104 protein-coding genes and 1 riboswitch (1 of these 105 running past the window's edge) are annotated in these 115,343 nt (G+C 44.6%); of the genes, 39 read left to right on the top strand and 65 right to left on the bottom strand.

What is annotated here, in order from left to right; translation table 11 throughout:
- Window positions 1-22: 22 nt before the first annotated feature.
- From fusA to rpsL, 3 genes are all read right to left on the bottom strand, one after another.
- A complete protein-coding gene (fusA, locus tag ACZ1GZ_RS13035) occupies window positions 23-2,119 on the bottom strand; it encodes an elongation factor G (protein ID WP_472665310.1) in 2,097 nt (698 codons plus the stop codon).
- A 30-nt stretch (window positions 2,120-2,149) separates the two neighbouring features.
- Complete coding sequence (rpsG, locus tag ACZ1GZ_RS13040; protein ID WP_472665311.1) at window positions 2,150-2,620, bottom strand: 30S ribosomal protein S7; 471 nt, start codon at window positions 2,618-2,620, stop codon at window positions 2,150-2,152.
- Between the two features lie 99 nt (window positions 2,621-2,719).
- Window positions 2,720-3,091, bottom strand: coding sequence for a 30S ribosomal protein S12 (gene rpsL / locus ACZ1GZ_RS13045; protein ID WP_472665312.1), 372 nt, complete (start codon window positions 3,089-3,091; stop codon window positions 2,720-2,722).
- Window positions 3,092-3,731: 640 nt separating this feature from the next.
- On the opposite strand from rpsL, the gene ACZ1GZ_RS13050 reads away from it, so the two are divergent.
- Window positions 3,732-5,648: a glucosaminidase domain-containing protein gene (locus tag ACZ1GZ_RS13050; protein ID WP_472665313.1), complete on the top strand. Its 1,917-nt coding sequence runs from the start codon at window positions 3,732-3,734 to the stop codon at window positions 5,646-5,648.
- A 363-nt stretch (window positions 5,649-6,011) separates the two neighbouring features.
- Window positions 6,012-7,265: an FAD-binding domain-containing protein gene (locus tag ACZ1GZ_RS13055; protein WP_472665314.1), complete on the top strand. Its 1,254-nt coding sequence runs from the start codon at window positions 6,012-6,014 to the stop codon at window positions 7,263-7,265.
- Between the two features lie 71 nt (window positions 7,266-7,336).
- Here the strand turns inward: ACZ1GZ_RS13055 and rpoC are convergent, their stop codons facing one another.
- The 8 genes from rpoC to secE all read right to left on the bottom strand — a co-directional run bounded on the left by rpoC (window position 7,337) and on the right by secE (window position 19,474).
- Window positions 7,337-11,539: a DNA-directed RNA polymerase subunit beta' gene (gene rpoC, locus ACZ1GZ_RS13060; protein ID WP_472665315.1), complete on the bottom strand. Its 4,203-nt coding sequence runs from the start codon at window positions 11,537-11,539 to the stop codon at window positions 7,337-7,339.
- A gap of 180 nt (window positions 11,540-11,719) precedes the next feature.
- Window positions 11,720-15,865: a DNA-directed RNA polymerase subunit beta gene (gene rpoB / locus ACZ1GZ_RS13065; protein ID WP_472665316.1), complete on the bottom strand. Its 4,146-nt coding sequence runs from the start codon at window positions 15,863-15,865 to the stop codon at window positions 11,720-11,722.
- Window positions 15,866-16,104: 239 nt separating this feature from the next.
- Window positions 16,105-16,479: a 50S ribosomal protein L7/L12 gene (rplL, locus tag ACZ1GZ_RS13070; RefSeq protein WP_472665317.1), complete on the bottom strand. Its 375-nt coding sequence runs from the start codon at window positions 16,477-16,479 to the stop codon at window positions 16,105-16,107.
- Window positions 16,480-16,539: 60 nt separating this feature from the next.
- Window positions 16,540-17,061: a 50S ribosomal protein L10 gene (rplJ, locus tag ACZ1GZ_RS13075; RefSeq protein ID WP_472665318.1), complete on the bottom strand. Its 522-nt coding sequence runs from the start codon at window positions 17,059-17,061 to the stop codon at window positions 16,540-16,542.
- A gap of 362 nt (window positions 17,062-17,423) precedes the next feature.
- Window positions 17,424-18,122 carry a 50S ribosomal protein L1 gene (gene rplA, locus ACZ1GZ_RS13080; RefSeq protein WP_472665319.1) on the bottom strand — a complete coding sequence of 233 codons (699 nt, stop codon included), beginning with the start codon at window positions 18,120-18,122 and terminating at the stop codon, window positions 17,424-17,426.
- Between the two features lie 4 nt (window positions 18,123-18,126).
- On the bottom strand, window positions 18,127-18,555 hold the full coding sequence (gene rplK / locus ACZ1GZ_RS13085) for a 50S ribosomal protein L11 (RefSeq protein ID WP_472665320.1): 429 nt from the start codon (window positions 18,553-18,555) through the stop codon (window positions 18,127-18,129).
- Window positions 18,556-18,724: 169 nt separating this feature from the next.
- Window positions 18,725-19,255, bottom strand: coding sequence for a transcription termination/antitermination protein NusG (nusG, locus tag ACZ1GZ_RS13090; protein WP_472665321.1), 531 nt, complete (start codon window positions 19,253-19,255; stop codon window positions 18,725-18,727).
- Window positions 19,256-19,273: 18 nt separating this feature from the next.
- Window positions 19,274-19,474 (bottom strand): preprotein translocase subunit SecE, encoded by a 201-nt coding sequence (gene secE, locus ACZ1GZ_RS13095; protein WP_472665322.1) that lies wholly within the window; start codon window positions 19,472-19,474, stop codon window positions 19,274-19,276.
- Window positions 19,475-19,796: 322 nt separating this feature from the next.
- Between secE and ACZ1GZ_RS13100 the strand changes: the two genes are divergently transcribed.
- Window positions 19,797-20,162: a hypothetical protein gene (locus ACZ1GZ_RS13100; protein WP_472665323.1), complete on the top strand. Its 366-nt coding sequence runs from the start codon at window positions 19,797-19,799 to the stop codon at window positions 20,160-20,162.
- Between the two features lie 47 nt (window positions 20,163-20,209).
- On the opposite strand, the gene ACZ1GZ_RS13105 is transcribed toward ACZ1GZ_RS13100, so the two are convergent.
- The 14 genes from ACZ1GZ_RS13105 to ACZ1GZ_RS13170 all read right to left on the bottom strand — a co-directional run bounded on the left by ACZ1GZ_RS13105 (window position 20,210) and on the right by ACZ1GZ_RS13170 (window position 33,226).
- A complete protein-coding gene (locus ACZ1GZ_RS13105; RefSeq protein WP_472665324.1) occupies window positions 20,210-20,554 on the bottom strand; it encodes an antibiotic biosynthesis monooxygenase family protein in 345 nt (114 codons plus the stop codon).
- A 35-nt stretch (window positions 20,555-20,589) separates the two neighbouring features.
- Entirely contained in the window at window positions 20,590-23,430 is a 2,841-nt protein-coding gene (gene gcvP, locus ACZ1GZ_RS13110; protein WP_472665325.1) for an aminomethyl-transferring glycine dehydrogenase, read from the bottom strand.
- A 40-nt stretch (window positions 23,431-23,470) separates the two neighbouring features.
- Complete coding sequence (gcvH, locus tag ACZ1GZ_RS13115; RefSeq protein ID WP_472665326.1) at window positions 23,471-23,830, bottom strand: glycine cleavage system protein GcvH; 360 nt, start codon at window positions 23,828-23,830, stop codon at window positions 23,471-23,473.
- A 15-nt stretch (window positions 23,831-23,845) separates the two neighbouring features.
- Window positions 23,846-24,976: a glycine cleavage system aminomethyltransferase GcvT gene (gene gcvT, locus ACZ1GZ_RS13120; protein WP_472665327.1), complete on the bottom strand. Its 1,131-nt coding sequence runs from the start codon at window positions 24,974-24,976 to the stop codon at window positions 23,846-23,848.
- A gap of 135 nt (window positions 24,977-25,111) precedes the next feature.
- Window positions 25,112-25,201, bottom strand: a riboswitch (glycine riboswitch).
- 184 nt (window positions 25,202-25,385) lie between these two features.
- Entirely contained in the window at window positions 25,386-26,435 is a 1,050-nt protein-coding gene (locus tag ACZ1GZ_RS13125) for a TAXI family TRAP transporter solute-binding subunit (protein ID WP_472665328.1), read from the bottom strand.
- Between the two features lie 99 nt (window positions 26,436-26,534).
- Window positions 26,535-26,981 (bottom strand): DUF2155 domain-containing protein, encoded by a 447-nt coding sequence (locus ACZ1GZ_RS13130; protein ID WP_472665329.1) that lies wholly within the window; start codon window positions 26,979-26,981, stop codon window positions 26,535-26,537.
- A gap of 54 nt (window positions 26,982-27,035) precedes the next feature.
- The gene (locus ACZ1GZ_RS13135; protein WP_472665330.1) at window positions 27,036-27,434 is read right to left on the bottom strand and encodes an NADH:ubiquinone oxidoreductase subunit NDUFA12; all 399 of its coding nucleotides are present in this window, start codon (window positions 27,432-27,434) and stop codon (window positions 27,036-27,038) included.
- 79 nt (window positions 27,435-27,513) lie between these two features.
- Window positions 27,514-27,993: a GNAT family N-acetyltransferase gene (locus ACZ1GZ_RS13140; protein WP_472665331.1), complete on the bottom strand. Its 480-nt coding sequence runs from the start codon at window positions 27,991-27,993 to the stop codon at window positions 27,514-27,516.
- A complete protein-coding gene (gene gatB, locus ACZ1GZ_RS13145) occupies window positions 27,993-29,501 on the bottom strand; it encodes an Asp-tRNA(Asn)/Glu-tRNA(Gln) amidotransferase subunit GatB (RefSeq protein WP_472665332.1) in 1,509 nt (502 codons plus the stop codon). The genes ACZ1GZ_RS13140 and gatB overlap by 1 nt, the downstream gene beginning before the upstream one ends.
- A gap of 209 nt (window positions 29,502-29,710) precedes the next feature.
- A complete protein-coding gene (locus ACZ1GZ_RS13150) occupies window positions 29,711-30,187 on the bottom strand; it encodes a GNAT family N-acetyltransferase (RefSeq protein ID WP_472665333.1) in 477 nt (158 codons plus the stop codon).
- 6 nt (window positions 30,188-30,193) lie between these two features.
- A complete protein-coding gene (gene gatA, locus ACZ1GZ_RS13155; RefSeq protein ID WP_472665334.1) occupies window positions 30,194-31,675 on the bottom strand; it encodes an Asp-tRNA(Asn)/Glu-tRNA(Gln) amidotransferase subunit GatA in 1,482 nt (493 codons plus the stop codon).
- Window positions 31,675-32,136 carry a GNAT family N-acetyltransferase gene (locus ACZ1GZ_RS13160; protein WP_472665335.1) on the bottom strand — a complete coding sequence of 154 codons (462 nt, stop codon included), beginning with the start codon at window positions 32,134-32,136 and terminating at the stop codon, window positions 31,675-31,677. The genes gatA and ACZ1GZ_RS13160 overlap by 1 nt, the downstream gene beginning before the upstream one ends.
- A gap of 11 nt (window positions 32,137-32,147) precedes the next feature.
- Entirely contained in the window at window positions 32,148-32,435 is a 288-nt protein-coding gene (gene gatC / locus ACZ1GZ_RS13165; protein ID WP_472665336.1) for an Asp-tRNA(Asn)/Glu-tRNA(Gln) amidotransferase subunit GatC, read from the bottom strand.
- A gap of 86 nt (window positions 32,436-32,521) precedes the next feature.
- On the bottom strand, window positions 32,522-33,226 hold the full coding sequence (locus tag ACZ1GZ_RS13170) for a metal-dependent hydrolase (RefSeq protein ID WP_472665337.1): 705 nt from the start codon (window positions 33,224-33,226) through the stop codon (window positions 32,522-32,524).
- A 76-nt stretch (window positions 33,227-33,302) separates the two neighbouring features.
- Between ACZ1GZ_RS13170 and ruvX the strand changes: the two genes are divergently transcribed.
- On the top strand, window positions 33,303-33,788 hold the full coding sequence (gene ruvX / locus ACZ1GZ_RS13175; RefSeq protein ID WP_472665338.1) for a Holliday junction resolvase RuvX: 486 nt from the start codon (window positions 33,303-33,305) through the stop codon (window positions 33,786-33,788).
- On the opposite strand, the gene ACZ1GZ_RS13180 is transcribed toward ruvX, so the two are convergent.
- Window positions 33,734-34,159, bottom strand: coding sequence for a DUF6105 family protein (locus ACZ1GZ_RS13180; RefSeq protein ID WP_472665339.1), 426 nt, complete (start codon window positions 34,157-34,159; stop codon window positions 33,734-33,736). The two genes, ruvX and ACZ1GZ_RS13180, sit on opposite strands and share 55 nt — an antisense overlap.
- Before the next feature lie 179 nt (window positions 34,160-34,338).
- Between ACZ1GZ_RS13180 and ACZ1GZ_RS13185 the strand changes: the two genes are divergently transcribed.
- Window positions 34,339-35,277, top strand: a complete 939-nt coding sequence (locus ACZ1GZ_RS13185; RefSeq protein ID WP_472665340.1) for an AEC family transporter — start codon at window positions 34,339-34,341, stop codon at window positions 35,275-35,277.
- Window positions 35,278-35,283: 6 nt separating this feature from the next.
- On the opposite strand, the gene ACZ1GZ_RS13190 is transcribed toward ACZ1GZ_RS13185, so the two are convergent.
- Window positions 35,284-36,897 (bottom strand): acyl-CoA dehydrogenase family protein, encoded by a 1,614-nt coding sequence (locus ACZ1GZ_RS13190; protein WP_472665341.1) that lies wholly within the window; start codon window positions 36,895-36,897, stop codon window positions 35,284-35,286.
- A 133-nt stretch (window positions 36,898-37,030) separates the two neighbouring features.
- Here ACZ1GZ_RS13190 and ACZ1GZ_RS13195 point away from each other — a divergent pair, with 133 nt between their 5' ends.
- Genes ACZ1GZ_RS13195 through dprA form a run of 4 tightly spaced genes read left to right on the top strand, consistent with a single transcriptional unit; the run spans window position 37,031 to window position 41,075 of the window.
- Window positions 37,031-37,963, top strand: coding sequence for an aspartate carbamoyltransferase catalytic subunit (locus ACZ1GZ_RS13195; protein ID WP_472668303.1), 933 nt, complete (start codon window positions 37,031-37,033; stop codon window positions 37,961-37,963).
- A gap of 1 nt (window position 37,964) precedes the next feature.
- Window positions 37,965-39,254 carry a dihydroorotase gene (locus ACZ1GZ_RS13200; protein WP_472665342.1) on the top strand — a complete coding sequence of 430 codons (1,290 nt, stop codon included), beginning with the start codon at window positions 37,965-37,967 and terminating at the stop codon, window positions 39,252-39,254.
- Between the two features lie 58 nt (window positions 39,255-39,312).
- Window positions 39,313-39,927: a glycerol-3-phosphate 1-O-acyltransferase PlsY gene (gene plsY / locus ACZ1GZ_RS13205; RefSeq protein ID WP_472665343.1), complete on the top strand. Its 615-nt coding sequence runs from the start codon at window positions 39,313-39,315 to the stop codon at window positions 39,925-39,927.
- Entirely contained in the window at window positions 39,924-41,075 is a 1,152-nt protein-coding gene (gene dprA / locus ACZ1GZ_RS13210) for a DNA-processing protein DprA (RefSeq protein WP_472665344.1), read from the top strand. The genes plsY and dprA overlap by 4 nt, the downstream gene beginning before the upstream one ends.
- On the opposite strand, the gene ACZ1GZ_RS13215 is transcribed toward dprA, so the two are convergent.
- A complete protein-coding gene (locus tag ACZ1GZ_RS13215) occupies window positions 41,040-41,267 on the bottom strand; it encodes a hypothetical protein (protein WP_472665345.1) in 228 nt (75 codons plus the stop codon). The two genes, dprA and ACZ1GZ_RS13215, sit on opposite strands and share 36 nt — an antisense overlap.
- A 233-nt stretch (window positions 41,268-41,500) precedes the next feature.
- Between ACZ1GZ_RS13215 and topA the strand changes: the two genes are divergently transcribed.
- The 5 genes from topA (at window position 41,501) to rpmG (ending at window position 47,941) form a co-directional block, all read left to right on the top strand.
- A complete protein-coding gene (topA, locus tag ACZ1GZ_RS13220; RefSeq protein WP_472665346.1) occupies window positions 41,501-44,134 on the top strand; it encodes a type I DNA topoisomerase in 2,634 nt (877 codons plus the stop codon).
- A 2-nt stretch (window positions 44,135-44,136) separates the two neighbouring features.
- The gene (rnr, locus tag ACZ1GZ_RS13225) at window positions 44,137-46,518 is read left to right on the top strand and encodes a ribonuclease R (RefSeq protein ID WP_472665347.1); all 2,382 of its coding nucleotides are present in this window, start codon (window positions 44,137-44,139) and stop codon (window positions 46,516-46,518) included.
- Window positions 46,519-46,526: 8 nt separating this feature from the next.
- Window positions 46,527-46,964, top strand: coding sequence for a DUF983 domain-containing protein (locus ACZ1GZ_RS13230; RefSeq protein ID WP_472665348.1), 438 nt, complete (start codon window positions 46,527-46,529; stop codon window positions 46,962-46,964).
- A gap of 15 nt (window positions 46,965-46,979) precedes the next feature.
- Window positions 46,980-47,609, top strand: a complete 630-nt coding sequence (locus ACZ1GZ_RS13235) for an NUDIX domain-containing protein (protein WP_472665349.1) — start codon at window positions 46,980-46,982, stop codon at window positions 47,607-47,609.
- Between the two features lie 164 nt (window positions 47,610-47,773).
- Window positions 47,774-47,941, top strand: a complete 168-nt coding sequence (rpmG, locus tag ACZ1GZ_RS13240) for a 50S ribosomal protein L33 (RefSeq protein WP_472665350.1) — start codon at window positions 47,774-47,776, stop codon at window positions 47,939-47,941.
- Window positions 47,942-48,287: 346 nt separating this feature from the next.
- On the opposite strand, the gene ACZ1GZ_RS13245 is transcribed toward rpmG, so the two are convergent.
- Complete coding sequence (locus ACZ1GZ_RS13245; protein ID WP_472665351.1) at window positions 48,288-49,664, bottom strand: PleD family two-component system response regulator; 1,377 nt, start codon at window positions 49,662-49,664, stop codon at window positions 48,288-48,290.
- Between the two features lie 51 nt (window positions 49,665-49,715).
- Window positions 49,716-50,093: a response regulator gene (locus tag ACZ1GZ_RS13250; protein WP_472665352.1), complete on the bottom strand. Its 378-nt coding sequence runs from the start codon at window positions 50,091-50,093 to the stop codon at window positions 49,716-49,718.
- Between the two features lie 116 nt (window positions 50,094-50,209).
- On the opposite strand from ACZ1GZ_RS13250, the gene ACZ1GZ_RS13255 reads away from it, so the two are divergent.
- From ACZ1GZ_RS13255 to ACZ1GZ_RS13265, 3 genes are all read left to right on the top strand, one after another.
- Complete coding sequence (locus ACZ1GZ_RS13255) at window positions 50,210-50,479, top strand: DUF3572 domain-containing protein (RefSeq protein WP_472665353.1); 270 nt, start codon at window positions 50,210-50,212, stop codon at window positions 50,477-50,479.
- Window positions 50,463-51,113: a hypothetical protein gene (locus ACZ1GZ_RS13260; protein ID WP_472665354.1), complete on the top strand. Its 651-nt coding sequence runs from the start codon at window positions 50,463-50,465 to the stop codon at window positions 51,111-51,113. The genes ACZ1GZ_RS13255 and ACZ1GZ_RS13260 overlap by 17 nt, the downstream gene beginning before the upstream one ends.
- A gap of 103 nt (window positions 51,114-51,216) precedes the next feature.
- Entirely contained in the window at window positions 51,217-52,536 is a 1,320-nt protein-coding gene (locus ACZ1GZ_RS13265; RefSeq protein WP_472665355.1) for a DNA polymerase IV, read from the top strand.
- Here the strand turns inward: ACZ1GZ_RS13265 and dnaE are convergent.
- The 5 genes from dnaE to ACZ1GZ_RS13290 form a co-directional block, all read right to left on the bottom strand.
- Entirely contained in the window at window positions 52,533-56,003 is a 3,471-nt protein-coding gene (dnaE, locus tag ACZ1GZ_RS13270) for a DNA polymerase III subunit alpha (protein ID WP_472665356.1), read from the bottom strand. The two genes, ACZ1GZ_RS13265 and dnaE, sit on opposite strands and share 4 nt — an antisense overlap.
- Window positions 56,004-56,379: 376 nt before the next feature.
- Window positions 56,380-56,655 (bottom strand): HU family DNA-binding protein, encoded by a 276-nt coding sequence (locus tag ACZ1GZ_RS13275; protein WP_472665357.1) that lies wholly within the window; start codon window positions 56,653-56,655, stop codon window positions 56,380-56,382.
- Between the two features lie 183 nt (window positions 56,656-56,838).
- Window positions 56,839-59,235, bottom strand: coding sequence for an endopeptidase La (lon, locus tag ACZ1GZ_RS13280; RefSeq protein ID WP_472668304.1), 2,397 nt, complete (start codon window positions 59,233-59,235; stop codon window positions 56,839-56,841).
- A gap of 311 nt (window positions 59,236-59,546) precedes the next feature.
- Window positions 59,547-60,827 carry an ATP-dependent Clp protease ATP-binding subunit ClpX gene (clpX, locus tag ACZ1GZ_RS13285; protein WP_472665358.1) on the bottom strand — a complete coding sequence of 427 codons (1,281 nt, stop codon included), beginning with the start codon at window positions 60,825-60,827 and terminating at the stop codon, window positions 59,547-59,549.
- A 227-nt stretch (window positions 60,828-61,054) separates the two neighbouring features.
- A complete protein-coding gene (locus ACZ1GZ_RS13290; RefSeq protein ID WP_472665359.1) occupies window positions 61,055-61,690 on the bottom strand; it encodes an ATP-dependent Clp protease proteolytic subunit in 636 nt (211 codons plus the stop codon).
- A gap of 379 nt (window positions 61,691-62,069) precedes the next feature.
- Here ACZ1GZ_RS13290 and ACZ1GZ_RS13295 point away from each other — a divergent pair, with 379 nt between their 5' ends.
- Genes ACZ1GZ_RS13295 through ACZ1GZ_RS13305 form a run of 3 tightly spaced genes read left to right on the top strand, consistent with a single transcriptional unit; the run spans window position 62,070 to window position 64,629 of the window.
- Window positions 62,070-63,191: a YjgN family protein gene (locus tag ACZ1GZ_RS13295; RefSeq protein WP_472665360.1), complete on the top strand. Its 1,122-nt coding sequence runs from the start codon at window positions 62,070-62,072 to the stop codon at window positions 63,189-63,191.
- Between the two features lie 11 nt (window positions 63,192-63,202).
- The gene (locus ACZ1GZ_RS13300) at window positions 63,203-64,240 is read left to right on the top strand and encodes a M48 family metallopeptidase (protein WP_472665361.1); all 1,038 of its coding nucleotides are present in this window, start codon (window positions 63,203-63,205) and stop codon (window positions 64,238-64,240) included.
- An 8-nt stretch (window positions 64,241-64,248) separates the two neighbouring features.
- The gene (locus ACZ1GZ_RS13305; protein WP_472665362.1) at window positions 64,249-64,629 is read left to right on the top strand and encodes a VOC family protein; all 381 of its coding nucleotides are present in this window, start codon (window positions 64,249-64,251) and stop codon (window positions 64,627-64,629) included.
- Here the strand turns inward: ACZ1GZ_RS13305 and ACZ1GZ_RS13310 are convergent.
- The 4 genes from ACZ1GZ_RS13310 to ACZ1GZ_RS13325 form a co-directional block, all read right to left on the bottom strand.
- Window positions 64,626-65,138: a flavin reductase family protein gene (locus ACZ1GZ_RS13310; protein WP_472665363.1), complete on the bottom strand. Its 513-nt coding sequence runs from the start codon at window positions 65,136-65,138 to the stop codon at window positions 64,626-64,628. The genes ACZ1GZ_RS13305 and ACZ1GZ_RS13310 overlap by 4 nt on opposite strands.
- A 159-nt stretch (window positions 65,139-65,297) precedes the next feature.
- Window positions 65,298-66,125, bottom strand: a complete 828-nt coding sequence (kdsA, locus tag ACZ1GZ_RS13315) for a 3-deoxy-8-phosphooctulonate synthase (RefSeq protein ID WP_472665364.1) — start codon at window positions 66,123-66,125, stop codon at window positions 65,298-65,300.
- Window positions 66,126-66,150: 25 nt separating this feature from the next.
- Window positions 66,151-66,930 (bottom strand): 3-deoxy-manno-octulosonate cytidylyltransferase, encoded by a 780-nt coding sequence (locus tag ACZ1GZ_RS13320; protein ID WP_472665365.1) that lies wholly within the window; start codon window positions 66,928-66,930, stop codon window positions 66,151-66,153.
- Window positions 66,927-67,895 carry a KpsF/GutQ family sugar-phosphate isomerase gene (locus tag ACZ1GZ_RS13325; RefSeq protein WP_472665366.1) on the bottom strand — a complete coding sequence of 323 codons (969 nt, stop codon included), beginning with the start codon at window positions 67,893-67,895 and terminating at the stop codon, window positions 66,927-66,929. The genes ACZ1GZ_RS13320 and ACZ1GZ_RS13325 overlap by 4 nt, the downstream gene beginning before the upstream one ends.
- A 250-nt stretch (window positions 67,896-68,145) precedes the next feature.
- On the opposite strand from ACZ1GZ_RS13325, the gene galE reads away from it, so the two are divergent.
- On the top strand, window positions 68,146-69,141 hold the full coding sequence (galE, locus tag ACZ1GZ_RS13330; RefSeq protein ID WP_472665367.1) for a UDP-glucose 4-epimerase GalE: 996 nt from the start codon (window positions 68,146-68,148) through the stop codon (window positions 69,139-69,141).
- A gap of 10 nt (window positions 69,142-69,151) precedes the next feature.
- Here galE and tgt read toward each other — a convergent pair whose 3' ends face one another.
- From tgt to gyrA, 6 genes are all read right to left on the bottom strand, one after another.
- Window positions 69,152-70,282: a tRNA guanosine(34) transglycosylase Tgt gene (tgt, locus tag ACZ1GZ_RS13335; RefSeq protein WP_472665368.1), complete on the bottom strand. Its 1,131-nt coding sequence runs from the start codon at window positions 70,280-70,282 to the stop codon at window positions 69,152-69,154.
- A 12-nt stretch (window positions 70,283-70,294) separates the two neighbouring features.
- Window positions 70,295-71,374: a tRNA preQ1(34) S-adenosylmethionine ribosyltransferase-isomerase QueA gene (gene queA / locus ACZ1GZ_RS13340; protein ID WP_472665369.1), complete on the bottom strand. Its 1,080-nt coding sequence runs from the start codon at window positions 71,372-71,374 to the stop codon at window positions 70,295-70,297.
- 26 nt (window positions 71,375-71,400) lie between these two features.
- Complete coding sequence (locus ACZ1GZ_RS13345) at window positions 71,401-71,874, bottom strand: peptidylprolyl isomerase (RefSeq protein ID WP_472665370.1); 474 nt, start codon at window positions 71,872-71,874, stop codon at window positions 71,401-71,403.
- Between the two features lie 22 nt (window positions 71,875-71,896).
- The gene (locus tag ACZ1GZ_RS13350; protein WP_472668305.1) at window positions 71,897-72,436 is read right to left on the bottom strand and encodes a peptidylprolyl isomerase; all 540 of its coding nucleotides are present in this window, start codon (window positions 72,434-72,436) and stop codon (window positions 71,897-71,899) included.
- Between the two features lie 106 nt (window positions 72,437-72,542).
- Window positions 72,543-73,043 (bottom strand): pantetheine-phosphate adenylyltransferase, encoded by a 501-nt coding sequence (gene coaD / locus ACZ1GZ_RS13355; RefSeq protein WP_472665371.1) that lies wholly within the window; start codon window positions 73,041-73,043, stop codon window positions 72,543-72,545.
- Between the two features lie 24 nt (window positions 73,044-73,067).
- Window positions 73,068-75,884 carry a DNA gyrase subunit A gene (gene gyrA, locus ACZ1GZ_RS13360; RefSeq protein ID WP_472665372.1) on the bottom strand — a complete coding sequence of 939 codons (2,817 nt, stop codon included), beginning with the start codon at window positions 75,882-75,884 and terminating at the stop codon, window positions 73,068-73,070.
- 225 nt (window positions 75,885-76,109) lie between these two features.
- Between gyrA and ACZ1GZ_RS13365 the strand changes: the two genes are divergently transcribed.
- Window positions 76,110-76,703: a MarC family protein gene (locus ACZ1GZ_RS13365; protein ID WP_472668306.1), complete on the top strand. Its 594-nt coding sequence runs from the start codon at window positions 76,110-76,112 to the stop codon at window positions 76,701-76,703.
- A 19-nt stretch (window positions 76,704-76,722) separates the two neighbouring features.
- Here the strand turns inward: ACZ1GZ_RS13365 and ACZ1GZ_RS13370 are convergent, their stop codons facing one another.
- On the bottom strand, window positions 76,723-77,085 hold the full coding sequence (locus ACZ1GZ_RS13370) for a hypothetical protein (RefSeq protein ID WP_472665373.1): 363 nt from the start codon (window positions 77,083-77,085) through the stop codon (window positions 76,723-76,725).
- A gap of 22 nt (window positions 77,086-77,107) precedes the next feature.
- The gene (locus tag ACZ1GZ_RS13375; protein WP_472665374.1) at window positions 77,108-77,626 is read right to left on the bottom strand and encodes a single-stranded DNA-binding protein; all 519 of its coding nucleotides are present in this window, start codon (window positions 77,624-77,626) and stop codon (window positions 77,108-77,110) included.
- A gap of 320 nt (window positions 77,627-77,946) precedes the next feature.
- Between ACZ1GZ_RS13375 and uvrA the strand changes: the two genes are divergently transcribed.
- The 5 genes from uvrA (at window position 77,947) to ACZ1GZ_RS13400 (ending at window position 85,395) form a co-directional block, all read left to right on the top strand.
- A complete protein-coding gene (uvrA, locus tag ACZ1GZ_RS13380; RefSeq protein ID WP_472665375.1) occupies window positions 77,947-80,862 on the top strand; it encodes an excinuclease ABC subunit UvrA in 2,916 nt (971 codons plus the stop codon).
- 2 nt (window positions 80,863-80,864) lie between these two features.
- A complete protein-coding gene (locus tag ACZ1GZ_RS13385; RefSeq protein WP_472665376.1) occupies window positions 80,865-81,311 on the top strand; it encodes a VOC family protein in 447 nt (148 codons plus the stop codon).
- Between the two features lie 321 nt (window positions 81,312-81,632).
- Window positions 81,633-81,971, top strand: coding sequence for a P-II family nitrogen regulator (locus ACZ1GZ_RS13390; protein ID WP_472668307.1), 339 nt, complete (start codon window positions 81,633-81,635; stop codon window positions 81,969-81,971).
- Window positions 81,972-82,042: 71 nt separating this feature from the next.
- Entirely contained in the window at window positions 82,043-83,452 is a 1,410-nt protein-coding gene (glnA, locus tag ACZ1GZ_RS13395) for a type I glutamate--ammonia ligase (protein WP_472665377.1), read from the top strand.
- 140 nt (window positions 83,453-83,592) lie between these two features.
- A complete protein-coding gene (locus ACZ1GZ_RS13400) occupies window positions 83,593-85,395 on the top strand; it encodes a hypothetical protein (protein ID WP_472665378.1) in 1,803 nt (600 codons plus the stop codon).
- A gap of 19 nt (window positions 85,396-85,414) precedes the next feature.
- Here ACZ1GZ_RS13400 and ACZ1GZ_RS13405 read toward each other — a convergent pair whose 3' ends face one another.
- The 6 genes from ACZ1GZ_RS13405 to ACZ1GZ_RS13430 all read right to left on the bottom strand — a co-directional run bounded on the left by ACZ1GZ_RS13405 (window position 85,415) and on the right by ACZ1GZ_RS13430 (window position 92,241).
- Window positions 85,415-86,770 carry an aspartate aminotransferase family protein gene (locus tag ACZ1GZ_RS13405; RefSeq protein WP_472668308.1) on the bottom strand — a complete coding sequence of 452 codons (1,356 nt, stop codon included), beginning with the start codon at window positions 86,768-86,770 and terminating at the stop codon, window positions 85,415-85,417.
- A 136-nt stretch (window positions 86,771-86,906) separates the two neighbouring features.
- A complete protein-coding gene (locus tag ACZ1GZ_RS13410) occupies window positions 86,907-87,917 on the bottom strand; it encodes an NAD-dependent epimerase/dehydratase family protein (protein WP_472665379.1) in 1,011 nt (336 codons plus the stop codon).
- Window positions 87,918-87,920: 3 nt separating this feature from the next.
- A complete protein-coding gene (locus ACZ1GZ_RS13415; RefSeq protein WP_472665380.1) occupies window positions 87,921-88,370 on the bottom strand; it encodes a DMT family transporter in 450 nt (149 codons plus the stop codon).
- 100 nt (window positions 88,371-88,470) lie between these two features.
- Window positions 88,471-89,805 carry an FAD-binding oxidoreductase gene (locus tag ACZ1GZ_RS13420; protein ID WP_472665381.1) on the bottom strand — a complete coding sequence of 445 codons (1,335 nt, stop codon included), beginning with the start codon at window positions 89,803-89,805 and terminating at the stop codon, window positions 88,471-88,473.
- Window position 89,806: 1 nt separating this feature from the next.
- On the bottom strand, window positions 89,807-91,240 hold the full coding sequence (locus ACZ1GZ_RS13425) for a UbiA family prenyltransferase (RefSeq protein ID WP_472665382.1): 1,434 nt from the start codon (window positions 91,238-91,240) through the stop codon (window positions 89,807-89,809).
- A 128-nt stretch (window positions 91,241-91,368) separates the two neighbouring features.
- Complete coding sequence (locus ACZ1GZ_RS13430) at window positions 91,369-92,241, bottom strand: alpha/beta hydrolase family protein (RefSeq protein ID WP_472665383.1); 873 nt, start codon at window positions 92,239-92,241, stop codon at window positions 91,369-91,371.
- Window positions 92,242-92,357: 116 nt separating this feature from the next.
- Here ACZ1GZ_RS13430 and parE point away from each other — a divergent pair, with 116 nt between their 5' ends.
- On the top strand, window positions 92,358-94,502 hold the full coding sequence (gene parE, locus ACZ1GZ_RS13435) for a DNA topoisomerase IV subunit B (RefSeq protein WP_472665384.1): 2,145 nt from the start codon (window positions 92,358-92,360) through the stop codon (window positions 94,500-94,502).
- A 5-nt stretch (window positions 94,503-94,507) separates the two neighbouring features.
- Here parE and ACZ1GZ_RS13440 read toward each other — a convergent pair whose 3' ends face one another.
- Both ACZ1GZ_RS13440 and ACZ1GZ_RS13445 read right to left on the bottom strand, forming a co-directional pair.
- Window positions 94,508-95,647 carry a DUF2336 domain-containing protein gene (locus ACZ1GZ_RS13440; RefSeq protein WP_472665385.1) on the bottom strand — a complete coding sequence of 380 codons (1,140 nt, stop codon included), beginning with the start codon at window positions 95,645-95,647 and terminating at the stop codon, window positions 94,508-94,510.
- 124 nt (window positions 95,648-95,771) lie between these two features.
- Window positions 95,772-96,374, bottom strand: coding sequence for a flavin reductase family protein (locus ACZ1GZ_RS13445; protein ID WP_472665386.1), 603 nt, complete (start codon window positions 96,372-96,374; stop codon window positions 95,772-95,774).
- A 151-nt stretch (window positions 96,375-96,525) separates the two neighbouring features.
- On the opposite strand from ACZ1GZ_RS13445, the gene ACZ1GZ_RS13450 reads away from it, so the two are divergent.
- Window positions 96,526-97,467: a hypothetical protein gene (locus ACZ1GZ_RS13450; protein WP_472665387.1), complete on the top strand. Its 942-nt coding sequence runs from the start codon at window positions 96,526-96,528 to the stop codon at window positions 97,465-97,467.
- Window positions 97,468-97,520: 53 nt separating this feature from the next.
- Here ACZ1GZ_RS13450 and thrS read toward each other — a convergent pair whose 3' ends face one another.
- From thrS to ACZ1GZ_RS13465, 3 genes are all read right to left on the bottom strand, one after another.
- Window positions 97,521-99,479: a threonine--tRNA ligase gene (gene thrS, locus ACZ1GZ_RS13455; RefSeq protein WP_472665388.1), complete on the bottom strand. Its 1,959-nt coding sequence runs from the start codon at window positions 99,477-99,479 to the stop codon at window positions 97,521-97,523.
- Window positions 99,480-99,678: 199 nt separating this feature from the next.
- A complete protein-coding gene (gene yidD / locus ACZ1GZ_RS13460) occupies window positions 99,679-99,999 on the bottom strand; it encodes a membrane protein insertion efficiency factor YidD (protein WP_472665389.1) in 321 nt (106 codons plus the stop codon).
- 8 nt (window positions 100,000-100,007) lie between these two features.
- The gene (locus ACZ1GZ_RS13465; RefSeq protein ID WP_472665390.1) at window positions 100,008-100,448 is read right to left on the bottom strand and encodes an iron-sulfur cluster assembly scaffold protein; all 441 of its coding nucleotides are present in this window, start codon (window positions 100,446-100,448) and stop codon (window positions 100,008-100,010) included.
- Window positions 100,449-100,602: 154 nt separating this feature from the next.
- Here ACZ1GZ_RS13465 and folE point away from each other — a divergent pair, with 154 nt between their 5' ends.
- The gene (gene folE, locus ACZ1GZ_RS13470; RefSeq protein WP_472665391.1) at window positions 100,603-101,226 is read left to right on the top strand and encodes a GTP cyclohydrolase I FolE; all 624 of its coding nucleotides are present in this window, start codon (window positions 100,603-100,605) and stop codon (window positions 101,224-101,226) included.
- A 5-nt stretch (window positions 101,227-101,231) separates the two neighbouring features.
- Window positions 101,232-101,645 (top strand): phosphoribosyl-AMP cyclohydrolase, encoded by a 414-nt coding sequence (gene hisI / locus ACZ1GZ_RS13475; protein WP_472665392.1) that lies wholly within the window; start codon window positions 101,232-101,234, stop codon window positions 101,643-101,645.
- 3 nt (window positions 101,646-101,648) lie between these two features.
- Here the strand turns inward: hisI and ACZ1GZ_RS13480 are convergent, their stop codons facing one another.
- Together ACZ1GZ_RS13480 and ACZ1GZ_RS13485 are read right to left on the bottom strand one after the other, a co-directional pair.
- Window positions 101,649-102,080, bottom strand: a complete 432-nt coding sequence (locus tag ACZ1GZ_RS13480) for a CBS domain-containing protein (RefSeq protein ID WP_472665393.1) — start codon at window positions 102,078-102,080, stop codon at window positions 101,649-101,651.
- A 141-nt stretch (window positions 102,081-102,221) separates the two neighbouring features.
- Complete coding sequence (locus ACZ1GZ_RS13485) at window positions 102,222-102,935, bottom strand: rhomboid family intramembrane serine protease (RefSeq protein ID WP_472665394.1); 714 nt, start codon at window positions 102,933-102,935, stop codon at window positions 102,222-102,224.
- Window positions 102,936-103,247: 312 nt separating this feature from the next.
- On the opposite strand from ACZ1GZ_RS13485, the gene ACZ1GZ_RS13490 reads away from it, so the two are divergent.
- The 3 genes from ACZ1GZ_RS13490 to ACZ1GZ_RS13500 all read left to right on the top strand — a co-directional run bounded on the left by ACZ1GZ_RS13490 (window position 103,248) and on the right by ACZ1GZ_RS13500 (window position 105,616).
- Complete coding sequence (locus tag ACZ1GZ_RS13490; RefSeq protein WP_472665395.1) at window positions 103,248-103,859, top strand: PAS domain-containing protein; 612 nt, start codon at window positions 103,248-103,250, stop codon at window positions 103,857-103,859.
- 105 nt (window positions 103,860-103,964) lie between these two features.
- Entirely contained in the window at window positions 103,965-104,570 is a 606-nt protein-coding gene (locus ACZ1GZ_RS13495; protein ID WP_472665396.1) for a PilZ domain-containing protein, read from the top strand.
- 437 nt (window positions 104,571-105,007) lie between these two features.
- Window positions 105,008-105,616, top strand: coding sequence for a transglutaminase-like cysteine peptidase (locus ACZ1GZ_RS13500; protein WP_472665397.1), 609 nt, complete (start codon window positions 105,008-105,010; stop codon window positions 105,614-105,616).
- Window positions 105,617-105,783: 167 nt separating this feature from the next.
- On the opposite strand, the gene ACZ1GZ_RS13505 is transcribed toward ACZ1GZ_RS13500, so the two are convergent.
- Window positions 105,784-106,314, bottom strand: a complete 531-nt coding sequence (locus ACZ1GZ_RS13505; RefSeq protein WP_472665398.1) for a gamma carbonic anhydrase family protein — start codon at window positions 106,312-106,314, stop codon at window positions 105,784-105,786.
- 157 nt (window positions 106,315-106,471) lie between these two features.
- Between ACZ1GZ_RS13505 and ACZ1GZ_RS13510 the strand changes: the two genes are divergently transcribed.
- On the top strand, window positions 106,472-107,191 hold the full coding sequence (locus ACZ1GZ_RS13510) for a hypothetical protein (RefSeq protein WP_472665399.1): 720 nt from the start codon (window positions 106,472-106,474) through the stop codon (window positions 107,189-107,191).
- A gap of 15 nt (window positions 107,192-107,206) precedes the next feature.
- On the opposite strand, the gene ACZ1GZ_RS13515 is transcribed toward ACZ1GZ_RS13510, so the two are convergent.
- From ACZ1GZ_RS13515 to ACZ1GZ_RS13525, 3 genes are all read right to left on the bottom strand, one after another.
- Entirely contained in the window at window positions 107,207-108,529 is a 1,323-nt protein-coding gene (locus tag ACZ1GZ_RS13515) for a homoserine dehydrogenase (RefSeq protein ID WP_472665400.1), read from the bottom strand.
- 135 nt (window positions 108,530-108,664) lie between these two features.
- Window positions 108,665-109,891, bottom strand: coding sequence for an LL-diaminopimelate aminotransferase (locus ACZ1GZ_RS13520; RefSeq protein WP_472665401.1), 1,227 nt, complete (start codon window positions 109,889-109,891; stop codon window positions 108,665-108,667).
- A 120-nt stretch (window positions 109,892-110,011) separates the two neighbouring features.
- Window positions 110,012-110,530: a hypothetical protein gene (locus tag ACZ1GZ_RS13525; protein WP_472665402.1), complete on the bottom strand. Its 519-nt coding sequence runs from the start codon at window positions 110,528-110,530 to the stop codon at window positions 110,012-110,014.
- Between the two features lie 143 nt (window positions 110,531-110,673).
- Here ACZ1GZ_RS13525 and ACZ1GZ_RS13530 point away from each other — a divergent pair, with 143 nt between their 5' ends.
- Genes ACZ1GZ_RS13530 through radC form a run of 4 tightly spaced genes read left to right on the top strand, consistent with a single transcriptional unit; the run spans window position 110,674 to window position 114,859 of the window.
- Window positions 110,674-112,494 carry a PHA/PHB synthase family protein gene (locus ACZ1GZ_RS13530; RefSeq protein ID WP_472665403.1) on the top strand — a complete coding sequence of 607 codons (1,821 nt, stop codon included), beginning with the start codon at window positions 110,674-110,676 and terminating at the stop codon, window positions 112,492-112,494.
- On the top strand, window positions 112,494-113,222 hold the full coding sequence (gene sfsA / locus ACZ1GZ_RS13535) for a DNA/RNA nuclease SfsA (protein ID WP_472665404.1): 729 nt from the start codon (window positions 112,494-112,496) through the stop codon (window positions 113,220-113,222). Before ACZ1GZ_RS13530 ends, sfsA begins: the two co-directional genes overlap by 1 nt.
- Before the next feature lie 12 nt (window positions 113,223-113,234).
- Complete coding sequence (gene map, locus ACZ1GZ_RS13540) at window positions 113,235-114,059, top strand: type I methionyl aminopeptidase (protein ID WP_472665405.1); 825 nt, start codon at window positions 113,235-113,237, stop codon at window positions 114,057-114,059.
- Window positions 114,059-114,859 carry a RadC family protein gene (radC, locus tag ACZ1GZ_RS13545; RefSeq protein ID WP_472665406.1) on the top strand — a complete coding sequence of 267 codons (801 nt, stop codon included), beginning with the start codon at window positions 114,059-114,061 and terminating at the stop codon, window positions 114,857-114,859. Before map ends, radC begins: the two co-directional genes overlap by 1 nt.
- Before the next feature lies 1 nt (window position 114,860).
- Here radC and ACZ1GZ_RS13550 read toward each other — a convergent pair whose 3' ends face one another.
- Window positions 114,861-115,343, bottom strand: the 3' portion of a protein-coding gene (locus ACZ1GZ_RS13550; RefSeq protein ID WP_472665407.1) for a LysE family translocator. The gene runs 135 nt beyond the window's last position; the window shows 483 of its 618 coding nt (coding positions 136-618); the start codon falls outside the window, past its right edge; the stop codon is at window positions 114,861-114,863.

Here is a 115,343-nt window from a genome sequence, read left to right on the forward strand (position 1 = left end):
TCGTTTTGCTTCAACCTATTGATTAAGAAGCGTATTTCTCTTGAATTTCCTGCGCAACGTTACTTGGAACAGGAGCATAATGATCGAATACCATTGAGTATTGCGCACGGCCCTGAGACATAGAGCGCAAGTTATCAACGTATTTAAACATGTTCGCCAAAGGTACGTTTGCGTTAATCACAACCGCAACACCGCGTGTTTCTTGACCTTGGATCTGACCACGACGTGAGTTCAAATCACCAATCACATCACCAACATAATCTTCAGGTGTCACAACTTCGACCTTCATGATTGGCTCAAGCAATTGAGCACCAGCACGAGGAGCTGCTTCACGGAAACATGCGCGAGACGCGATCTCAAAGGCAAGAACAGAAGAGTCAACATCGTGGTAAGCACCATCTAGCAATGTGGCTTTAACACCCAACATTGGGAAGCCTGCAAGAGGACCAGATGAAAGAACGCTTTCGATACCTTTTTGTACACCAGGGATGTATTCCTTAGGAACGTTACCACCAACGATTTTTGACTCAAATTCAAAGTCTTCAGCATCACCATTAGCTTCGAACAAGATTTTTACACGCGCGAACTGACCAGTACCACCAGACTGTTTCTTGTGTGTGTAATCTGCTTCGTAAGATTTTGTGATTGTTTCGCGGTATGCCACTTGAGGCGCACCAACTGTAGCTTCAACTTTAAACTCACGCTTCATGCGATCAACAAGGATATCAAGGTGCAATTCGCCCATACCAGCGATAATTGTCTGACCTGACTCTTCGTCTGATTTAACACGGAAAGAAGGATCTTCCGCAGCCAAACGGTTAAGAGCGATACCCATTTTCTCTTGGTCGCCTTTAGTTTTAGGCTCAATCGCAATCTGAATAACCGGATCCGGGAATTCCATGCGCTCAAGAATAACAGGCTTAAGTGGATCACAAAGTGTGTCACCAGTTGTTGTTTCTTTCAAACCAGCAAGTGCAACGATGTCACCAGCATATGCTGTATCGATGTCTTCACGGGAGTTTGAGTGCATTTCCAACATACGGCCAACACGCTCGCGCTTGTCTTTAACAGTGTTAAGAACAGACGAACCTTTTGTGATTGAACCAGAATAGATACGAGCAAATGTCAACGAACCAACGAATGGATCGTTCATCACTTTAAATGCAAGCATTGAAAGTGGCTCTTCATCAGAAGCTGGACGAGTTGTTTCTTCTTCAGTCTTCACGTCGATACCAGCAATCGCAGGAATATCAACTGGTGAAGGTAGGAAGTCGATCACGCTATCAAGCAAAGGCTGAACACCTTTGTTTTTAAACGCTGTACCACAGAACATTGGGAAGAAATCAACATTGATTGTACCCTGACGGATAAGCTCACGGATTTTATCGTTATCAGGCATGTCACCTTCAAGGTAAGCTTCCATAGCTGCTTCATCGATTTCAACGATCTGTTCGATCATTGTTTCGCGCCACTCTTCAGCTTTGTCTTTAAGGTCGTCCGGGATTTCAACAACATCCCAAGCAGCACCCAAGCTCTCATCACGCCAAACAATCGCATTCATTTCGATCAGATCAACAACACCAGCAAACTCGTCTTCAGCACCGATTGGAAGCTGAACAGCAACAGGTGTAGCACCTAGGCGAGACTTAACCATGTCGTATGAACGATAGAAGTCAGCACCGATCTTATCCATCTTGTTACAGAAGATCATACGAGGAACGTTGTATTTGTCAGCCTGACGCCAAACTGTTTCAGTTTGTGGCTCTACACCAGCGTTCGCATCTAGAAGAGCGATCGCACCATCAAGAACACGCAAAGAACGCTCAACTTCAATTGTGAAGTCCACGTGACCTGGAGTGTCAATGATGTTGAAGCGACATTTTTTACCGCTTCTGCCGTTTTCCCAGAATGTAGTCGTCGCAGCAGACGTAATAGTAATACCACGCTCTTGCTCTTGCTCCATCCAGTCCATTGTTGCTGCACCATCGTGCACTTCACCGATTTTGTGCGATTTACCTGTGTAATACAGAATACGCTCGGTTGTAGTCGTCTTACCAGCATCAATGTGCGCCATGATGCCGAAGTTACGGTAATCTTTAATTGGGTATCCGCGAGCCATGGGAGGGCCTCTCACTAAAAAAGTTTATTATTACCAACGATAATGAGCGAAAGCACGGTTTGCTTCGGCCATTTTGTGTGTGTCTTCACGCTTCTTAACAGCAGAACCGCGATTGTTAGCAGCATCCATAAGCTCACCAGACAAACGCTCAACCATTGTTGTTTCGTTGCGTTTACGAGCAGCAGCAATCAACCAGCGAATTGCTAGTGCCTGACGGCGCTCAGGGCGCACATCAACAGGAACCTGGTATGTAGCACCACCAACACGACGTGAACGAACTTCAACGTGAGGTGCAACATTTTCTAGAGCTTGGTGGAACATTGCCACTGGCTCTGATTTAGCTTTTTCTTCAACCTGATCAAAAGCACCATAAACGATACGCTCAGCGACAGATTTTTTACCATCAAGCATGATCGCATTCATGAATTTTGTAATGACCAAATCACCGAATTTTGGATCTGGGTTAATAACGCGCTTTTCAGCACTGTGACGACGTGACATGTATTTTGTCTTTCAATTTCTGGGGCCAATAAAAAATCATCAGCCAATATTTGATAGGCTCGAGACGTATCAACGCTCAAGCCCACGGAATTACTAATCTTATTTAGGACGCTTCGCACCGTATTTAGAACGACGTTGCTTACGATTTTTAACACCTTGTGTATCGAGCACACCACGAATGACGTGATAACGAACACCAGGCAAATCTTTCACACGGCCGCCGCGGATCATTACCACGGAGTGTTCCTGAAGGTTGTGACCTTCACCAGGAATATAGCCGATAACCTCAAAGCCATTTGTCAAACGGATTTTCGCAACTTTACGAAGAGCCGAGTTAGGCTTTTTAGGTGTTGTTGTATAAACACGTGTGCAAACACCACGCTTTTGCGGGTTTTGCTCCATTGCTGGAACCTTGCTACGTTTGACCGGTGCCTTACGTGGCTTGCGGATCAGCTGGTTAACTGTAGGCATGCACCTATCCTTTAAATCTCTATATAACGCGATTAAGCGTTGGTTATACTCGTCAATACCATGCGCAATTAAGGGCCAACTCCCATAAAACGAGGATTAGCCCAATAAAAATGCAGAGGATATGTATGTCATATCATGCGTGCAGCAATGGTCTTAACAATGCAATAAAAGCCTAGTTTGAGCCGTACTCCGGGGCGTGTCACCCTGAACAAGCCAGACTCACTTTGGCTTTGATAGGCCGTATCTACTGCTAACTAAGTGTTTCGTCAACAGCTTTTCGCGAAATTTTTGGCAGAAAATGTTTTGATGGCAATTCAATTAAGAGACTTAATAAACGACCACCTATTTAATGGAATTCCAAAGCAGGCGGATTCAATACATCATATAAATACAATTCTGCACATATATAAATTGAACTCCATCCAACAAAATTTACGACAATTATCAAATAGCTTTACATGCTCTGATAAACTTGGACCGCCCCACCCGTACAACCGAAAAGTTTACACAATCGTGACTGTAATGTATGGTTGCCAGTCGTGAGTGCTATCAATCATAGAAACAGCACCCAAAAACACAACCTGTTTGATAAATAAGATCATGCAGAACGAGTAAACCGAACAAGTGGGGGTAATCTGATATGGCAATTTTAGATCAGTCGCTGCTCAAGGGAAAAATTCGAGATCAACCAATAGGTAGCGAACTCGCATCTCTTCTCGTGAAAGCTGGCAAGGCAGCTGGCATCGACACAATTTACATAACCTCGGGCGGACAACCCGGTTCTTCAGGCAAAAGAACTGGTTCAACCCGGCATAATAAAGGACGAGCTGCAGACCTTTATCTATTTGCAGATAATAAAGCGCTCACCTTTACCAATTCATCTGCACCAGCAAAGGTCAAAAAGTTCATCACAGCATGCGCAGCCTATGGTGCAAATGGGCTGGGCGCTGGTACTGATTATATGGGTTCAAAAACCATGCATATTGGTTTTGGACGAACGACCGGTGATAACCAGAAGCTCGTATGGGGTAAGAAAGGTAAAAGTGCCTTTGCACCTAAATGGGTTCGAGAAGCTGCCCATGAAGGTTGGTTCAACCCTCCAGATTGGATTTATGAGACCGATGGCGATGAACCAGAGGACCTTCCTGAAGCTGAAGAAGAGCTCATTAGCACAATAGCAGACATTCCAAAGAACTTTACTTATGAAATTATCAAAGGAGCGCAAGCAAGTGAACAAAAGTGGGGCGTGCCAACTTCAATAACGCTCGCGCAATGGGCATTGGAAAGTGGCTATGGGAAATCCATGCCGAAAGGATCGAACAATCCATTTGGTATTAAGGCCCTGCCCGGACAGCCTTCTGTAACATCTTGGACAAAAGAGGTCATCAAAGGAAAACTTGTCTCCGTTCAAGAACCATTTCGCGTATTCCCCGATATGGGCGCTGCCTTTATCGAACACAGTCGACTACTTGGAACCTCGCATCGTTATGTGAAGGCGCGAAAGTATATAAATGATCCAGATAGGTTTGCGGACGCCCTCACCGGCATATATGCGACAGATACGCAATATGGATCAAAGCTCAAAACACTGATGAAGCAATATGATTTGTATCGTTTCAATCTAAACACACAATCCAATTCATCACAGACAAACTCAGACATGGAGGTCAGCATGTCCAGCCCGCTTACTCAAGGACATCCCAACAGTGTCCAAGTTAAAGTACTTCAAGAACAGCTTACAAACCTTGGTTACAAGCTCGGAGCTATAGACGGAAAATTCGGTCGATTGACAACAGCTGCATTGCTCGCCTTTCAAAATGACAACGATCTTCCAACCACGGGTATCGTTGATGTAACAACAGAAGAAGTTTTGGCTACTGCACCCAAACGACGATTTGATGTCGAACGTGAAATGGCAAGTGAAGCAGATTTGGCGGCCTCAGGTTCTCGAACGATTAAAAATGCGCAACGAAGCCGATTGGCCAGTTGGGTTTTGAGCGGCTTGGGTTTATTTGGTATCGGCAACAGTGCTGTTGTAAATTCAACACCAACTGTGGCACCCGTTACAAGTGGCAATCTGCCGGATCAATTACTTCCGTTCTTAAATGATTTGCAAAATTTATCATCTACAACATCCGCTGAGAAATTTCGAGAGATCACAGAGCTATCGCAAAATCTTATCTTTCAACTCCAGGGTAAATCTCTATCACCTGATGTGGTTCAACTCCTCACACAGCTCAGAGAGACAATTTCACCTGAAGTAAAGGCCGCCAATCCGCAACTGGCCGGTATTTTAGATGGACTGACGAACCCAGTTGCAACAGCAAATACGCCGTTCAATTCGGTATTTGATATCCTGCCGACTTTCTTTGCAACTGGCACTATCCCTGAAACGGTAATGACAGGTGTCGCGGCCGTGGGCAACAGCATGCTGCCAGGATTTGGAGGCTCGCTTGCGGTTCTTGGTGTAGGACTTGCGGGTAGATATTTTGCCAACAAAATTGCATCCGCGCGCACCCAAGATCATCGCACTGGCGGCAATTTAAATGCACGCTAAATAGTTGGCACAAACTTGATCAATTCCTGAACAAGGATTGGTGTTGAAAGCAACGCACTATCGAGCCCCCCGCGAAAAGCTTAATTTGCGGGGGAGTTTTATTTCCATTTTTAAAGAGAAGTAAATTGAATTAGCAACGTATCCAGTTACCCAAATCCAGTCATTTTAAAAATAGCCCATAAACTTAAAATTCATGACACCGAATTGTGCGATAGCGCAAACATCAGCCACTTTTCCAATTCTTTAAATTTGGATCAACACAACATTTCCCTTTTCTCTTTTCCAATGAACCGCATGCGCAGTAAACGCGTATCGACTGGTAGATCTACATAAACATTAAAAACGATCACGGTACCATAAACTATGAGCACGCTCAAAATTGAAAAGCACCCTATTCTCGCCAATTTTAATAATGGTGAAACCTGTCGTGAAAATGCACACTTAGAACTTGAAGATTTTCTCAATCACCGGGTCTTAGACTATGCTTTCAAACGTAATTTTGATTTTGGTCAAACTCAGCGCGGCAACACGTCGTGCTTATCACTATGGATCAGCCAAGGTGTTCTCCTCGAACAAGAGGTCATTTCAGAAACGTTAAAACGTTATGAATATAAAGACGTTGAAAAATTTATTCAGGAGATATTCTGGCGCACATATTTCAAAGGTTGGCTAGAACACCGCCCACAAGTCTGGTTTGACTATACAAAAGACTTAACAACAGAACTTGAACGCATGAAGACTTGTCAGAATCTTTACCAAAAATATGACAAGGTTATATCATCCCAAACACATTTGGATTGCATGAATGCGTGGGCCAAAGAACTTATTGATACAGGCTATTTGCATAATCATGCGCGTATGTGGTTTGCCAGCATATGGATTTTCACACTCAAACTTCCCTGGCAACTTGGAGCAGATTTCTTTTTGCGGCACCTTCATGATGGTGATGCAGCTTCCAACACTCTCTCATGGAGATGGGTAGCGGGTCTTCACACAAAAGGTAAGCATTACATCGCCAGTCAATCAAACATTGAAAAATTCACCAATGGACAATTTTCACCCCAAGGCTTGGTTACAAATCCAACACCAATAAAAGAAGACAAGGATTACCAAGCGCAAAGTTTAAAAATCCCTTCACACCAAAGATTAGATCAAGATTTTGGATTGATCATTTCACAAGCACAATGCCATCCAAAATTTGATGCTGAAAATAAAAAGCCGTCAGCTATATTTGTTTTACCAGCAACAAACCATAATGAGCGCAATCCAACAGCCCAATCTGTTTCGAAACTTAGACAAAAAGTCATCATGGAAGCAGCGACCAAAGCACAAGCGGTTTATAATTGCCCGATCATCGATTTAGATTACGCAAATATGACCAGCCAACTGATTATGCATTGTCAATCAAAAGGCATTAAACACTTAACCATGCCCTATTTAACCGTGGGCCCGATTAAAGATGCATTTACACCGATTTTCAAAAAGCTTGAAGATGCAGGCATCAAAACACACCAAATCATGCGTGCCTATGATAAAGCCGCTTGGCACTATTCAAACAAAGGTTACTTTCACTTAAAAAAGAATATACCTGAGTTGATTAAAGAGCTCGGACTTTAAAAACCGTCCTTATACAAAAAACCCCGCCATTTCTGACGGGGTTTGATTTTAAGCTATGAAGTAAGCTGGCTTTATTCAGCTGGCTCCTCGCCTGAAAGTTCTTCAAGCATTGGCGCTGCTTCTTCAACTTGCGTGTTGGCCTTTTGATCTTCAATGATCAGCTCATCACGTTGAGATGCGATGCGGCGGATTTGACCCATCTGGCCACCCGTACCTGCTGGGATCAAACGACCCACAATCACGTTCTCTTTCAAGCCTTGCAATGTGTCTGTCTTACCAGCAATTGAAGCTTCGGTAAGAACCTTCGTTGTTTCCTGGAAGGACGCAGCTGAGATGAAGGACGGTGTTTGAAGCGACGCTTTGGTAATACCCAATAGAACCGGGTTACCAGAAGCAGGCTTCCGACCTTCTTCAAGCAGACGTTTATTGACCATTTGAAGCTCAAGCTTATCAACATTATCACCAGGGATATATGTTGAATCGCCGCTCTCAGTGATCTCAACTTTCTGCAACATCTGACGTACGATGACTTCGATGTGCTTATCGTTGATCAACACGCCCTGCAAACGGTAAACTTCCTGAATCTCATTCACGAGATATGATGCCAAGGCTTCAACACCTTTAATGGCCAGAATGTCATGCGGTGCAGGATTACCATCAAGGATATATTCACCCTTCTCGATAAAGTCGCCATCTTGCAGATGGAACGGCTTACCTTTTGGAATAAGGTATTCAGCTTGCTCAACACCCTCATCCGCCGGCTCGATGATAATACGACGCTTGTTCTTATAGTCACGACCAAAGCGAATTGTACCGTCAATCTCAGCGATAATCGCATGATCTTTCGGACGACGCGCTTCGAAGAGCTCGGCCACACGTGGCAGACCACCAGTAATATCTTTTGTTTTTGCACTTTCCATCGGGAAACGCGCAATCACATCACCGGCTGTGACTTTTGCACCAGGCTCAACGGAAAGGATCGCATCCACTGAGAGCAGGAAGCGAGCTTCGCCACCACGATCAAGTTTTGCAACTTTTCCGTCTTTGTCTTTAATGACAATTGCAGGTTTTAGATCAGCACCGCGTGGTGTTGAACGCCAGTCGATAACTTGACGCTTTGTAATACCTGTTGCCTCATCGGCACTTTCAAGAACCGATACGCCATCAACAACATCTTCAAAGTCGATCACACCTGAAACCTCAGTCATGATTGGACGTGTATATGGATCCCACTCAGCCAAACGCTGACCGCGTGTGACGCTATCACCATCATCAACGAAGATTTTTGAACCGTAAGACACACGTTGTGATGAACGTTCCGCACCAGTCTCATCCATAATTTGGATAGACATATTACGACCCATTGCAACAAGGTGACCGTCTTTGTGGCGAACCATGTTGCGGTTTTTCATCTTAATTGAACCTTCGTAAGAAGCTTCGATATATGATGAATCCACCACTGTCGCAGTACCACCCAAGTGGAATGTACGCATGGTTAGCTGTGTACCAGGCTCACCAATGGATTGCGCTGCGATAACACCGACAGCTTCGCCCATATTGGCTTTTGTACCACGTGCAAGGTCACGACCATAACAAGTGCCGCAAATACCGTTTTGCAATTCACATGTTAGCGCTGAGCGGATTTGAATGGACTGAATGCCAGCCGCTTCAATTTTAACCACATCTGCTTCGTCAACCATACGACCTGCTGGGATTAGAACAGAACCATCAGCTGGGTTCATCACATCCACAAGGATTGTACGACCCAAGACACGCTGACCGATAGGTGCCACAACCTGACCCGCATCAACGATCGGTGTCATGGTCAAGCCTTTATCAGTGCCACAATCTTCCTGAGTGATGATGCAATCTTGCGCAACATCAACCAAGCGACGTGTCAGATAACCTGAGTTCGCAGTTTTCAAAGCCGTATCTGCAAGACCCTTACGGGCACCGTGAGTGGAGTTAAAGTACTCGTTCACTGTCAGACCTTCTTTAAAGTTTGAGATGATTGGTGTTTCAATGATCTCACCAGAAGGTTTTGCCATCAAGCCACGCATACCACCAAGCTGACGCATCTGGTTCACAGAACCACGAGCACCCGAGTGGCTCATCATGTAGATCGAGTTGATCTGCTTTTGACGACCCTCATCATCAAACTCAACCGCTTTAAGGAGATCCATCATCTCTTCGGTTAGTTTTTCGTTGGCTTTACCCCAAACATCAATGACTTTGTTGTATTTCTCGCCTTGAGTAATCAAACCGTCATTATATTGCTGCTCGTAATCCTGAACCATTGTTTCAGTATCAGAGATGATTTTCTTCTTGGATTCAGGGATAACCATATCATCCTTACCGAAGGAAATACCAGCCATACAAGCATGTTTAAAGCCAAGCTGCATGATACGGTCACAGAAGATAACCGCTTCTTTCTGACCACAGTGACGATAAACATTATCGATCATTTTCGAGATGTTTTTCTTCGTCAATTCCTGGTTACAAATGTCAAATGAGACTTTTGCATTCTTTGGAAGAAGTTCACCAACAATCATGCGTCCAGGTGTTGTTTCGTGGATTGCTGAAACAGGATTACCCTCTTCATCAACCGTTTTGAAACGACCTTTAACCTTCGCATGAAGTGTCACGATGCCATTATCAAGCGCGTGGTGCAATTCACCCATGTCTGAGAAGATCATGTCTTCACCAGGCTCATTCTGGTTCATCAGAGATAGATAATAAAGACCAAGAACCATATCCTGCGACGGCACAATGATCGGCTGACCATTGGCTGGGTGCAAGATGTTGTTGGTTGACATCATCAACACACGAGCCTCAAGCTGTGCTTCAAGCGACAATGGAACGTGAACCGCCATTTGGTCACCGTCAAAGTCAGCATTAAACGCTGTACATACGAGCGGGTGAAGCTGGATCGCTTTACCTTCCACCAATGTTGGCTCAAATGCCTGAATACCCAAACGGTGAAGTGTTGGCGCACGGTTTAGAAGAACCGGATGCTCACGAATAACTTCATCCAAGATATCCCAAACTTCTGGCTTTTCTTTCTCCACCAATTTCTTGGCTTGTTTCACTGTTGAAGAGAAACCTTTTGCATCAAGGCGTGCATAGATAAACGGCTTGAAGAGTTCCAAAGCCATTTTCTTAGGAAGACCACACTGGTGAAGTTTCAATTCTGGACCAGACACGATCACAGAACGACCAGAGTAATCAACACGCTTACCAAGCAAGTTCTGACGGAAACGACCCTGCTTACCTTTGAGCATATCTGACAAAGATTTAAGCGGACGCTTGTTTGCACCAGTGATCACACGACCACGACGGCCATTGTCAAACAACGCATCAACAGATTCTTGAAGCATACGCTTCTCGTTTCTGATGATGATGCCAGGCGCACGCAATTCGATCAGACGCTTAAGACGGTTGTTACGGTTGATCACACGACGATAAAGATCGTTCAAATCAGAAGTGGCAAAACGACCACCATCCAGTGGAACCAATGGACGCAAATCCGGTGGGATCACAGGAACGATTTTTAGGATCATCCACTCAGGACGGTTACCAGATTCAATGAAGTTCTCGACAACTTTCAAGCGCTTCATAAACTTCTTAGTTTTAAGCTCAGATGTTGTCTCAGCCAAATCTGCACGAAGCTGACCAGCTACGTCCTGCAAATCCATAGACGCAAGAAGCTCAAAGATCGCTTCCGCACCAATCATGGCTGTAAATGTATCTTCACCAAATTCGTCAACTGCAAGCATGTATTCTTCTTCAGAAAGCAATTGCTGCTCACCCAAAGATGTCAAACCAGGCTCAGTTACGATGTAGTTCTCGAAATAAAGAACGCGTTCGATATCTTTCAAAGTCATATCAAGCAATGTTGCGATACGGCTTGGAAGAGATTTTAAGAACCAGATGTGTGCAACAGGAGCTGCAAGCTCAATGTGACCCATACGTTCACGGCGCACACGAGCAAGCGTGACTTCAACACCACACTTCTCACAGATAACGCCTTTATATTTCATGCGTTTATATTTACCGCACAAGCATTCGTAATCTTTGATTGGTCCAAAGATACGTGCACAGAACAAACCATCACGCTCAGGCTTGAACGTACGATAGTTGATTGTTTCTGGCTTTTTAATTTCGCCAAACGACCATGACATAATCTTTTCCGGACTCGCAATGGAGATACGGATTGAGTCAAAGGTTTGCGCTGGCGCTGTTGGATTGAAAAGATTCATGACCTCTTGGTTCATGTATGTCTCCTTCGTGGGGCTTTGCCCCGTTTTACAACAATTGGCCTCAACTCATGGCCTTCATTGCTGCGTAAATCCTAACGACCGAAAACGGCCCTCGCCCACTTAACTTACAAAGTGAACAATGATGAATGTGTGTGGCGAAATTTTAGCAATGTCGCCACACAAGTATTCTTCGGACTATTCAGCGGGCTCCGCTGGTTCATCCGCATCGTCTTCGATCTCTTCGATACGTGTATCTTCAAGTTCGACATTCAGACCAAGAGAACGCATCTCTTTCACTAGAACGTTGAAACTCTCTGGGATACCTGCTTCGAATGTGTCATCTCCGCGAACAATAGCTTCGTATACTTTCGTACGACCTGCCACGTCATCGGATTTAACAGTGAGCATTTCCTGAAGTGTGTACGCTGCACCATAAGCTTCAAGTGCCCACACCTCCATCTCACCAAAGCGCTGACCACCGAACTGAGCTTTACCACCAAGTGGCTGCTGAGTAACAAGTGAGTAAGGACCAATTGAACGCGCGTGGATCTTATCGTCCACCAAGTGGTTCAATTTGAGCATATAGATGTAGCCCACAGTCACAGGACGGTCGAACATTTCGCCAGTACGGCCATCATAAAGCTGGCTTTGACCAGATTCATGCAGACCCGCTTTTACAAGCATTTCGTTGACGTCTTTTTCAACAGCACCGTCAAACACTGGTGTTGCGATTGAAACGCCACGTTTTGTCTGTTCAGCCATACGGACAACTGACTCATCGTCATATTTGTCCATGCTATCGCCCTTAGGACCTGTTCCCATAACACTATCAAGTGTCACGCGAAGCGGTTCGATATTGCCCTCTGCACGATAAGCATCCAGCATTTCACCGATTTTCTTACCCATGCCAGCACAAGCCCAACCAAGGTGTGTTTCCAAAATCTGACCCACATTCATACGTGACGGCACACCCAATGGGTTCAGCACCACGTCAACATGCTCACCATCCTCAAGGAATGGCATGTCTTCATTTGGCAGGATGCGAGAGACAACCCCTTTGTTACCGTGACGTCCAGCCATTTTATCACCTGGCTGAATTTTACGTTTCACAGCAACGAAGACTTTGACCATCTTCATCACACCCGGCAACATTTCGTCACCACGTTGAACTTTCTCAACTTTGTCCATGAACAAAGCTTCTAAGCGAGATTTAGACTCATCATATTGTGTACGAAGAGCTTCGATTTCACCTTGGGCTTTTTCATCTTCAACGGCAAACATAAACCATTGTGAACGCGGATACTCAGCCATAGCTTCATCAGTGATTTCCGCACCTTTTTTGAAGCCTTTAGGGCCAGCAATTGCTGATTTACCACGAAGCATATCGGACAAACGTGAGTAGATGTTACGGTCCAAAATGGCCTGCTCATCATCACGGTCTTTTGCAAGACGTTCGATTTCTTCGCGTTCGATAGCCATTGCACGCTCGTCTTTTTCAACACCATGACGGTTGAACACACGAACTTCAACAACAGTACCGATACCCCCAGGAGGCATACGCATTGATGTATCACGCACATCAGAAGCCTTCTCACCAAAGATCGCTCTTAGGAGCTTCTCTTCCGGTGTCATTGGGCTTTCGCCTTTAGGTGTGATCTTACCAACAAGGATATCACCAGGCTTAACTTCCGCACCGATATAAACAATACCAGCTTCATCAAGGTTCTTAAGAGCCTCTTCAGAAACGTTTGGAATGTCTCGCGTGATTTCTTCAGGACCAAGCTTTGTATCACGAGCCATGACTTCATATTCATCAATGTGGATCGATGTGAAGACATCATCACGAACAATACGCTCAGACAGAAGAATAGAATCCTCAAAGTTATAACCATTCCATGGCATAAATGCCACGAGCGCGTTACGACCAAGAGCCAAATCACCAAGATCAGTTGATGGACCATCGGCAAGAATATCGCCTTTATTGACCACATCACCAACAGTCACAAGAGGACGCTGGTTGATACAAGTGTTTTGGTTAGAACGCTGATATTTCTGCAAACGATAGATATCAACACCAGATTTTGTTGCATCAAGATCTTCAGTGGCACGAATAACGATACGTGTCGCATCAACCTGGTCAACAACACCACCACGGCGTGCACCAATCGCAGCACCAGAATCTGAAGCCACAATCGGCTCCATACCAGTACCAACAAATGGAGCTTCCGCTCTTAGTAGTGGCACGGCCTGACGTTGCATGTTTGAACCCATCAAAGCACGGTTCGCATCATCGTTTTCCAAGAACGGGATAAGCGCTGCAGCAACTGATACCAACTGCTTAGGCGAAACGTCCATAAGGTCAACGTTTTCGCGAGGCACCATCATCACATCGCCAGAGTGACGACAGATAACGAAATCATTGACGATCGCGCCATCTTCAGCAACTTCAGCATTCGCCTGACCGACACGATATTTGGCTTCTTCCATTGCTGAAAGATAAACCACATCGTTCGTCACACGGCCTTCGACAACTTTACGATATGGGCTTTCAATAAAGCCATATTTGTTGACGCGAGCAAATGTTGCCAATGAGTTGATCAAACCAATGTTCGGACCTTCCGGTGTTTCAATCGGGCAGATACGACCATAGTGTGTTGGGTGAACGTCACGTACTTCAAAACCAGCACGCTCACGTGTTAGACCACCCGGCCCAAGCGCAGAAAGACGACGCTTATGCGTAATCTCGGACAATGGGTTCACTTGGTCCATAAACTGAGACAACTGAGAAGAACCGAAGAACTCACGAACAGCAGCAGCAGCTGGTTTCGCATTGATCAAATCCTGCGGCATCACTGTGTCAATCTCAATCGATGACATACGCTCTTTAATAGCACGCTCCATGCGAAGCAGACCCAAGCGGTATTGATTTTCCATCAACTCACCAACTGAGCGAACACGACGGTTGCCCAAGTTATCGATGTCATCAATTTCGCCTTTGCCGTCACGCAATTCAACAAGCGTTTTCACAACAGCCATGATGTCTTCTTTACGAAGAACGCGCACTGTGTCTTCTGCATCCAAATCAAGACGCATATTCATCTTCACACGGCCAACGGAAGATAGATCATAGCGCTCTGAATCGAAGAACAATGAATTAAACATTGCTTCAGCAGAATCCATGGTCGGAGGTTCACCTGGGCGCATTACACGATAAATATCAAACAATGCATCCTGACGGCTTTGGTTCTTATCTGCAGACAATGTGTTGCGGATGTATGAACCAACATTGATATGGTCGATATCAAGGATTGGAAGCTCTGTGAAACCAGCTTCGATAAGGACGGGAAGCGTTTTCTCATCAAGCTCGTCACCAGCTTCAAGATAAATCTCACCAGTTTCCATGTTGACCATGTCTTCAGCAACATAACGCCCGTAAAGATCTTCATCTGTTGCACGAACAGCATTGATACCTTTTTCGTTCAACTGCTTCAAAAGACGTGGAGTGATTTTCTTACCGTTTTCAACGATAACTTCACCACTATCAGCATCGATCAAATCAGCTGCAGCTTTTGTGCCTTTAAGTGCATCACCATTAAATGGAATACGCCAGTTTTCACCATCACGCGTGAAAGCAGATTTGGTGTAGAAGAATTCAAGAATTTCTTCAGGATCCAAACCAAGCGCCATCAATAGTGATGTTGCAGGGATCTTACGACGACGGTCAATACGTGCATGCACGATGTCTTTTGCGTCAAATTCAATATCAAGCCATGAACCACGGTAAGGAATGACACGCGCTGCAAAAAGCAATTTACCAGATGAATGGCTTTTGCCTTTATCGTGATCAAAGAACACACCAGGTGAACGGTGCATTTGCGAAACGATCACACGCTCAGTACCATTTACGATAAATGTACCATTGCCAGTCATCAAAGGCATGTCGCCCATATAGACGTTTTGCTCTTTGATATCTTTAACTGATTTTGCGCCTGTATCTTCATCGATATCAAACACAATCAAACGAAGTGTCACTTTAAGAGGTGCAGAATATGTCAGATCGCGCTGACGGCACTCTTCAGTGTCAAATTTAGGTGCTTCAAATTCGTATGAAACGAATTCAAGTCTTGCAGCACCTGAAAAGTCTTCAATCGGGAAAACCGATTTGAAAACAGCTTGTAGCCCCTCGTCGCCACGACCGCCTTCTGGTTCTTCAACCATAAGGAATTGGTCGTAAGATGACATTTGAACCTCAATGAGGTTTGGCATCTCAGCAACTTCAGGGATTTTACCAAAAAATTTACGAACGCGTCTGCGACCATTGAAGGAAAGCTTCTCAGCCATCGCCGCTCCTTTTGCATGTTGTCTAGCCTGAACATGACGGCAATCTCGCTGGCCAAGCGAACACCGTCCTTCGAGAATTCCACACGCTGGTGACCAATCTGGACGCTTATACCAAGCTTTCCCGGCCTACCTTAGAGAACCCATTACCCAAGTAGCCATTTTTAGCTACTTGGGTAATAGTTTCGCTCGCAATAATTGTATGGAGGCGAAACGAATCGCCTCCACACTTGTAATATAACTTACTTAACTTCAGCTTTCGCGCCAGCTTCTTCAAGCTTTTTCGCGATTTCTTCAGCTTCGCCTTTAGAAATTGCTTCTTTGATTGCCTTTGGAGCGCTCTCAACAAGTTCTTTAGCTTCTTTAAGACCAAGACCTGTTAGGCCGCGGACTTCTTTAATAACAGCGATTTTGTTTCCGCCAGCTTCAACAAGCATAACGTCAAATTCTGTTTTCTCTTCAGCAGCTTCGCCAGCAGGTGCAGCACCAGCAACGGCAACAGCCGCAGGAGCAGCAGCAGAAACGCCCCACTCTTCTTCAAGCATTTTAGAAAGCTCAGCAGCTTCCAATACTGTTAGTTTTGATAGTTCTTCAACTAGTTTGGCAAGATCAGCCATTTTTAACATCCTTTAATTTCGGTTCGAACCGGTTTTAATATTTTTGAAGACGAAAACTGCCTATGCAGCCGCATCATCCTTCTGGGATTTAGCACTAAGCACACGAGCGATTTGTGTCGCAGGCGCTGCAACAACAGTTGCAACACGAGTTGCTGGTGTAGAAATCATACCAATCAACTTACCGCGTAGCTCATCAAGAGAAGGCATAGTCGCAAGCGATTTAACACCGTTCTCATCTAGTACTGTGGAGCCCATCGCACCGCCAAGAACAACAAGGTTTTTGTTGCCCTTTGCAAATTCGACGGCCACCTTTGGAGCAACAACAGGATCTTCGCTATAAGCTAAGACTGTCATTCCAGAGAAAAGATCTGAGATCCCTTCTGACTCCGTTCCCTGAAGCGCAATTTTGGCCAGGCTGTTTTTCGCGACTTTAACGGTGCCACCAGCTACGCGCATTTTTGTGCGAAGATCGCTCATTTGCGCAACTGTTAGACCCGCATAGTGGGCTACAACAACAGAACCAGCTTCTTTAAAGACGCCGTTCAGTTCTGTAACGAATTCGCGTTTTTCCGCTCTATCCACTTACGTTCTCCAGTTAGTAAGCTCACATATGTGATACTTACCGGGTTTGCCTTTGCCAATTGAGAACCAAAATGATCCGCAATCGACGTTGAGGATCCTGTCCCCTTACCCGCAATGAACTAAGCTCATTACAAGTGAAGGCAGTGCAAGGTTCGATCCGAAACAATGTGGTTTCCCACGAAATTTCATCACTAACCCATCTCATGCCGGCGAATTTTAAGACGAACCTGAGTTCATCGCCCACAATCTCGGACAGGGCGCCCAAACTTTGACATATGTCTTGGTCTGGACTGTCTTGGCCAACCAAATAGATTGGCCAAAATTCTTTTACGATCCAAGCCGGAGCTTTGGATCAAATTCTATTACTCAGCTAGTGCGCTGGCAGTGTCGATCTTAAAGCCTGGGCCCATTGTTGAAGACAATGAAACACGCTTCACATAAACACCTTTAGAACCAGATGGCTTAGCTTTGTTAACTGCAGCAATAAATGCTTTTACGTTTGCAAGGATAGCAGCTTCATCAAATGATGCTTTACCAATGCCTGCATGCACGATGCCAGCTTTCTCAACACGGAACTCAACAGCGCCGCCTTTAGAAGCTTCAACAGCTGCTTTAACATCCATAGTCACTGTGCCAACTTTTGGGTTAGGCATCATGCCACGAGGACCAAGTACTTTACCCAAACGGCCAACAAGTGGCATCATGTCAGGTGTTGCAATACAACGATCGAAATCGATGTTGCCTGCTTGTACTTCAGCAACAAGCTCGTCTGCACCAACGATATCAGCGCCAGCAGCTTTCGCTTCATCAGCTTTAGCATCGCGAGCAAATACTGCAACACGAACTGAACGACCAGTACCTGATGGAAGATCAACAACACCGCGAACCATTTGGTCAGCGTGACGAGGATCAACGCCCAAGTTCATTGAGATTTCAATAGTCTCGTCAAATTTAGCGTTAGCACGCTCTTTAACAGCAGCAACAGCAGCTTCAGCTGTGTGCAATGCATCGCGATCAAGACCTTCGATATTCTTTTTTACACGTTTTCCGATTTTAGCCATGATATTACCCTTTGACCTCAATACCCATTGAACGTGCAGAACCAGCAACCATTTGCATAGCGCCTTCGATATCAGCAGCGTTAAGGTCTTTCATTTTCGCTTCTGCGATTGTGCGCAGTTGGTCCTGTGTCAAGCTAGCAGCAACAACTTTGCCAGGCTCTTTAGAACCAGATTTCAAACCAGCTTCTTTCTTAATCAAGTAGCTCATTGGCGGCTGCTTCATTTTGAAAGTGAAAGACTTGTCTTGGTAATATGTGATCGCGCACGGAATTGGTGCACCTTTTTCCATTTCACCTGTTGCAGCATTAAATGCCTTACAGAATTCCATGATGTTAATACCACGTTGACCCAATGCAGGACCAATCGGAGGGGATGGGTTTGCTGAACCTGCAGGAACCTGCAATTTCAACACACCAGCAATTTTCTTAGCCATAATAGCTCTGCCTTCTTTTATGTGACCTTTCGGCCAATTTGCTGATCTGACAAATCAAACCAGCGGCTGCGGTTGCGTGGTGCGGTTTATCTAACCGGCTAGATTAGAAGCGCCTACCACGCGAAATTGCCCTCCCTTGAGAGGGACTTAAAATACCAGCGAACCGGTATTAAACTTTTTCGACTTGACCGTATTCAAGTTCAACAGGTGTTGCGCGACCAAAGATCGACACTTCCACTTTGAGCCTTGAACGCTCTTCATCAACTTCCTGAACAACACCATTAAACGAAGCAAATGGGCCATCAGAAACGCGAACCTGCTCACCAACATCAAACATGACGGAAGGCTTCGGACGATCAACGCCCTCTTGCACTTGCATCAAGATTTGCTCAGCTTCACGATCGGGGATCGGAACAGGCTTGCCATCACCACCCAAAAAGCCAGTGACCTTTGGAGTGTTCTTAATCAAGTTATGGACGGCATCAGTTAAGTTTGCACGAACCATCACGTAGCCTGGGAAAAACTTGCGTTCCGCATCAACCTTACGTCCACGACGGATCTCTACAGTTTTCTCAACTGGGACCAAAATCTGTTCGAAGTGGTGGCTCAAGCCTTTTTGGCGCGCCTGCTCTTCGATAGATTCAGCTACTTTTTTCTCAAAATTTGAGTAAGCGTGAACAATGTACCAACGTACAGCCATATTCCATATGTCCTTGTCTTAGGATCCGAGATTAAGAATGAACGAAATAATGACGCTCAGAAGCTGGTCAGCAGCAAAGAAAAACAAAGCTGCAATAAACACCATAACAAGAACCATGATAGTAGATACCATAGTCTCTCGGCGTGACGGCCAAACAACCTTCGCTGTTTCAGAGCGAACTTGTTGGAGGAACGTAAAAGGGTTAGTTTTTGAAGCCATAATTTTCCCACGTCTTTACGGCGCGGTTAGCTATCATGCCAAACGCGCCGCGCAATTCATCTGGCACTCATATAGATCGAATCTCAAAACCACAAGAGGCTAACGTTAAAAAAATCAATTTTTATCGCAATAAATCCAATTACTTCTTGTGCCTGTATTGGAGCATATTTGGGGTTAGTCGATCCTATTTACAAGTAGGCAGATCACAATGCGCTCATTGAGAACCTTCCATCGCTGATTATCAGTTTGTTAAATAACGTTATATTCTACGGTGATCTGACTGGCATTTTGACACGTAAAAACTCAAAAAATGAGGTGAATCATGTTCAAATCAACCATTTCGGTCCTTGCGCTTGCATTTTCGGTCAGTTTGTCAAGCGCTGCGCATTCAAAAGACCTAATCGACAGCAAAAATGAATTCTTACAAAAAGTTGTTGGCAAGAAAGTTGCTCAAAGTTCTAACACCTGGCTCAGGATGGCACCAAATGGAAAGATCGAAGGCAAGGTAAAAGGAATCAATGTTACAGGCAAATGGTATTGGCAGGGAAACTATTGGTGCCGTACCGCTCGCATTGGGATCATTCCAGTACCAAGAGAATGCCAGCAAATCACTTTATTAGGTGGCAACAAATTAGAGCTTCAACGTTTTAAGGGAACTGGAAGCAAACATAATTATACAATGTACTAGCTCGACGTTCATCAGATCCCGCCAGGAATGGGCCCCGTCAACCGCGTCTAATCATGTAAAGATCGACTATCAGCGGGCGCTTGTTCCCGCTCGCTCATAGTATAATCGCGCATGACGCTGACGATGCGAATGCGGTAGTCATCAAAAGTCTTTTTGCGTCCAATTGATTGCGCCATGCGGTGGCTTTCCACATTGCGCCATTGATTAAGCGCCTCTTCATTTTCATAAAATGACAATGACAAAAGCTTGTTCGGATCCACAAGACTTTGAAAACGTTCTATGGATATGAAGCCGTCAATCTTCTCAAGTTCGGGTCGCAAACTTGCAGCAATATCTAAATATTCCTGCTTATGTTCAGGATGCGGGATAACTTCAAAGATGACGGCAATCATATTAATTCCATAATAGTATTGTGCGGAGCCTGACTTTACTCCGCAGCTTCCAAATATTCATCCATTGGCGGACATGAGCACACAAGATTTCTGTCACCATAGGCATTGTCGACACGGTTAACCGGAGCCCAATATTTATCAACCTTAAATGCGCCAGGAGGGAAACAACCCTGCTCTCGGGAATAAGGACGATCCCATTCGCCAACCAGATCACTCATGGTGTGAGGCGCGTTGCAAAGCGGGTTGTTATCCGCAGGATACTTTCCATCGGCAACATCTTGCGCTTCCTGACGAATGGCGAGCATTGCTTCACAGAAACGATCAAGCTCTGCTTTTGGTTCAGATTCGGTCGGTTCGATCATCAACGTACCTGCAACCGGAAAAGACATGGTTGGCGCGTGGAAGCCACAATCGATCAAACGCTTGGCAACATCATCTACACTGACACCAAATTCTGCCAAAGGACGTGTATCGATAATGCATTCATGCGCAACGCGACCACCCGGGCCCTGATAAAGCACAGGATACGCACCTTCTAGGCGTTTTGCGATGTAGTTAGCGTTCAAAATCGCAAATTTTGTAGCGCGTGTCAGGCCTTCACCACCCATCATCAGGCAGTAAGCCCAAGAAATTGGCAAAAGACTTGTCGATCCATAAGGTGCAGCAGACACAGCGCCATCAGAACCTTGTGTGTGATGGCCAGGCAAATGCGGGATCAGATGCTTTTTCACACCAATTGGACCCATACCAGGTCCACCGCCACCATGCGGGATGCAGAAAGTTTTATGCAAGTTCAAGTGCGACACATCAGAACCGATATCACCCGGTTGGGACACACCAACCATGGCATTCATATTCGCGCCATCCATATAGACTTGCCCACCAAATTCATGGGTGATGTCACAGATTTCGCGCACACGCTCTTCAAACACACCGTGTGTTGAAGGATATGTGATCATGCAAGCGGCCAGATTATCTGCATGCTGCTCTGCTTTTTCTCTGAAATCATCAACATCGATATCACCATTATCAGAGCTTTTAACTGGCACAACCTTATAGCCCACCATTTGCGCACTTGCTGGGTTCGTCCCATGTGCCGACATTGGAATAAGACAAATATTGCGATGCGCGTCACCATTAGCCTTATGATAAGAGGCAATGGATAAAAGTCCGGCATATTCCCCCTGCGCACCCGAATTTGGCTGCATTGAAATACCGTCATAACCAGTGATTTCACACAATTTATCAGACAGGTCCTTGACCATCAGCTGATAACCGCGTGTTTGCTCTTCAGGCACAAACGGATGAATATTGGCAAAACCAGACCAGCTGATCGGCATCATTTCAGCGGCAGAATTGAGCTTCATTGTACAAGAGCCTAGCGGGATCATCGCGCGATCAAGCGCCAAATCACGATCAGCCAAACGGCGCATATAACGCGTCATTTCAGCTTCAGAGCGGTTCATATGGAATATCGAATGCGTCATAAACTCAGATTGACGTTCCATATTTTCCGGTAAGTTATAATCTGCTTTTGACGGGAAGTTTTTGCGTTCCAAACCAAAGGCTGTCCAAACGGCCCCAAGCGTGTCGTCATCGGTCATCTCATCAACCGTGATGCCAATTTTGTCCGAACTTACCGCGCGTAAATTCACCCCTTCATTCAGCGCTGACTTCATCACTACACTTTGCAATCCACCAACATTGACCGTAATTGTATCAAAGAAAGTTGTCGGCTCAATTTCAAATCCGAGCACCCGAAGACCATCAGCCAACCTTGATGCTTTTAGATGAATGCGCTGCGCAATCGCCTTTAAGCCATCAGGACCATGAAATACACCATACATCGATGCCATAACAGCCAACAATGCTTGTGCCGTACAAACATTCGATGTCGCTTTTTCACGGCGGATATGTTGCTCGCGTGTTTGAAGCGCCAAGCGATAGGCTTTGTTGCCGTGGGAATCGATGGAAACACCAACAATACGGCCTGGCATGGAGCGTTTAAATGCATCTTTGGTCGCCATGTAAGCCGCATGCGGGCCACCATAACCAAGCGGCACACCAAATCTTTGTGTTGAACCCACTGCAATATCAGCACCCATTGCGCCGGGCTCCTTCAAGAGCGTGAGCGCCATTGGATCAGCGGATACAACGCCAATCGCTTTATTTTCATGAAGCGCATCCATTTTTGAGGTGAAATCAGACACATGACCGTGCGTTCCTGGATATTGGAAGATAGCCCCAAATACCTGACTTGCATCAAGATTTTCAGGATCGTCTATGATAAGCTCGATTCCAAGCGGCTCTGCACGTGTGCGCATCACATCAATATTTTGTGGGTGGCAGTTCTCATCAATAAAGAAAGCATTAGCTTTTGACTTTGCAACGCGCTGCGCCATTGTCATGGCCTCTGCGCAAGCTGTTGCTTCATCTAAAAGCGATGCATTGGCAACTTCCAACCCGGTGAGATCAATCATCATAGTTTGGAAATTGAGCAAAGCCTCAAGGCGACCTTGAGAGATCTCAGGCTGATAAGGCGTATAAGCCGTATACCAAGCCGGGTTTTCCAAGATATTGCGCTGAATTGCTGGAGGCGTAAACGTGTTGTGATATCCCTGCCCAATCAGCGATGTCACAACGATATTCATGCGGCTAACCTTGCGCATGAAATTGAGCAATTCGTTCTCAGACATTGCCGGAGAAGACAGCGCCGTAGACTGACGAATGCTAGCTGGAACCGTTTGATCTGTTAGATCATCCAATGAAGACGCGCCAACAACTTCTAACATTTCCTCCATCTCTTTTGGAGACGGTCCAATATGGCGTCGATTGGCAAAATCGTAAGGTTGGTAATCTGTCAAATTATAGCTCATTGCAATTCCTTGATATCTTTCGGTTCCAGCAGGCTTTTGATTAATCGATCAACGCTTTATAAGCGTCTTCATCCATCAAACCGTCCATCTCACTTGGATCTTTCAACTTCATCTTAAAGAACCAGGCAGCAGCCGTTGGATCTTCATTTACAAGTGTTGGCGCATCAACGATGGCTTGGTTGACCTCGGTGATCTCACCATCCAGCGGAGCGGTAATATCAGACGCAGCTTTCACACTTTCGATCACAACGATCTCTTCGCCTTTTTCAACTTCAGTACCAACATCCGGTAATTCGACAAAAACCAATTCACCCAGCGCATCCGCCGCATGCTGTGTGATACCCACAATCACAACATCACCTTCAGGCTTCAGCCATTCGTGTTCTTCGGTATATTTCATAGTTCTCTCCTAAGTTTATCTTTTAAAGTTTGCCGCAACGAATGGCATTTTGCTGACATTTGCAGGCAGGCGTTTACCGCGTACTTTTGCAAACACTTGTGTACCTTCATCGCTGAATTCTGTTGAGACATATCCCATTGAAACAGGGCTATTGACCGATGGCCCAAAGCCACCTGATGTGATTTCGCCAATTTCATCGCTAGATGTTTCAGATGCAAAGAGCTTTGTCCCCGAACGCATCGGCGCGCGTCCCTCTGGCAAAAGGCCCACACGCTTTCGCGACGCTCCATTCTCAAATTGAGCTAATATTTTGGCTGACCCTGGGAATCCCCCTTCCCTTGCGCCACCTGCGCGACGGGCTTTTTGTATTGCCCAAGTCAGCGCAGCTTCAACAGGTGTTGTGCTTTCATCAATGTCATTGCCATACAAACAAAGCCCACCTTCAAGGCGCAAACTATCACGTGCGCCAAGACCAATAGGCTCGACCAAATCATTATCAGCAAGTTTGGAAACAAATTGAGATGCTTCATCCGCAGGCACTGAGATCTCGTAACCATCTTCGCCAGTATAGCCAGACCGTGAGATCCATAACTCCGAACCGTCATATTCAACAATAACAACATCCATAAATTTAAGATCAGCCATCGATGGAATTAGAGATGACAAAACCTTTTCTGCATCCGGCCCTTGAAGCGCGATAAGCGCACGATCATCGATCACTGAAATGTCACAGGTTTCGCTAAGATGCTTTTGCATATGCAAAATATCTGCATCTTTACAGGCTGCATTGACGACAAGGAACAAATGATCACCGCGATTTGCGACCATCAGATCATCAAGAATACCACCCTCATCATTGGTGAAAAAAGCATAACGCTGACGACCAGGTTTAAGCGCACAAATATCCATTGGCACAAGCGTTTCAAGTGCCAAACATGCATCTTCAATATTGCCTGATTTTGGTGTTAGGAGCACCTGCCCCATATGACTGACATCAAATAAGCCAGCTTTTGCGCGGCAATGTTTGTGCTCGTTCATCACACCAAGCGGATATTGCACAGGCATTTCATACCCGGCAAAAGGCACAAGTTTAGCGCCACTTTCGACATGAAAATCATACAAGGGAGTTCGTAACAAATCAGCCATTTTAATCCTCTATCTTGGCTGATTAGATCAGCACCTTTGGCGTAAAAGCTCAATGCTTTTACAAAGATGCCTCCTCTGTCCTGATGCCTGAGATCGCTATCCCTTCGGCGGGCAAACTGCCACTCTCCAGAGTTTGTGCAGAAAACGGTCCATTGTGCCTGAGAGTTTCCGAGGCGGTTGCTCCTTCGGCCCTGATTAAAAATCAGCGTCTCCCGTTTTCTGCTTAAGAAGTACGCGATTTTTCTAACATTTTCAATAGATAATTTTTATCGATCGATTACGTTTTTAAATGATTGATTTTTTTGACAAATTGATCAAAATTTCATTGCCTGAAGAGCAAATATACACAGATTTGTGACTGTGAACGGGCATTGCGCTTGGAAACGGCAAGAATTGCTAATCGAACCGATTAATCCAACAAGCCCTTTTCTTCATAAAAACGCTCGGCCCCAGGATGTAGCGGGATTCCAATACCATAGAGCGCTGAATCAATTGTGATATCTTTGCCCCGTGCATGGCCTACATCCAGCAATTTGCGTGTACTATCGCTCCAAAGCGTGCTGGTAACACCATATATGAGCTCTTCATCTTCATCTGCTGAAGTTATCCAAAGCGCACCGACGGACAAAGTTGCAGTCTCCTCAACCCCCCTATAGGTCCCAGCCGGAATGTTATTCGAGATAAAAAACTCATATTCACTGGTCAAACCATCAGCGGTTGCGCTGTCTATTGGGATAAGTTTTATGTCAACACGGTTCGCCAACTCAGAAATTAGGTCAGTGGGATAACCCGCGACCACAAAGAATGCATCAATTGCGCCTAATCTTAAAGCGTTGGCTGCATCTTTACCGCGCAAACTTCGAGCCTGAAAATCTTCTTCATAAATACCGCTTGCTTCTAAAATAAGATTTGCATCCACCCGGGTACCCGAACCCGGTTCATCAATGGCGACACGTTTGCCTCGAAGGTCTTGTATAGTAGTAATGCCGCTTCTTTTCAAAGTCACAAGCTGAACATGTTCCTCATACAATGCCGCTATCGCTCTTATATTATCTCGAGGTTGCTTCGTTCCTGAAATGCCTGTGCCCGTATACATCCAGTAAGCGATGTCTGATTGGACAAATCCTGAATTTACTCTCCCCTCTGAAACAGCAGTCACATTATCAATTGATCCATTTGACAACACGCTCACAGCAATCAGATTTTTTAGGTTACAATTGCCACCTTTTCCACATGGCAAAGCTTGCGGCGGATTTGAAATAGCATTTGCTAACATGCCGCCCACAGGGTGATAAGTATAACTTGCACCACCCGTTCCAATCGTAAAAATTGTTAGATCGTGGGAGACTGTTGGTGATGAGAATGAAATCACTGATATTACGCTTACCAGCACATAGCGAAAAAATTTTCCAAACGGCACAATCAATTCCCAAACTAAAAAGACTAAGTCGGCGGCCAAAACCAGCGCGCCTGTTTTAAACAATCACACCAAAGACTGTCATAAAACGTGAGAATTATCAAATTTAGCAGAGCGAATTAATATTGCGATGTTGCTGGATTAAGAACCGCTTGGCGGTGGAATATCTGAAGATTGCTTACAACCATCAAGCCACACATCATAAACGGCGTGATCTACCGCGTTCAACCCAGGCGAGTCTGCAAACATCCAACCTGAAAAAATGCGTCTGATTTTGCGATCAAGCGTGATCTCATCGACTTCGACAAAGGTCGTTGTTTTGGGTGCTTCCGTTTCATCGCGTGTATAGCAAACACGCGGTGTAACCTGTAAAGCACCGAACTGCACCGTTTCATCGACATAAACATCAAAAGTGGTGATGCGGCCAGTGATTTTATCGATACCTGAAAACACGGCAACAGGGTTTGTTAAACGTTCCGCAGTGATACTTGGAACGAACATCAAACTTGAAGCGAGTGTGAGGGCTAGAAATTTTGGGCTGAAAAACTGTTTCATAAAATGATTACATCTCGATCGTCTTGTTATCATTGAACCAGTTAAATTGGGCTAAAACGAGGTGATAGCCAATTATATTACGTCAAATTAGCTTCTTGGTGACCATGCATCATAATCGCCAGTAACAGTAGGACGATCAGCAGGGTTTAGCATTGAGCCCTTCGGGCGATAAGCGCCAGCAGTGCCAGTTTTGTTGGCTTCATGCTCAAGCTGCCATTCAAACGGCTCGTAGTCTTCGTCAACAGGTGACACATCTGTCCGGTGGTGCATCCAGCCATGCCAGCCAGCGGGAATTGCTGAAGCTTCTGCGTAACCGTTATAAATCACCCAACGACGTGTGCGACCTTCATCATCTTGCCCACCTTGGTAGTAAACATTACCAAATTCATCTTCACCCACACGTGTGCCTTTGCGCCATGTATGGAAGCGTGTTCCAACTGTTGCGCCGTTCCACCAAGTAAAAAGTCCTAGGAAAAATGATTTCATATCGCCGATTCGCTCTATTGAACTAGTTTGTTTGACTTATGCCGCTTGTATTTTGGGATGTCTAGTGCCGGACAATCATTTAGAGCTGTTTTTCAAACACTAAAGCCTCAAGCCCACCCTCTTCCAAGCGGATATTGGTATTTCTATAGCCAAATCGCTCATAAAAGCCAACAGCTTTTACATTGCGTGCATCAACACCAAGTCGCATGAGCTTGGCTTCAGGAAAGCTCAACTCAACTTCTTCCAACAAATCCCGGCCAACTCCCTGGCGCTGAAAGTCTGGTAGCACGTATAATTGGCTTAAATAGGCAATTCCATCTTCACTTGGCGCCTTTACAAAGGCAACGCCACCAATTGTTTGGCCATCATCTGCGACAACATATTCGGCATTACGATCCTCAAGATTTTGTTTAATTGCATCCACGCTGTGCCAATTCTCACAAATATCATTGATGAAATCTTCGCCATAAATACCATCATATGTATCGTGCCATGTATCTACCAGCACCGGGCGGATTTTATCGATGTCTCTAACAGATGCGGTGCGAATGAAAAACACTATTCAACACCAAGCTTTTCGCGAACGAGCTTTTGAACTGCTTGCGGGTTGGCTTTACCGCCAGTTGCTTTCATCACCTGACCAACAAACCAGCCTGCCAATTGCGGCTTGGCTTTAGCTTTTTCAACCTGTTCTGGATTGTTGGCGATGATCTCATCCACAGCTGCTTCAATTGCACCTGTATCTGTCACCTGCTTCATACCACGCTCTTCAACGATTTGAGCGGGATCACCACCTTCATTAAAGACGATTTCAAACAATTCCTTTGCGATCTTACCGGAAATTGTTTCATCCTGGATCATTGAGATAATTGCACCAAGCTGCTCAGGAGATACAGGACTATCTTCGATTTCCTTGCCAGCTTTGTTCAGTGCACCCAAAAGATCATTGATGATCCAGTTGGCAGCAAGCTTGCCATCGCGACCTTCAGCTACTTTTTCAAAGAAGTTAGCAATTGTTTGTTCGGTCACCAAAATAGAGGCGTCATAAACAGATAGGCCCAAATCATTGACCAAGCGGTCTTTCTTCTCATCCGGAAGCTCTGGCAAATCTTTTGCAAGCGCATCAACATATTCTTGTGAAAACTCAAGCGGTAACAGATCTGGATCTGGGAAATAGCGATAATCATGCGCATCTTCTTTTGAACGCATGGACCGTGTTTCACCTTTGCCTGGGTCAAACAAACGTGTCTCTTGATCAATCACACCACCATTTTCGATGATCGCAATCTGACGACGCGCTTCATATTCAATCGCTTGACCAACAAAACGGATTGAGTTGACGTTTTTAATCTCACAACGCGTTCCAAATTCACCACCTGGCTTACGGACAGATACGTTCACATCAGCACGCATGGAACCTTCATCCATATTGCCGTCACAAGTACCAAGATAACGCAGGATGGTGCGAAGTTTCGTCAAATATGCTTTCGCTTCATCTGCAGAACGCATGTCGGGCTTTGAAACAATTTCCATCAAAGCCACGCCTGAACGATTGAGATCAACATAAGACAATGTTGGGTGTTGATCGTGAATCGATTTGCCCGCATCCTGTTCAAGGTGCAAACGCTCAATACCGATCTCAGTATCTTCAAACTGACCTTGCTTGTCAGGACCGACAGAAATAATGATTGTGCCCTCGCCAACAATCGGATCTTTAAACTGCGAGATCTGATAGCCTTGCGGAAGATCTGGGTAGAAATAGTTTTTACGGTCAAAGATCGAACGGTTGTTAATCTGCGCTTTCAAACCAAGGCCGGTCTTCACCGCTTGGCGAACGCATTCTTCGTTGATCACCGGCAGCATCCCGGGCATCGCTGCATCAACTAGAGACACATTATCATTCTGCGCACGGCCAAATTCAGTCGATGCACCTGAGAATAATTTCGCTTCACTAGTGACCTGAGCATGGACTTCCAAACCAATAATAATTTCCCAGTCGCCTGTGGCGCCTGCAATAAAACGTTTGGCATCTGGTGTGCGTGTATCGACAAGTTCTGGGGCTGTCATTTTAGGACCTTAAAATTGCTTTGGATATTTTCTTTTCTTCGTAAATCAATGCGTAAAAGACTGCAAGCACCCTTGCTTGAAATAAGACAATTACGACAATCTAATCTACAAAATTCATGTCACTGTTTCTTTTGGTTTCAAATCTAATCAATTCGAATTTAATATTTATTTTCAAACGCATAAAACACAATTTTGAATCAAATCATGACCTATGTGAATCTCTTTCTCATCTCCAATGTATCAACTGATTTATCCATTGTGGGGGAGTATGCGGACTTTAATCCGCTGATTGAGTAATCGTGCTTTTTAAAAAACGATAATGCGGGCGCATTTTTTGCATGTGTCTCAAGATGTACTTCATCAAATTCACGATCCTGCGCTTGCTTTTCTAGCTCCAACAGTAAGGCTATCCCGACTCCATGCCGCTGAAAGTTTGGCAAAACCCATAAATCGGTAATTTTGTTTTGCCCCGCTTCCAATGCGGCCCAACCTACAACTTCACCATCTAACTCTGCAGCTATGATTATCGGCCAATACTGCTCGCAAAAGCCGTAGTAAGTGGCTTCTGCTTTTTCTCTAAGATGATTGGTAACCTCACCCGCAGATGCAAAGGCCTGCTCCCAAGCAATCACTCCCAATGCCGCTAATGTGCGTATTTCGGTAGATCTTGCTTGGCGAATTATCAATTGGCATTACCACCATTTATCTGGAGTAAATCGTCCTGCTGCTTGTTCTATCACATGAGCTGTTTTGAACAAACCTTCTTCATCAAATGGCTTACCGATCAGCTGCAATCCAAGTGGAAGCCCCTTCTCATCCAATCCGGCAGGAACAGCAATTCCTGGAAGACCAGCCATGTTTACAGTTACTGTAAAGATATCATTGAGATACATTTTAACCGGATCAGAGGCCATTTCTTTATCGCCGATCGCAAAGGCAGAAGATGGTGTTGCAGGCGTCAGGATCGTATCAATACCTTGCGCAAATGCATTTTCAAAATCGCGCTTAATCAGTGTGCGAACCTTTTGCGCTTTGATGTAATATGCATCGTAATACCCAGCGGACAGCACATAAGTGCCGATCATAATCCGGCGACGAACTTCTGGACCAAAACCTTCCGCACGCGTTTGCTCGTACATGTCTTCGATATTTTTGCCATCAACACGCAATCCGTAACGAACCCCGTCATAACGAGCTAGGTTTGATGAAGCTTCTGCAGGCGCAACAATGTAATAGGCAGGCAGCGCATATTTTGTGTGCGGCAATGAAATATCAACAATCTCAGCACCAGCGTCTTTTAGCCATGCAATACCCTGTTGCCAGAGCTTTTCAATATCATCTGGCATGCCATCCATGCGATATTCTTTTGGAATACCAATCTTCATACCCTTCACAGAACCACCAAGCGCTGCTTCATAATCCGGGACAGGCATATCAACACAAGTTGTATCTTTTGCATCCGTTGACGCCATTGAACGCAGCATAATCGCAGCATCACGCACATCACGCGCAATTGGACCTGCTTGATCAAGCGATGAAGCAAATGCAACAGTACCCCAACGAGAGCAACGCCCGTATGTAGGCTTAATGCCAACTGTACCAGTAAACGCTGCTGGTTGACGAATTGAACCGCCTGTATCTGTTGCAGTTGCACCAGCACAAAGATTTGCAGATACCGCAGAGGCTGAACCACCTGAAGAACCACCAGGAACAAGTGATTCATTTGAATTTTTTGCGCGCCATGGGTTGGTCACCGCACCATAATAGCTTGTCTCGTTTGATGAACCCATGGCAAATTCATCCATGTTGAGCTTACCAAGCATAACGGCACCATCGTCCCACAGGTTTTTAGTCACTGTGGATTCATACTTTGGCTCGAACTTATCTAGAATGTGGCTACAAGCCTGTGTGTGAACACCCTCTGTTGCAAAAAGATCCTTGATACCCAATGGGATACCTTCAAGATTGCCGCCCTCACCTTTTGCAAGCTTTGCGTCCGATGCCGCTGCCATTTCGCGTGCTTTGTCATGGGTGACTTTGATATAAGCATTCAGCTGATCATTGGCACTATCAATGGCTGAAAGATAAGCATCGGTTAGTTCAACAGATGTGATCTCTTTTGATTGAAGTTTCTGCCGTGCTTCGGCGATGGTCAATTGTGTTAGTTCAGTCATCATGCAATCTTTTTATTGTAAAATCTGGAATATCCAGAATCAGGGTAATCTAGAAACGCGCCACAGGTTTGATAGCCATTTCGTTCATATAATCGCCAAGCCAGTTCAAATCCAGGCGCTTCACCTGTTTCAAGCTTTAGTTCTTTTAATTCATTTGACCGGGCCAGATCTTCAATCTCTTTGAGAATTTTAGATCCAATCCGTTCACCTCGATTTTCATCTAACGTGAACATTCGTTTGACTTCACCAAGCTGCGCATCGTGCTGCTTAAGTGCCCCCATTCCAATTGCTTGGTTCGCATCATTTCGTGCGACAAATAAGGTCACCCCCGGTTCGGCCATCTGCTCCACAGTCAACTGAAACTGAAACTCTTTCGGTGTTAAAGGCATCATATATTCGTTCAGCTTTTTAACCAGCGCCCGAATATCATCCTGCAACGGAGTTTCAACTTCAATTCGCAACGTCCAAAATCCTATTCAACAACCTTTGGCACAACAAAGAAATTGTCATCGCTTTCAGGTGCATTGGCAACAATATCGGCAGCTTTTGAACCGTCTGTTACACCATCTTCGCGCTTCTTCATATCCATTGGTGTGACCGACGTCATTGGTTCAACGCCTTCAACATCAACTTCTGAAAGCTGTTCAACAAACCCCAAAATGGCATTAAGTTCGCCTTCCATTTTGCCAAGATTTTCTTCGCTAATGGCAATGCGGGAGAGTTTTGCAACACGCTTAACCGTTGCCTGATCTACTGACATACGTCTACTCCGATGAATTTTTTATATTCTTTTCGCTATAACCCTGCTGAGTGGCAAGGGCAAGAACGTTTTACTGATTATCGCCTTTAAAGCTCAATCGCGGTTCCTGGAACAAGCCTTAATACCTTATCGCCATCTTCACCCAACGCTTCAATGAACTGATCCGCATTTGGAGTTAAGGATGGAAAACTTGAAAAATGACACGGGATGATCGAGCTAAATTTGAAAAATCTCTGACATGCAATCGCAGCGACCGCACTGCCCATCGTATAGCGATCTCCAATTGGAACAATCCCAATATCTGGCTCGTGCAATTCATTGATTAATCCCATATCGGAAAAGATATCTGTATCACCCATATGCAATATGGATGGCGCATCCCTGAAATGAAACATCAACCCATTTGCATTCCCCAAAGCGTGGGACATTCCATCACTGGTTATTTTCGCAGATGAATGCTTGGCATCAACAAAAGTCACGGAAAAATCATCAAAGCCAATCGTACCACCAGTGTTTCCACCTTCAGTCTTCTTAATACCCTGCACATCTTTAAGCCAATTACACAAATCAGCATTTGCAATCACTGTTGCATTTGTTTTGTTGGCAATTTCAACCGTATCGCCCAGATGATCGCCGTGGCCGTGTGTGAGTGCAATATGTGTGACATCATTGGTAACTTGGTCAAAATCGATATCGTCTTTTGGATTTCCTTTAATGAAAGGATCAACAAGTATGACCGTATTATTTAGTTCAAATCTAAATGCTGAATGTCCAAGCCAAGTGAGTTTCACTTTTTCCGTCTCCAATATCGCAAATTCAAGAAAATCAGTATAGACGTGCAGATAACTCAAATTTGGCAGAATCACCATGGCAATTATTGAAATCGAAGATGTTTCCAATCATTTGGAAAAAGGACAGACCCTTATCGGCCTCGATTTGGGGACAAAGACTATCGGAATAGCTATTTCTGATCTTGGTATGAGCTTTGCCAATCCCCGCCCTGTTATCAAACGTCGCAAGTTTAAATTGGATGCTGAAGAACTCATCGAGGTGATGGAGACTGAAAAAGTTGGTGCTGCAATCATTGGCTTGCCATCCAATATGGACGGCTCCCAAGGTCCGCGCGTTCAAGCGACCAAGGCATTTGTATCTAATATGAGTAAATTGACCGACATCCCATTTGTGTTTTGGGATGAACGATTATCAACTGTTGCAGCAGAACGTGCATTAATTGGAATGGATGTGTCTCGCAGCAAGCGCAAAGAGCGCATTGATTCAGCAGCAGCTGCGTTTATTCTTCAAGGCGCTCTTGATAGATTGTTTTCGCTCACAGGCGATAATACTGCATCCTGAGCCGTTTCAAGCACATGATATGGTGATTGAACATTCGCCAAAGACTCAGCTTTTTCTCGTTTAGTGGCACGATAATTTTTCCACCAATTCCGCAAACGACTAAATGGCTTGAAATACACAACAGCGAAAACAAAAATAGTATCAATCAATAGGATACGCGGCAGTGATGCGCGAATGGCATCCACCTCAACACCAGTGACTTTGCTATAGATGCCAAAATAGTTGTCGTTGAATTCGCGGGTTAAGAAAAACAACCCAAAATTAATATCATTCATGGAAAGCACGTGCCACACGGCAAGTAAACCTACGGGTATTCCCCAAAAAATGATCAAATATTTCAACGCACTACCCCAAATATTCTTTGACCGCACATCATGGCAGGCCTTATCCTAGCTTGAAAGGTAATCTAAAACCACAGGTCAAAGCAACGTAAACCATTTGTTAAGGTTAACAGGATTGATCAGATTCACCTGATATCCCACCGATATGCATTGACAGCAACCGTACACGCTCCTATCCAATAAAGCTTCCCAACTTTGAAAGCCGTATTTTGCTTATAATTTTTGAATCCATCCTACCGGTATTTTTAATCGTCGCCTTTGGCGTTGCGCTTAGAAATTGGCGCGTAATTTCTCCAGACTTTTGGCCACATTTCAATAATTTCGGCTTTTACGTCTTATTCCCCGGTTTGATATTTCATTCAATTGTTACAGCCGATTTTTCAACCCTGCCCGTGGGGAAAATCATGTTCGCCAGCGTATTGGCATTTGGATCGATCCCGATATTGATTCTGCTTCTGTGGCCCTATTTTAAGAAAAGTAACGTGAGCAAACCGCAATTTACGTCTATTTTTCAAACGACAACGCGCTGGCATGGATTTATGGCGCTCGCAATTGCCGAAAAGATGTTTGGAAACGAAGGACTGACATTTGTTGCTGTGATCATGCTTGTTATTATTTTACCGATCAACTTCATCAACGTTGCGGTGATGGTGGCATTTGATGATACCCGGCACTCAATTGCATCTTTCGCAAAAAAAATGTTCACAAACCCAATTATTGTAGCTGCAATATTAGCAATTGTGTTCCAAGCATTGGGTATCAAACTCTATGGTCCGATTGAACAAAGCATCGACTTTATCGCCCGTGCATCTTTGGGCATGGGGCTTTTAATGATCGGCGCCGGCTTGAGCATTTATATGATCACCCATCCAAATCTAATCACCATATTCGCTGTTTGCGTAAAGTTGCTTGTGCTCCCAACGATCGCGTTTTTTGTCGGAACTTATTTTAATTTCACGCTTACAGAGCTAACTTTATTTACGATTGCATGCTCTGTACCAACGGCCAATAACGGATATGTGTTGGCTCAAAAAATGGGTGGCGATGCTCCGCTTTATGCATCCATCGCTTCACTACAAGTCGTGGCATCGTTTTTCACAATCCCATTGGTCTTGCTAACGCTCGAAAAGCTCTACCCGTTTATATAGCTTTAATTAGCGGTTTGATGGATATAGGAGTTCTAAAATTCTATGTGCATCGAAACGGCCATCGAGCATGCCATAGCTTGAGCGCCAAGCACCGCCCAAACGCGTTTCCATAAAGGCCTCAGCAATCGGCCCTGCTCCGATACGCTTTAACTCAGAAGCAGCTCCGGATAATGCCAATTGTTCGGTCAGCATACGCGACATGCCTTCATCATTTTCGCAAACCAGCATACAAGCATTTAAAACCTGTTGCGTTCGATCACTCACGGAGCCCAAATCTGACGTCACATCGCGCACAACTGAATCAAACAAATCCCGGCCATGCTTTAAGACGCGCAAAACATCCTTGGTCATTAAGTCACTACCAGTCTCATAAATCAGATTGGTAATCGCATCACGATGATTGCGCCCCAAACTTGAACCTGATGCAAAAGCTGCTGACCCAACACTTTCCATGGTTTCAGAAATAAGCGTTGGTGACGTTTTACAAACCCAATATTTCGCAACAGGCGTCATCAGACGCGCATATGCTGCATCTTCTGGCGAATTTGCGGCTTTGTCGTAAGATTTTGCAACGCGCATCATCAAAGCGGTTGCACCAGCAACATCAAGCGCCATATCTGCAAGCACACGCGGCGCCAAGTCATCTGACATGTGATATGGCTTTTGGCGCCAATAATGCACAGCTTTCGCTAAGCTTGAACGCATTAAACCGGCAGATATGACGGCTATATCGTGCCGAATAAGCGTGATGGCGTCTAATATGGTCCGCATCCCATCACCTTCTTGACCAAGAAGAAAACCAAAGGCGTTATTAAACTTCATCTCAGCTTGTGGATTGGAATGATATCCAACCTGCTCTCGCAGTCTCAAAATCTCAATGTTGTTTTGTGAACTATCCTGCAAAAGGCGTGGCACTAAAAAACAGCTCACCCCAGCATCTGTTTGTGCCAGAACAATAAATGCATCACTCATGGGTGCAGAAACATGCCACTTTTCACCCATGATGCGATAAAGACCTTCGCTTACTCGAGTAGCGCGCGCGTCTATTTGCTCAATTGAACCACCACTTTTTCGCTCACTTACAGCCCAACCAATCAGCAAGCCCGTCTTTTTCGCCGGAGCAATATCCGTACTATCATACATGCGCGATAAGAGTTTATCTGACCAATCACGCCGCAATGCAGGATTTGAAAGGATTAGCGCCAATGAGGCATGCGTCGTGGTGCTTTGTGTTAAATGCCCTGCTTCAAGCCCTGCAGATAAATAAAGGCTCATCGTGCGCATTTGATGGCCAAACCCAGCAGTCTTGCGTTGCGCATCATCCCACACAGAAGCATGTAAACCGTAACTAACTGCTTTGCGCTGTAAAGCATGCCATGCCGGGTGATATTCCACATGATTAAGCTGATCGCCAAAGGTATCGCTGGTACGCAGTTGCGGCTTGATATGATTAGCCAAGCGCGCAAGCTCATCAGCTTCATGTGATCCAGCATATTGTCCCAAAAGCGAAAATTGCGCCTGTGCTGCGCGTGGCATCTGCCCTGAAATATCGCGTAATAACGGATCGGCTTGGAACGTGTTGACGTTAAGCGTCAATGGATCAATTTTAGCTTGCGCCATAGAATTTGACTTTCTGGAATCAAAATATTCCTACAATTTGTATGGGGACAGCGCACAAATGTCACCCCATTTGAGTTGCCCTTTCACTGAAAGCTTTCTATAGAATGCAAAATTCCACGAGATAGAGAGTGCAATCATGTCTTTTCCGCACCGTCACCTGCTTGGTATTAAAGGCTTGTCGGAGCCAGACATTTTCTATTTGCTCGACAAAGCTGAAGAAGCTGTCAAACTTTCACTACAACGCGAAAAGAAAACGTCAACACTTCGCGGTCTGACGCAAATCAACCTGTTTTTTGAAGCTTCTACACGAACACAAGCATCATTTGAGCTCGCCGGCAAAAGACTTGGCGCGGATGTGATGAATATGTCTGTTGGAAATTCGTCCGTCAAAAAAGGTGAAACGCTGGTTGATACGGCAATGACGTTAAATGCCATGCACCCTGATATGCTGGTTGTTCGCCATTCATCTGCGGGCGCTGTGGCTCTTTTAGCGCAAAAAGTAGGCTGTGCTGTGATCAACGCGGGCGATGGCGCGCATGAACATCCAACACAGGCGCTATTAGATGCGCTGACAATCCGGCGCATGAAAGGTACAGTTGGTCGTCTTACCGTTGCCATTTGTGGTGACGTGTTGCATTCACGCGTCGCCAGATCAAACATTTTGCTTTTAAACGCACTTGGTGCGCGCGTACGCATAATTGCACCACGCACCCTGCTCCCCACAGGTATTGAGCAAATGGGGGCAGAAGTCTTCAGCTCCATGAAAGAAGGTTTAAAAGACGCCGATGTCGTTATGATGTTGCGTTTGCAGCGAGAACGCATGGAAGGTGCTTTTGTCCCTTCTGTTCGCGAGTATTTCCGCTTTTTTGGTTTGGATGCAGAAAAACTATCTTATGCAAAAGATGATGCGTTGGTTATGCACCCCGGTCCGATGAATAGAGGTGTCGAGATTGCGTCCGAAATTGCCGATGGTCCGCAAAGCGTGATCGAACAACAAGTTGAAATGGGTGTGGCAGTCCGAATGGCCGTTATGGAAACCCTCATGCTTGCGAGTGGGAGAAACTGATATGACCACACGCGTTTTAGAAAATGTTCGAATTATCGACCCATCACAACAAATGGATGAAACGGGTTCGATTGTCATCGAGAACGGAAAGATTGCAGCAATTGGTGAAAGCGCGCGCAATCAGGGATCGCCTGAAGGTGCTGAGGTTATCAATTGTAACGGTCAAATTGCTGTCCCCGGTTTGGTTGATACCCGTGTGTTCATTGGTGAACCTGGCAGCGAATATCGCGAAACCATTGCTTCCGCCGGTAAAGCGGCCGCAAAAGGTGGCATTACCTCAATTGTCACCATGCCCGATACCAATCCGGTGATTGATGATGTTGCGTTGTTACAATTTATCCAGCGCACCGCGCGCGATACAACAGATATTCATGTGCATCCAGCATCGGCTATGACCAAAGGTCTAAACGGTAAGGAAATGACCGAATTTGGTTTGATGATGGAAGCTGGCGCTGCATGTATCACAGATGGACGCAACACACTGCGCAATGCTGCTGTGATCCGCAGAGCAATGACCTATGCGCGTGATTTTGGCGCCTTGATCGCTTGCGAGACTCAAGATGCTGATTTAGCTGCAGGCGGCATGATGAATGAGGGCTTGCTGGCAAGCTGGTTAGGTTTTTCAGGCATTCCGAAAGAAGCTGAGATCATTCCGCTTGAACGCGATGTCCGCTTGGCTGAATTAACGGGCGCCAATTATCACGCAGCGAAAATCTCAGTTCCGCAATCATCAAAGGTCATTCGCCGCGCAAAAGATAAGAACCTCAATGTCAGTGCAGGTATCTCGATTAATAATCTGACATTGAATGAAGTTGATATCGGCGAATACCGCACATTCTTCAAGTTATCCCCTCCTCTAAGGAGTGAGGAAGAACGCTTAGCGATGGTTGAAGCGCTCGCAGACGGCACCATTGATGTCATTTGTTCATCGCATGACCCGCAGGATGTAGACACTAAGCGTCTGCCCTTCCCGCATGCTGCTGAAGGCGCAATTGGTCTAGAAACGATGCTTGCAGCGGCTTTACGCCTTTATCATGCTGATCAAATCAGCTTAATGCGCTTGATCGAGGTCTTGTCCACAAAACCAGCGGAGCTTTATGGTCTTGATGCGGGATCGCTTCGAGTTGGTTCATCAGCGGATATTACCATTTTTGATCCTGAAATGCCTTGGGTGCATTACAAAGATGAAATTGTATCAAAATCGAAAAATAGTGCCTTCGAGGATGCACGCTTTACCGGAAAAGTGCTTGCAACTATCGTGAACGGGCAGACTATTTACTCGGACCAATAATCACGATATACAACTATTAGGACGTATATGCGTGCATTTAAACTGATTGATTGTTCACATGACTGATATTTTTACATCGCAAACAGCGCTCGTCCTCATCCTGGCATCTTTGTTTGGCTATTTACTTGGATCCATACCATTTGGATTGGTCATCACAAGATTTGCTGGCTTAGGTGATGTACGCAAAATCGGATCTGGAAATATCGGCGCCACAAATGTGTTGCGCACAGGCAATAAAAAGGTCGCTGCCGGTGTACTCATTGCAGATCTATTAAAAGGAACCATTGCCGTTGTCATCGCACAAAACTTTGGTTTAGCTGCAGCCATGCTTGCAGGTCTGTTTGCATTTTTGGGTCATTTGTTCCCTGTATGGCTGAAATTTAAGGGCGGCAAAGGTGTCGCGACATATATTGGTGTGTTGTTGGGCTTGGTTCCGATGGCGGTTCTTGTGTTCGCTGTTGTTTGGCTATCCATCGCCTTCATATTCAAATTTTCGTCTTTAGCCGCGTTATGCGCGCTCACCATCGTACCAATTGCACTTTACATCATGGGTTTTCCAAACATTGCAATCCTATTTGCAATCATGTCCATCATCGCAATTGCCAAACATCATGAAAACATCAGTAGATTACTTGCGGGAACTGAAAGCAAAATAGGTAGCAAGAAAAAATGATCGATCAGCCGTCGCGCGGGATAAAATTAACTGAGCGACAAAAACTATCGTGGCTGCGATTAATCAGAAGCGACAATGTGGGACCTGCAACTTTTCGCGAACTCATCAATAATTGCGGTTCAGCAGAACGTGCAATTGAGATGTTGCCTGAATTATCTCAACGGGGTGGATCTCGACGGAAAATTCGAATTGCAACTGTTTCAGAAGTTGAAATTGAACTCGAAAAAATCGAAAAAATCGGCGCAAAACTAATTGGCATCGGAGAACCTGAATATCCTCGCGCGCTACGACAGATAGATGGTGCCCCACCGCTCATTACAACAAAAGGCAATTTAGGTCTTACCGCACCTCCCTCTGTTGGTATTGTGGGCTCAAGAAATGCGTCCATCACCGGCAGTAAATTTGCCGCAAACCTTGCTTCTGACGTTGTAAAAGCCGGCTACACAATAATATCCGGGTTAGCGCGCGGAATTGACGCCGCTGCACATCAGGCAAGTTTACACAGCAGCGCAACATCGGGAACAATTGCTGCATTGGCAGGTGGAATTGACAAGCCTTACCCACCCGAGAACCTTAATCTTTACAACCAAATCTGTGACGACAAAGGACTTGCAATCACTGAAATGCCCTTTGGATGGAAGCCAATTGCCAGAGATTTTCCACGGCGAAACAGACTGATCGCGGGTGTTTCGCTTGGGCTTGTTGTGGTTGAAGCTGCAAAAAGGTCGGGCTCATTAATCTCTGCACGGCGCGCATCTGATTTTGGACGTTTAGTTTTTGCCGTACCCGGCTCTCCACTTGACCCAAGAGCAGGTGGAACCAATGCGCTTCTCAAAGAAGGTGCTATTTTAACGACGAATGCAAATGATATTCTCGAAGCACTCGCACCGATCTCGCAAATTGACGAAATCAACTACCCAATTATCGAAGAAAAAGAGGATCAGGTCGAGAACCCGGAGCCTCCAGATGAAAATGCGCGATCAATCATAATCAACGCCATGGGTGCAACACCAGTTGAAATCGACGATATTATTAGACATACAGGTTACCCTGCCCAGACGGTATATTTAGTGTTACTAGAACTTGACCTTGCAGGCCGCCTGCAACGCCACTCAGGAGGCCTTGTATCCCTTATTCTGCAAACCTGAATTTAAGGGTCTTGAATGAGATAAAATATCACCGCATTCGATATACGCCATTTCAATCAAATAACTGAGCATATCCGCACCTTCTGCTTCTGCAACTGTACGCAATTCGCCCAGCATGTCACGGACATAAATAAGGTTATTATGCGCTTTGGGAACATCGCCTGAATTTGCTGCATTATCATTATTTGGCAATTCTCAATTCCTTTAAGCGGCCTTGCGCGGGCGTCATGTACGCCGCATCAGATTATGACTATTATCCTAATGGGTTTAATTTAAGATTGCAATATTTATCTTGTCGCTTTTTAGTTGCATTACGTTGTATTGAACAAGAAATTCTCAAAAAAGCTTGACCAAATGCCGTTCAATGTCCATGTGCTAAGCCAAATCATTGAAAAACACATAATTTGTAAAGTGCGAAAATAAGTATGAATGTAGTTGTCGTAGAATCTCCTGCAAAAGCAAAGACCATCAACAAATACCTAGGTTCTGATTACACGGTACTGGCATCTTTTGGTCATGTCAGAGATTTGCCAGCAAAAGATGGATCGGTAAATCCAGACGAAGATTTTGCGATGCTTTGGGAAGTCGACACAGCATCAAATAAGCGTCTAAAGGATATTTCTACAGCGCTTAAAGGTGCGGATACTTTATTTCTCGCAACTGACCCCGACCGCGAAGGTGAAGCCATTTCTTGGCACGTTTTAGATGTGTTGGAGAAGAAAAAAGCGCTCAAGGGAAAGAACGTAAAACGTGTTGTTTTCAATGCGATAACGAAAAAATCAGTTCTCGATGCGATGGCACAGCCACGCGATATTGATACCCCACTTGTTGACGCTTATCTTGCACGTCGCGCCCTTGATTATCTTGTTGGATTTAACTTATCGCCTGTTTTGTGGCGCAAACTCCCAGGCGCACGTTCAGCTGGTCGTGTACAATCAGTTGCATTGCGTTTGATTTGCGATCGCGAAACGGAAATTGAGCGTTTTATCAAAGACGAGTATTGGCAAATTGCAGCGGAGCTTAAAACACCGCGCAATGACAAATTTACAGCGCGTCTAACTGTTTTTGACGGTGATAAATTACAGAAATTATCCATCGAGAACAGCGAATCGGCTGACAAAATGAAGCAAATGTTGGAAAGCGCTTCATTTAATATTGGCAAAGTTGAAGCGAAACCAACACGCAGAAATCCATCGCCTCCGTTTACAACATCAACGCTGCAACAGGCTGCATCGTCAAAATTAGGCTTTAATGCTTCGCGCACAATGCAGGTTGCTCAAAAGCTTTATGAGGGTATTGAAATTGGCGGTGAAACTGCTGGTCTAATTACCTATATGCGTACCGATGGTGTTCAGATGGCGCCTGAAGCGATTGAAGCATCGCGGAGCGCAATCAAGGCGCAATTTGGCGATAGATATTGCCCAGATAAGGCGCGTCATTACGAAACAAAAGCAAAGAACGCGCAAGAGGCTCACGAAGCGGTACGTCCGACAAGCTTTGAACGCACACCTGACCAGGTTAAAAAATTCCTCGATGCTGATCAATTCAAGCTCTATGACCTGATTTGGAAGCGCGCAATTGCCAGCCAAATGGCATCGGCAGAAATCGAGCGCACAGCCGTTGATGTAATTGCGACAAATGGCGGACAATCAGCCACCTTACGCGCTAATGGTTCTGTCATTCGCTTTGATGGTTTCATCGCAGCTTATAGCGATCACAAAGACGATAGCGAAGGCAAATCAGATGATAAGGCAGATGATGCACGCCTACCTCTGATTAATCAGGGTGAAGATGCTGCGCGCGAGAAGATCAATGCGACGCAACACTTTACTGAACCGCCACCTCGTTACTCAGAGGCGTCGCTTATTAAAAAGATGGAAGAGCTTGGTATTGGCCGCCCTTCAACATATGCATCGACATTGGCAACTTTGTCTAACCGCGAATATGTCAAATCAGAACAACGCAAATTAATCCCGGAACCAAAAGGCCGCCTTGTGACAGCCTTCCTGGGCAACTTCTTTGATCGCTATGTTGAATTTGGGTTCACCGCCGATCTTGAAAATAAACTCGACCGCATCTCAGCAGGCGAATTGCAGTGGAAAGATGTTTTGCGTGAATTCTGGAACGAATTTCAAACCCATGTAGAAGGCACAAAAGAGCTGCGTGTTACCAATGTTCTTGATGCGCTGAATGAAGAGCTTGCAGAGCTTGCCTTCCCTGATCGTGGCGATGGCATGAACCCACGCATCTGCCCGACATGTGGTGAGGGTAATCTATCTCTTAAGCTTGGTCGTTATGGTGCATTTGTTGGTTGTTCCAATTATCCAGAATGTAAGTTTACCCGCCAATTGTCCAAGGATGCAGATGGTGAAAACCAAGCAGCGGTTTCAAACGAGCCACAAACGCTTGGTAAAGATCCAAATACCGATGAAGATATCACGTTGCGTTCTGGCCGTTTTGGGCCTTATGTTCAGCGCGGCGAAGGCAAGGAAGCAAAACGTTCTAGCCTGCCAAAAGGTTGGGCACCTGAAACGATTGATTATGAGCGCGCAATGGCTTTGATTTCTCTGCCAAGAGATATCGGCCCTCACCCGGAATCAGGCAAAATGATTTCAAGTGGCTTGGGTCGTTATGGACCATTTATTTTACATGACGGCATGTATGCGAATTTAGAATCAATTGAAGATGTTTTCACAATTGGTCTTAACCGGGCGGTGACTGTGATTGCAGAAAAAGCAGCCGCAGGTCCTGGTCGAGGCAGAAAAGCTGCGACGGCTCTTAAGGAATTGGGCGAACACCCAGATGGCGGCAAGATTGCTGTCATGGATGGACGGTATGGCCCATATGTGAAGTGGGAAAAGATCAACGCCACTTTGCCAAACGGTACTGATCCGCAAGGCGTGACACTTGAACAAGGTATCGAGCTCGTCAACGCAAAAGCTGCGACGAAGGGTAAGAAAAAAGCCGCTCCAAAGAAAAAGCCAGCTGCAAAGAAGAAGACTGCAGCCAAGAAACCAGCAGCAAAGAAAACAGCTGCAAAATCAAAAGCTGAGGAATAGATTTGGCAAAAACGCCAAGGTTTGCACGCTCTAAGTCAACGAAACAAAAAACAAATAAGAATAATGACTTAGCCAATAGTCCTAAAGTAAAAAATGGTAAGCCGCCGCTTGAAAAAGCGGCGATCTTACGTTTTATATCCGAGTTTCCTGATTTAGCGTCAAAGCGCGAAATAGCAAAGGCATTTGGTGTTAAAGGCGATGAGCGCGCGGTTTTAAAAGACATCCTGCGTGAAATGGCTGACGAAGGTTTGCTAAGCGGTACGCGCAAGAAAATTTCGCGCCCTGGGAAAATGCCGTCCGTTTCAACACTGGATATTGTATCGCGCGATAACGATGGTGATTTAATCGGACGACCAACACAATGGCGTGATGAAGATGGAACCGCACCAGCCGTTCTTATTCGCCAAATGTCGCAAAAATCCCGCACCGGAGGATCTAAATCCAAAACAACAGGACCGACCGCAGGTCTTGGCGACAAGGTTCTAGCGCGTATCTTCCCAAATGATAACCGAGAAGGCCCCGCTTATATCGGCAAGGTTATGAAAGTGCTCGATCGTCAGAAATCAAGCACCATGGGCATTTATCGCGAAAATGAAGATGGCGAAAATAGCGGCGGCCGTGTTCTGCCCATTGATCGCAAAAACAAAGAATATGCCATCGCTCCTGATATGACAGGTGGTGCCAAACATGGTGATTTGGTGGAGGTGCAATCCATCCACACAAACCGAGTTGGCCTGCCACATGCTAAAATCATAAATGTCGTTGGTTCAATCGCTTCTGAAAAAGCGATCACAATGATTGCGGTTCATGATCGCGGTATTCCGCATATCTTCCCGCAAACTGTTTTAGATGCTGCAGAAGAAGCAAAACCTGCGGACATGAAAAAGCGCGAAGATTGGCGCGAACTGCCGCTAATTACGATCGATCCTGCTACAGCTAAAGATCACGATGATGCGGTTTACGCACATATGGACGACAATCCCGCCAACGAAGGCGGTGCGGTTTTATATGTCGCTATCGCTGATGTATCTTATTATGTAAGACCAGATAGCCCTATGGATCGTGAAGCACGGATTAGAGGAAACTCTGTTTATTTCCCTGATCGGGTGATCCCAATGCTCCCAGAACGCATTAGTAACGATTTGTGCTCACTTAAAGAAGGTGTAGACCGCCCTGCTCTGGCCACCAAAATCATTTTCAATGCAGAAGGCCGCAAGGTCAGTCATTCGTTCCACCGCATTATGATGCGAAGTGCTGCAAGCCTCGCTTATGAACAGGCACAAGAGGCGATTGATGGCAATCCGGATGCGCAAGCGGGTGAAATACTCGAAAGCGTCCTGAAGCCTTTATGGGCAACATACGCGATTATGAAAATTGGACGCGATCGCAGGCAACCGCTTGATCTTGATCTGCCCGAACGTCGCATCATTTTAGATGACGAAGGCAAAGTGGATCACATTCACGTGCCCGACAGACTAGACGCACATAAACTGATTGAAGAATGTATGATCCAGGCAAATGTTGCGGCAGCGGAAGCTCTGGAAAGCAAACGCCAAGCATTGATCTACCGCGTACATGAAGAGCCATCCCTATCCAAGCAGGAAGCTCTGCGTGAGTTTTTGGCAACCTTGGACATTTCCCTCGCGAAAGGTGGCCACCTCCGCGCCAATCACTTCAATGGTATCCTGGCGAATGTGAAGGACAAACCAACAGAAACCATGGTCAATGAGATGGTGTTGCGCTCGCAGAGCCAAGCGATCTATCATCCTGAGAACCAAGGACATTTTGGCTTGAACTTGCGTAAGTATGCGCATTTCACATCCCCTATTCGCAGATATGCAGACTTAATTGTCCACCGCGCGCTTGTAGGATCACATGGTTTGGGTGAAGGCGGGATCACGCCGGACGAAGAAGCAGCGCTTGAACTTATTGCGGAAGATATTTCCGACTTTGAACGACGCGCATCAGGCGCAGAGCGAGATACGCAAGATCGCTTAATCGCTCATCATTTGGCAGAAAAAATCGGCGTTGAATTCCGTGGTCGAATTGCCGGCGTCACCAAATCAGGACTTTTTGTCTCGTTGCCAGAATACGGTGCAGATGGTTTTATACCAATATCAACGTTGGGAACTGATTATTATTTTTATGACGAAGCTCACCAGGCATTAACCGGCGAAAGAACGGGTCTTGGGTTTCGATTGGGAGACGAAGTAGACGTACGATTAGCCGAGGCAATTCCACTTGCTGGAGCTTTGAGATTTGAAATGCTGAGTAAGGGCGAAAAAATGCCAACCGGAACACGTTCTTTCCATAAGGGAAAGAAAAACCGATCGGCAGCGCGTCCATCCTTTAAAAAAGGACGTAAATCTCGGCGCAGAAAATGAGATGTTAAATGACTGAAACTGAAGTCTATCAAAATCACGGCCAAAAAGACGAACGGCCAACAAAACTTGCAATGAAACGCGGGTTTGCATCACGCTGCCCTTGCTGTGGCGAAGGCAAGTTGTTCGATAAGTTTGTTAAAGTTACACCACAATGCAGAAACTGCGGCGAAGAATTGCATCACCACCGCGCGGACGATCTGCCTGCTTACTTGGTGATTCTTATTATCGGTCACATAGTCGTTGCTGCATTTATGATGACAGACATGGTCTTTAAGCTTGCGGATTGGCAGCATTTGTTAATCTGGATCCCAATCACAACGGTTTTGTCTTTGGCGCTTCTTCAGCCGGTTAAAGGTGCTGTTGTGGGTCTGCAATGGGCACTACGCATGCATGGTTTTGGTGACCAGCCAGACTATGATGATAGTGCTGCCCTTAAAGAGCACTAAACCTATTATATCCCATTGAGCACGATTTCGACACCTCAAGGCAAACCAAAAGCGCTGCGTCCTAAAGATGCAGCAACAATAATGCTGATTGATCGGCAGAACTTGCGCGTTTTGATGGGTAAAAGATCAAGTAAACATGTGTTCATGCCCGATCTATATGTGTTCCCTGGTGGTCGCCGCGATAAATATGACTGGCGGCTTCCCGTAAGCACCCCCTTACGGGATGAAGTTGTATCGCACCTACTTAATGACACGTCGCAAAAATTCACAAAATCAACCGCTACTGCATTGGCGCTTGCCGCCGCGCGGGAGTTGTTAGAAGAAACCAGCATAGACGTACGAGATCATGCTGGATTCAACCTTCAGAACTTTAGATATTTCGCCCGTGCGATTACCCCTATCGGCCAGGCTCGGCGCTTTGATACACGATTTTTTGTAAGCTTTTGCGATGAATTAGACATCGATACTTCTCGCGCAAAAGATAGCGATGAACTGATTGATTTACGCTGGGTCGATATCCATCGGCCTGAAGATCATCCCATGCCGATGATCACATCCAAAATTCTAAACCAGCTTAAACTCAGAATAAAACAATCGGGTGATCTTGAGTTTGATACACCACCTTATTTTTACAACAAGATATAATTATTCAAACACAACATCGTATAAACACTATGCGCAGGCCGTATTTTGCCAATTTCATTCTCCAAAGGGCTTGACTTTTGAGGCTTAATTTGTAATTTCGCGTCAACTATGCCGTAGATTGCAAATATCATCTGCGGCTTCATTTTTTAAAGAAGGTAGCCAAGATGGCCAAGGCAACAACTATCAAAATTAAACTACAGTCAACAGCTGACACTGGTTTCTTCTATGTAACCAAAAAGAACAGCCGTACTTACACAGAGAAAATGGTCAAAACAAAATATGACCCAATTGCTCGTAAACACGTTGAGTTCAAAGAAGCAAAAATCAAGTAATTCAATTACTTGGCTTTAAAATTTGCGAAACCCGCTTGCAGTGATGCAAGCGGGTTTTATTTGTGGGCCGATCGATGCAACAGAAGTGGTACGAGGAGGCCACGGAATGCTGTAGAAAGATCGGCCACCCCACGACCCAGGAGATGCGGCGGACCTGAACATCATGGGGTATCTCAATTAAATCTGCTTATTAAATCGCGCCTATTAGCGAGATCATCGCTCAATTTCACAAAAGAATCAAGCATTGCGTTTATGTTAAACGCGATAACCAGCAGATAGATGTAAGTATAGGTTGAAACGAATTGCAGTATAAAGGCCGCTTTACGTTATTTTAAAAGCAAGTTTATCAGGCTACTTCTTTCAAAACGACTCGGTTCCGTCCCTGTGATTTTGCTTCATAAAGTGCAGTATCCGCACGTTTCAGCAAAGTCTTGCTGTCATCAGTCTCAGGGTCAAAACATGTTACGCCAACAGATGTTGTAACTGAGAGCGCCTCATCTTCGTTTGAAATATCAAATGGCAATTCTTCAATGGACTGACGTAAACGCTCAGCGACTTGCAGAGCCATTTCCTCAGTTGTATCTGGCATGAGTACCAAAAACTCTTCGCCACCAAATCGGCAAGCGAGATCAGCACCGCGAACAGTACTACGCAAGCGACGTGCAAATTCTTTTAAAGCTTCATCGCCAGCATCATGCCCATAGGTGTCATTAACACTCTTAAACTTATCAATGTCTGTGATTAAAAGTGAAATCGGTGTATTTCGACGTTTAGATCGTTGGATGAGCTTATCCATATAAGCATCAAGGAAATGACGGTTATTTAACCCCGTTAACGGGTCAACAACTGCCAACTCTACTGACTTCGAAAGACTTGCTTTTAGTTTTTCACTCGATCTGTGACGCTTAATCTGCGTGAGTGAACGCGCGTAAAGTTCATTAGGATCAAAGGGATGCAAAATATAATCATTCACGCCAATATCGAGCGCTCTGACAATTTGCTGTTCATCTCCGGCTTGCAACATAATTAAGATAGGAACGAAGCGCGTTGCTTCGCGAGAACGCAATTGTGAACACAAGCGCAACGGATCACAACCTGGAATATTGCCATTGATGATAATAAGTTCATAGGGTGTTTCAGCCGCCTCAAACAACGCAGCTTCCGGATCTGAAATTGCATTTATATCGGCGATTTCAGAAATAGATTTTGCTATACGGTCGTGTGATGAAGCGCGACCGTCTATAAGCAATGTTGATCCACGCTCGTCTAATGTTGCAGGACCGGTTTTATGCTCATCCAAGGCGTCAAAAGATACACGCCCACTCGCCTGATTGCGCAATTCATCCGTTAGCATCTTTAAGCGAAGCAAACTTTTCACGCGCGCCATAAGCTGCATATTGTTAACTGGTTTTGTCAGAAAATCGTCCGCACCACATTTTAAACCCTGAACTCTGTCTTCAGGTTGATCAAGCGCTGTGACCATCACAACAGGAATATGAACTGTTTTCGGATTGGCTTTAAGTCGACGACAAACTTCAAACCCGTCAATTCCGGGCATCATGATATCTAATAAAATGAGATCAACTTGCGTTTTGTCACAGATATTGAGCGCTGTCATTCCGTCTTCAGCGGTCAATACTTCAAAATATTCAGCAAGTAGATGCGTTTCCAGCAGTTTAACATTCGCTGGGATGTCATCAACAACAAGAACTCTAGCTGTCATTTACACAAATACTCCGAAACTCAAAACGCGATTTTGACCAAACTCAAATGATTATGCACCACTAGGTCCCAAAAAACTCTTAATGGTTTCCAAAAATCCAGGTACTGAAATTGGTTTTGAAATATAGGCCTCGCAACCACCTTGCCGAATGCGTTCTTCATCGCCTTTCATTGCAAAAGCTGTGACCGCAATAACTGGAATTGAATGTAATTCCTCATCTTCTTTCAACCACTTGGTGACATCAAGTCCAGACACTTCAGGCAGTTGAATATCCATAAGAATCAAATCAGGCTTATGTTGACGCGCCAAATCAAGCGCTTCCAAACCATTGCGGGTTTGTATCGTTCCATAGCCAGAAGCCTCAATGAGATCCCGAAAGAGCTTCATGTTAAGCTCGTTGTCCTCAACTATCATAACTTTTTTTGTCATTTAATTGCCCGATACGTCCCAGTATTCCCTAATTAGGTTGCATATTACGCCAATTTAGTTGAAAAAATGGTAATTTCTAAAAACAAATATATCTAATAAATTAAGGTTTTGAAAAGATGGAGAAATCCGAAGAAATCGCCGTTGATGTGTTGACCTGGTTGGCGTCAGAACCAGAGCTTTTCAACCGATTCTTAGGCCTTTCAGGCCTTGAGGCATCGCAATTGCGTCAGGCAGCTTCTCAACCCGGTTTTTTCACCGGTGTGCTCGAATTCTTGATTAATCATGAACCGACACTTTTAAAATATTGCGAAGCATCAAATGAAAAACCTGAACATGTGGCACAAGCGTTTCGCCAACTTGGGGGCCACCTTGAGCAAGGATATTGAAATCAAATCAATTACAGACATCATCTCCCCATCAACAAATCGTCCTTTGATTATTTGCGATGTGGATGAAGTGGTGCTTGAATTTCTAACGCCGTTTCAAAGTTTCCTTTTGGCGCAGGATAAAGAACTGCGCCCCAATAGTTTTGCACTGCACGGAAATATTTTTGACCTTAATACAGATCTAGCCGTTGAAAATGACAAGGTTTCAACGCTTATTGATGACTTCTTTGCTGATCAAATCAACTGGCAGATGTTGCTTCCTCACGTTGAACCAACCTTAAAAGAACTCAATCAAGAGATGGATATTGTCTTTTTAACAGCCATGCCACCTCGCTACTTTCAAACGCGCAAAAAACTGCTTGAAAGCTTTGATCTAAACTTCCCATTAATTGCGACCGAAGAGGCCAAAGGCCCTTTTTTAAAAGAGGCAAATACGCATATAGACGACAACATCTTTTTCATCGATGATATGATCTATAATCATCACTCGGTCGCCGAGCATGCACCCGATACGCATCACATTAGCATTATGGGCAATAAAGTATTTAAAGCCATTGCTCCAAAACTTGATGAATATATCTTTGATGCCGATAACTGGCATGATGTGAAAAGCTACATTCAGAGCAAAATATAAATAACAGCAACAGTGCAACCAGCTTATAAATCGCCTTGTTTTACGCATAAAAACACTCTAAATACTATTTGTTCGACATTTGTTCCGATTGAAACGACGTAATATGCCCTCACCCAGCCCAAAAGACGGATTCTGTCGCGATTGCTTTGAACCGATTGTTCAAACGCGCCCGCGATGCCGCAGCTGCGGCAGTCCACGTCTGCTCAAGCATTCAGAACTCTCTACATTAAAAATTGCCCATATTGATTGTGATGCTTTTTATGCGGCAGTTGAAAAACGCGACAATCCAGATCTCATCGATAAACCGCTGATCATTGGTGGCGGAAAAAGAGGCGTTGTATCAACGGCTTGTTATGTTGCGCGCATACACGGTGTGCGCTCGGCAATGCCTATGTTTAAAGCGTTAGATGCCTGTCCTGATGCCGTTGTTTTACCCCCTGATATGAAAAAATATAGCAAAGTGGGCAAGCAGGTGCGCGAAATGATGCTTGAGCTCACCCCGATGGTGCAGCCACTTTCCATTGACGAAGCGTTTTTAGACCTATCAGGAACGGAACGATTGCACGGCATGTTTCCCGCACAAACACTGGCAAAATTGTCTCAAAAAATCGAAAATGAGATTGGTATTACCGTGTCAGTGGGCCTGTCATACTGCAAGTTTTTAGCTAAAATTGCCTCCGATCTGAACAAGCCGCGTGGTTTTTCGATCATCGGCGAACAAGAAGCGCTGAAAATGCTTGCTGAAATGCCCGTTACAAAAATTTGGGGTGTTGGCAAGGCCTTTGCTTCAACGCTCTCCAAAGACGGCATTACCATGATTGGGCAGTTGCAAAAGATGGAACAAGATGAACTTTTAAGACGTTACGGCACCATGGGTTCACGTCTCTACCATCTTTCACGCGGTAACGATGATCGAACTGTAAGACCAAATTCCGGTGCAAAAAGCGTTTCTTCCGAGACAACTTTTTTTGATGATAAATCAGATTTTGACGAGCTTGCTAAAACCTTGCGTTTTTTGAGTGAAAAGGTCGCTGACCGGCTTAAAAAGTCCAATACATCGGGGCACACCGTTGTTTTAAAATTGAAAACAGCCGATTTTAAGTCTCGAACCAGAAACCGCAGGCTTGCTGATCCAACCATGCTGGCTGATAAGATATTTCGCACTGGTTTGGATCTTTTAAAACCCGAAACAGATGGAACCAGCTTTCGTCTTTTGGGTATTGGTGTAAGTGACCTTGGGGCTCCTGATCAAGCTGATCCCGATGATTTGGTTGATATTGATGCGACCCGTAGAGCCCATGTTGAAGGTGCAGTTGATAAAGTACGATCAAAATTTGGCAATACAATCGTTCAAACTGGTTATACTTTTAAAAGCAAACCGAAGCCAAAGATGAAACCTGATCCAAACGAAGAAAACGATTAAACCAATTCAACATCAAGCACACCGGGTGCTGATTTCATCGCAGCGGCAATCTCCGGAGAGATCTTGTATTTATTCGGCAATTCAATCTCAATTTCACGATCACCATCATCTTTAATCATAATAAAGGACACCTGCCCTGGCCCTTTGGTATTTAGGTGCGCAGAAACCGCAGGAAGCGCAACACTATCACGCATAAAGATGCGCAGAGTCTTTTGCGTGCTGACAGCTTCATATTCAAGCGATGTCACGCTTTGAATGCGTAGACCAATACCTTCGGGGCGTTCTTCCGCAGCGACTGTCAGAATAAGCGATTTACCGGGTTCAAGCAGCTCACGATGCAATTGCAATGCTTCTGAGAACAACACGGCTTCAAACTGTCCGGTACTATCTGAGAAAGTAACAATTCCCATCTTGTTACCTGTGCGGGTTTTACGTTGTTGGAAGCCCGTTACAGTGCCTGCCAAGCGCCCCGCTGTAGCACCAGCTTTCACCGCAAGCGAGAAATCCGTCCATTTCTGAACCCGTCTTTTATCAAGTATCTCGCCATAAGAATCGAGCGGATGCGCGGATAAATAAAAGCCCAAAACCTGATATTCGCGCTGTAATTTTTCCGCCGGCAACCAAGGCGTTACCTTGTTAAATTGAATAACTTCGCCAGGACCTTCGGTATCTAGACCAAAGATATCACTTTGCCCGGATGCGCGGTCCGCAGATGCTTTTTGGCTAAATCCTAATATCCGCTCAAGGCCCGCAATGAGCTCCGCTCGCTCGCGACCAAAGCAATCAAATGCACCAGCGCAGATTAAACTATCGATCACGCGTTTATTGACCATTTTAGGATCAACACGCTTACAAAAATCTTCAATCGACTTAAATGGCTCTGATCCCCGCACCTCAACAATATGATCAACCGCAGCCTCGCCCACGCCTTTAATGGCGGCCAAGGAATAGAAAATCTTATTTTCACCGCGCTGGAAATGACGGAACGATGTTTGAACAGACGGCGCGACAACTTCAATGCCCAAACGAAGCGCATCCTGTCTGAAATCAACCAGCTTTTCAGTATTCCCCATATCAAGGGTCATGGAAGCAGCTAAAAACTCAACAGGATAATGCGCTTTTAAATATGCCGTTTGATAAGACACAATGCCATAGGCTGCAGCGTGGGATTTGTTAAAACCGTAATTCGCAAACTTCGCCAAGAGATCAAAGATCATATCCGCTTGCGGCTTAGATACACCGCGCTCCACGGCACCTTCAACAAAACGAACGCGCTGTTTATCCATTTCGGCTTGGATTTTCTTACCCATCGCACGACGCAGCAAATCCGCTTCACCAAGTGAGTAACCAGACAGCACCTGCGCGATCTGCATTACCTGTTCCTGATAGACAATCACGCCTTGAGTTTCCTCAATCAGATAGTCAATTTTCGGGTGAATGGACGCAAGTTCTTCTTCGCCATGTTTGCGCGCGTTATAAACGGGAATATTTTCCATTGGACCGGGACGATAAAGCGCAACAAGCGCAATAATATCCTCAATACGGTCGGGCTTCATACCGATAAGCGCTTTACGCATACCCGCAGATTCCACCTGAAACACACCCACAGTTTCACCGCGAGACATCATTTCATAGGATTTTTTATCATCAAACGGGATCGTATTAATATCGACTTCGATATTACTCTCGGCAATGAAATCAACCGCCGTTTTAATCACCGTCAGAGTTTTAAGACCCAAGAAGTCAAACTTAACCAGACCGGCTTGCTCAACCCATTTCATGTTAAACTGGGTCACCGGCATATCAGAACGCGGATCGCGATACATCGGCACCAATTGCCATAATGGGCGATCACCGATCACGATACCCGCCGCATGGGTGGATGCGTGGCGATATAACCCCTCAAGCTTTTGCGCGATATCAAGCAGACGTCCAACAATAGGTTCTTCATCCACTGCTTCGGCAAATTTCGGTTCTTCCTCAATCGCTTTATGAAGCGGGGTTGGGTTAGCCGGATTGTTCGGAACCAATTTACAGATACGGTCAACCTGCCCATAAGGCATCTGTAACACACGGCCCACATCGCGAAGCGCTGCGCGCGCTTGCAGCGATCCAAAAGTGATGATCTGAGCGACTTGCTCACGACCATATTTTTCCTGCACATATTTGATAACTTCTTCGCGCCTATCCTGGCAGAAATCGATATCAAAATCGGGCATGGAAACACGTTCAGGGTTCAAGAAACGCTCAAATAGAAGCGAAAACCTGAGTGGATCAACATCTGTAATCGTAAGCGCAAACGCCACAAGCGAGCCCGCACCAGAACCACGGCCCGGGCCAACGGGGATATCTTGCTCTTTCGCCCACTTAATAAAGTCCGCAACAATCAAGAAATATCCGGGGAATTTCATCCCTTCGATAATATCAAGCTCGACAGTTAGACGCTCTTCATAGTCTTTTTCTGTATAATCAAGCGCAGTTCCGTGAACTTTAAGGCGTTCTTTTAATCCCTCGATAGATTGTCGACGTAATTCATCAGCTTCGGCTTTAAGGGCGTTCTCCGCATCTCCATCATCACCGGTAAAACGCGGCAAGATAGGATCAATATAGCCAAGTTTAACCGAACAACGTTGGGCGATCTCAATCGTATTTTCAATAGCTTCAGGTAGATCAGAAAACAGATCAACCATCTGACTTTGCGTTTTAAGATAATGATCTTCAGTTAATCGAAATCTGTTTTCATCTGAAACAACGGTGTTATTGGCCACAGCCATGAGCGCATCATGAGCATCAAAATCTTCTTCACTTGGGAAAAACGATTCATTCGTTGCGACTATTGGAAGTTCCTGATCATAGGCCAAGTTTACCATATGCGCTTCTAGTGATCTGTCATATCCGCGCGGTCTTTGAAGTTCGATATACAAACGATTTGGAAAAAACTGGCTCAGGCTCTGCACTCTCTGAGAGGCTACATGATTGCGCCCATCTTTAAACGCCAAATCGATTGGACCAGAAGGCCCGCCAGTCAGTGCAATCAAACCTTCCGACTTACCTTCAAGCCAAGAAAGTTTGATGTGAACAGCTTCATCATCTGAACCTTTAAGATAAGCGCGGCTTAGTAGCTCAACGAGATTTTGATAGCCAACTTGTGTTGAAGCAAGCAAAACGATGGATGGGAATACGCGAAGGTGTTCGCGACCGGATTTTGTTTCCCCATCACCAGCATCTTGCATATCAATGCTGATTTGGCACCCAATAATAGGTTGAATACCCTCGCCTGCGGCTTTGATCGAAAACTCAAGCGCACTGAATAAATTGTTAGTGTCGGTAATTGCGATGGCAGGCTGCTGGTCTTTTAACGCAGAAGATAAAACGGTCTTAACCGGTAACGCGCCTTCCAGCAAAGAATAAGCTGAATGGACATGAAGGTTTACAAATCTCGGTTTAGTCTCACTATTGCTAGCCATTGCCCGTATTCACCTATCCCAACACATACAGATAAATGCGATTAGTCGCAGAATCCATTGAGCGCTATATTGCCAGAAATAAGATCCAAGCACAGCTTAAATTAACGGCTTCGCACAGATTTGAATAAATGAGATAAAACGGATGGTGAGTACTAGACTGACGTGAACAAAACACAAAGGCTTGTTACAAACATAGTGATAGAAACAAAAGCTGCACAGTCTCGAACAAAATACGTCATAATATACTCCAATTCACTTTATGTATCTACTATGTTCTATTTTTGTTCTAATGTCAACAACTTTTATTAAACACAAAAAAATCCGCGAACAGTGACCCATTCGCGGAGATTAATTTTGAAAAATTCTAGAGAAGAAATTAGCTGTTAACAGCTTCTTTCAATGCTTTACCTGCAGAGAACTTAGGAACGTTTCTTGCAGGGATATCAACTTCAGCGCCTGTAGAAGGGTTACGACCCTTTGAAGCAGCACGGTGGCCTACTGAAAAATTACCAAAACCGATAAGACGAACATCTCCGCCAGATTTTAGTTCTGCTGTTACTGTGTCGAATACAGCTTCAACTGCAGCGGCCGCTTCAGTTTTCGCAATACCCGCTTTTTCAGCAACTGCTGACACAAGTTCATTTTTATTCATAACTATCCCTTTCCATCGTATCAGACGACTCAGTTAATTCATGTGGTGAGTTTATATATTCCAACTAACACCACAAGAATTTACAAAATAAATAAGCGTGTTTTTCACGTTATTTTGCGATTTTTGTGTAAAAAAAGGCCGGAAATCCGGCCTTTTCCAAAAGATTGATTATTGTGCATTGCACTAATGTGCGATTTGCTCACCCGCAGCATCATTTGTTGCAGTTAACGCGGGCGCGTCGTCACTCGGCATTTCCCATTCAATTGCGACAGGCGCTTCAACAAGCGCGTGTTTGATCACCTCATCCATGCGTGAAACAGGGATGATATCCATCTCATTTTTCACGTTATCAGGAATGTCAGCTAGGTCTTTTGCATTCTCTTCAGGGATCAAAACTGTTTTAATCCCACCACGAAGCGCTGCAAGCAATTTCTCTTTTAAACCACCAATTGGCAACACACGACCGCGCAAGGTCACCTCACCTGTCATGGCAATATCTTTACGCACCGGTATGCCGGTCATAATAGACACAATTGCCGTTGCCATGGCGATGCCGGCAGATGGTCCATCTTTTGGCGTTGCACCTTCTGGCACGTGAACGTGAATATCACGTTTTTCAAACACAGGCGGTTTCACACCAAAATCAACAGCACGAGACTTCACATAAGATGCAGCGGCAGAAATAGATTCTTTCATCACATCTTTAAGGTTACCGGTCACTGTCATAGCGCCCTTACCAGGAAGCATAACACCTTCAATGGTCAGCAATTCGCCACCAACTTCTGTCCATGCAAGACCGGTTACAACACCAACTTGATCTTCGCCTTCAGCCTCACCATGACGGAAACGCGGAACACCAAGATAATCAGCGAGATTATCAACGGTCACTTCAACCTTCTCGACTTTCGTCTTCAAGATTTCTGTCACGCATTTACGTGTCAGTTTAGAAAGCTCACGCTCTAAATTACGAACACCGGCTTCGCGCGTATAGGCACGCACGATTTCAAGCAAGGCTTCGTCTGTTAGTGAGAATTCTTTCTCTTCCAACGCATGATCTTTAATCGCTTTTGGCAACAGATGACGTTTAGCAATTTCAAGCTTTTCATCTTCTGTGTAACCAGCAATACGGATGATCTCCATACGATCCATCAAAGGACCAGGAATATTCAGCGTATTAGATGTAGTGACAAACATAGTCTTTGAAAGATCGTATTCGACCTCAAGATAATGATCCATAAATGTCGAGTTTTGCTCTGGATCTAAAACCTCAAGCAATGCAGATGACGGATCGCCACGGAAGTCCATGCCCATCTTATCAATCTCATCCAGCAAGAAGAGCGGATTGTTCTTCTTCGCTTTTTTCATGGATTGAACGATCTTGCCTGGCATCGAACCAATATATGTACGGCGGTGACCACGGATCTCAGATTCATCACGAACCCCACCCAAGGCCATGCGAACATATTCGCGGCCTGTCGCTTTCGCGATCGACTTCGCCAAAGATGTTTTACCAACACCTGGAGGTCCAACAAGGCACAGGATTGGGCCTTTGATCTTCGATGTACGTGTTTGTACAGCAAGATATTCGATAATACGCTCTTTAACTTTATCCAAACCAAAGTGATCGTTATCTAAGATAGCTTCCGCTTTATTCAGATCCACTTTTGCACGTGAGGAACGCCCCCAAGGCAAACCAAGCAACCAATCAAGATAATTGCGAACAACTGTCGCCTCAGCTGACATTGGGCTCATTTGGCGGAGCTTTTTAACTTCAGCATCAGCCTTTTCGCGTGCCTCTTTCGAAAGTTTGGTCTTTTCAACGCGCTCTTCTAGTTCTGAAAGCTCATCACGACCCTCTTCACCTTCACCGAGCTCTTTCTGAATGGCTTTCATTTGCTCATTCAAATAGTATTCGCGTTGTGTTTTCTCCATCTGACGCTTAACGCGTGAACGGATACGTTTTTCCACTTGAAGAACTGAAATCTCGCCTTCCATGAAGCCAAGGCATTTTTCCAATCGCTCTTTCACGCTGATTGTGGTCAACATGTCTTGCTTTTCAAGAATCTTAATCGCCAAATGTGAAGCAACAGTATCAGCTAACTTAGAAAAATCATCAATCTGGCCTGTTGCGCTCACGACTTCAGGAGAGATCTTTTTGTTGAGCTTCACATAGTTCTCAAACTCACTAACAACGGAGCGAGACAATGCTTCAATCTCAACCAAATCATCTTCAGGCTCTGCAAGCTCATCGGCTGTGACTTCAAAATGATCATCAGTTTTTGTATAGCCAGTGATCTCCGCGCGAGATTTACCTTCGACCAACACTTTAACTGTTCCATCAGGCAGTTTTAAAAGCTGAAGAACATTTGCGATCGTGCCAATGTCGTAAATGCCTGTTGGTTCAGGATCATCTTCCCCGGCATCAATTTGTGTAGCGAGTAGAATTTGTTTTTCAGAACCCATCACTTCTTCAAGTGCGCTGATGGATTTCTCACGGCCGACAAAAAGCGGCACAATCATGTGCGGGAACACCACAATGTCTCTTAGTGGTAGCAATGGAAATGCGTTTGTGCTCTCCATGTTATCGTCCTCGCCCTTGATGTCTTCTGTCATTATTATTCCTTTCGACAGCATCCCAGACGAATATTGTCTGAGGCTAAATTCGCTGCGAATAACATCAGATAGTTATTCTTGGTCTTCACGCAGGTAGTCACGAAACTGACACGTTTCAAGTCATAAGTTTCGTTAAGAATAGAATCTGATCTTTTAATATCCAATTGGTGTTGATTCGAGCGCTTTCGTTAGTTTCCACATTTCAGCGCGCAATGTACAGACAAAAAAACCGCTATGTTTCCATAGCGGTTTTCTTAAATTCAGATTAGAAATTTATTCTATGCTGAGGCGTTCTCAGCCTCAGATTTGCGTTCTGAGTAGATATAAAGAGGACGCGCATTTCCAACCACAACTTCGTCGGAAATAACAACTTCACGAACACCTTCAAGTGCTGGAAGCTCATACATCGTATCAAGCAGAATTTTTTCCATGATCGAACGAAGACCACGTGCACCTGTTTTACGCGTGATCGCTTTCTTAGCAATCTCACGCAAAGCATCTTCGTGGAATGTCAATTCAACATCTTCCATATCAAACAGACGCTGATACTGCTTCACAAGCGCATTCTTTGGCTGGCTTAGAATTGAGATCAATGCATCTTCATCAAGGTCTTCCAAAGTTGCAATCACTGGCAGACGACCGATAAATTCTGGGATAAGACCGAATTTCACCAAATCTTCTGGTTCAAGATCCTGCAATACTGCGCCAACACTACGCTCATCAGGTGCTTCAACTTTCGCACCAAAGCCGATTGATGTGTTTTCACCACGCGCTGAGATCACTTTATCAAGACCAGCAAACGCGCCGCCTACGATAAACAGGATATTGACAGTATCAACTTGCAAGAACTCTTGCTGCGGGTGCTTACGACCACCTTGTGGCGGAACAGATGCAACTGTACCTTCCATAATTTTCAGAAGTGCCTGCTGAACACCCTCACCTGACACATCGCGTGTGATAGATGGGTTGTCAGACTTACGCGAAATCTTATCTACCTCATCGATATAAACGATGCCGCGCTGAGCGCGTTCGACGTTATAATCAGCTGACTGAAGCAGTTTAAGAATAATGTTTTCAACGTCTTCACCAACATAACCCGCTTCTGTAAGCGTTGTCGCATCAGCCATTGTAAATGGTACGTCAATAATGCGCGCTAGTGTTTGTGCCAAATATGTCTTACCGCAACCTGTTGGACCAACGAGCAGGATGTTGGATTTCGCCAATTCAATGTCGCCACCATTTTTGGTTGCATGTGAAAGTCGCTTATAGTGGTTGTGAACCGCAACTGATAACACGCGCTTGGCTTTTGATTGGCCGATAACGTATTCATCAAGAGTTTCCATGATTTCTTGCGGAGTTGGAACACCTTCGCTAGATTTGACCATTGAAGACTTGTTTTCTTCACGAATAATGTCAGTACAAAGCTCAACACACTCATCACAAATGAAAACAGTAGGACCCGCTATGAGTTTGCGAACCTCATGCTGGCTTTTCCCACAAAAAGAACAGTAAAGCGTATTCTTAGAATCGCCACCATTGCTTCCACTAACTTTGCTCATATTGTATTCCTTCCCGCTAGATTGCGGCCAACATAGCACCAAATCAATTTCTGAAACTTTTGTCAGAATCAACTTGATTTGCAATTACCTAGATATTCAAGCCTTTTTTAGAAAAAACTGCAATCATATCTGTAAGATTGATCAAGACTAACGGTGATTCCATCAAAATAAGCTTAATACTTATTATTAATTTTGACAGAAACCCCGTATTTATCAGTAATATCAACCTATTCTTCGGAAGTTTCACCTTCCATTGCTGCACGTGAAGAGATCACGCGATCAACTAAACCAAAACTCTGAGCCTCTTCCGCATCCATGAAATGGTCACGATCAAGAGTTTGCTCAATCGTTTCATAATCCTGACCAGTGTGCTCTACATACACTTCGTTCAAGCGGCGCTTCATCTTTAAAATGTCTTGTGCATGGCGCTCAATGTCAGATGCCTGACCTTGAAAACCGCCTGAAGGCTGGTGAACCATGATGCGGGCATTTGGCGTTGCAAAACGCATATCCTTGTGACCTGCGCATAACAACAATGAACCCATTGATGCCGCTTGGCCTGTACACAATGTTGAAACTGCCGGTTTGATAAACTGCATGGTATCGTAAATTGCCATACCCGCAGTCACCACACCACCTGGTGAGTTGATATAAAGTGCGATTTCCTTTTTAGGGTTTTCAGCTTCTAGGAAAAGAAGCTGCGCACATACCAATGTCGCCATTTGGTCTTCAACTGGGCCTGTAATAAAAATGATGCGTTCTTTCAGCAATCTTGAGAAAATGTCATATGAGCGCTCACCACGGTTAGTTTGCTCAACGACCATCGGCACAAGTGCCATTGCTGTATCAACTGTATTTGCCATCCTCGGCCCCTGTTCTTCTATCTGCCCAAAACTCTGGGTCTCATTTTCGTCATCTATAGATATGTTCTTTATACCTTGCGCTTCAAGACGACATATCGAAATAAACACCTACTTGTGACTGATACCGTGTTAACGGCAGGTAAAAATCACACAAGACTTTTGACAAGATCACAATATTCGGGTGTTTAGTGTAAACATAACCCTAAATTTCAAGCGTAATCCTCTGTCAGTTTGAGCAAAAATCTACATTTAACCCACATAACAGCTAATTGATTCGGCATTCGCGAGGCTGATTCCCAGCAAAACTAATTGGTTTTCGGGAGTTGTTCCTATCACCACAACATTTTATAAGCTCAGTCAAACAATGAGGGGTGTTAAAGTGAGCGACCAATCGATCTCCAATGATTTGGGTGAACAGGTGCAAAGTCCAAATTCAGCACAAAATAGTGTGCTGGACGTAAAATTCACCGGAACTGCAAAAGAATATTTCGGCATTTGGATCGTCAATATATTGCTCAGTATTCTAACATTGGGGATTTATTCAGCCTGGGCAAAAGTGCGCAGAAAACGCTACTTCAATGGCAATACCTGGATCGCTGGTCATAATTTTGAATACCACGCCAATCCGGTTTCAATTCTCAAAGGCCGCATCATCGTTTTCGTTTTATTTGTTGCCTACAATCTAACGGCAAATCTGGCGCCAGAAGTTGCTGGCATACTGACATTATTATTATTGATTGTGTTGCCATGGCTGATCAACAAAGGCCTGTCATTTAATGCGCGCATGACAAGCTATCGAAATGTGCGTTTTGGATTTGAAGGCAGTTATTGGAAAGCGCTTTTAACGCTTGTAATACTGCCATTTGTTAGTTTTTTAACGCTCGGGCTCCTATTGCCACTCTCTACCCAGCAACAGGCGAAATACATTTATTCAAACCATAGTTTTGGCGATGCAAAATTTGCAACTCATTTTTCATTAAAACCATTATACAAAGCGCTGTTTATCGCAGCTTTATTGCTCATATTATCTGTTCTTGTCATCGGTTTTGTTATCGCGGGCACGACAGGCATATTGGCAGCGCTTGAATCGCTAAACGAAGAAACATTCACAGATCCTGCAAACATATTTGTACTCTTGCCGTTTATCGTTATTTTCTATTTGGCGATGATTTTTACCTTTATACTGCCATATATCTACTACAGCGTGAGATCCTTTAACATTGCTATCAATCACCTGACACTCGATGGTAAACATAAATTTGGTTCAAACGTCGAGGTGCCAAAATATGCCTGGATCTTGGTATCAAACCTTATTGTTACTCTTCTTACACTTGGACTGATGGCACCTTGGGCACATGTGAGAAAAATGAAATATCTCGCTGCCCATTTCTTCATCCTGCCAGACGGCTCTTTGGATGAATTTGTTGATCGCGAACGCAGTGAAGGCAATGTGGCTTCATCTGAATATATGGATCTCGACGGAATTGATTTTGGACTTTAGGCTGAACCGACATGTATGAAATCAAGGGTCGAATTTTCACCAAAGTTAGTTCTGAAAGTACAAATTGCATCATGCATTGTCTTTCAGATGGAACTATTGCGTTTGGCAATACGCACGACAAAATCTATGAAAAATCAGATATTGCAGATATATCTGACCGATTGGGATCAATACCTCGCCGAATTACATTTAGTGACGGGGTAGTTTTCGAAACACCTGATAACGATGGTATCGATGGTTTGTTTTCGGATCAAATCTCGTGGATTTCAAAACTTTCAGACAGTTTAGATCAATGGCGTAAACCACTGATTTTTCTAGTCATTGCAACAGTTTGCGCTGTATTTTTATTCTTTAAATACGGACTTCCCGTCGGCGCAAGAATTGCAGCTTATCTCACCCCTCAAATCGTTGCGCAAACAATAGATAATTCAGCTCTTGAAACAATCGACAGTGTGATGCTTCGTCAAAGTAAACTGCCGCTTGCGCGCCAACAATCCATCACCCAACAATTTGAAGAATTGGTGCAACTTGCCCAAAAGCTCGATTACCCGCATATCGACAACATGCAATTGCTATTTCGTGATGGAGGTTCAGTTGGTGCAAATGCTTTTGCCCTTCCCGGCGGCACAGTCATCGCAACAGATCAATTTATCGAACTTGCAGAAGATGATGATGAAATCATCGCTGTGCTCGCACACGAAATCGGTCATGTGCGTCATCAACACAGCCTGCGCCAAATCTACGAAGCAATGGGCCTCTATGCTATGTTTACGATGATTGGCGGCGGCGGGATTGACTTATCTCAGGAGGTTGTCAGTCAAGCAGCTGTGGTCTTCCAACTCAGCGCATCACGAGAGTTTGAAACAGAATCTGATGAATTTGCAATCACCCTTTTAAAGGCTGGCGGCCGTGACCCAAGCTATCTGGCCAATATATTAAGGCGTTTAACGAAGCAGTGTGAGGATTGCAAAAATGGGCCAGAATGGCTTTCAACGCACCCTGCCCCTGACGGACGAATACAGGCAATTATTGATAAAAGCAGGCAATAGAGATCAGCATGCCAAGTTTACACCAAATAACACCATTTGTGCCCGTAAAGTCTTTGGACAAAGCTATTGATTTTTATTCGAAATATCTGAAATTTAGCTGCACATTTAAAGCTGAAAATTATGCCTTTTTACGTCATGACCAAGTGGCTATTCGTATTGTTGAAGTTGATAAAGACGTTGATCTATCCGCTCCCGAACGCCAAAATTCATTCTACATTGATGTAACGGCAATTGACGCTTTATATGAAAGTTTAGCACTCAAACTGGAAACGTTACCGCAAGGGCGGGTTCGAGCGCCGTTTAATCAGGATTACGGACAGAGAGAGTTTCACGTAATCGATGAAGACTGCACGCTCATTTTCTTTGGCGAAGCGATCAAGCAGGCTTAACTTGCTTGTTCAAAACAGCCAAAGCTACCCAATTTGCCGCCGAAAAACATTAAAGGCGAACCATCTGATAATGCTGCGCGCTCAACCTCACCAACCATGATCATGTGATCACCGCCCTCGTGACAGGCAGATTTGCGACACTCAAATCGTGCCAGACATCCGTCAATCAACGGTGTGCGCGCTTCATTATAATGCCAGTTTAAACCATCAAACGCATTAGATGATTTTGCAAAACCGTTGCAGATTTCAGCCTGATCCTCGGTCAAAACGTGGATAGCAAAATGACTGGAGCGTTCGAAATGCGGATAACGTTTTGAAAATTTCGAAGGCGACCACAAGACCAGCGGCGGATCCATGGATACAGATGAAAAACTATTGGCAGTCATGCCCAATGGCCCCTCATCAGTTGATGTTGTTACCACAGTTACACCAGTGCCAAATCGGCCCAATGCCTGTCTGAATTTCCGACTATTATCAGCGGTTGGCTGAAAGCTGTTCATTTGAAACATATACACAATCCCCAATAAATTGTTCGTCATGCATATCAGTTGCCAAAAAACAAATCAATGGTGTATCAATTTTTAATTTTGCAAAATGCTTTCCAGTAAACTGCACTTAAACAGCCCCTACTAAGTACAAAAATCAGTTAAACGAGAAAACGTCTATTCTTATAAAACGGCAGCTTCAATGGCCTTTAACTGCGTCAACAAGCCCGATAATTCATCAATTGGCACCATATTGGGGCCATCTGATGGCGCATTATCAGGATCCTGGTGCGTTTCAATGAACAATGCTGCACAGCCAACGGCAACTGCGGCTCTTGCAAGAACAGGAACCATGCGACGATCCCCACCGGTTGTAGCGCCCAAACCGCCAGGTTGTTGCACACTATGGGTCGCGTCAAACACCACTGGATAACCAGTTTCAGCCATAATCGGCAGTCCTCTGAAATCCGAAACAAGCGTGTTATATCCAAAGCTCGTGCCGCGTTCACACAACATAATGCGCTCGTTGCCGGTAGATGCAATTTTCTCAGCCACGTTTTTCATGTCCCAAGGAGCTAGAAATTGCCCCTTTTTGACATTTATAGCGGCACCAGTCTTGCCAGCAGCAAGCAGCAAATCTGTCTGACGGCACAAAAAGGCAGGAATTTGCAGAATATCAGCGACTTCAGCCACCTTTGCGCACTGATATTGATCATGAATATCCGTAACCACTGGGCATCCAAACTCAGATTTAACCTTAGCTAAGATCTCCAAACCTTCATCAATGCCAACACCGCGTTGCGAGGAGACAGACGAGCGATTGGCTTTGTCAAAGCTAGATTTATAAACAAATTTCACATTGGCTTCTTCGCAAGTCGCAGCGATCTTTTTGGCCATAAACAAAGCATGATCCAACCCTTCAATTTGGCAAGGGCCAGCAAGAATAGAAAACGGTACGCCATTCCCAATCTCAATATCACCAACTTTGAACTGCTTTGCTGTATTTGTCATAAGACACCTTTATAAAACGCTTTCCCTACAAGACGCTCTCAATGCGCGCAACATCAACTGGGTTATTAAGCTCCCAAAAAACCCTACCCCTTGCATCGACCTCAACGCATGCGACACTCTCGCCATTTTCCAAAAATCTTAATTGCTCAAGACCTTCATTTCGCTCAAGCACGCCCTCAGACCAACCCATATATCGAGTCAGCGCGTCTGGGCGATAGGCGTAAACACCAACATGATGGAACACAGGAACCTGCTCCTGCGGTTTCCCTTCAGGCACAAATGGGATCACTTCTTTTGAAAAATAAAGCGCTTTTCCGTTTTGATCGAAAACCGCTGTCGTACCACCCACACGCCCCTCGGCACGATCATTCTTAAAATTGTTAAACGTCTCCTGATCACAACGTAAAACTGGAGTTGCAACACCAAAGCTCTGATCTTGCGCCATCTTTTCAATTAAATCTTCAACAAACCAATGCGGTGTTAAAGGCGCATCACCCTGCAAATTGACAATTAAATCAGGCGTTCCATCAAGATATTGCAAAGCATCAGCACAACGTTCTGTCCCGTTAGCGCAGGTCTCGCTGGTCATAATGACCTTGCCGCCAAAGGCTTCAACATGCTCTTTGATACGATCATCATCGGTTGCCACAAACACATCATCAACATTGGACACAGCTTTGGCGGTCTCCCACGAGCGCTGGATCAAAGTTTTTGAAACACCGTCTGAGCCTTTAAGCGCAACAAGCGGTTTGCCTGGATAACGGGTTGATGCATAACGTGCAGGTATTAAGATCGTTGTTTTCAAGATGTCACTCCTGCGCGCAAACAATCGTGAATGTGCAATACGCCTGTAAGCTCGTTGTCATCATTGGCAACAACACAACAGGTGATCTCGCGGCTATTCATCAATTGCAATGCTTGTGTTGCATATTGCTCGGCATTAATTGTGATCGGGTTCACAGAACATACCTCCGAGGCATTCAAGTTCCACAAATTCTTCGCATTACGTCTTAAGTCACCATCGGAGATGACGCCATGTATTTTATTATCTTCAATTACGACCGCCATGCCCAATGACTTTTCTGAAATTGTGATCACAACTTCCGACATCGGCGTATCAAGTGAAACAATCGGCAAAGCATCACCGACATGCATAAGATCAGAGACTTTCACAAACTTAGCACCAAGTTTTCCACCCGGATGATATTTATGAAAATCTTCAGGTTCAGAACCGATCATATTGATCAAACCCACGACAAGCGCATCGCCGATTGCAAGGCTTAAAGTCGTGGTGGTCGTAGGCGCCAAACCATTTGGACATACTTCTTCTAATTTGCCATAAGTAATTGCGACTTCTGAGCTTTTGGCCAAGGTACTATCGTCATTTGCGGTAATCGAAATGATCGGAATATTATATTCCAAGCAAAAACTCATCACCTGAAACAGCTCAGATGTTTCACCTGAATTGGATAAAGCTAGGACAACGCTATCCTTGCTGATCTGCCCTAAATCACCGTGGCTTGCTTCCGCGGCATGCAAAAACAATGACGGCTGACCAATAGAGGAGAAAGACGATGAAATTTTTCGTGCCACAAGGCCTGATTTACCAATTCCAACAACCACTAATGGGCCGGTTGAATCCTTGATCAAGTGAAGTGATTTGAGAATTTTATCATCTATTTTCGAGCTAAAATCCAATAACGCATTTGCTTCTGAAACAATGGCATCTCGGCATATTTTCAAAATATCTTCATCTGAGACATTAATCATTTTGCTATCTATCACCGCAGCAAACACCTTTTTTGTTAAATACGCCCATTTATTCTGCAAGCAAATGTATTACGCATATCGCTTCAAACAAGCAACCTTGTAATTCATACGCGCCTCTTAAACCACATCAGAGTGGAGAAATTAACGCCTTATTCATCATAGCAATAATTTAGTTCAGCGCCTTAAATCAGCGTTTAGAACTCACAGTTAAATTGACCCCAAGTTTTTTAATATTTCTTGGAGCAAAAAAATGTCGATTTTGATAACTGGAGGAGCCGGTTATATTGGAAGTCACATGATGTGGGCATTGCTTGACCGTGGAGAAACACCGGTCGTTGTTGATAGATTATCTAGCGGGTTTCGCTGGGCTATCCCCCCGGAGGTTCCATTTTATCAGGCTGATATCGCGGATCACGATACAATTGCTAAGATCATTAAAGAACATAAGATTGATGCAATTGTGCACTTTGCTGGCTCAATTTCTGTTTCTGAATCTATCAAAAATCCGCTAGCCTACTACAAAAACAACACGATCAATTCGCAAGGTCTTATTCAGACCGCATTGGATTGCGGTGTTGAGGCCATGGTCTTTTCATCCACAGCGGCTGTGTATGGAACACCGACTTCGACAAAACCGGTTCAAGAAGATATCGCGCTTCGTCCACAATCACCCTATGGGCATTCAAAGCTGATGACAGAGCGCATGTTAATGGATACATCAAGCGCGCATGAGAATTTCAATTATTCAGCATTGAGATATTTCAATGTTGCAGGTGCCGATCCACAAGGACGTACCGGTCAGTCTACAAAAGGCGCAATGAGCCTGATTAAAGTGGCGTGTGAAACAGCTGCAGGAAAACGCGATCATATCGATGTTTTTGGCACAGACTACGACACGCCAGATGGCACGTGTATTCGTGACTTCATCCACGTCACCGATCTCGTAAACGCTCACCTCGCAGCACTTGATAAATTGCGCGGCAACGGTGGCTCAATGGTTGCCAATTGTGGTTATGGCGAAGGTTTTTCCGTCATGGACGTTCTTAGAACCGTCGTGCAAGTGGCCGGAAAAGAGTTTGAAATACGGGAAGCCCCGCGCCGCGAAGGTGATATCGTCTCCATTACAGCTGACAATTCTCGGATCAAATCTCTAACAGATTGGGAAGCCAAACATGATGATTTGGAAGAGATTGTTAAATCATCCTATGACTGGGAAGATCGTCTTTCAAAGATGAACCATTACTAGGCTTGCTTACCTAAATTGGATCAATATCACCTTTGGCCCAATCTTCCTGCGTTTTTGCTGCGAATTCTTCAAAACAGCCATCGCTGATGGCTTGGCGAATACCGGCCATTAGATATTGGTAATAAGCCAGATTATTCCAAGTTAGCAACATACCACCCAATGCTTCACCTGATTTAACAAGGTGGTGTAAATATGCGCGTGAATAATCAGATGCAGCGGGACAATCTGATTGATCATCAATAGGCCGCGTATCTTCTGCATGGCGCGCGTTTTTGAAGTTGATCTTGCCAAAGCGGGTAAATGCCTGACCATGACGCCCTGCCCGCGTTGGCATCACGCAATCAAACATATCAACACCGCGCGCTACAGAACGCAGAATATCTTCAGGTGTGCCAACCCCCATCAAATAGCGGGGTTTCTCTGCAGGTAACACAGGGCAAGTTGCTTCCAACATTTCAAGCATCACGGCTTGCGGTTCCCCCACTGCTAAACCACCAATCGCATAGCCTTTAAGGTCCATCGCTTTTAGCGCTTCAGCTGATTTAATGCGAAGATCGGTAAAATCACCGCCCTGCACAATACCGAACATGGCTTTGCCAGCTTGATCACCAAACGCTGTATTACAACGCTCAGCCCAACGAAGCGATAATTCCATTGCGCGTTCAACTTCGGACTTTTCAGCGGGCAGCGCGATGCATTCATCCAACTGCATTTGAATATCGGAACCTAAAAGACCTTGAATTTCGATCGAACGCTCAGGCGACATTTCATGCTTTGAGCCATCGATATGGGATTGAAAAACAACACCTTTTTCAGTGAGTTTCCGCAAACCAGATAATGACATGACCTGAAACCCACCGGAATCAGTTAAAATCGGACGCTTCCATCGCGCAAATTCATGCAACCCGCCCAAGCGTGCCATACGTTCAGGCCCCGGGCGCAACATGAGGTGGTAAGTGTTTCCCAAAATGATATCCGCGCCGAGATCGCGGACCTGATCCATATACATGGCTTTTACGGTTGCTGCGGTTCCAACAGGCATAAAGGCAGGCGTGCGAACATTTCCGCGTGGCATAGTGATCTCACCGCGACGTGCCGCGCCATCTTTTGCTAGAACTTTAAACTCAAATTGTTCGCTCATCTTGTACCCTGCTTAATCAGCGCGAAACAGTAAACTTGAATCGCCATAAGAGTAAAATCTATATTCGTTTTCAATGGCATACTTATATGCTTTATGCATGGTTTCAAATCCGCAAAACGCTGAAACCAGCATGAAGAGCGTCGATTTTGGCAAATGAAAGTTTGTCATCAAAATATCAACCGCTCGAAATTTATAGCCCGGCGTGATGAAAATATCCGTCGGTCCTGACCATGATTTAACCGTGCCATCTTCATCCGTCGCGCTTTCAAGCAAACGCAACGACGTGGTGCCGACACTGACAATTTTGCCACCTTTAGCCCTAACTTCATTCAAGCTATTAGCAATATCTTCGCTGACAAAGCCAATTTCAGAATGCATTTTATGATCTGCCGTATCATCTGCTTTCACTGGTAAAAATGTACCTGCGCCCACATGCAACGTAACAAAATGGGTTTTGATGCCTTTGGCATTCAAGGTCTCAAAAATGCGATCTGTAAAATGTAAACCCGCAGTCGGCGCGGCAACGGCACCTGCATCTTTGGCGTACATTGTTTGATAGTCTTTGCTATCTTGCGCGTCTTCATCGCGTTTTGAAGCAATATATGGCGGCAGCGGTATTTTGCCAATTACTGCAATCTTCTCATCCAACTCCTGAGCTGAACACGTAAATGAAAGCGTGACCTCACCGCCATCGTTTTTCTCAGATACTTTGGCTTCAAGTCGATCACCGTTAGTATTTGCAAAGACGATCTGATCATCAACTTTAATGCGCTTGCCCGGGCGGATGAATGCTTTCCACTCAGTAGCTGAAGCGCGCATATGAAGCGTAGCTGAGACGTTTATCTCATTCTCACCACGAATACGCTTACCTTCAAATTGAGCCGGAATAACTTTGGTATCATTAAATACAATCGCATCACCTTCAGACAAATAGCTTGCAAGATCTAGCACAGCTGCATCGGTGAACGCAGCACGCGCATCGCTGTCATCTGTTGGTTTAACCACCAACATTTTAGCCGCATCACGCGGAACTGCCGGACGAAGGGCAATCCGTTCATCCGGCAGTTCAAAATCAAATAAGTCTACGCGCATAAGCTCGTAAAGTCCTTTAAGGTTGACTAAACGTCCGCTGCAACACGCATTGTGACGATTGAATCAGGATCTTGCACAGGCTCGCCGCGCTTGATCTGATCAATGTTTTCCATGCCTTCAATCACTTGGCCCCAAACAGTGTATTGCTTGTTTAGGAAGCCAGCATCTTCAAAACAGATGAAGAATTGTGAGTTCGCTGAATCAGGGCTCTGCGCACGTGCCATTGAGCAAGTACCGCGACCATGGTTCATGTTTGAAAACTCAGCTTTAAGATCAGGCTTATCAGAACCGCCCATGCCAGTACCGGTTGGATCACCAGTTTGTGCCATGAAACCTTCGATCACACGGTGAAACACAATACCATCATAGAAATTGTCACGCGCTAGTTCTTTAATGCGTCCAACATGGCCAGGTGCCAAATCAGGGAAGAGTTCAATAACAACTTTACCCTTTGATGTTTCCATGATCAGGGCGTTTTCTGGATCTTTAATTTCGGCCATTAGGCTCTCCTATATAACTATTTTATTTTCCCACACGCACAGAAATCATGCGATCAGGGTCTTGCACAGAACCACTTTGTCCTACGCCACGTTTAATGCCATCGACAAATTCCATACCGGAAACCACTTCACCCACGACAGTATATTGGCCGTTGAGAAAGTAACCTTCCTGGAACATAATGAAGAATTGCGAATTGGCTGAATTTGGGTTTTGAGCACGCGCCATTCCTACAACACCGCGATCGTATGGAACATCTGAAAATTCAGCGTCAATATTACCGAGTGATGAACCGCCAGTACCAGCTCGATTTGGTGTGTAACCATCTTCCATATCGCCAAACTCAACATCACCAGTTTGCGCCATGAAGCCTTCAATTACGCGGTGAAACGCAACATTGTCATATTCACCGTTCTCAGCCAGCGTTTTAATCTGCGCTACGTGTTTTGGCGCAACATCTTGACGAAGCTTAATCACAACGTCACCAGACTTTAGTTGGATAGTTAAAAACTCTTCAGCCTGTGCAATTGTGGCTGTTGAAATTGCAAAAAATGCAACACACATTGAAATGATAAATCGGCGCATATTTGGAATAATCCTTATTTTATTCAGCCTTATATTTTCACCGCAAGGCTCTCGCATACCTCGCGAATAAAGGCAAGATGGCAAATTACTTAGTTTCCTTGTGAAGCTGAGATAAAGCCTCATGGACACATTTAGGCACGAATGGTGAAGTGTCACCGCCCATGGCAGATATTTGGCGCACCAATGTGGCCGTGATATGTCGGACAGGAGGTGAAGCTGGCAGGAACACAGTTTGAATATCTGGTGCCATTTCACCATTCATCCCGACCATTTGCATTTCATAGTCGAAATCAGTGCCGTCTCGAAGACCTCGAATGATAACATCAGCTCCGTGGTCATACGCCACATCTACCAACAATGATGAAAAAGAAACAACTTCGATATCGTCAACCCGCTCAGGTAGAACTTCCTTAATCGAACGCTTGATTAAATCTGCGCGTTCTTCAAACGAAAACAACGATTTTTTGCTGGCACTAATACCAATTCCAACGACCAATTTAGGCGATATGCGCAAAGCTGATAGTAACACATCCAAATGACCATTCGTCATTGGATCAAACGAACCTGCAAAAAATGCCTTTTTCATACCGGGCCTTTCCGCAAGGGCGATCTATTCGCCCTTTTCACCATCATCTAAAGTTGGTTCAGCAGAAGCCGCTTCATTTTCTGTCGCATTTGCTTCGTTGGTTACTTCACCTTCAACTTCATCCTCGCCATCATCGCTTGGCTCACTAATGCGGTCAACAGAAACAACATTCTCGTTTTTCGCTGTCGAGAAGATCGTCACACCTTTGGTGGCGCGACCTGCCATACGAATACCATCAACCGGAACGCGAATAACCTGTCCACCATCAGACACAAGCATGATCTGATTATCATCTTCAACTGGGAACGCAGCAACCAATTTACCGATCGTTGCAGTCTTGCCAGTATCTGTGGCGCGGATACCTTTACCACCCCTGCCCGATGTGCGGAATTCATAGGAGGATGAGCGCTTACCATAACCCTTAGCACTTACGGTCAAGACGAATTGCTCACGCGCTTTCATCTCTTCGTAGAATTCTTGGGTTAGCTCACCCTCACCTACATTTTCATCGCCATCATCAGCTGAAACTTCCTCAGTTTCATCTCCTTCAAGTCTGCGTTCAGCCATTGCACGCTTGATATAAGCGGCACGCTGCCAAGGCTCGGCATCCACATGACCCAAAATTGTCATAGAGATGAGATCGTCTTTTTCAGCCAAGCGAATACCGCGAACACCAACTGAATTTCGGCCTGCAAAGACACGGATATCAGTAACCGGGAAACGGATACACTGACCCATAGCTGTTGTCAGCAGAACATCATCAAACTCGCTACAAGTCTCAACGTTCAAAATCTCATCATTATCATCCAGCTTCATCGCAATCTTACCGTTGCGATTTACCTGAACGAAATCAGACAATTTATTACGTCGGACAGTACCTGCAGTGGTTGCAAACATCACATCGAGCTGTGTCCAGCTTTCCTCATCTTCCGGAAGCGGCATAATTGAGGTGATGCGTTCACCCTGCTCAAGTGGCAGCATATTAATCAGCGCTTTACCGCGAGATTGAGGGCTACCGACAGGCAAACGCCATACTTTTTCTTTGTAAACAATGCCGCGTGATGAGAAGAACAACATTGGCGTATGCGTATTCGCAACGAACAAACGTGTTACAAAATCCTCATCTTTGGTCGACATTCCAGAACGACCTTTACCACCACGACGCTGCGCGCGATAAGCAGCAAGCGGCACACGTTTAATGTAGCCACCATGTGACACTGTCACAACCATATCTTCACGTGCGATCAGGTCTTCATCGTCCATGTCTGGACCACCTTCCATGATTTCCGTCCGGCGCGGAACGCCAAACTCATCACGGATTGCAATCATTTCATCACGAACAATGCTCTGAATACGAACACGAGAGCTCAAGATCTCAAGGTAATCTTTGATCTCGGCACCAATTGTGTTCAACTCATCGCCAATTTCATCACGACCAAGCGCTGTCAATCGTGCCAAACGAAGCTCGAGAATTGCGCGTGCTTGTTCTTCAGACAGATTATACGTGCCATCCTCGTTGATGCGATGGCGCGGATCATCAATCAAAAGGATCAATGATTCCACATCCTTGGCAGGCCAACGACGTTCCATCAATTGCGCACGGGCCGTTGCAGGATCCGGCGCTTTGCGGATGAGCGCGATAATTTCATCGATATTGGCAACTGAAATCGCCAAACCAACTAACACATGCGCACGATCACGGACTTTACGGAGCAAGAACTTGGTACGACGAGAAATAACTTCTTCGCGGAAGGACACAAATGCCTTTAGCAAGTCCATCATGTTCAACAGCTCAGGCTTGCCGCCGTTAAGCGCCACCATATTCACACCAAATGATGTCTGCAGCTGTGTGTAACGGAATAATTGGTTGAGCACGACTTCTGGAACTGCATCGCGCTTCAGCTCAATAACAACGCGATACCCTTGACGATCGGACTCATCGCGAAGATCAGAAATGCCCTCAACGCGTTTTTCACGTACCAATTCAGCCATTTTCTCGATCATTGAGGCTTTGTTGACCTGATAAGGCACCTCAGTGACGATAATCGCCTGGCGATCATTACGGATTGTCTCAAAATGCGTTTTACCACGCATAACAACTGAGCCTCGGCCCGTTTCAAATGCGCTCTTAATTCCTGCCCGGCCTAGAATTTGTCCACCTGTTGGGAAATCAGGCCCAGGAACGATTTCCATCAGTTCCGGCAATTCAATTGCTGGATTTTCCATAACCGCAATACAGCCATTGATAACTTCAACAAGGTTATGCGGCGGAATATTGGTCGCCATACCAACCGCGATACCACCCGCACCGTTGACCAAAAGATTTGGAAACCGTGCTGGGATGACAACAGGTTCTTTACCTGAGTTATCGTATGTTTCTTGATAATCGACGGTTTCTTTGTCGATATCTTCTAGCAGCTCATGCGCAAGCTTTGCCAAGCGCGATTCAGTGTAACGCATCGCAGCTGGGGGATCACCATCGATCGAGCCAAAGTTACCCTGCCCGTCAACAAGCATTGCGCTCATTGACCAGTCCTGCGCCATCCGCACCATCGCATCATAAATGGATTGGTCACCATGAGGGTGATATTTACCCATCACGTCACCGACAATACGTGATGATTTCACATATTTTCGGTTCCAATGATAATTGCCCTCATGCATGGCATAAAGGATACGTCTGTGAACAGGTTTCAACCCATCTCGGACATCCGGAAGCGCACGACTCACGATCACGCTCATCGCATAATCGAGGTAAGAGCGTTGCATCTCTTCTACGATTGAAATTGGCTCAATACCCGGTGCTGGGTTGCTATCGTCTGGTATGTTTTGGTCAGTCAAATTTGTAACAGATCATTTTGGTTGGAATCACTTCCCTTTTATAGCCTAAATGACCCATTCTTGCTAATTTCTGTTGCATTTTCTCAGGGGATAAGCCCATAAAGAATGTAATAATTTTAATAACTATGGAAAAACTGACCAAAAACGTAGATTTTTGTTGGTTTTGAATAACTTAAAAGGTACGGCGCTGTGTCCTTTGAAATACTAATTAGTGCATTTACTACCATGATCGTCATGTACGATCCGCCCGGAATGGCTGCAATATTCTTAGGCCTTACATCTGATATGAACAGATCGGAGCGTTTTCAAGTCGCAATCCGCGCCTGTATCTTGGCATTTGGGATCCTGACGGTTTTCACAATTGTCGGTATGGGCATTTTAAACTTGTTAGGGATCAGCTTAGGTGCATTTCGAATAGCAGGTGGATTATTGCTGTTCTGGATCGCATTTGAAATGTTATTTGAAAAACGTCAGGAGCGCCACGAGAAAAGCGCTGAAACGGCAATCACCAAAGATCATATTGCCAATGTTGCTATCTTCCCGCTAGCCATCCCGTTAATCGCAGGTCCAGGGGCCATTTCAGCCGTTATTTTGCTCGCTGGCTCGTTTGAAGGCGCAGCTATGACTTCCGCCCTGATCGGCGTTGTATTGCTCGCTACGATCGTTTTATTTGGATCTTTAGTACTCGCTGATCGTTTGGATCAATTCTTAGGCACAACCGGACGCATGATTTTAACCAGACTTTTGGGCTTGGTTCTTGCTGCACTCTCAGTTCAGTTTGTCATTGATGGAATTAATTCAATCTGGCAAGTCGGGTAATCTTAATAAGATTGATAAATTAGCGCGGAAGCTCAACCTTGATTTCCGCGCCAACATATTCATGAACACTATCATGCGCCCGCACGATCACATGTGTCAGATCATCAGGAATTTTGTCTGTTGTGAGTGAGCGCGTAAAAGGCTGCTCAGTGTCATGCGGGTGATGCAATATGCGTGTATCAATCACATCACCATTTGGGGAAACAATATCCCACTTATTGGCGTAATGATCCCATCCAGCATCTGCATGCAGCACAGTCACATCAAAACGATATGCCCCTGAAGATGTTTGTTTTACTGCAACATTCGTGACATCCGCCTCTCCTGCAAAACTTGCAGTCGAGCAAAACACCGACATTGCTAAAACAAGCGCTATACGCATTTCACACCTTTCAGACTAATGATCAAAACGGAATGTCATCATCCATGTCATTGGAGAAGTTGCCACCGCCTTGATTACCTTGACCGCCGATATTACCGCCGCCCTGGTTGTTACCACCAAAGTTGCCGCCACCTTGGTTTCCACCAAAGCTACCGCCGCCGCCATAATTATCGCCGCCCTGGTTGTCGCCGCGACCGTCAAGCATTGTAAGCGTTGAATTAAAGCCTTGCAAAACAACTTCTGTTGAATAGCGGTCTTGACCGTTCTGATCTTGCCATTTGCGTGTTTGCAACGCGCCTTCAAGATAGACTTTCGAACCTTTTTTGAGGTAGTTTTCCGCAACACGGCAAAGTCCTTCAGAAAAGATCACGACACGGTGCCACTCTGTTTTATCACGACGTTCACCTGAATTTTTATCGCGCCAGCTCTCTGATGTTGCAATAGACAAGTTAACGATCGGGCGGCCATCTTGCGTCCGCTTCACATCTGGATCAGCACCTAAATTGCCAACCAAAATAACCTTGTTAACGCTACCTGCCATATCTTTACCCTTCTGATGATACGAAATTGTTGCACATCAATATCGCAGACTGATGGCCCCGTCTCACATTATTATTTAATACCAAAGACAATCCACACAATTTATGCTGCCCACACAAAAATTATGATGCAAGCTGTAAACATAATCAACTTTGATGGACAAACAAAAAATAATCTAGTTTGTTCTATTTTTGTTCTATATAAAGATAAAACTCTCGTCAAGCGAATCAAATGTTGATGAATAAAATCCAAAGCTCGACAGATGCGTAAATAGGTATAAAACAGAACATTATTTTCAATTGGTATAATTTCGGATCTCCCATGAGTGAATTAAAGACGATTTCGGTGCGCGGGGCGCGAGAGCACAATTTAAAGGGTGTGGATGTAGACCTCCCCAGAAATAAGTTGATCGTCATGACCGGTCTTTCAGGCTCGGGTAAATCTTCGCTAGCATTTGATACAATCTATGCCGAAGGTCAGCGACGTTATGTTGAAAGTTTGTCCGCCTATGCGCGTCAATTCCTAGAAATGATGCAAAAGCCGGATGTCGACCAAATTGATGGCCTGTCACCTGCCATTTCAATTGAGCAAAAAACCACAAGCCGCAATCCGCGCTCAACCGTTGGCACAGTCACTGAAATTTACGACTATATGCGTTTGTTATTTGCGCGTGTGGGTGTGCCCTATTCTCCGGCAACTGGCCTTCCAATTGAAAGCCAAACCGTTAGCCAGATGGTGGATCGAGTTTTAGAAATTGAAGAAGGAACCAGACTTTATATCTTGGCGCCGCTCATCAGAGGTCGCAAAGGCGAATATCGCAAGGAGATGGCTGAACTGATGAAAAAAGGCTATCAACGCCTTAAAGTCGACGGTCAATATTACGAAATAGCAGATGTTCCCGACCTTGATAAGAAGTATAAACACGATATCGATGTTGTGGTGGACCGTGTGGTTGTCAGGCCCGATAGCGCAGCTCGCCTCGCTGACAGTTTAGAGACTTGCCTTAAACTCTCAGATGGATTGGCTGTTGCTGAATTTGCGGACAAACCTCTGCCAGAGGATGAAACAGCATCAGGCTCGAAAAACAAATCTAAAAACGAAACGCACGAACGTATCGTGTTTTCTGAAAAATTTGCTTGCCCGGTCTCAGGTTTCACCATTCCCGAAATCGAACCACGATTATTCTCATTTAATAATCCATTTGGCGCCTGCCCCACTTGCGATGGCTTGGGAAGCCAAAAGAAGATTGATGAAAACCTTATTGTTCCTGATCAAGGCAAGACACTTAGAGATGGCGCTATTGCACCTTGGTCGAAATCATCATCACCTTATTATAAGCAAACATTAGAGGCGCTTGGAAAACACTTTAACTTTCGTATGGGCGACTGCTGGTTTGAACTAACTGATAAAGCCCAGGATGCCATCCTCAATGGTACAAAAGAGAAGATCGAGTTTAATTATGACGATGGTCTGCGCTCATATAAAACATCGAAAAACTTTGAAGGTATCATTCCAAACCTAGAACGCCGTTGGCGCGAAACAGATAGCAATTGGGCACGCGATGAAATTGAGAGATATATGTCTCAAGCTTCCTGCCCGTCATGTAATGGTTATCGCCTAAAACCTGAAACGCTTGCCGTTAAACTTGATGACAAACATATTGGCCATATCAGTGAGATGTCGATCCGGGGCGCTGGCGATTGGTTTAACTCGCTTCCTGAAAAACTAACATCAAAACAGATGGAAATTGCCGAGCGAATTTTAAAAGAAATCCGCGAACGCTTAAAATTCCTCAACGATGTGGGCCTTGATTATCTGACATTATCACGAAACTCTGGCACTTTGTCCGGCGGTGAAAGCCAGCGTATTCGCTTAGCTTCACAAATTGGTTCGGGTTTGACAGGTGTATTGTACGTTTTGGATGAGCCATCCATTGGTCTTCATCAACGCGATAACGCGCGCCTACTCGATACGCTTCGTCATCTTCGCGATATCGGCAATACGGTAATTGTTGTTGAACATGATGAGGATGCAGTTTTAACAGCAGATTACGTGGTTGATATTGGGCCTGCAGCGGGTATTCACGGTGGTGAGATTGTAGCGCAAGGCACGCCAAAACAAATTATGGCGAACAAAAAATCGCTCACGGGGCAATATCTATCTGGCAAAATGGAAATTCCTAATCGTCCAGAACGCCGTAAACCAACCAAGAAACGCGAACTTAAAGTCGTTGGCGCAACAGCCAATAACCTCAAAAACATAACCGCATCCATTCCATTGGGCGTGTTTACAGCAGTCACCGGGGTATCTGGTGGCGGTAAATCAACATTCCTAATTGAGACATTATATAAAGCCGCTGCGCGGCGCATCATGGGTGCGCGAGATAACCCTGCCCCGCATGAGCGCATTGAAGGATTGGAATTCGTCGATAAAGTTATCGACATTGACCAGTCGCCAATTGGACGTACGCCGCGTTCGAACCCGGCAACTTATACCGGCGCCTTCACCCCCATTCGTGAATGGTTTTCTGGATTGCCAGAAGCCAAAACACGCGGTTATCAACCTGGGCGCTTCTCATTTAATGTGAAAGGTGGACGCTGTGAGGCTTGCCAAGGCGATGGTGTTATTAAAATTGAGATGCACTTCCTCCCCGATGTGTATGTCACTTGTGATGTGTGTCAGGGAAAGCGCTATAACCGTGAAACTTTGGAAGTCACATTCAAAGGCAAATCTATCGCAGATGTGCTCGATATGACTGTTGAAGAAGGTTGCGTTTTCTTTGATGCTGTCCCAGCTGTGCGAGACAAACTGGTCACGCTTAACAGAGTTGGGCTTGGTTATATTAAAGTCGGCCAACAGGCCAATACATTGTCAGGTGGTGAAGCCCAGCGCGTTAAGCTTGCTAAAGAGCTTTCAAAACGGTCCACCGGCAAGACATTATATATATTAGATGAGCCGACAACCGGCCTTCACTTCCATGATGTTGCAAAATTATTGGAAGTACTTCAGGAGCTTGTTGATCAAGGAAATTCGGTGGTGGTGATCGAGCACAATCTCGAAGTGATTAAAAGTGCTGACTGGATCATTGATATCGGACCTGAGGGCGGTGATGGTGGCGGTGAAGTCGTTGCAATTGGCACACCGGAGGATGTCGCCGAGATTGAGAAATCATATACCGGGCATTTCCTCAAAGAGCTTTTATATAGACGTACAAAAACAATTGATGCTGCGGAATAAAGATGCGCAGAGGTTACAACAAGATTTCCGCCTATTTAGTCTGCAAAAATGCTGACAAAGCGATTAAATTCTATACCGAATATTTCGGCGCTAAAGAAGATTATTGCTTGGCTGGTACTGATGGAGTAGTGATGCATTGTGAAATGCTCGTCGGTGATTGTCGCCTTATGATTAGTGATGAATTTCCAGATTCAGGCGTTTTGTCTCCAATATCATTGGGTGGCTCCCCTATTTCAATGAACATATATGTCGACGATGTCGAAGATTTAGTGCCTAAATTACAAAAAGCCGGATGCGAAATCCTCTCACCTTTACAGCTTCAATTCCATGGCGACAAATCAGCTAAGATTAGAGATCCCTTTGGACATATCTGGCACGTCGCAACGAATATAGAAGATGTATCATCTGATGAAATTGTGTCGCGTTTCAACAAAATGTTGAGTGACTAAGTTTTGGGCACTTATTTATTCTCTTAATTTTTAGTAGTGACTATTTTTTAGTCTTTTGCATATTTTTTAATCAAATTATAAAATTCTGCATATGCTCTTTAATCCCAATAATGCGACATTTTTTACCGCAAATGTCGACTTTGGGATTTTTTTCGATTCCTTTTGACAATTTTCACACTGAAAAACATGGATTTTCTTGAAAAATTACTGATTTTTGAAAAATTCTTAGTTTTGTCTACTAATTTGGCACGGGTTGTGCTTAATAAAAAACGAAGCGCGCATAAGTGTGCTGAAACTGGGAAAAGCGGAGAAAATTTTCTCATGAAGAAAATCGAAGCGATTATAAAACCTTTCAAGCTGGACGAAGTGAAGGAAGCTCTTCAGGAAGTTGGCTTGCAAGGAATAACTGTCACAGAAGCAAAAGGTTTTGGTCGTCAGAAAGGCCATACTGAGCTTTATCGTGGCGCAGAATACGTCGTAGATTTTTTACCTAAGGTAAAAGTTGAAGTCGTACTCGCTGAAGACAATGTAGAACAGGCAATTGATGCTATCAAAAATGCGGCTCAGACAGGTCGAATTGGCGATGGTAAGATTTTTGTATCGCAGGTGGATGAAGTTATTCGTATCCGAACTGGTGAAACTGGTCCCGACGCTGTTTAGGCAATAATAATATCACGGGTCGCTATTCTGCGGCCAAATTTTCGTCATCACTAACTTTAGGGAATTATATAATGACGACTGCTAAAGACATTCTGAAGCAAATTAAAGATGAAGACATCAAGTTCGTTGATCTGCGTTTTTCAGATCCACGCGGTAAAATGCAACATGTAACAATGGACACAAGTGTTGTCGATGAAGACATGTTCGCTGATGGCGTCATGTTCGATGGTTCTTCCATCGCTGGTTGGAAAGCAATTAACGAGTCTGACATGGTTCTAATGCCAGATTGTGCAACATGCCACGTTGACCCATTCTTCGCTCAATCAACTCTTGCGATCACTTGTGACATCTTAGATCCAGTCACTGGCGAAGGTTACAACCGTGACCCACGCTCAATTGCGAAAAAAGCTGAAGCATACATGCAAGCTTCCGGCATTGGTGACACAGTTTATGTTGGTCCAGAGCCTGAGTTCTTCGTATTTGACGATGTTAAATTCTCATCTGACCCATACAAAACAAGCTTCGAGCTTGATTCTGTAGAACTTCCTACAAACACAGACACTGATTATGAGACTGGTAACCTTGGTCACCGTCCTCGTACAAAAGGTGGTTACTTCCCAGTACCGCCAGTTGATTCAGAGCAAGACATGCGTTCTGAAATGCTGACTGTCATGAAGGAAATGGGTGTTAAAGTTGAAAAGCACCACCACGAAGTGGCTGCAGCTCAGCACGAACTCGGTGTAATGTTCGATGAAATGACCATCAACGCTGATAAAGTTCAAATCTACAAATACGTTGTTCAGCAAGTTGCAAATGCATACGGTAAAACAGCCACATTTATGCCTAAGCCAGTTTATGGCGATAATGGTACAGGCATGCACGTTCACCAGTCTATCTGGAAAGACGGTAAGCCAACATTTGCTGGTGATGAGTATGCTGGTCTTTCTGAGAACTGCTTGTTCTACATTGGTGGTATCATTAAGCACGCTAAAGCTCTTAATGCTTTCACAAACCCATCAACAAACTCATACAAGCGTTTGGTTCCTGGCTACGAAGCTCCGGTTCTACTTGCATATTCTGCACGTAACCGTTCTGCTTCTTGTCGTATCCCATTTGGTTCTTCACCAAAATCAAAACGCGTAGAAGTTCGTTTCCCTGATCCAATGGCTAACCCATATCTTGCATTCGCTGCAATGCTTATGGCTGGTCTTGACGGCATCAAAAACAAAATTCACCCAGGTAAGCCAATGGATAAAGATCTTTACGATCTTCCGGCTAAAGAACTTAAAAAGATCCCAACAGTTTGTGGTTCATTGCGTGAAGCTCTAGAAGCACTTAACAAAGATCGTAAGTTCCTAACAGCTGGTGGTGTATTTGATGATGATCAAATCGATGCTTACATCGAGTTGAAGATGGAAGAAGTTATCCGTCTTGAGCACACACCTCACCCTGTTGAGTTTGACATGTACTATTCTGCATAATTTGCAAGTTTAGCTCAGTTTTGAAACCCCGGTAGCAATACCGGGGTTTTTTCGTCTAGGGGTTTTTCTTTAGTATCAAATAGAATAGTGTCCCATTTGCGTTTTCAGACAGATATACAAACAATGATGTGGGCCTAAAGATGAAACTTCAAACAGCGAACGATTCATTTAATCCGGTGCGATCACAATCCCCGTTGTTATTAAACATTCTGATCATACTAATTATTATAGCAGCCCCACTGGCTGGTATGTATTTCCTGCTCACACAAGAGTTTTCAATTCCAATCGGACCGATGTACTGGGACACCAACATTTATTTTGATGCCGTTCATCGCATCAATTTAGGACAGCTTCCCTCTGTTGATTTTAACACACCAGTCGGTCCGCTTAATTACTGGTTGGCAACACTCGTTCATAACTATTTTCCAACTGGACATCCGGTCTTTGTCATTCACTGGTCGCAATTAATCGTAACAGCACCTTTAATGTTAATGATCAGTTGGATGGTGTCGCGCAGATCACTACGCCTGGCACTTGGATTATTGTTACCATTTTTAGTGTTTGCCACCTTCCCTTTTGGAACCGTTGACTTCTTTCCCTTCCCCGGCGTTGATGGCTTTGGTCATTATAACCGACACGGCGCTATTTTACTTTATGTGACAACCGCTGCGGTATTTTTTGTTCGCAATTCATTTGTCCAAGCTCTAATACTAGCCATCTGTGGTACTGCGCTCATCCTTAGCAAAATCACTGCATTTGCTGCTGCGCTTATTATTGTTGGCTTTGGCTTTCTAGCAGGGTTCGTGACGTTTTTTTCACTCATTGCATCGCTTATCTTATTTGCCGGTGCTCTTGTTGGCTTAGAGTACCAAACTGGGATCATCTCAAGCTACTTGCAAAGCATTTGGGATTTAGCACAGTCTAACCAATCCGTATTGCTTCCAAAATTCCTCACTGTGTTTTCACAAAGAATGGATGTTGTTTTTGCCTGTGGCCTGCTCATTCTCGCACTATTTTTTAGCGATATTTTTGGGAAACGTAACCGCGCAGAGGCAACTCCTGTTTTCAAACCATACTGGCACAAATTTACCGATTTGGTCAGTCATGACTACTTTGCCCTTGGATTTGTTTTACTTGCAGGTATTTTTTACGAAACGCAAAATACAGGCTCCCAAGCATTCATCATGCTCTGGCCTGTTATCCTAATGATCTTGTTTTTCCGCTCAACACCTGAGCGTTTGCCAAATATGTTTGTAATTGTTCTGGCCATGGCAACAGTTCTACCAAGTTTTACAAAAATGACCCATAAAGGCTTAAGAACCTTAGCCGTTTCCCCAACCTATGAAAGCCTTGAACATGAAAATCTTGGTATATTAGGCAATGTGTCCGCGAAGGATATTTTCCTCGAACGCATTGAGCCGATGAAAGCCTATTATTCAAAAAGCAAATGGCAGTTGCGCAATCTTTCAAAAAGCGAAGTTCTACCGGGGTCAATCATCTTCTCCGAGCCGGATTTCCAACTTCTATGGTACCATTTAATGGATGAGGCCATTGATTCCATTTATCAGTATGAAGCAGAGAACAATGTGAAATTCGACACAATCTTTACCATCGATTTCACAAATCCATTTCCTTTCTTAATGGATAGAAATGCTCCCAAATACGTTCAGATCGGAGCGGATTCTGGCAGAACCCTTGGAGAGATGAGTGAAGAAGTCTCAAAGTCGGTACAAGATGCTGACCTAATTTTGCGACCAACCTGTCCTATTCTATTCACTGTCGATGAAATCTTCGAAATCTACAAAGACGCTATTGAGGTTAATCACGAACGAATTCGCCTTAATGATTGTTATGATGCCTACATAAAAAAAGCGCCCCCGGCACAACCGGCCGAGGACGCAGAAACTGATGTTGAAACACAAACTGAAACTGAAAATTCCTGATCCAGTAAAGTTGCGCCTATTACTTCACCTGGCTTGCGACAAAGTCTTTCACAATGCGCACAATGCCGCGACCTAAAAGATCATCAAGCGCTGAGATAAACTGATCAACATGGCGTTTTTCACAGATCAATGGCGGCTCTAGTCGAATGACATTGCGGTTATATTCTGTAAACGCCACCAAGACGTCATAATCGCGCAACATCAGCGAACCGATAAACCCAGATAACGAACCTTTCAGCTTTTCATCCAATACTGATACGACTGGACGTAAGACCATTGGTAATGTTTGGCTAAAGTCATGGAACTCAAGTCCGACCATGAGCCCCTGCCCGCGAACTTCTTTAATCAATTTTGGATATTTTTCCTGAAGATGCTCAAGGCGAGACAAAAGGTAAGCACCAGTTTGTGCGGCGTTTTCGATGAGATTCTCATCATATAAAATGTTCAAACCTTCGATTGATGTCACACATGCTTCGCCGATACCGCCAAATGTCGCTTGACCATGGATCAAAGCTGTTTTCGGCGTGCCGTAAGCCTTCATATAAACATCTGTTGTCGCAATCATTGCGGCCATTGCACATTTCCCGCCACCAAGCGATTTCGCAAGCGCTGTGACATCAGGTACGACATTGGCATATTCAAATGCAAAGAACTGCCCTGAGCGGCCCATACCACACTGCACTTCATCAGCAACCCACAAAACATCATGTTTGTCGCAAAGCGCGCGCAGCTCCTGCCAAAACTTCGGATCAGCCTTGATAATACCACCACCACCTTGAATGGTTTCAAGAACAATCACCCCAATTTCCGGATCACTTTCAAATGCATTTCGGATAGCGTCAATATCAGCGAAAGGAACACGGACTGTATTCTCGACCAGTTTGAACTCACCCTTATAAAGTGGTGAATCCGTTACAGACAAAACGCCCTTTGTTTTGCCGTGGAATGAGTTTTCTGCATAAACAATCTTTGATTTTTTTGGACCCGCTGCGCGTTCAGCAACCTTAACAGCTGCTTCCATGGCCTCTGAACCGGATGAACCCAAGAACACCATATTGAGATCACCTGGTGCAATCTCAGCCAGGTTTTTAGCCAATGCAGCATTATATTGCGACAAAAATGCCATCGCAATTTCATGACGTTTTTCATCCTGAAACTTTTTACGCGCATCAAGAATACGCGGATGGTTATGACCAAAAGCGAGCGAACCAAATCCACCGAAGAAATCGAGGATTTCGCGGCCGTTTTGGTCCCGATAGACCATGCCTTCTGCGCTTTCAATTTTCACTTTGTGAAAGCCAAGCAACTTCATAAAGTGCAATTGACCAGGATTGACATGATCTTTGAAAAGCTCTGTCATTTCCGCAAGACCCATATCCTTTGCATCATCAACTGTAAGCAAGTCGGGGCGTTTTACTTTAATGTCCAAAGGTGCAAATTCCACGTCTGCTGATACTTCATTCTTAACTGCGTTTAACATACTCGTTTCCAATCTAATATTCAGCTGGCTTTTATTCAGCAGGAACTGCGTTTAATTTTTGTGAAGATGCACTATCGATTTTGCCGCGATATTCGTCATAAGCAGCGATCAGCATATCCATATCATTATATTGCGGTACAAACCCCATGGCTTCTTTTGCACGACCGGTCTCGCGAACACACATTTCATCGGCAATTAGATATTGCTCAGGGTCCATGATCGGCATATTCATCAGATCAAGCAAAGCCAGCGTTTTCTTCACTGCAAAACCAGGTGTTGGCAATAGGAATGACTTTGAATCAGCGTGTTTGATCAATCCGCCCAGCAATTGGCGAACAGATGGTGGATTTGAAGAACCCAAATTATATGCATCATTTGGGAAATCAGCTTTCCATGCCAAACGCGCTGCTTCCGCACAATCATAGACCGAAATAAACTGGTATGGCGCCTTACCTGATCCGATCATCGGCACCGGTAGGTTAAGATCAATCAACTTAAATAGTTTTTCAAGGATACCCAAGCGACCTGGTCCGATAATTAAGCGCGGACGGAAAATGGAGATATCCATGCCCTTTTCACGCCATTCGTGACAGGCCTGCTCTGTTGCCCATTTAGAGGCACCGTATTCGCCAAGTGGCGCGATAGGATGATCTTCTGTTTGTGGGCTCATTACAGTATGGCCGTAAACCATATCCGTCGTGAACTGCACGAATTTAGATGCGCCGGCTTTGTCCATAGACTTCATGATATTCCCTGCACCATGGAAGTTTACTGGCCAAAAGAAATCATATCGTTTTGAGCGGATCTGCAAGGGTGACAACATTGTCGCTGCCATGTTGTAAACAACATCATCCGCATCAATTTTTAATTTAGAAAACTGTTCTGCATCGGTAATATCAAGCTTAACAAACTGCACATCATTGTAATGTTTATGGCCGCTGTTTTTAATATCAACAACAACAACTTCTTGCCCATCATCTAATAGTTTTGGGGCCAAATGTGAGCCGACAAAACCATCCCCGCCAAAAATAATATGCTTCATACTTTACGACCTTCCTGCAGCATCCGGGTTCAACCCGATTTGTTGTTCCTCAATCACCTCTTGAGCGAGGGTTTGTTTGTGTGATGTGTCTGATTTAGCGACGAAAAATGTTCCCAAGCAAATCAGCGCTATGCCTAAAATGCGCCACTGGTTGATTTCTTCCCCGAAGAATACAACGGCAAAAACCGTCACCGTGACGAAGGCTAGCGAAATAAATGGATAAGCAAATGATAGTTCAACTTTAGTCAGCACAAACAAATGCGACACCATTGAGATGACAAAGACGACCAGTCCCGCAAATACCCAAGGCTGGAAAAGGATTTGAAAGACGCGGATAATCGCGTTTTCTGCTGTGATATTCAAAGGACCAACCATTGTCATGCCCTGCTTGAGCATGAGCTGCGCAGCAGCATTGGTGAGTACAGTAAATAAAATAAACCAAATAAACTTCATTTTTTCGTCCCAGAATTTTCGTTCTGGCTCATGTCTATCAAGAACAAATGAAATTCACGTTCAGTTAGGTCGAACAATTTATCTAAAATTTTATCTAGTTTCATTTTGAAACACATGCGTTCAATTGCATGGCAGTTCGTTGCCAAAAATTGGACATAAATTTTGGGTCTCGATGCGATTCTAATTTTTCCCAACCCGGAAATGAAGCTTCAAAAACATCCGCGGCCATTCGTTGATCTTTGTACGGATTAACCGCACCACCTGCATTTATTGTGATCTCATCAAGTTCACGCAGGAATTCAAGCGTTGCATGTCCCTGATTGGCAAAGTCTAACGTGAGCGTGAAACCTTCTCGCGGAAATGAGAAGAGACCATTTGATTCCATTGCACCAAATCTTTTCAGTACAGTTAGAAATGACGCGTGCGCATGACGTTTAGCGCATTCAAGTAATTTAATTGTTGTCTCTCGTCCGCTTGCTAACGGATAAACTGATTGATGCTGAAACAGTCCTTTTGGACCATATAATTTGTTCCAACCTTTAATCGCATCGAGTGGATAGAAATAACTCTGCCAAGGCGCGATACTTTCATGTGTGCCATCTTTAGCCTTGTGAAAATACGCTGCATTAAATGCGGTTAAACTCAGTTTGTTGATCAAGTTTAAAGGCGGTGTAAATGGGACAGAAAGTTTTGCAGATTTTGGCAATGAAAACTCACTGTCTTCATGATTTGCATGATCGCCCGCCATCAAAATACCACGACCAAAACTTGAACCTTGTGTAAGCTGGTCAATCCACGCAACAGAATATTCATGGCGCTCGTCAATCTCATCGCAAATATCAAAATATTGATCCAAATTATTGAATCGAATCGACTTTTGCTGAATATCCGGCGAAGAAACCTTCATCAATCTAATCGATACTTGGCGAATAAAACCAGTTAAACCCATGCCACCAATCGTAGCAGCAAATAGTTCAGGGTTTTCATTGCGTGAGCAACTTAATTCTGAATCAAAATCTGATCTGACCAGCGTAAACGATTGAATACAATGACCAAATGTACCGCGGACATGGTGATTTTTACCATGGACGTCATTTGCAATTGCTCCACCTAGGGTAATATATGATGTACCTGGTGTGACTTCTAAAAAGAAGCCATGTGGAATAACACAACGTAAGACATCGACCAGCAGCACACCTGCATCTGCATGTAAAATACCCGTCTGCGGGTCGAAATTTTGAATGCGCGCATCTGTTCTAGAATTGAGCAGAACACCACCATCATTGTGGCAGGAATCACCATATGAACGACCATTGCCAAAGGGTAAAACCTGCAAATTGGTTTTACGCAATTCCTCAGCAGCAATCATTGTTCGTTTGAGTTTGTCGACCCGACCCCAGGATTGCAGATCATTATCGTGATCAAATGCATGCATCTTACAACATGGCTCCGAAAATCAATACGCCGCCGGCAATCATCGTCAATTGGCTGCGCCAATCACGCATGATGAACACAACAGGATCTTCGTGCACCTGACCACGACCGGCCAAAATCCAAATACGTAAAAGCATGTATAGGATGAGTGGAACAAGCGGCCATAAAACCCAGGGATTATCGTACATTTCGCTAAATTCTGGGCTATTAATATAAAGCGCTAAAACCATTGCCGAGGTAAATGCAGATGACACACCACCTTGGGCAAGCATCGCGGTGTCTATCCCGTAATATCCGCGACCTAAAAGCTTGCTGCCTTCCGCTTTCTCTCCCTCGGACAATTCAACATAACGTTTGACCAATGCAAGTGATAAGAAGAAGAAAATAGAAAATGCCAAGAGCCAAAACGACAAGCCGCTATGGGTCGCAAAAGCACCTGCGATAATACGAACCGTATAAAGACTGGCGAGTGTAAACACATCAACCAATAACTTGCGTTTCAACACAAAAGTATAGGCTGTTGTGATGAATGCATAGACGATCATCACATATAAAAATTCGATCGGTAATAGTGATGCCAACAAAGCAGATGCCGATAATAACCCTATCCACAAGAGTGCAGCGTTTGGAATAGATATTGCTCCGCTGGCAAGTGGTCTTTTACATTTTTTTGGATGTGCTCGATCAGCCTTTAAATCTGACAAATCATTGACGATGTAAACAGATGACGCAAAAAAGCTAAACGAGAAGAATGCAATAATAGCCGCGGTAACTGTTTCCAAATCCATAAAGGTATGGTTCAAAAACAAAGGCACAGCGATCAAAACATTCTTTAGCCATTGATGAACACGAATGGCTTTTAAAATAGTCTTGATACCAGATGGTTTGGTATGAATTTCTTCAGATTGGTTTTTCTTCTGCCAGTTTTTAGCGGTATGATCAGGAGCCACAACAATTCCGCTGCGGGCACTCTCAAATACCGCAATATCATCGGAGCTATTTCCGATATAATCGAAACCACCATCGCCAAATTCTTCAATCAACTTGTCGCGTTTGCGGGTTGATGTCAGATTGATCTCATCATCACTGTGATAAACACCATCGAACAGACCTAAATGATTAGAAATCTCTTCCGCCGTTTTTTGCGCAGCTCCTGTGACGAGGTAAACTTTGCGCCCTTGGGATTTGGCAAGATTAATATATTCAATCACTTCTTCACGGACAGGCCAGTCATCACCTGAGCGATCTGTATGTTCCGCAACATTTTTCTTTAAAACTGCTTTTCCAGCCGCTAGCCAGCCGATGACTTGAAAAATCATCAAGGGCTTTCGCATCAAGAGTGCTGCCAAGCCTTCCCATAGTGTATCGCTGGCGATTAAGCTTCCGTCCAAATCGACACATAAAGGTGTATGTTTAATGCTGGATTTCGCGTCCATTACTCTTGCCCCAAGTTACAGTCGTTGCGAGCATAACAATGTGAGGCTGAAATATTGCTAACGAGGGGTATAAATGTCGCGCTTTTGCGCTTTGTAGTTAAAAAGCGATTAAGTCATTCTATCAAATTTTAAGAACGCCTGAACAACCAGTTTAAAGTTTGGCGCCAATCTATCATTCGAATGGGTGTACCATGGCGCCCGGTATCGAACAAAACCAGCTGAATCGGATAGCGAGATTCACGTCGTTTAATGGCATTATAAATCTCATTTTGGATAGACCAGGGATAAACAACATCATCATTCCCATGCGCGATTACAATAGGTAAACCAACCGTAATTGCATGTGATTTCAATAAGTTGCGATCTGGAATAGCGCCTAACAAAACAATGCCGCTCAAGCGGGCGACATCATTGTGGTTGTGGGCCATCTTATTACAAATCTGCCCACCCATCGAGGCACAAACAATGAATATATTGCGTGTTTTTTTCACATCATACAAATAGCGCACAAGTGCACGGGCATCTTCAACACCCTGTTTTGAAAACTCTCTAACGGTTTGAGTGATATAAAGCCCATTATTTTGCAGCGCGATGTTTTTCAAGCGGTTAAAGTTGCCACCGAACGTGTAATCTTTCATACCAAGGCGGCGATCACCTTTTGCGCCATGGATAAATAGAACAGTGAATTTTGGCACGCCTTTTTTCGCGACAAAACTGATCTCGATATTACGTCCTTCAAACTCAAATTCCTGCGAGGTTGTGTGTCGGCGCATACCAGTTTTGACGTATTTTTGTTTTACTTTGCGAATTGGAATTTGATCTCGACCATGAAGATCAACATTCTTGTCGTATTTAACCAGGAGAAAATCACCGTTATCACGCGATTCTAAAATTTGAGGATAAGCAAATAGCTTGTCTTTAAAAGGTTTGATTTCAAGTGCATTTACACCTGAAGGTACAAATAGTGAACCTAATGCAATGCAGAATAATGCTCCACACAAGAAAAAATGCCTAAAACTAGCTGTAAATAATGAGTTCACGCGGACAAGGCTCCCTTATTTGGTTACATTATGACGATATTATAGTGATTCGAACAGGTTAATTGCGGCAAGAATTTATGGATGATTCAAACGATCTATTTTCTGGATTTGGGAGCTCGGCTCCAACACCAGAATCTACAGACAAAGATAAAGCTACTAAAGACGTATCAAGCGCACCAACAGCGCCTGCACCATCTGTAACGCCTACGCCTGCGCCACAGACCAATAAAGCACCTGCTGCAAAGCCTGAAACTGCAAAAAAAGCCTCACCAAAACCGCAAGGTGATGGTGATTATGGCGCGAATGCAATTGAAGTTCTTGAAGGTCTAGAACCAGTACGCTTGCGTCCAGGTATGTATATTGGTGGTACAGATGTGAATGCCTTGCATCACCTGTTCGCTGAAATCATCGATAACTCAATGGATGAGGCAGTGGCCGGACATGCGACATTCATTGAAATCGAACTTGATGAAAACGGATATATTTCGGTTACAGATAATGGCCGTGGTATCCCCGTCGACATTCACCCACAATATGCCGATGAAGGTCTTTCCACGCTGGAAGTGGTTCTAACCAAACTTCATGCCGGTGGTAAGTTTAACAGCTCGGTTTATGAAACATCTGGTGGTCTGCACGGAGTGGGCATATCAGTTGTGAACGCATTATCTGATGATATGTATGTTGAAGTTGCGCGCGATAAACGCCTTTATCGTCAGCGCTTCTCGCGCGGATTACCACAAGGTGGCATTGAAGAACTCGGTGAAGTTCATAACCGTCGCGGAACAAAAGTTTGTTTTCATGCAGATGAACAAATTTTTGGTAGCGATGTTAAGTTTGATCCAGCGCGCCTTTACAAAATGGCCCAATCAAAGGCCTACTTGTTCGGTGGTGTTGAAGTTAGATGGATCTGCGCGCCCTCATTACTCAAAGAAGGCGGCCCCATTCCGCCAAAGGATAAATTCCATTACCCAGGTGGACTTAAAGACTATCTTGAGCACACTTTGGGCAAAAACCACCGAGTTTGCCGCGATATTTTCTCCGGAAAAAGCGAAAGAACTGGCGGTCACGGTTCCATGGAATGGGCAGTTGCCTGGCACGCTGGTGATAGCTCAGTAGATTCCTATTGTAACACCATTCCAACGCGCAATGGCGGAACACATGAAGCTGGATTTCGGATTGCCCTCACCCGCGGACTAAAAGCCTATGGGGAACTGACCGGCAATAAAAAAGCAGCACAGATCACAACAGACGATGTGATGATTTCTGCGATTGGCATGTTATCGGTCTATATTCGAGAGCCTGAATTTGTTGGCCAAACGAAAGACAAGCTTGCGACCGTTGAAGCGCAGCGCATTGTTGAAAATGGTTTGCGCGATGCGTTTGATCACTTCCTTGCGGATTCACCTCAAGAAGCAGCCAAGCTGTTAGAATGGGTGGTTGAACGCTCTGAAGAACGTTTGCGTCGCCGCAAAGAAAAAGAAGTCAATCGCAAATCAGCAGTGCGAAAACTCCGCCTCCCCGGCAAGTTAGCTGATTGTAGCCAAAACACAGCAGAAGGCGCTGAACTCTTCATCGTGGAGGGTGATTCAGCGGGCGGATCGGCAAAACAGGCGCGAAATCGAAAAAATCAGGCAATTTTACCACTTCGCGGTAAAATCTTGAACGTGGCCAGCGCCGGACGCGAAAAAATTACCGCCAATCAACAATTAGCCGACCTCATCCAAGCTTTGGGTTGCGGGACACGTACAAAGTATCATGAGAATGATCTGCGTTATGAACGCATTATCATCATGACAGATGCCGACGTTGACGGTGCGCATATCGCGTCTTTGTTGATCACATTCTTCTACCAGGAAATGCCTGAACTCGTCCGTGAAGGTCACCTTTTCCTTGCTGTTCCTCCACTTTATAGAATTTCACAAGGCGGCAAGACCTTATATGCCCGTGATGATGCCCACAGAGCCGAGCTTTTGGAAACAGAGTTTAAAGGCCGCGGCAAAGTTGAGATTGGGCGATTTAAAGGCTTGGGTGAAATGCTTCCAGCGCAGTTGAAAGAAACAACCATGCTGCCAGGCAAACGGACCCTTTTGAAAATTGAGATTGATGATATCATTGTTGAAAATACCAACAAGACAGTCGATGACTTAATGGGCACAAAACCCGAAGCGCGTTTCAGATTTATTCAAGACAACGCTGAATTTGTCGATAATCTGGATATCTAGCTCAGTTATGCAGCCTGCGAAGTAAGCGATAAAGCAAATTGCTTTGCCAGTTTGCGACGCTGTGCAAACTGAATGGTTTCAAGCATCATTAAAAGCTCTGCAATTGCTGTGTCTTTATGCAATTCATCATAATATTCTTCCATCAAATACTCAGTGATTTGATCAGCAGACATAGGGTTATTGCTTGAAGATGCTTTGCGCCACAACAAAGTCGCGCTGACAAAAGCTGGGCAAATTTCAATATCCAAACCGGCGGATGCGTAAAGAGCATTTACAACAGAGCTATGCCCGTCACCTAAAATGGCGCGAATACGGGAGATCGACTTACCTGACAATTTCTCAATAATCGTTGCAAAGAAATCTACATTTCCAATCGTCAAAACATGCATCAAGAAAGCAGGTGTTAATTTGCCGGAAATACGCAAATGCTCAACCAAAGCCAACATATCGTCGCCTTGCGTTGTCTCAGCAAGTGAAATGGTAGCGTGAAAACAGGCATCTTTGGTAACATTGACCAATCGGTCTTTACCCATAAGAGCACCAACAAGCGGACTATTGGCAAATGTATTGCTCAATTCTTCCACCAGCTTGTGCCGCGTATCAGATGGTAAATCACTGCGCTCTAATAATTGGCTTCGAATTGGACCATAATAACCAAATCGCTCCGCAAGACGTGAAATAGAAAGTCTGGCTATATGCGCATTTGGATTATCCAATAATGCCAATACGGCTTCTTTATCGCCAACTTCAACCAAGGCTGCACAAACTGAAGCGCTTAAGTAATCTCGTTTTGCGATGATGAATTGTTGAGCAAAGCCACCCCGTGCAATCAAATCAACTAAACTATTGTCACTTAACAGAGGTGAAAACGCCAATATTGGCGCACTTACATCGATCTGGTCTTGTGCGAGAGCATTGATAATCATTGTTGGTACGTTAACTGATTGCGCCAAAACCGTGGCCATTTCTTTACGAACCGCTGGTGATAGATCCTCCAGCAACAAGGCCATAGAACCTTCAGCCGCCTTCATTTCTTCGGATGTAAACTGGCCGGAAATATAGGCCTCGCAAAGCGCTCTAACCGCCAAAACGCGGGATTTCGTGTCAGAATTTACGGTCCATTGTAAAAATTCTTTGATGATCATTATTGCGACTCAATCCAACCAGATTATTCCAAGTTGGTATGAGCTTATCGGCAAAAGGTTTACGATCCGTTCATCATGTTTATTAATCTTTGTCCGCAATATCAGTTAGCTGATTTTGATATCATCACAGCTTTGGGCGCTTAATTTCAAATGTATCCTTCACAACCGCATAATCCATATATCCAAGTCGAGACACCGTTTGCGTTTTTGTACTATCCAGCCGCCCATTTGTAATAACATTGTCTTGGATGTGGATGCCCACAACCTGACCCGTTACCAAATATGCGCTAGAATGTTCACCGCTGAGAGTTTTGGGTTTTGTAATATCAGTAACCTTGCATTCCAATACTGCAAAGGCACCATTTACCATAGGGGCATCGATAAGTTTGCAATCGCTTGCTGTTAAACCCGATTGTTCAAATTCATTGACGTCATAATCATATGGCGCCGAACTTTGGTTCATCGCATCAACTTGCGACAATCCCACCATATTAACGCTAAATTCGCCTGTTTCCTGACAATTTCTAACACTGTCTTTTCGGCCACCTGAAGCAAAAACGATCAACTTGGGATTGTCCGCTATTGCGTTGAAAAACGAATACGGTGAGAGATTTAAACTACCATCTGACCCTTTGCTGCCAATCCAGCCAATGGGTCGAGGTGCGACAATAGCCTTAAAGGGATCATGCGCTAGTCCGTGTTCATTTCCATCAGTATTATAAAACAAAATTACCCATCCCGGCTTCTTAATATCATTATTGTCCAGACATAATCATACAAGCGATCCAATTCCAGCCACACTTTGATAATTATATGATTTCCTTAGACCAGATTCTGATGTTAAAAGAAAAACCAGCTTATTAATATGTGTGTGGGTCATGATTTTTAAACTTAAAGCCTTGTTATGGATGGGACTATTGACTGTTTTGCTAAGCGCTCAGGTGCAGGCACAAAATAGTTTTACTGTTGAAACTCAACCCAACATCCAATTACCAGGACTTGAAGATTTCACACCAACCGACAATCCTGCACAAAACTCTGCAACGGCCATTTCCGTCGCCCTTGAAGCTGTATTGCAAGATGAAGGCGCCCCCATTCAAACCGGTCTTATTTGGCGTGTTTTTGACCCAACGCCTGATGAAGAAGGCAAACTTCGTTTAATTGTCGCAGCCGAGGGTGGTTCCACATCAATGGATTTCGAACCTGGCGATTATTTTGTCCATGTTGCCTTTGGTCGCGCCAGCGTAACAAAAAAGCTAACTGTTACCCCAGATGCTGAAATACCACCCCAACGGTTCATCCTTGATGCGGGTGGAATTGTATTAAAAGCAGCGTCTGGAAATAACACACGACTTTCACCCAGCCTTTTAAACTTTTCCATTTATAGCGGCGAACAAGATTCAGTTGATGATAGTGACCGGCAGCTCATATTAGAATTCGTCAAACCAAATCTGATCGTTAGATTAAATGAAGGCACCTACCATGTGGTGTCTGAATATGGAGATGTAAACGCAGTTACCCGAGCTGATGTGCGCGTTGAAAAGGGCAAACTCACCGAAGTTGTTATGAACCACCGTGCTGCGGAGGTGACATTTAAGCTTGTGTCTAAAGTTGGTGGCGAAGGTATTGCTGATACCGCCTGGTCGGTTTATTCCTCATCAGGGGATATCATTGGTGAAATGGTTGGTGCGTTCCCAAGATTGGTATTGTCGGAAGGTGACTATACGGTCATTGCGCTCCACCAAAATGCAGAATATCCGATGGATTTTCACGTTTCACCTGGAAAAAATTCTGACGTGGAAGTGCTGCTCTCCAATTAAAAATCCCGCCTGAATTTTTGTTCAAGCGGGATCTTATTTAATTAAGCGATGATTTAGTCAGCCATTTTTCTTAATAAATCAGGCGGTGTCGCCTCAAATTTCAAGGATGAAACAGCTTCATCTAGAGACATTGGTGTCTGATCACGGCTACCCAAACGGCGAATGTTCACTGTCCGCTCTTCAGCTTCCCTACGACCACAAACGATAATCACGGGAACCTTGGTAACCGAGTGTTCGCGAACTTTATAGTTGATCTTCTCATTTCTGAAATCTGTATCAACCTGCAATCCAGCTGCCTTTAGTTCCTTTGCAACTTCCAAAGCATATTCCTCAGCTTCAGATGTGATAGTTGCAACGACCACTTGCAGTGGTGCAAACCAAAGCGGCATATGACCCGCGTAACTTTCAATGAGAATGCCCAAAAAGCGCTCCATTGAACCACAAATCGCGCGGTGGATCATAACTGGCTGGCGTTTTTCAGAATCGCTATCGATGTAGAATGCACCAAAACGCTCAGGCAAATTGAAATCTACCTGTGTTGTGCCACATTGCCATTCACGACCAATCGCATCACGCAAAGTATACTCAAATTTAGGACCGTAAAACGCGCCCTCACCTTCAAGGATACCCGTTGTAATTTTACCTTCAGAGTTCTCTTCGATGGTTTTTAGAACCTTCATCATGATCTCTTCAGCACGATCCCAGCTTTCATCGCTACCCACTCGCTTTTCAGGACGTGTTGAAAGCTTCACAGTGATTTCTTCAAATCCGAAATCTGCATAAGTCGACAAGATAAGATCGTTGATACGCAGACACTCCGCGGTCATCTGTTCTTCGGTACAGAACACATGCGCATCGTCTTGTGTAAAGCCACGAACACGCATCAATCCATGCAAAGCACCTGATGGCTCATAACGGTGGACGTTACCAAATTCAGCCATTTTGATCGGAAGCTCGCGGTAAGATTTAAGGCCATGCTTAAAGATCTGAACGTGCCCCGGGCAGTTCATCGGCTTAATAGCAAAGACGCGATCATCTTCGGTTTGTGTTGCAAACATATTCTCACGATACCAACCCCAGTGACCTGAAGTTTCCCACAAAGCTTTATCCAAGATCTGTGGTGCATTGACTTCATCATAGCCGTGTTCATCAAGGCGACGACGCATATAATTGACCAAAGTCTGGAACATTCGCCAGCCTTTTGCATGCCAAAACACAACGCCAGGGCCTTCTTCCTGGAAGTGGAACAAGTCCATCTCACGACCCAATTTGCGGTGATCACGTTTTTCAGCTTCTTCAATCATATGAAGATGTGCATCAAGTTGCTTTTGATCAGCCCATGCAGTCCCATAAATACGGGTTAGCATTTCATTGTCAGAATCACCGCGCCAATAAGCGCCGGCAACCTTCATCAATTTAAATGCATTGCCGATCTGGCCAGTGGTTGCCATATGAGGCCCACGACATAGATCAAACCAGTCACCCTGATAATAGATCTTGAGGTCTTCATCACCCGGGATCGCATCGATCAACTCAATTTTATAATCTTCACCTTTTTCTTTAAACACGCGTTTTGCTTCTTCACGTGTCCAGATTTCTTTGGTGAACTTGTCGTTGCGCGCAATAATTTCGCGCATTTTCTTCTCGATCTTTGGCAGATCTTCCGGAGTAAACGGAGTATCTTTAGCAAAATCGTAGAAAAAACCGTTTTCAATCACAGGACCGATGGTGACCTGCGTGCCAGGATATAATTCCTGCACTGCTTCAGCCATCACGTGAGCAGCATCATGGCGAATAAGTTCAAGCGCACGATCATCGGTGCGTGTGATTATCTCGACCGCACCTGAAGTGATAGGATCTGTCAAATCCTGCAATTCGCCATCAATAGCAATCGCAACAGATTTTTTTGAAAGTGATTTTGAAATTGATTCTGCAACATCGCGACCGGTTGTACCAGCGTCGTAACTACGTTCAGAACCATCGGGGAATGAGAGAGTAATGGCGTCTGCCATGAGGTATGCTCCTTTATCCAGTCCCGCCTACAAATGCGGGTGGTTGATATTAATCAGCTTTGAAAGCTGGCCGCTTTTAACGTGGAGACGTTACAAGGTAAAGTCTAAATTTCGCGGCTGGCTATGGATATCAAAGATTGCTTGCGCCCAGCTAACTTGCGACCGGTTCACGCCAAACCGGAATTATTTGCGCCCCGCCTCATTTCCTCCAGGGTAACCACCAACGATACTCAGATGATAATTCCTCTGGAACCGGGTCATGACCATGCGTGCCAAATGGTCCGCATTTACCAACGCGCATGGCAGCCATCCACCCGCCAGACCATAGGCCATACCGCGCAATTGCTTCATATCCATATTCAGAGCAAGTGGGTAAATGACGGCAGGAATTTCCTATAAAACCGGATAATGTGAGTTGATACAGCCGAATAAAACCAACCCCCAAAAGGCGGCCGGGTGTTTTAGGCCAGCGGCCTTGCCAGTTTCTCAAGTAAGCTTTTTTCGGCTCAGCATCACACATGGCAATGTCTAAACAGCGACTTGCGCCTGTTCAATCTGATCGAGCGCATCCACCACAGCATCAAATGTCAGCATGGTTGAAGCATGACGTGCACGATATTCTCGCACCGGTTCAAGATATTTTAAATCTTCAAAACGCCCTTCCGGTGGCGCACCATTTTCTTTCAACATAGCCCACATTTGATCGCGGACTTTACGCAATTCTTCAGGTGTCGCACCGATAATATGCTTCGCCATAATCGAAGAAGTCGCCTGGCCAAGAGCGCAAGCTTTCACGTCATGACCAAAATTTGTGACCACCCCATTGGAAACGTTGAGCCAGATTTTTACTTTGGAACCGCACAATTTCGAGTGCGCAATCGCTTCGGCATCCGCATCATCTAGGGCGCCGATATGGGATATATTACCCGCAAATTCCAATATCTTCGCATTATAGACTTTATCTATCATATCATTTCCAAAATATTCACTCGAAATTCAAGTATTACCTACTATATAGTGGCTTGTACAAGAAAGACAAAACACATAAATACCAAAATGATTATTTACAATAAAACTCCTCAAGTTATAACATTACGAACTACTTGAGGGTTTGGAGTCAACAATGGACGCGATTGTCAAAAATATCCTAGCCAACAGCACTGAAGCTGGAGACGGTCAGAAACCATCTCGCGAAGAAGCAGAAGCTGCTGTGCAGACGCTGTTAAGATGGATTGGTGAAAATCCTGGCCGTGAAGGCTTACTTGACACACCAAAACGTGTTGTTAACGCCTATCTTGAGTTATTTGCAGGATATGATCAGAATCCAAACGAAGAACTGTCGCGCACATTTGAACAAGTTTCAGGTTATTCTGGCCCAGTGACGATCCGAGATATCCCGTTTTTTTCACATTGTGAGCACCATATGGTACCAATTATTGGTAAAGCTCACGTGTCATACTTGCCAGATGGTAAAGTTGTAGGTCTTTCAAAAATCGCACGCGTAGTTGATATTTATGCCAAGCGTTTGCAAACGCAAGAATCCATGACAGCACAAATTGCGCAATCTATCACACAAGCGCTTCAGCCAAAGGGTGTTGCCGTTGTGATCGAAGCTGAACACATGTGCATGTCTATGCGTGGAATTAAGAAGCATGGTTCTGTCACAATTACCTCATCATTTACCGGTGAATATTTGACCGATAAAGACGAGCAATTGAAACTCATGGCAGCAATCGGCAAAAGCTAATTAACATGACAATTGAATTTAAAAACCCATCGAGCGACAAGAAAGTTCTCGAAGCAGAAGGCCTCTTCACACCTAAATTTGATGAAAAAGGTCTCGTGACAGCTGTCGTTACAGATAAAAGCGATGGCCAAATTGTTATGCTCGCGCACATGAATGCCGAAGCTCTGGCGCTCACGATCGAAACTGGCATTGCGCATTATTATTCGCGCTCTCGTCAAGCATTGTGGAAAAAAGGTGAAACATCGGGCAATCTGCAATATGTAAAAGCCATGTACACAGATTGTGATCAGGATGCCGTTATCATCGAAGTTGAAATGACAGGCGATAATGTCGCCTGCCACACTGGCCGAAAATCTTGCTTTTATAGAAGTGTTGAAGGCATCGGATCAGATGATCCGAAGCTGGTTTTTGCTCAATAGGTCTTAGCCGGCACCGATATAGGCTTTGATCTCTTCTGCTTCACGCTCAACTTCACTCATACGATATTTAATCACGTCGCGTATGGAGATGATTCCGCTTAGTTTGCCATCATCAACAATGGGAATGTGACGGAACCCACCTTTCGTCATGATTTCCATAACTTCCATCACACTGGTTGTTGCCTGACAGGTTTTCACGTTCTTAGTCATGACTTTGGAAATTGGATAATCTATCGCGTCTTTGCCATTTTCAGAGATCGTACGCACAATGTCGCGTTCAGATAGAATACCGGCAACTTCTTGACCCTTAGAAGACACAACAACCGCACCAAACTTATTACCAGCTAGGAAATCTATTGCTTCGGCAATTGTTTCGGTGGCAGCCATAGTTGACACGCTATAGCCTTTTTCATCCAAAATCTGTTTAACAGTCATTGCATCCTCCTCATTATTGTAACCAACTTAAAGTCTCGCTGCCAAGCAGCGCTGTTACGAAAAGGGAAATGTCATATCTCGGAAAACCACCCTTTCCGATAGACTCACAGTGTACCGCTATTTTTTACAAATTTGCAACTTTTACCAGTCTTTGTGGTCAAACAGCTCAAAGAATAGGAAACCAAACAGAAATCCACCAATATGCGCTTCCCACGCTATAGAGGAGGCTTCACCCGTTGCGCCAAAACCAATTGCCGGTAACAGACTGATAATAAACCAAAAACCCAAATAAACCAACACTGTCTTATTTTGCAACACATCAGCAAATGACTGACGTGGTAGAAAATGAGCCTTCTCTCTGACAAATCGGCCACCTAAAGGGAAAGCAAACCTTGCAGCTGCCCCCATTAATGCAGATACAACTCCAGATGCACCTACTACGGGTATTGCTTCTCCCCAATTTAGCGCCGCAAAAAACGCAACAGATGCGACCGCTGAAAGTATCCATAAAACGATGAATCTAATTGTTCCTAAGCGCCTTGCAACCACTGCACCAAAGGCAGCTATCCAAAGACTATTTACGGCAAGGTGCCCGTAACCACCATGTAAGAATGAATAGGTGATTGGTGTCGTAAAATATGCCAAACTTTGATCCGACGACGGAAATAAGTACCGTTGTGGGATAAAGGCACCATTTATGATCAATGCGATATTTTGATCATCGGACAGTAACATGTCACGTGCGACCTGAACCGCGACCAAAATTAATAAGAACAGCAAAATCACATTCGGTAGATTAAATATCGGCGGATTTGTCTGAGTTGTTTCGCCGTGTTCTTCGTTTAAGTCGTTCATCAAAACTTCCGATATTTCAACTGGATAGTAGTTATTACCTACCTATCGCAATTTTCGGATAAAAAAAGGCCACGGAGCAATTCACTAAAGAAGCTCACGTGGCCGGTGACCAAAACTCGGTCAATTTGGGGTGCTAGTATTCCATTTGGAAGCCTGAATAGACTTTGTCATGTTCAACCAAACTCGGCAAGCGAAACCATTTATTAACCTTAACGCGCGGGATTTTAGGCAAATTCGCCAATATAAACGCTTAGAACGGCAATATGTGATACAATTCTATAAAGGCATTTATTTGTATTGAGTAAAAACGTCATGAGACATCAAACAAGCAGAGAATTATTTCAGTATTGGAATAAATTGCGCGGTGAAGACCCCGCCCCTTCTCGGCATGTGTTTGAGCCAGCTTATATTGGCAACATACTACCATCGGTATTCATGCTAGAGTTAAATGGCGACATAGCATCACTTAATCTTGCAGGCGGTGATATTTGCGCCATGTTTGGTGACGAATTGCGTGGTAAGTCTTTCAGCGGTTTATGGCTTAACGGCGTAGAACGAAAACCCAGCACTATCGTGGCTCAATGTGCCTCTAACCAAATGCCATTTGTCGTAATGGCAGATGGGCTTTCGACATCTGGCACTGTGAATAAACTTGAGATGTTATTGCTCCCTCTTGTGAGCGAAAATGGCCAGTTTGACCGTGTGATTGGTTCCTTATCTCAATTAACCAGTGATTTTAATCTGAATAAGAAACATATAATCGGTATGTCATTAACTGCCATTCGTCATATCGATAAAGACACGATACCTGTTGATTTTAAGGCTTTGGGCCACCCACAAAAGCAAAATATAGATACAAATATCACAGATGAAGCTACACAAGTTGGCCATCTATTTGTCATTGATGGTGGCCTTAAAAATTAAATCGAAAAATGGCGCAATTATATCCGTCAAAACCGGTAAAACTTACACATTATTAACCATAGTCTTTTAGTTTAAAAAACAAATTTAAGAGTTTGGGAAAGTCAAATGCTATCGGCAGCACGTAGAGATATTGGCACTGAAAACGAAGAAACAAATACATTTTATAGTGTAAGTGTGGAACTTCAAGGTCGTATGATGCGTGAAGATTACACCGAGCAGAAATGCTTTATTAGCAAGATGTCACCCGCGGTCGCTTTCGTTGAAGCAACCCACCTTCCCGATCACGGCGAGCGAATTATTGCCTATATCGAACAAATTGGCCGCCTTGAAGGCAATGTAATTAACGTTGCAAAGGATGGTTTTGAAGTTGCCATTAACGCAACTCCGCGCAAGCAAAACAAACTTGCTGCACAATTAACCTGGCTTGCCAACAAACACGAACTTGGCATGGAAGAAGATCGTCGTCACGAACGCACAGCGCCTCGTAAGATGAATTCTGAAATTAGACTTGAGGATGGTCGCACTTACCCAGTTCGAATTATCGATTTGTCTGTATCAGGCGCAGCATTTGAAATCGATGTCCAACCTGAAGCTGGTACTTTATTATGGCTTGGTTCCATGCAGGGCCGTGTAATTCGTCATTTTGACACAGGTATCTCAATCGAATTCCTCAATATTCAGCCAATTGAAGAGCTTGAAAATAGACTTTAAACACGTCTAATTTGCTATAATTCCTTCGCAAATTCCCATATTTATTTCCCAGATCGGCGCAAAAACGAAAAAAAGTAATTTTTTTTGATTTTTTTTCGCGGCATTTTTCTGAGCCAATTTTCATTCGCAGTGTTTTATTGCGCATCGTGTGATCCAAGCTAACGTGACGGCAATTCTTCACCATGCAAGTTTTTTGTCTAATTTTCTCAAGCTGCAATCTCCTATGGCATAGGGGGTTGCGGATAAATAGGTACAAATTTAGCTAAATTTTGTGAAAATATGAGTTCATTTTAATCTACTTTTGAACTAAAATTGAATTGAATAAAATACAAATTTATCTATATTTTTCAGATATTTAGCATCGAATTTTAGCGCCAAAATTTGGCCAATGTAAAAAACGTGCTGCCATATTCCCTCCCACAACGGGGAGAACGAAAATGGTTCACATCAAAAGCACATTTAAAACAGGTGCACTATTATTAGGACTTGGAATAGCTTCTTTAAATAACGCGCATGCAGCGCATGATTTCTTAAGTCCAGTCAGTCAAACAAACCCACCTATTGGGCATTACGAGTTTTGTAAAGCAAACCCAAATGAGTGCGGTGTTATCGGTCGGGACCAAGGGCCAATGCAGCTAACGAGAAAAGCATGGGACAAGATGCTTAAGATCAATACAGCTGTTAATCGCAAGATCAAACCTTTGACAGATATGCAAATTCACGGTGTTGAAGAAGTATGGTCATATCCACGAACTGTGGGTGACTGTGAAGACTATGTGCTGCTTAAGCGCGCAAGTCTCATGAAAGCAGGATTTTCACCTGCCGACCTTCTGATCACAGTTGTGCTCCAACCAGACGGCTCTGGACATGCCGTACTAACGGTGCGCACAGATTATGGTGACTACGTACTAGATAATCTGCGCAATGACGTACGGCTTTGGCATGAAACAGGCTACCGCTTTATCAAACGCCAATCATCAGAACATGCAGGTGCATGGATGAAGCTCGGCAACGGCAATAGCGGCGCAGTCGGCACAACCAACTAAGTTACAAATCTGTCAATTCAGTTTTGGGGACAACCCTGACAGATTAAGAAATCGGATAATTTCAGTTTCCTGAGCCTGACCTTATCCTCGTCCCCCCTATAAAGGCTCAGGTTATTGCTGGTCCGCATCTGTCCCATGCGGACCAGCACTTTCTATTTCAGCGTAATTTAATCTATGCGTTTTAGCCCTTTGGCAAACCTCATCGCATTATCAACATAGTTTTGCGCGCCTTCACGCAACGCCGCCTCTGTCTTATCGTCAATTTGGCGTATAACTTTGCCCGGTGATCCAACAACCAGCGAATTGTCCGGTATGACTTTGTTTTCTGTGATCAATGCCCCTGCACCAACAATGCAGTTTTTGCCGATTTTAGCACCATTTAAAACCGTCGCACCCATGCCAATGAGTGTGTTATCGCCCAACTGACATCCATGTAAGATAGCATTGTGCCCGATTGTACAGCCCTCGCCGACATCTAGCGGAAAGCCCATATCTGTATGCAATGTGCAATTTTCCTGAACATTGGTGCGCTTGCCGATGGAAATCATTTCATTATCACCACGCAAAACCGCGCCAAACCAGACCCCAACACCTTCCGAAAGAGTTACTTTACCCATTACCTGCGCATTTTCAGCGATCCAGTAACTTCCCTTTTCCGGCAAGTTTGGCTCAATCCCATCTAAACTATAAACTGTCATATAGATCTCCCGCTTTGCCCATCTCTTTGCCAGAAGATGAGTTATTATTGCTCAACACAAGCAAATTGAATAATCTGCCAATCATAATGTTGATTCTGGTCACATTCCAACCTTAAACTCTTAATATCGCTATGCGATACGTGCTGAATGCTACGCCATGAATGAGACAAACAATCCTAAACACAAACCTTTGATCACACCCAAATTTGCTTGGCGTGTCGCATTTGTTGTTGCTGTCCTGCTGGTTGTCACGTTGATTATCCATTTGGCTGGAAAGTATTTTAGCGATTCCATCGTAAAAGCAGGCCATACAGACGATCAAAGATTCTATTCAATTGTGATGGGTGAAAACACTTTAAAGGTTCAAGCCAATTCAATCCGTTTTGAAAGCCAGCGACGCAATGGCGTTGCAGATGGTGTTAAGCTTTACCTTTCCTGGCCAGAAATGGCAGGCTACACCGATGCAACAAATGAAAAATTTAACAATACAAGTGCAAATTCATCGCTCATTTTCATCGACATCGGTTATTCCAATAATCAAGTCGATATGTCATCAAGATTTGAGCCAATTTATCGAAACTTTATTCAGGGCACACCCAATCCTGGACCAAACGGATTGGTATTTTACCGCATGAGCGCACAATCATCATATAATGGCGAAATTCTCTATACAGAAGCCATAACAAAAGAACGCCCCTATGTGATTAAATGCTTGCAAAACAAGCCTGGTGACACCGCCAATTCAGCCGGCTGCCAAAGAGATATCAATATCGGTAAGGGTCTGCGGCTAACCTATCGGTTTTCAGAGGCAAGAATTGCCCAATGGCAATCAATTGAAGCGCAGATTTTAGCCTACGCACAACAAATTTTGAATTAAACAGTGTTAGAAAAGCTAAGCTTGTTCGGGGTCTTCAATACGAATAACCTGCGGAGCCGCAGTTAAATAACCTTCATTTTCAATATATCCAACCGTGTCACGCACAGCTTGCTCCGTAGTTGCATGTGTAACCAAAATGACGGTTTGATTGTTATCGCTCGATCCGCCATTTTGCGCACGCTGCACAATGGATTTTAGCGAGATTGACTGATCAGCCATGTGCGTTGCGATATTAGCAATTACACCGGCTTTGTCTTCAACAGATAAGCGAATGAAATACCCGCCTTTATGCTCACGCATTTTTGCACGTGTATATTCGGTTAGTTCTTTAACTGGATTACCAAATACAGGCGCGTGTTGGGCACCCTCGCGGCTTTTTGCAATATCGGCCAAATCACCGATAACAGCCGATGCCGTTGCCATACCACCCGCTCCAGGGCCCGACATGACAAGCTCACCCAAAAGGTCGGTTTCTACCGCAACAGCGTTGGTCACACTATCAACTTGCGCCACCAAACTGTGTGTTGGCACCATTGTTGGATGCACCCGCTGTTCAATGCCAGTATCAGTTTTTTGTGCAACACCAAGCAACTTAATCCGATAACCCAATTCATCCGCAGCATGGATATCATCGATGGTGATGTTGGTAATACCTTCAAGGTAAATCTCATCTGCAGCAAGCTCAGTGCCAAAAGCAAGGCTGGTCAAAAGCGCAAGCTTATGCGCGGTGTCATTTCCTTCAATGTCAAAAGCTGGATCAGCTTCGGCATATCCAAGTCTTTGCGCATCGGCAAGACAATCTTCAAAGCTCATGTTATCTGCCAACATGCGTGTCAGGATATAATTACAAGTCCCATTCATAATGCCGTATACGCGGGAAATCTTGTTACCTGATAGCGCTTCTCGCATCGCCTTAACAATTGGAATGCCGCCTGCGATTGCAGCTTCATAGTTCAAAATCACGCCTTTTTCTTCCGCAATTGCGGCAAATTCCATACCATGCTTAGCCAAAAGCGCTTTATTTGCAGTCACCACATGACAGCCACGTGAGAGCGCGGATTTTACCGCTTCGTAAGCGACACCATCTTCACCACCGATCAATTCAACAAGCACGTTGATGTCGGCCTTTTCAGCTAATTCAACGGCATCATCAAACCAAGCGGCTCTTGATAAATCAAAACCACGATCTTTGTCTTTATTAGCAGCGCAAACCGCCGTTACGGTCAGATCCTTGCCACAGCTTTTGGTCAGCGTTTGTGCTTTTGTCTCTAACAATTGGCCCAGCGATGAGCCAACAGTACCCAGACCAGCAATACCAATTTTAAGACCATTTGACATGAGATATCCGTTCAGTGTGCGATGTATGTAAGTTTGTTTTTGAAAAGGAAGATTGACTTCGCTCAAATTCTGATGCGCCCATGGTTTAATGCGCCCTAAAGCAGAGGTCAATCTTCATTTGTTGAATATATGTAGCTATCGATGTGAGTTCAGATCAATCACATTCTCTGCTTCAGCGCCTTCGGCGCCAGCTTCCGCAAAGAACTTCTTGATATTGCGCGCAGCCTGACGAATACGATGCTCATTTTCAACCAGCGCAATGCGCACATATTCATCACCATGTTCACCAAATCCAACACCTGGAGAAACCGCAACATCAGCCTTTTCAACCAGTAATTTGGAGAATTCAAGCGAACCAAGATGGGTAAAAGGTTCAGGAATTTTCGTCCATGCAAACATCGTCGCAGCAGGCGGGGTAACGTCCCACCCTGCTCGACCGAATGATTCCACCATCACATCGCGACGATATTTATATGTCTCGCGCACCTCGGCAATATCCGACCCATCGCCATTTAGTGCAGCTGTTGCCGCAACTTGAATGGGTGTAAACGCACCATAATCAAGATATGATTTTACGCGGCTTAATGCACCGATTAAGCGCTCGTTACCCACTGCAAATCCCATACGCCAGCCTGGCATTGAGAAGGTTTTGGACATGGATGTAAATTCAACAGCGACATCCATTGCACCATCAACTTCAAGAACAGATGGCGGCGGGTTATCGTCAAAATAAATCTCTGAATATGCCAAATCTGACAGAACGATAATGTCATGTTTTTTCGCAAAGGCGATAACGTCTTTGTAAAAATCAAGCGAAGCAACGCAAGCCGTTGGATTGGCAGGATAGTTTAAAATCAAAGCCAATGGTTTCGGAATTGAGTGTCTTACAGCGCGCTCAAGATGCGGGAAAAAGCTGTCATCTGGCGTTACTTCCATCGAACGAATAACGCCGCCCGACATAATAAATCCAAAGGCGTGAATTGGGTATGTTGGGTTTGGACATAAAATTACATCACCAGGCGCTGTGATAGCCTGCGCCATATTCGCAAAGCCCTCTTTTGAGCCCAATGTGGCAACAACTTGTGTATCTGGATCAAGTGTCACACCAAAACGGCGCTTGTAATAATTCGCCTGTGCGCGGCGCAAACCCGGTATACCACGCGATGTTGAATAACGGTGCGCTCTTGGATCCTGTGCAGCTTCGCACAATTTATCAACGATGGATTGGTTGGTTGGCAAATCAGGATTACCCATTCCCAGATCCACAATGTCGGCGCCGGCCGCTCGTGCGCTCGCTTTCAGGCGGTTAACCTGTTCGAACACGTAAGGCGGCAGTCGTTTGACAGAGTGGAATTCAACCATTTTCTTTCTCTCTTTGATAGTTAGTTGGTTTATTATGATTTGCTATGTCTAAAACTCAAAAGCAAGGGCCAAACCAAATATATTGGCATTACTTGAGATAACGGATGTTATAAGCTGAAATTATTGCTCAATTTTGGCAGTAGTATCAGAAGCGTGTGTTTTCGCCAATCTGCGCAGATATACAAGTCTTGCCTGGTAGCGTGCTTTGATTCGAGGATCTTTCTCCCGCTGGATCAATATCTCGGTCATTCTTGCTTCAATTGCCGCTCTTTCCTCAGCCGTCATCTGATTGATTTCCCCACGCCTGTCTTCAGCGAAAGTTGGAAAATCTTCATTTGAAGGCTTGTCGGGAACCACACTATTATCAACTGTTGTAGCCTGTTCATTTGCAGCGGCTTGTACATTTGTAGCAGCCTGCACAGCGGAAGTTTGCGTTGTTATCGAACTGCTTGTGCTTTGTGTTTGCGCTTCGACCACGGCTGTCTCAGAAGGAGCAGGATCTTGATTTATCGCAGTTAAATTTGTTGGCTCATTGGAAACGGCTTGCGGGGCCGCGTCCTCAAGTGAAGTTGAAACACAACTGGTTAAAGCAAACGCTGTCACGACTGTGACAAAAAAGCGTATCCAATGATTATTCATGCTTTATCCATCCTAAACTCGCATTGAAACCATGACAAACGAGTAAAAAGTCATTAAAAACTTACATATACATCCATATGATAAGATCAACACCAAACAAAGGCATTGATTATCATTACTTGTTATTCTGCGGGAGCGCCACATTGACCGACAAAAAAGACGACGAACAGGACACAAAAAATCCTCTGGAAGCGTATGTTGTCAATGATCCGGAGAAAATGGCCTATAATTTGGCTCGAACTATTGAGCAATTGGGGAAAGCCGCCGCCGCATGGGTTGAACCGCGTGAAAAGGGCGAAAAGGTTGATAAACCTGCAGAACCCGTTGCAGATATGGTCAAAACCCTTTCTAAAGTTAGCCAATACTGGATGGAAGATCCCCAGCGAGCACTTGAAGCACAAACATCCTTACTCACCAGCTATTTCGATCTTTGGACCCATTCAATCAATAAGATGGCAAACAAGGATGAAGAGGACAGCTTCTCTACGCGAAAAGACCGACGATTTTCCGACCCAGACTGGCAGAACCAGCCATTTTTTGAGGTATTACGCAACGCCTATTGGGTAACAAGTGATTGGGCTGAGCGACTAGTTTCCCAAACTGAAGGTCTGGATGAACATACAAAACACAAAGCTGAGTTTTATGTTCGCCAAATCTTACAAGCATTATCGCCGACTAATTTTGCGCTCACCAACCCGGAAATTTATAAAGAAACCGTAGCTACAAATGGTGAAAACCTCGTGCGCGGCATGCATAATTTAGCTGAAGATATTGCAGCTGGTAAGGGCGATCTAAAAGTTAGACAGGTTGATTCAACACCTTTTAAACTGGGTGAAAATATCGCCGTATCACCAGGCAAAGTAATTGCACAAAGTGATGTATGCCAAATCATTCAGTATGAGCCGACAACTGAGAAGGTTTTAAAGACCCCTCTCCTTATTTGCCCGCCATGGATTAACAAATTCTACATTCTCGATCTGAATGAAAAGAAATCCTTCATTCGCTGGGTCGTTGAACAAGGCCATACAGTATTTGTTATCTCATGGGTCAATCCGACAGAAGAGCATGCAAAACTGGATTGGACAGACTATTCTAAACTAGGCATCGATTTCGCACTCGATACGATTGAAAAAGCAACGGGTGAAAAACAAGTCAATGCAATCGGCTATTGCGTTGGTGGTACATTGTTGACTGCCACTTTAGCATTACATGCGCAAAAAGGTGATAAGCGCATAAAATCAGCTACTTTTTTCACAACTCAGGTCGATTTTACCCATGCGGGTGATTTGAAAGTTTTCGCTGATCATGAACATATCGATACTCTTGAAGAGGATATGAAAGCAACAGGCTATCTTGAAGGGTCAAAAATGGCGGCGGCATTTAACATGCTGCGTGCAGCCGATTTGATATGGCCCTATGTGGTCAACAATTATCTTAAAGGCAAAGACCCAATGCCATTTGATCTGCTGCATTGGAACTCAGATTCAACACGCATGTCCGCAGCAAATCATTCGTTTTATTTGCGCAATTGCTATCTTGAGAACAATCTATCGCAAGGTCGCATGGTGCTCGATGGCAGAGCCGTTAATGTCTCCGATATTGAAATTCCTGTCATGCATATCGCCGCTAAAGAAGATCATATCGCACCGCCGGAATCAGTTTACCTTGGTTGCAGTTTCTTCAGCGGACCAACAGAATATGTGATGTCGGGTTCGGGGCACATTGCTGGTATTGTGAACCCGCCAGCGGCTGAAAAATACCAGTATTGGACTGGCGAACGGGGAAAACAAAACTTCGAACAATGGAAATCAAACGCTACTGAAACCAAGGGGTCATGGTGGCCGCACTGGCACCAATGGGTAGCAAATGGCGATAAAGACGATGTTAAAGCGCGTAAACCCGGGGGCACAAAGCTAAACCCAATTGAAAATGCACCAGGCTCTTTTGTAAGCGCATCTATATAATGATATTTGAACCAAAACTTGTCCGTGCCAAACTGATTAAACGCTATAAACGCTTTTTGTTCGATGCAGAGATGGAAGATGGCACGCTTATCACTGGATCGTGTCCAAATACAGGTTCCATGCGCGGTTTAACGACCCCAGGCTCAACTATTTGGATGTGCGACCATGGAACGGGTGGCACGCGAAAATATCAATATAGCCTTGAACTTGTCGAAGCTGATGACACCATTGTTGGCATCAACACATCGCGGCCAAATAAGCTGGTAGAGGCTGCCATTATTGACGGTATGGTTTCAAACCTTGCAGATTATCAAACCCTCAAACGTGAGCAAAAATACGGACAAAACTCACGCATTGATATTCTGCTCACCGATGATCAACTCGGTACCGCATATGTGGAAATTAAAAATGTTCACTTTATGAGGGAAAAATCTCTTGCAGAATTCCCCGATAGTGCCACGGCACGCGGTGCCAAACATTTGCAAGAACTGGCCGAAATGGTAAAACAGGGCCACCGCGCCATTATGGTCTATCTCATCCAGCGTCATGATTGCGATAAATTGAAAATCTGCCGGGATTTAGACCCCGTTTATGCAGAAAACTTTGACCTTGCGATGAAACAAGGGGTTGAAGCTTATGCAATTAGGTGCAAAATCACAGACAAAGGAATCTCGCCTGAAGGTCTGATAGAATTAGACGAAGAACACGTTCAAAACGCGAGTAAATAAAGAATAATAGATATGGTAAACTATATTGCAGCTGAATCAGCGCCAATTAAAAACACTGGCCAAATCCGTCTTCATGGGGAGTTTGGGTTTGCTGGTATGCGAAAAGCTTGCGCATTAACTGCGCGCTGTCTTGATGAACTTGTCGACATTGTTAAGCCCGGTGTCACAACCGAAGAAATTGACAAATTTGTGTTTGAATTTGGTAAGGATCACAACGCAGTTCCAGCCACTTTGAACTACCGCGGATATACAAAATCATCTTGTACATCTATCAACCATGTGGTGTGCCACGGTATTCCAAACAACAAACCACTCAAAGAAGGCGATATCGTCAATATTGATGTGACATATATCGTTGATGGTTGGCATGGCGATTCAAGCCGTATGTATCCTGTTGGACAAATCAAACGCGCTGCAGAACGCTTGATGGAAGTCACGCATAAATGCCTCATGCTTGGAATTGAAGCGGTAAAACCTGGCGCACGCACCGGCGCTATTGGCCATGCGATCCAAACATATGCTGAAGCTGAAAGATGCTCAGTGGTCCGCGATTTCTGCGGCCATGGACTTGGACAAATGTTCCATGATGTACCCAATATTTTGCACTATGGCGAACCAGATCAGGGTCCTGAACTTCGCGAGGGTATGATTTTTACAATTGAGCCGATGATCAATTTGGGACGGCCCCATGTAAAAGTGTTGTCAGATGGTTGGACGGCGGTGACAAGAGACAGATCCCTCACCGCACAATATGAACATTCAATTGGTGTTACAGCAGATGGATGCGAAATCTTCACGCTATCCCCTAAAGGCCTGGATCGACCTGGATTGAGTTAATGGATGAAAATGGTGACAGCGACAAGAAAACACCAACTGGTTTAGAAGAGCCAGAGATTGATGAACGTTTATATTTCGCTGAACAAAACACCAAAGTCATTCAACAAAAGAAACAAACACCGGACAAAGCAGAACATTATCACGGGCATCGTGACAGACTTCGCCAACGCTTTAAAACAAAAGGTGGCGAAGCGCTCGAAGACTACGAACTGCTTGAACTGCTCCTATTTCGTTTGATTCCTCGTCGCGACACCAAACCGATTGCAAAAGCGCTGCTGGAGAAATTTGGCAGCTTAGCGCAAGTCTTTGGCGCACCAGCTGCGCGCTTGCAAGAGGTTAAGGGCGTTGGCGAAAGCGTTGCGTACGATTTAAAGCTTGTATCGCAAATCTCTCAGCGCATGTTAAAATCTGAACTGCGCGACAAACAATTGCTGTCATCTTGGACAGCAGTCATTGATTATTGCCATTCTGCCATGGCTTTTGAGGAGCGTGAACAGTTCCGCATATTATTCCTCGATAAAAAGAATGTGCTGATTGCAGATGAAGTTCAGCAAACAGGTACGGTCGATCATACACCCGTATACCCTCGTGAAGTAGTAAAACGCGCACTAGAACTATCTGCGACAGCCATTATCTTGGTTCATAATCATCCCTCAGGTGATCCTACGCCATCACGAGCAGATATTGATATGACACAATTGATTCTGGATACGGCGAAACCATTAGGGATCACATTGCATGATCACATAATCATTGGCAAAGACGGACATGTGAGCTTTAAAGGCTTGAAGTTGATCTAATCTATTTCTCTGATGAAAATGCAAGGCGTAAACCCAAAAGTCCAAATGAAGCGGCAAATGAATTTCTGATCCACTTCATCACATTTGGCTTTGATATCACATAATCACGCGCATATGAGGCAAATGCGCCATACACAATAAAGACAAGAAATGTCATCAGCATAAAGATACCGGCCAACATCGTCAGCTCAAGTATGGGAGCTTGGACTGTGTTGGACGTAAATTGCGGTAAAAACGCTAGAAAAAACAACGATAACTTTGGGTTAAGTGCATTTAACAAAGCACCATCTAAGATGATCTTGCTTGGCTTAAGCATTTTGTCTTGGCGCTGTAATTTTAGCGGTCCGCTATCCTTATATAGCCCCCAAGCCATATAAAACAGATAAAGCACTCCGAGAAACTTAATCGTCTGAAAAACCACGGCACTCGTATGCAAAATCGCTGACAGACCAATAATCGCTGCAAATGCTGAGGGTATGATGCC

It is taken from the genome of Lentilitoribacter sp. JB5-8 (assembly GCF_055693385.1).

What these genes read in the sequence shown, in the direction of transcription:
- ACZ1GZ_RS13250 (WP_472665352.1), bottom strand. Translation starts at nt 50,093, where the DNA reads ATGACAAAAAAAGTTATGATAGTTGAGGACAACGAGCTTAACATGAAG.
- ACZ1GZ_RS13390 (WP_472668307.1), top strand. Translation starts at nt 81,633, where the DNA reads ATGAAGAAAATCGAAGCGATTATAAAACCTTTCAAGCTGGACGAAGTG.
- ACZ1GZ_RS13525 (WP_472665402.1), bottom strand. Translation starts at nt 110,530, where the DNA reads ATGAATAATCATTGGATACGCTTTTTTGTCACAGTCGTGACAGCGTTT.
- lon (WP_472668304.1), bottom strand. Translation starts at nt 59,235, where the DNA reads ATGGAGAGCACAAACGCATTTCCATTGCTACCACTAAGAGACATTGTG.
- map (WP_472665405.1), top strand. Translation starts at nt 113,235, where the DNA reads ATGGTAAACTATATTGCAGCTGAATCAGCGCCAATTAAAAACACTGGC.
- plsY (WP_472665343.1), top strand. Translation starts at nt 39,313, where the DNA reads ATGACTGATATTTTTACATCGCAAACAGCGCTCGTCCTCATCCTGGCA.
- ACZ1GZ_RS13425 (WP_472665382.1), bottom strand. Translation starts at nt 91,240, where the DNA reads ATGGACGCGAAATCCAGCATTAAACATACACCTTTATGTGTCGATTTG.
- ACZ1GZ_RS13245 (WP_472665351.1), bottom strand. Translation starts at nt 49,664, where the DNA reads ATGACAGCTAGAGTTCTTGTTGTTGATGACATCCCAGCGAATGTTAAA.
- ACZ1GZ_RS13310 (WP_472665363.1), bottom strand. Translation starts at nt 65,138, where the DNA reads ATGTTTCAAATGAACAGCTTTCAGCCAACCGCTGATAATAGTCGGAAA.
- gatC (WP_472665336.1), bottom strand. Translation starts at nt 32,435, where the DNA reads ATGTCAGTAGATCAGGCAACGGTTAAGCGTGTTGCAAAACTCTCCCGC.
- dnaE (WP_472665356.1), bottom strand. Translation starts at nt 56,003, where the DNA reads ATGGCTAGCAATAGTGAGACTAAACCGAGATTTGTAAACCTTCATGTC.
- rpsG (WP_472665311.1), bottom strand. Translation starts at nt 2,620, where the DNA reads ATGTCACGTCGTCACAGTGCTGAAAAGCGCGTTATTAACCCAGATCCA.
- ACZ1GZ_RS13420 (WP_472665381.1), bottom strand. Translation starts at nt 89,805, where the DNA reads ATGCATGCATTTGATCACGATAATGATCTGCAATCCTGGGGTCGGGTC.
- ACZ1GZ_RS13520 (WP_472665401.1), bottom strand. Translation starts at nt 109,891, where the DNA reads ATGGTTGAATTCCACTCTGTCAAACGACTGCCGCCTTACGTGTTCGAA.
- rplK (WP_472665320.1), bottom strand. Translation starts at nt 18,555, where the DNA reads ATGGCTAAGAAAATTGCTGGTGTGTTGAAATTGCAGGTTCCTGCAGGT.
- ACZ1GZ_RS13190 (WP_472665341.1), bottom strand. Translation starts at nt 36,897, where the DNA reads ATGGCGCAAGCTAAAATTGATCCATTGACGCTTAACGTCAACACGTTC.
- ACZ1GZ_RS13305 (WP_472665362.1), top strand. Translation starts at nt 64,249, where the DNA reads ATGCCAAGTTTACACCAAATAACACCATTTGTGCCCGTAAAGTCTTTG.
- ACZ1GZ_RS13370 (WP_472665373.1), bottom strand. Translation starts at nt 77,085, where the DNA reads ATGCGTATAGCGCTTGTTTTAGCAATGTCGGTGTTTTGCTCGACTGCA.
- rplA (WP_472665319.1), bottom strand. Translation starts at nt 18,122, where the DNA reads ATGGCTAAAATCGGAAAACGTGTAAAAAAGAATATCGAAGGTCTTGAT.
- ACZ1GZ_RS13450 (WP_472665387.1), top strand. Translation starts at nt 96,526, where the DNA reads ATGATTTTTAAACTTAAAGCCTTGTTATGGATGGGACTATTGACTGTT.
- ACZ1GZ_RS13255 (WP_472665353.1), top strand. Translation starts at nt 50,210, where the DNA reads ATGGAGAAATCCGAAGAAATCGCCGTTGATGTGTTGACCTGGTTGGCG.
- ACZ1GZ_RS13405 (WP_472668308.1), bottom strand. Translation starts at nt 86,770, where the DNA reads ATGGGTCTTGCGGAAATGACAGAGCTTTTCAAAGATCATGTCAATCCT.
- gcvT (WP_472665327.1), bottom strand. Translation starts at nt 24,976, where the DNA reads ATGGCTGATTTGTTACGAACTCCCTTGTATGATTTTCATGTCGAAAGT.
- tgt (WP_472665368.1), bottom strand. Translation starts at nt 70,282, where the DNA reads ATGAGCGAACAATTTGAGTTTAAAGTTCTAGCAAAAGATGGCGCGGCA.
- gcvP (WP_472665325.1), bottom strand. Translation starts at nt 23,430, where the DNA reads ATGAGCTATAATTTGACAGATTACCAACCTTACGATTTTGCCAATCGA.
- gcvH (WP_472665326.1), bottom strand. Translation starts at nt 23,830, where the DNA reads ATGAAATATACCGAAGAACACGAATGGCTGAAGCCTGAAGGTGATGTT.
- ACZ1GZ_RS13385 (WP_472665376.1), top strand. Translation starts at nt 80,865, where the DNA reads ATGCGCAGAGGTTACAACAAGATTTCCGCCTATTTAGTCTGCAAAAAT.
- ACZ1GZ_RS13485 (WP_472665394.1), bottom strand. Translation starts at nt 102,935, where the DNA reads ATGAACGACTTAAACGAAGAACACGGCGAAACAACTCAGACAAATCCG.
- glnA (WP_472665377.1), top strand. Translation starts at nt 82,043, where the DNA reads ATGACGACTGCTAAAGACATTCTGAAGCAAATTAAAGATGAAGACATC.
- ruvX (WP_472665338.1), top strand. Translation starts at nt 33,303, where the DNA reads ATGGCAATTATTGAAATCGAAGATGTTTCCAATCATTTGGAAAAAGGA.
- clpX (WP_472665358.1), bottom strand. Translation starts at nt 60,827, where the DNA reads ATGAGCAAAGTTAGTGGAAGCAATGGTGGCGATTCTAAGAATACGCTT.
- dprA (WP_472665344.1), top strand. Translation starts at nt 39,924, where the DNA reads ATGATCGATCAGCCGTCGCGCGGGATAAAATTAACTGAGCGACAAAAA.
- kdsA (WP_472665364.1), bottom strand. Translation starts at nt 66,125, where the DNA reads ATGACAAATACAGCAAAGCAGTTCAAAGTTGGTGATATTGAGATTGGG.
- ACZ1GZ_RS13495 (WP_472665396.1), top strand. Translation starts at nt 103,965, where the DNA reads ATGCTATCGGCAGCACGTAGAGATATTGGCACTGAAAACGAAGAAACA.
- ACZ1GZ_RS13480 (WP_472665393.1), bottom strand. Translation starts at nt 102,080, where the DNA reads ATGACTGTTAAACAGATTTTGGATGAAAAAGGCTATAGCGTGTCAACT.
- ACZ1GZ_RS13050 (WP_472665313.1), top strand. Translation starts at nt 3,732, where the DNA reads ATGGCAATTTTAGATCAGTCGCTGCTCAAGGGAAAAATTCGAGATCAA.
- ACZ1GZ_RS13375 (WP_472665374.1), bottom strand. Translation starts at nt 77,626, where the DNA reads ATGGCAGGTAGCGTTAACAAGGTTATTTTGGTTGGCAATTTAGGTGCT.
- ACZ1GZ_RS13325 (WP_472665366.1), bottom strand. Translation starts at nt 67,895, where the DNA reads ATGATTAATGTCTCAGATGAAGATATTTTGAAAATATGCCGAGATGCC.
- ACZ1GZ_RS13515 (WP_472665400.1), bottom strand. Translation starts at nt 108,529, where the DNA reads ATGTCAAATGGTCTTAAAATTGGTATTGCTGGTCTGGGTACTGTTGGC.
- ACZ1GZ_RS13290 (WP_472665359.1), bottom strand. Translation starts at nt 61,690, where the DNA reads ATGGCAAATACAGTTGATACAGCAATGGCACTTGTGCCGATGGTCGTT.
- ACZ1GZ_RS13100 (WP_472665323.1), top strand. Translation starts at nt 19,797, where the DNA reads ATGTTCAAATCAACCATTTCGGTCCTTGCGCTTGCATTTTCGGTCAGT.
- ACZ1GZ_RS13265 (WP_472665355.1), top strand. Translation starts at nt 51,217, where the DNA reads ATGCCCTCACCCAGCCCAAAAGACGGATTCTGTCGCGATTGCTTTGAA.
- gatA (WP_472665334.1), bottom strand. Translation starts at nt 31,675, where the DNA reads ATGACTGAACTAACACAATTGACCATCGCCGAAGCACGGCAGAAACTT.
- ACZ1GZ_RS13350 (WP_472668305.1), bottom strand. Translation starts at nt 72,436, where the DNA reads ATGTGTGTTGCATTTTTTGCAATTTCAACAGCCACAATTGCACAGGCT.
- ACZ1GZ_RS13275 (WP_472665357.1), bottom strand. Translation starts at nt 56,655, where the DNA reads ATGAATAAAAATGAACTTGTGTCAGCAGTTGCTGAAAAAGCGGGTATT.
- queA (WP_472665369.1), bottom strand. Translation starts at nt 71,374, where the DNA reads ATGCGCGTAGACTTATTTGATTTTGAACTGCCGGATGAACGGATTGCC.
- gatB (WP_472665332.1), bottom strand. Translation starts at nt 29,501, where the DNA reads ATGACAGCCCCAGAACTTGTCGATACACGCACACCAGATGCCAAACGT.
- galE (WP_472665367.1), top strand. Translation starts at nt 68,146, where the DNA reads ATGTCGATTTTGATAACTGGAGGAGCCGGTTATATTGGAAGTCACATG.
- folE (WP_472665391.1), top strand. Translation starts at nt 100,603, where the DNA reads ATGGACGCGATTGTCAAAAATATCCTAGCCAACAGCACTGAAGCTGGA.
- coaD (WP_472665371.1), bottom strand. Translation starts at nt 73,043, where the DNA reads ATGAAAAAGGCATTTTTTGCAGGTTCGTTTGATCCAATGACGAATGGT.
- ACZ1GZ_RS13410 (WP_472665379.1), bottom strand. Translation starts at nt 87,917, where the DNA reads ATGAAGCATATTATTTTTGGCGGGGATGGTTTTGTCGGCTCACATTTG.
- sfsA (WP_472665404.1), top strand. Translation starts at nt 112,494, where the DNA reads ATGATATTTGAACCAAAACTTGTCCGTGCCAAACTGATTAAACGCTAT.
- rpoC (WP_472665315.1), bottom strand. Translation starts at nt 11,539, where the DNA reads ATGAACCAAGAGGTCATGAATCTTTTCAATCCAACAGCGCCAGCGCAA.
- ACZ1GZ_RS13200 (WP_472665342.1), top strand. Translation starts at nt 37,965, where the DNA reads ATGACCACACGCGTTTTAGAAAATGTTCGAATTATCGACCCATCACAA.
- parE (WP_472665384.1), top strand. Translation starts at nt 92,358, where the DNA reads ATGGATGATTCAAACGATCTATTTTCTGGATTTGGGAGCTCGGCTCCA.
- fusA (WP_472665310.1), bottom strand. Translation starts at nt 2,119, where the DNA reads ATGGCTCGCGGATACCCAATTAAAGATTACCGTAACTTCGGCATCATG.
- ACZ1GZ_RS13055 (WP_472665314.1), top strand. Translation starts at nt 6,012, where the DNA reads ATGAGCACGCTCAAAATTGAAAAGCACCCTATTCTCGCCAATTTTAAT.
- yidD (WP_472665389.1), bottom strand. Translation starts at nt 99,999, where the DNA reads ATGTGTGATGCTGAGCCGAAAAAAGCTTACTTGAGAAACTGGCAAGGC.
- ACZ1GZ_RS13415 (WP_472665380.1), bottom strand. Translation starts at nt 88,370, where the DNA reads ATGAAGTTTATTTGGTTTATTTTATTTACTGTACTCACCAATGCTGCT.
- ACZ1GZ_RS13500 (WP_472665397.1), top strand. Translation starts at nt 105,008, where the DNA reads ATGGTTCACATCAAAAGCACATTTAAAACAGGTGCACTATTATTAGGA.
- topA (WP_472665346.1), top strand. Translation starts at nt 41,501, where the DNA reads ATGAATGTAGTTGTCGTAGAATCTCCTGCAAAAGCAAAGACCATCAAC.
- radC (WP_472665406.1), top strand. Translation starts at nt 114,059, where the DNA reads ATGGATGAAAATGGTGACAGCGACAAGAAAACACCAACTGGTTTAGAA.
- rplL (WP_472665317.1), bottom strand. Translation starts at nt 16,479, where the DNA reads ATGGCTGATCTTGCCAAACTAGTTGAAGAACTATCAAAACTAACAGTA.
- rpsL (WP_472665312.1), bottom strand. Translation starts at nt 3,091, where the DNA reads ATGCCTACAGTTAACCAGCTGATCCGCAAGCCACGTAAGGCACCGGTC.
- ACZ1GZ_RS13510 (WP_472665399.1), top strand. Translation starts at nt 106,472, where the DNA reads ATGAATGAGACAAACAATCCTAAACACAAACCTTTGATCACACCCAAA.
- ACZ1GZ_RS13230 (WP_472665348.1), top strand. Translation starts at nt 46,527, where the DNA reads ATGACTGAAACTGAAGTCTATCAAAATCACGGCCAAAAAGACGAACGG.
- ACZ1GZ_RS13400 (WP_472665378.1), top strand. Translation starts at nt 83,593, where the DNA reads ATGAAACTTCAAACAGCGAACGATTCATTTAATCCGGTGCGATCACAA.
- uvrA (WP_472665375.1), top strand. Translation starts at nt 77,947, where the DNA reads ATGAGTGAATTAAAGACGATTTCGGTGCGCGGGGCGCGAGAGCACAAT.
- rpoB (WP_472665316.1), bottom strand. Translation starts at nt 15,865, where the DNA reads ATGGCTGAGAAGCTTTCCTTCAATGGTCGCAGACGCGTTCGTAAATTT.
- ACZ1GZ_RS13365 (WP_472668306.1), top strand. Translation starts at nt 76,110, where the DNA reads ATGATCGTCATGTACGATCCGCCCGGAATGGCTGCAATATTCTTAGGC.
- ACZ1GZ_RS13465 (WP_472665390.1), bottom strand. Translation starts at nt 100,448, where the DNA reads ATGATAGATAAAGTCTATAATGCGAAGATATTGGAATTTGCGGGTAAT.
- ACZ1GZ_RS13490 (WP_472665395.1), top strand. Translation starts at nt 103,248, where the DNA reads ATGAGACATCAAACAAGCAGAGAATTATTTCAGTATTGGAATAAATTG.
- thrS (WP_472665388.1), bottom strand. Translation starts at nt 99,479, where the DNA reads ATGGCAGACGCCATTACTCTCTCATTCCCCGATGGTTCTGAACGTAGT.
- rpmG (WP_472665350.1), top strand. Translation starts at nt 47,774, where the DNA reads ATGGCCAAGGCAACAACTATCAAAATTAAACTACAGTCAACAGCTGAC.
- ACZ1GZ_RS13505 (WP_472665398.1), bottom strand. Translation starts at nt 106,314, where the DNA reads ATGACAGTTTATAGTTTAGATGGGATTGAGCCAAACTTGCCGGAAAAG.
- nusG (WP_472665321.1), bottom strand. Translation starts at nt 19,255, where the DNA reads ATGGCTGTACGTTGGTACATTGTTCACGCTTACTCAAATTTTGAGAAA.
- ACZ1GZ_RS13130 (WP_472665329.1), bottom strand. Translation starts at nt 26,981, where the DNA reads ATGATAACAAGACGATCGAGATGTAATCATTTTATGAAACAGTTTTTC.
- ACZ1GZ_RS13105 (WP_472665324.1), bottom strand. Translation starts at nt 20,554, where the DNA reads ATGATTGCCGTCATCTTTGAAGTTATCCCGCATCCTGAACATAAGCAG.
- hisI (WP_472665392.1), top strand. Translation starts at nt 101,232, where the DNA reads ATGACAATTGAATTTAAAAACCCATCGAGCGACAAGAAAGTTCTCGAA.
- secE (WP_472665322.1), bottom strand. Translation starts at nt 19,474, where the DNA reads ATGGCTTCAAAAACTAACCCTTTTACGTTCCTCCAACAAGTTCGCTCT.
- ACZ1GZ_RS13135 (WP_472665330.1), bottom strand. Translation starts at nt 27,434, where the DNA reads ATGAAATCATTTTTCCTAGGACTTTTTACTTGGTGGAACGGCGCAACA.
- ACZ1GZ_RS13300 (WP_472665361.1), top strand. Translation starts at nt 63,203, where the DNA reads ATGTATGAAATCAAGGGTCGAATTTTCACCAAAGTTAGTTCTGAAAGT.
- ACZ1GZ_RS13440 (WP_472665385.1), bottom strand. Translation starts at nt 95,647, where the DNA reads ATGATCATCAAAGAATTTTTACAATGGACCGTAAATTCTGACACGAAA.
- ACZ1GZ_RS13345 (WP_472665370.1), bottom strand. Translation starts at nt 71,874, where the DNA reads ATGGCCGAAATTAAAGATCCAGAAAACGCCCTGATCATGGAAACATCA.